Origin of the sequence: Paenibacillus oryzisoli, from assembly GCF_001653565.1 — a bacterium.
Taxonomy (GTDB): Bacteria; Bacillota; Bacilli; order Paenibacillales; family NBRC-103111; genus Paenibacillus_E; species Paenibacillus_E oryzisoli.
Genome location: NZ_LYPB01000054.1, coordinates 1 through 83532, shown reverse-complemented (window position 1 = coordinate 83532; position 83532 = coordinate 1). Strand labels below are relative to the sequence as shown.

Sequence of the window (83532 nt, the reverse complement as noted above, 5' to 3'; positions counted from 1 at the left end):
GTCGGCTATGTACTTCCGCCACCTCGCGGTGTACTGGAGACTTTCACTCCTTAGTCGTTGCGCTGCCAAGCGCACAAAAGCTTGAGCACCATTGTACTCAAGCTTCTCTCACTCCTTACACGGGGATCCGCACAAGAAATGTGCTGCCTACACCCTGTAGACTCTCGACATGAATCGTCCCTTGCGCCGCATCCACAAGGTTCTTCGCGATGGCAAGTCCAAGCCCATGACCGCCAACCTGCCGGGTGCGTGCCTTATCCTGCCGGTAAAACCGATCAAACACACGCGGAATCGCCTCCAGCGCAATCCCCATTCCGTTATCCCTCACCTCAAGCGTAAGATAGCGGGCTCCTTTTTCAACTTTATCCGCAAGAATGACATTCACATCTCCACCATCCAGCGTATATTTAATCGCATTATCGATGAGAATTACCAGCAATTGCACCAATTTATCTCGGTCCCACTCTACGGTCAGGTCGCCAGGGACGTGCAGCTTCAGTGCCATGCCTTTGGCCTGTGCTGCGGGCAGCAGCTTCGCTATGACGCTTTCGGCGGCGGCTTTCACCTGAAAGCTGGAACGATCCAGCACGAACTCGTCAGCATCCGTCCGTGCCAGCTGCAACAGCTCACTGGTCAGCCTCGTGATGGCGTTGACCTCATCTTTCATCCCTTTCAGCACGTTATTCGTGAAGGGATTACTTACGTCCGCATCGAGCTGCAGCGCCTCGATCGAGGTGAGCATGACGCTGAGCGGCGTACGCAGCTCATGCGAAGCATCGGCGACGAACTCGCGTTGCCGCTCATACGCCTTCGCAATAGGAATGATCGCTCGACGGGCCATGCGATGACTGAACCATAGCGCGAGTACAAAGAAGAGCAGCGCCATGCCAAGCATCAGGATGAGCAATAAGCGAAAAAGCTGATGCTGGAAGGTAACCTCCTTCCCCACATAGAGGGTACCGATCAACTGTCCGTTCTTCTTGAGCTCCCGATTGCTCACAAGAAACCGCGCATCTTCTCCGATTGGCGGTCGACCGTGGGCATCCACCGAAGGTTGATCGAACGTCTGCAATTTCATTTGCCGAGTCCGCTCTCCCTTGAACTGTTCCTTCGCGATTAACGCCATCATCTGTTCTCGCAATTCCGGCTGCGTCTCGTCCCCTAACTGCACATTCCCTATATCGGAAATGAGGTAATAGAACGATTGATCCGTACTAAGCGAGAAGGCATCCTCCACAGAACGCGGTGGTTGACGCTTAGGATTCGTGTCTTCATCCACCCATTTCTGCAAAACCTGCAATTCACTATTCGTTAACTCGTTGAGATGGGACCGTTGGTCGCTCCAGATGAACACGTATAGCAAGGCATAAACTATCACGACGAATAACCCTAGAAAGATCATCAGCACGCCGCTATATTGCAGCGTAAGTTTATGGCGCGTCTGGTCAAATAAATTCCCTTCCGTTAAGCGCTTCTTCAGCCAGCTCTTGTTACGCTTCAATTTTGTACCCTACGCCTCTCACGCTCTGAATAAGCTCCCGTGCATCGGAAGACTCTAGCTTCTTACGAATTAATTTGACGATTGCATCGATTGATTTCAAATTGACGTCGGCATCCAAGCCCCACACTTTATCCAAAATAACCTCACGCGTAAGCGTCCGCCCCTTATTCTGCAGCAGTAAGTCCAAAATCTGAAACTCACGCGGAGACAACTGGATCTCCTGACCACCCTGCCGAACCATCTGATTCGTTCGCTGCAATTCCAGCTCTCCCATTCGCACAATGTCATCCTGCAAAGGAACGAAGCTTCTACGCATCAGCGCCCGTAAGCGAGCCAACAGCTCATCCATTTCAAAAGGCTTCACCAAGTAATCATCCGCTCCCGCATCCAACCCTTCTACGCGATCTCGCAGACCGTCCTTGGCTGTCAGCATCAGAATAGCTCCTCGATATCCAGCCTGACGCAGCCTTGCACAAGTGTCACGACCATCCCCATCAGGCATCATCCAATCCAGAATAACCACATCATAGCTAGAGGCTGCGGCATAATCGAAGGCATCGTTCCCCGTTTGCACCCAATCGACGCTGCAGCCGGTCTTTTTTTTCAACATATACGTCGTTAGCTCGCCTAATTTCACGTCATCTTCCGCTAATAAAAGCTTCATCTATCCGCCACCTTCACTCGTTCACTCTATTTCTTTTTAGTATAATCTATCGCCTTGAGGCTTTCACCGTAATTTCACCAAGTCGGGATAAGATTGGTCACATGGAACACCAAATCTACGAAAACGAAGGGAAGATCCCCATGAAAATCAAAATGAAAATTATCCTAGCAAGCGCATTATCCGTTGTATTAGCAGGCAGTGGCATTATTGCTTTAAGCTCAGGCAGCAGCCAAGTATTAGCTGCGACCGACGCACCTTCCGCAACATCCGTACCGAAGGATAAGCCAGCCAAACCGAAGCCAAGGGCCGGCGGTCAAGGAGGGCAAGGCGGCCCAGCTCCTGATTCCAACCACGACGGTATCGATTGTCCTGAACAAGGGCAAGGAGAAGCTGTTCTGCCAAGCTCGTCTGCCAGCTCTGCCACTTCTAATGGCGAAGCAAGCAGCGAAGTTACGAATCCTTCCACCTACTCCGTTGTGATTAGAGGCGGTCTCAACACAGACCCTCAGGACAAAGGACGACCCGTTGTACTGATTGCCGCCGCTCTCGGTGTCCCTACCGAGGTGTTTCGAGAAGCTTTTAGCGGTGTGACGCCATCTGGTTTAGACAGTCAACCGAGTCATGAGCTCGCACAACGGAACAAAGCCGCTTTAATGAAAGTTCTTTCCCCTTACGGCATCACCAACGAACGTCTGGATGAGGTATCTAATTTCTACCGCTACAATGGGAATCGAACAGCAACTTGGCAAAAGACCCCCGCAACCGCAACAGCTATCGTCACCGATGGCGTGGTGACTGGTGTTACGATCACGAATCCGGGAGCTGGCTATTCCTCCACGCCAACAGTTACCATCACAGGTCCTACTGGCACCGTAACCGCTAAAGCGGTGGTGACAAATACACAAGACTTTAAGACGAATGGCAGCATCACCTCGATTACCCTCGATTAAATTAAGAAGGAGCTTGTCACAGATGGTCTGTGGCGAGCTCCTTTTCCCGTTAATATTTGGAACAACTGGAACCATTCGATTCTCATGCCTGCCTTGTTTCCAAACGGAGAATGGTAGTATCATAGGGAGATACTTAAATTAACCAGAGGTAAATTAAATCATGAAGATGAAAGATTGGGACATTAATCTTAAAATCCGCCTCGGCGGAGAAACCGCTTTTAACGTAATTTTTTGGGCATTCTTTCCGTTCTTATCCATCTACTTCGCCAATTCGTTCGGTAAAGGTTGGACAGGTCTTCTTCTGGTCTTATCGCAGGCGCTTTCTGTGTTCGGCAATTTGCTCGGTGGCTACAGCGCAGATCGGTTCGGGCGCAAAAGAATGATGGTGATCGCCGCTTTGGGACAAGCGGTCGGTTATGGCATCTTCGCGCTGGCCGCTTCTCCATGGCTGGCCCTGCCAGTTATGAGCTTCATCGGCTTCAGCTTCGCTAGCTTTTGCGGTTCGTTATATTGGCCAGCCAGCCAAGCTATGGTAGCGGATGTCGTGGATGAGGAGCATCGTTCGAGCGTGTTCGCTATCTTTTATACAACCGCTAACATGGCCGTCGTTGTAGGACCTCTTCTCGGCTCACTCCTCTACAAGGACAATCCGTATCTCGTTCTGGCCGCTGCAGCTGTGGTTTGTGTGTTGCTGGCGCTCATGATGTCACGACGCTTACACGAAACATTGCCGAAGCAACTCGCGGATCGCCATCGTGCACAGGCGGACACCCCTTGGTATCATGCCATCGCCGTGCAGCTGCGCGACTACAAAGTCATCGCCACCGACCGTGTCTTCCTGCTGTTCGTCATCGCTGGCGTGCTGCTATCCCAGACCTTCATGCAGTTGGATTTGCTTTTTCCCGTCTTCTTGGAAGAAACAATGCCGCTCACCACGATCTTCTCCTACAATGACTGGGATCTCCAGCTCACGGGTAAGCAACTGTTCGGCTTGATCGTCTCTGAGAACGGTCTATTCGTCGCCATTTTCACAGTCATCGTGACCAAATGGATGTTAATGTACCGCGATCGCTACGTATTCATCGGCGGCTCGCTTTTCTATGCGCTTGGCATGGTGTTGTTCTGCCAGATGTCTACCTTCTGGGGACTTACCATCGCGATAGCCGTCTTCACCCTTGCCGAGCTCATGTCCGCAGGACCCCAGCAGGCCTTCGTATCCAGATTGGCGCCGGATCATATTCGCGGCCAGTATTTTGCCGCTTCTAGCCTGCGCTATACGCTCGGGCGTACCATAGCACCGCTATCCATTCCGATCAGCTCGTGGATCGGCTTTACTTGGACATTCATCTTGTTGGCGGCATTAGCTGTGTTGTCAGCAGCCATCTACAACATGATGTTTAATCAGTATGACAAGCAGACTGCGCTGCAGTAGGCTGATTGGAAAAAGCACCCATGAGGGTGCTTTTTCTTCAACATCTGCATGGTTATAGGTAGCTGCGACGGCACTAGGAACTGCGTGTTAGGCCCTTCTTTATCAAATAACTGGAAAATATGTTGTTAATTTCGGTGTTTTCCTATATAAATTAACTTTAACTGGAAAACATACAGTTATTTCTGCTCCGTTCTCACTTTTCCGGCGGAATTGGTAAATTTAGATGGAGGAAATCCATCTATTCCTCTCAAATTGCAAAAAATCCGGAAATTAGATGGAGAAAATCCATCTAAACCAAGAGCTGCATGGAGAAGTGGCTCATCTCGGGCCAAATTTCTGGTGGGGGGCGTGCACCTACAGCTACTCGTCCGACTCACCTCAGCTGCTCCGACCATTCCACTCACCTGCAGTAACTTCCGTTGGTTCCCTCTGCATATCCCGCAATCATCTACGCTCGCAAGCTACGCCGTCTCCGTCCCCGTCCAGCTTCGCACTGTAGCCAGGCTCTCCTTGCTTGATATTATATGCGCCAGCTTCGTTGGCTTCCTTGCAGGAGTTGTATACCACCGATGGTTTAGATGTCGCCGTTGTCGGCGGCTTCGACGTCGTCGCGGGTTTCGGAGTTGTCGTTGGAGCTGCTGACTTCGGCGATGACGTTGCGCCACCCTTCACTACACTCTCATGATACCCATCCTCTTGCGCATAATTTTCTACGCTCCAGATGTTCACACCTTTCTGTTGGGCTGCCTTCTGAATCGCCCTGAACTGATCCACATATTTCACATTCGGCGGATAGATATAGGCAACTCTGGCATACCCATTCTCGAGCAGAAGCTCGTTGAACATGTGATCCCCGATATAGAGATAGCACAATAAACGACCATATTTATCCCGCTCCGACACATCCAATTCCAGTTGGACGTCTTTGCCTGTGAGCATCGTTTTGGCATAGTTGGACGCATCCAGCGCAAAAGGCTGCACCGGCTTCTCCGGGTCTACGCTCTCGGGCGTGTCCACTAGGAGGAGACGGATCGTCTCTTCTTTGACTTTGCCGCCATCAGCAAATGACACTTTCATCGTGTCGCCATCAACGACGCGGACTACCTTAGCAGCAATACGCTTGCCATTCTCCTTCGTCGATGGGGTTGATCCTGCTGCAGTAGCTGAGGCTGTAGCCTTGCTGCCTGCAGCAGCAACAGGACTATTCTCTCCCCCGGAAGCGCTGCAAGCCGTTGCCAGCAACATTAGTAGGCTGAGTCCAGCAGCCATGATCGTTCTTTTCGCGTTTATCATGTATGAAATCCTCCAATGATGACTGTTTCTATCTGTCTATGAAAGTATAGCAGAATTCAGACCAAGATGAGTTCCCAGGCATGAAAAAAGACGGCTCGCGCCGTCTTACCTTACACTCGATTTACCCAACAGTCCGAAATCATCGAACAAAACGCAGCGTCGGCTTTATTCATCCTAAATTGGTCCGATTTCGCCTAACTAAATCACCTCAAGCAGCCCGCACGCGAGAAAAACCGCCATTTAGTTCGGTAGAATCGGACTATTCCGCCTTTACTGAAGAGAATCCTCAGTTTAGTTCGGCAAAATCGGACTAACACGCATTCCACCAGAATCCACTGCGCCATTCTACCCTATCAATGCGTAATCACTTGGCCATCCCCCTTCACAATAACCAGCCGATTCTTGCGTATCATTTTGCCTGCCGCAGCTGCCTTGGCATTGGTTGGAGGCACAGGAGGCGAACTGCCGCATGAACAATCCTTACTGCATGGGGTAATGGTAAGGTCCCCGTCCGGCACATTTACATTAATAGAGCCCATCAACGAGTTAGCGCTGTCCAAAATATCTAAACCAACAAAAGAAAACATCACAATGTCATCTGTCGCACCTTGTCTTTCTACTAAAGTAAGTGCGTATGGCCCTTGGAAGGTTATCCCTAGGAAATTAAAATAACCTGTACCGCTTACTTCTAAAACAGTGTCTCCTGTTAGCGAGGTATAACATTTCGGAAGACTAACGGAGTTAGACGTGAACGCACCGTCCTCGACAGTAAAATAGATCAGGCTCCCCTCCATCTTACCATTCGGGCATATTTGAATCCGCAACGTCAGTTCTTGCTCCTCTACGTAACTGTTAACGGTACCGCTGCAGGAGCAGCACCTTTTCGTTTTTCTCGGCGTGTCGTTTACATTAACATTAATAATCGGTTTGACGATCACTTCAATTTCATTTTTTTGCTCTTTCTTCTTACTCTCCATAACCTTCATCCCTTCTAGTTAGCACCGGGTCCTGCATAGACAGAGACCAATCACTCTATTCTATGAAGATCAACGAAGTAAGATATGGGGACATAAATAGTATTCATTAACCTATTTACCTTTGTTACATGCTGGGTGATGCTCGTGAATTAGAAAAAGCACCCCCCTTGGGTGCTTTTCAAATCACAATATCACATCATACTTCACGTAGATCTGGTGTCGAATGCTAGCTCTTAAACGATCTAGCATACGCATTCTTTCGGACTCCAGTTCCAGAAACTCAAAGTTTTGAATATTGTTTAAAGCTTCCAGACGATGCTTCGCCATCCAAATCTCCTCTACCTGTCTGCGCGTTTTCACCTTTTGTCTGCTGGCCATCGTAATCATCTCTACATCTCCTCATCATGTCTACTTGTCATTGGTTGTTGCTGTTGTGACTAGTTTACGATCGAGATGTGTCAGACAGATGTCAGGATGTTATTTTTACTAACGTTAAGGTGAAAGTCGAACCTCGCTCGCTGCTCTCACGTAAGAATAACTGCCCTCGCTGCGCTTGGGCTAACATCAGGCTGTACGGCAGGCCTAAACCAAGGCCTCTCACTTTATGTTTTTTGACGCCGCCACGATAAAATCTTTCGAAAATAAACGGCCGCTCCTCCTCCGGAATTCCCTTCCCTTGATCGGTTACATCGATGCCAATATGACTATCGCTGAAATCGTATAAAGATAGCTGTAAAGCACCACGACTGGCACCAGCATGTAAGCTATTGTTCAACAGATTGATGAGAATCTGCTGGATTCTTCCCGAATCCCCTTCAATCGGAAGGACCTCTCTTACGCTCTGAACTTGAATGTCCAGCTTCTGATGCTCCTCCTGGGCAATTCGCCACTGGTGCACGACTTCCCGTGTAAAAGCGTTCAATTCGATCTGCTCGTTCGTGATACGAAGCGCGCCGGTTGCAAAACCATTGAAATCAAGCAGATCTTCGACCATGTGGTGCATCCGCTGCGCTTCTTTCAAGGAAAGCTGAATGAACTCCTCGCTTTCTGCACCATCGACTACTTTATCCTGAACAGCCTGCAGGAGACCGCTAATGGAGGCTACGGGTGTCTTCAACTCATGCGTAACCCCTGCCAGCAGCAGTGTGCGGAGTGATTCCAATTGCTTCAATCGACTCGACATCTCTTGGAAGGTTGCGATTAATTGAGAAACCTCCTGCTCTTTGCTGTTACTTTTGAACGTGACATCATAATTACCTTGCATGAGTTGTTGTGCCGCATCTGCGACTTCCTTGATAGGCTTGACGAGCCGTCGTGTCAGCATATAAATGACGAACCAACCTAGTACAGCTCCGCCTGTTAAAAGCGCGTACAGCATGCCGTAATCGACTTTCACATTCGTGACGGCGTCAGATGGGATGCTGACATAAATAGCGCCAATCGTCTTATTGGCATACAAGATCGGTGCCGAAAACATAAAAATATTACGGCCTAACTCCCCTTTTTCCTTCACATAGGTCGAGCTTTCCGGTAGTAGTCCATCGCGCATCTCTTTCGGAAGTTGAGGCATGCCATTAGGGCCATCAGGTCCCCCGTCCCCTTCGTCACGCAGTTGCCCTCTATTCATCATGTCCCCTTCCATGCCTCTTGGGGGGAGTTCATTCCGAGGACCACCACCTGGTGGACCTCCTTGTGAACCTCCTTGTAGTCCTCCAGGTGATGGATCTGCGCCTGGCGGAGGCGGGAATACAACGCGATGATCCGCTGATTTAATATGTGCTTTAACCGGGTTTTTGAACTCCAGATCCTTCTGGTTACTACGGAGTATTTCATAGATTTCGTCCGAAGGAACAAAATCTCCCTTACTCGTAACAACTTGCTCCGCCATACGTTCCATAATATGTTGAATAGACTGAATGCGGTTTTGTTGGGTCATGTACTCCATCCACTGCACAGCGATAAATCCAATTATCATGATGCCAATTAGCAGGGATAACAAATACGTTCGGGACCAGACCTGCAACAACGATAGTTGCTTCTTACTTCTCATTGACATAGAACTGATACCCCAATCGATGCATCGTTCTGATTTCGCCCTCGTTAGGCGGCCAGTTTTCGAGCGCTTTTCTCACCCTTTTGACAACCAAATCCACCGCTCTGTCGCTCCCGTCATAATCCATGCCCCAGACACTATCGAGCAGATGCTCGCGTGTAAAAACTTGATTCGGATTCTCCGCCAATAGCAGGAGGACAGATAAATCTCTCGGTGTAAGCAGCACCTTCGCTCCGTTCAAAAACACTTCATGGGACTGGAAATCTATTTTCAGCGAGCCGTAGTGCCGAACATGCTTTCTTTCCATCACATTGGAGAAACGGCGCAACACCGCGTTAACACGCGCAACAACTTCCGCTGCCACGAAAGGTTTCGTTATGTAATCATCCGCGCCCTGATTCAGCCCTGAGAGCTTCTGCTCTGTTTCGGACAGTGCCGTCAGCATGATTACGGGGCACGCGCTTTTTTGGCGAATATAAGTAAGAATCTCCCAGCCATCCATCCCTGGCAAATTGATATCAAGCAGTACAAGGTTGGGTTGTTCCCTATCGAATACGTGGACAGCCTCTGCTCCATCATGCACCGTCACGACTTCATAATGCTCCTTTTGCAGGTAGGCCGCTATCACTCGGGCGATCGCCATTTCATCTTCAACAACTAACACTTTTTTCAAGAGTTTCTCTCCTCATTGGCCAAAATCAAGCTTTCAGCTACTCCTTACTTCCACGCGAAGTAGGCGTATTCCTCGTTATATGTCGAAGGATGTCGCGACTGAGCCTGTCTCGTAGGCGTATTTTACATGAAGAAGATGTCAGGAAGATGTCAAAGCATGTAACTATGGAAACAACTCCAGTCGAAGTCCTTCGAGGATACGCGACCGCGGTTTAGAACACAAATTCGTCCTTCTGTGAATCGGAAACTTATAAGTAAACGGCTAAGCCGTCTTGGGGAAACGTATCATAGTGTCTAGGGGGAATTCAGACCGTGGGTGTCGATGGTAGATGGGGAGGGACAGGTTAAGAATACGTATTTCGCATTAGGTGGAAAATATACAGTTATTTAAGCTGAATTTCCTTTAAAACTCGATTTAGATGGAAAATATGTAGTTAAAATCACCTTTTACATTGAAATTAGCTTATCTGTATAAAATTAACAGTAATTTTTCCATTAATGAGCATTAGTTCGGAAAATCCCGCAATATAACTGTATAAAATCCATTTAGTTGCCACAGGCCCAAGGTATCCCCGAACATTGTCATTCCATAGCATAATGTAGTGGTAGATAGAAAAAAGCACCCCTCCGGGTGCTTTCTCCTTCTACCTACGGTGATCCGCTTCGAAACGAAAGCGCCAAATCCAGCACATGCTCCGTTTCATCATAGGAACCAATATCCATCTTTCGATTACCGTCGAAATCAGCAAGAATAGACCGTCTCTCCTTGCCTTGTGCCCAAGGGCCAAACTCGTTATCCAGTGGCTGGAAATGGTTATCCCCCTCGTTCTGGAATACGCGCCAGATGCCCGTCTCGGCGGTGTAGGCAATCAGATCGCTTCGCCCGTCACCATTCGTATCGCCGACAAGCAGTTGGTCGCTACTCCCAAAGGAAACACCGCCTGCCGTCTCGGGATCAGCGAACATTCCTTGCCCTTGATGATACATAATGGATACACGTCTGTCTTTACGGGAGACACACAGGATATCATCATCAGTATCCTTCATCTGTGCCGCGAAAATCTCGGCATCCTCGGGCACCTTCGCAGTTAACTCTGTATAGGTCAAAGGCTGATTCTGCAAGTTAACTTGCACGAGCCCCTTATCTCCTCTGGCAATCAAGCCCATGCCCTGACTAGAGCGGAGCGCGCGAACAGAGGAGAGTCCAAGCGGTAGAGCACCGATTGCGCGAACTGGGAGGAACTGTCGCTTGTCTGCTATGCCGACCCGCACATTCCCTGTTTCTGTATTATAGGCAAGCAAATCTTGCTTGCCATCGCCATTCACATCGACAAGCAGGAGTGACTCATTAGGTGTGAACGTTTCTCTTAACCATACTTGTGAAGCTTCCTGCTGCCGATTCCTCGGCATCTCATAATTCCCCGGAATAACCAGAATGCGATGCATCTGGCGCACAACAACATCATCATGCCCACGGCCTGTCACGTCGCCAAGCATCACATTTTGCAGCTTCGTTCTAGGTGGCAGCAACACACGATGCGCTGGGGTAAACGGGACGATATCATGCAGGGACATCCAGCGATAGTCCAGCTTTTTGAACCCAGCAATCAATGTATGCAAGTAGGATCCTGTATCTCCTTCTTTATATTGATAGACAGGCAGTCCATCCTTCACCTCTGGATTTCCGTCTGCTGCCATAACAGGTTCCAGGTGTGAGAATTCCAAGAAGGGATGGAAGTAGAAGGAGGCAAGTCCATCATCCTTCGCTGCCTTCTCCAACATCTGCTCAACCGATTTGGCATCGCTTATATAGCGATAGGGTGCCGGAATATAGACAGAGCCCAAACTATCTTGTCCGTAAGAATTAATCGTATCATAGGTGTTCATATCATCACGAGCATTCTTGGCGTAGAGATCAGGTTGATACATGAGGCCAACGAAAGAGCGGAACACAGCCTGTTGCTCCTGGGTATCTTTATAGTGGGGAGACTCCCAGAACGCAGGATGTAAATCGGCTCCAGCAAAGGCGGCCAAACTCTCTTTCATCCGTTCTGCCGCGTAGGAGAGTTCTTGCGTTTCGGGTGCATCTTTAATGTTAAATTCGGAGCCAATGCCTGAATTTTGCTCGCCATCTGAGCGAAACGTCTCGCCATACTGGTGACGATACCCATGCATGCCTAATACGCCGCCTTGATGCTCCGCTTGTTGGAGAAGCTTAATGAAGGCGCTTACTACTTCATCTGGATTCGGATCGTCGATCCCCTTTTCCTTCCATACACCGTCATCTTGCAAGCTCATCCTTCTTGGAATCACAGCAACATGAAAAGGCACATGCTCAGTCTCGATGTAAGTCATCACCGCCCGCAACTTCCCTAGTCCTTCAAGCGTGTTATAGTCACCACCAAGCCCGACATCCTCCAGTCGGATCATGACATGACGTTTCCCCGCATTCGGAGCATCGTTCATCTCTGTATTCTTAGGGATATACACGGCAAGCCCAATGGCTGCGAGAATCCCACCGACAATCCCTATTCCGATTTGCTGCCATAATTTACGTTTCACGCCAACCTGCTCCCCCAATATGTAAAACGTAGATTATATCTAAGATTTCGACATTTTTCTCCTAAATTATATATGAATCTATGATTTCTTACTATAAGAGTTTGAACAGAGGTCAAAATAAAATATAGCATGTTTTAAAATACAAGAAAACGCTTCCATTTTATTAAATTGAGACAAGTTTCACATGACATTCCTTACTAACAATCTGCCATGACGCTATTCCCACCATCGGACAACCGCGTTTATCCCCCATGGGGAACACCGCTCACCTGTTTCATTTCCATAGGGTTGGGTAAGAATAGTAGTACATACAATTTCTTTACGTTCAGCTAATACTGCAATGACATATACAACGTATGATAAAGATATCTTAGTGTGACGGAGGCCTCCTACTATGACAACCAAAATAGGTTTCGTATTGTTCTGCATATTGTCCCTATCGGTTCTAGGTGTTGCTGCCAAAGATAGTCCAACAGAGACGATCACAGATCTTCGCACAGACAAACACATGATTGGTCCATACTCACCAGCCCTTTATGACTCCACAGAACAATTCGAGTATGAATTCGAATGGCAGAACGGGAAGATTATCGCAAATCCACAGTAAGAGACTTTACCTACATAAACATTAACTTAATTAGTAAGCCTATATAAACCCCCGACTCTCCGTCGGGGGTTCTGCTAATTGAACTTGATTTTATCCAACTCATCGATAAAGGCAACTCTCTTGGGATACGCTAACCGTAACTGCCCGACTACCTTCTCCGCACGATCGCCACCAACGGCCTTGATCATGTGACGGACGAGTTGACACACCTTCCGATACTGATTTCGATTCGTCGAATCAGCCGACTCCCTCAAAATATATCTCACAAACAAATCATGGACTTCTTCCCCATACTCATCAACTAGATATGGATAATATTCCGTGATATAGATGTTATACTTTTGAACATAATGAAGCAGTCTCTCCGTCTCCTTCTCTTGCGTAAGCAAACGTCGATATAAGGATTCGGTTTGCCAACCTCGACTATGCTCAAGTTCGTTCAAAATTCGTTCTCTTTCAACCTGCCATTCATCCTTGTCAGACAACTCTTGTAAGATGACATAGAAGGCATATTCGCCTTGTGATACGAATTCCCTTGCAAGCACGATTTGTTTATCCAGCTGCTGCGTTGCTTTGTAAATGTCGAATCGAATCTTCTTCCATCTATCAACAAGACCGCCTGCATCCTTACGTTCGCCTTCCTCAACTAGCTTCAGCGCTTTATCCCATTGTTGTTGTTGCATAGCATCATCTATGGCCATTTTGCGGAAATCGGAGAAATTGAGGTTAGCATGCAAGAAAGTCGCTGCCTCTTCAGGACTATCCAACTTCTCAATCACCTGATACTGGAGTAAAACCACTTGCTCAGCAATATACGAGCTATTTGTAGCATTAACTAATCTAGCTAGTTGCTGCTCCCACTGTGCTCTCTCTTTATCGTTCGTGATGAGACACAGGGCACTTTCCATGAGTGACAATTGCCACTCGCTCCACCCCTCGAGGTTGCGATGTGTTGACTCCTTCAAAAGCAGCTGAAAAATGTCTGCTCTATCCCTGCTACTCATGTTTTCGAGATCACTGTTTACTCCATCAAAGAATTGTAGACACTGCTTAATCATATCGCCTACGATGCCATCCGAATCATCACTGGATTGAAGTAGATCTCCCATCTCATGCAGAACGCAAAAGTTGATTTGAACGGCGGGCAAATGCAGCCCTCTTTCCAATACGTCTTCGGCTTTAGCCATGACCATTTCTGCGCCAACAACTGCCTTTGACACGCTACGATAGTCTACAAAACCACGTCGGTCGGCGTTTTGTTTGATATGGGATCGGATCATTTTTTTATAGGATGCCAATGCTTCACTGCTGCTAGCGTCTTGAAATTTAAGCGTAAGTAATTGCTCGACTTCCTTAATTTCCTCTGAAAAGTGGACAAGCAACGTAACCAATTCCTCTTTATTAAGCTTAGACAACTGATCAGCCAAGCTTACTTTGCTATTCTCGCTATTTTTCACCTTCATCGTCAGTCACAGCCTTCTTATCAAAACTAAGTACCTTCGTTTCCGCGGCTTTTACTCACTACGTTTTTTACTCATTGTCCCGTACCTCTTCCCCCACTCCCCCATACTCTCGAGAATCGGTATGAAGCTTCGTCCTGCTTCCGTCAGTGAGTATTCCACCTTGGGCGGAACTTCCTGATAGACTTTCCGATGAACCATATCATCCTTCTCTAACTCTCTCAATTGCGACGTCAGTATGCCCTTAGATACGCCTGGCACCAATCGCTGCAGCTCACCGAATCTCCTCGTTTCCCTTAAATGCCACAGAATAAGGATTTTCCACTTCCCTGCAATGACATTTTGGGTATCCGTAACAGGGCAGACTTCGATTTGTTCCTCTGGAATTTCCCCCTGAAATGTTGTCCGAGACATACGGCAATCCCTTTCCTTCCTTAATGGTTCTATTTTTATGACTAGGTTATATAATAATGACTACTTACATTTTTCGAGATACTATCATAATATAGGACTATAGCGAAATATCCAAATACATTCTTTTATAAATAGGAGGACATCTTGATGTCAAAAATCATCGTCACCGCCGCAACAGGAGAATTAGGAAAATTGGTCGTTCAGCACTTACTCAACAAAGTTCCAGCAAGCGAGATCGCCGTTAGTGTTCGCAATGTCGAGAAGGCCGCTGAATTTGCAGATTTGGGCATCGAAGTTCGATATGGCGATTGGGATGTTCCCGCTTCATTGGAACAAGCTTACACGGATGCGTCCAAGCTTCTGCTGATTTCTTCCCCACAAGACGAATCGATCAGTCGCGTTCGCAAACATGTTAGTGCGATTGAAGCCGCTAAGAAAGCAGGCGTCCCCCATATTATCTACACGAGCTTCGCCTTTGCTGATGTAGATGCTTTCGCCCCGCTAGCCAACGTACATCTAGCAACCGAATTCGCGCTGAAGGCATCAGGCATTCCAACTACGATCCTGCGCAATACGTGGTATCAGGAGCTTTATGTTAATCCTAGCTTGCAAGCTTACATCGATCATGGCAGCATCATAAATTCCGCAGGTACCGGGAAAATTAATACAGTCACACGTGATGACTTGGCGTTAGCTACTGCCACTGTTCTTGCCGAAGATGGTCATCAAGGACAAGTTTACGAATTAGCGTCCTCCGAGTCATGGAGCTTCACGGATTTAGCAGACATTTTAACTCACGTATCCGGCAAAAAAGTAACTCACCAAACCGTCTCCGATGCTGACTCCCTCCAAGGTATGGTTCAGGCTGGACTGCCTGAAGGTCTCGCTCAATTCCTAGTTGCCATTGACAGGAAAATGGCTGCTGGTACAGAAGGACATACGTCCCCGGACCTGGAGAAGCTCATTGGGAAGAAACCGACTTCCATTCATGAAAGTATTGCGCTATTATTCAATAAATAATCTATTATATCCAACATTGAGGTGAGCCTTATGCAAGTTGAAATTTGGTCGGACTTCGCTTGTCCGTTCTGTTACATTGGCAAACGCCGCTTTGAGCAAGCTCTAGCGGGCTTTGCACACCGCGATCAGGTTGAAGTGATCTATCGCAGCTTCGAGCTAGACCGTCATGCACCCACAAGCGTCCCGCATGACGTCTATGACATGCTCTCTTCCCGTTACGGCATGAGCCGCCAGGAAGCGATCGCCATGAATGAGCAGATGCGTCAGCAAGCTGCGGCAGATGGGCTTGACTTTCAGTTCGATAGTCTCGTGCTGACAAACACATTCGATGCTCATCGGTTGCGACTATTCGCTGAGCAATATGGCCAGGGTGCCGCTATCTCCGAGCTGCTGTTCCGCGCCTATTTCACTGAATCGCGTAACCTCAGTGACCACAATATCCTTGCGGACATTGCTGCGGCCGTGGGAATCGATCGGAACGAAGCGTTATCCGTTCTCGCAAGTGACCAGTTCGCCCAGTCGGTGCGCAACGAAGAAGAGAACGGCAGCCGCATGGGAATCCGCGGCGTGCCGTATTATGTGATCAACGGCAAACACGCGATCTCCGGGGCGCAAGCAAGCGGCGTTTTCTTGAATGCCCTGCAGCAGCTCTGGGATGCTGCGCCAACGCGTGTGGCCACAGAAGCAGCCAGCGACGAAGCTTGCGTGGATGGTACCTGTGCTGTTCCAAACAAACCGTAAAGCGTGTTTGTACCGATTCACAAGAAGAAGCACCCTTGCGGGTGCTTCTTCTTTCATGCTCTCGCAGCAACAACTTCATCGCGCGTGTTCCTTCTATCTGACTTCAACGAATACATATCAAGATCCGCTACATACAACAAATCATCCAGTGTTCGTGCCTCGTCAGGATATACAGCCGTTCCGATGGATACGGATATGTTCAAATTGAAATCTCTTGATGCTTGCTTAAGTTCGTTCTGAATATGGCTAATTAATATTTCTTTCTTAGATGCATCCGTCGATGTCGATAGGATCAGAAATTCATCCCCTGCCCACCGTGCGGCTAAATCCTTTTTATGCAAATTAAGTAGTAAAACATTCGCGATGCGCTGCAGTACTTGATCACCCATCTTGTGCCCGCGGGAGTCGTTAATTAATTTAAAATCATCCACATCAATGAAATACAAAATCAACTGCCCTTGTCTGCGCTCCACCGAGGTAATAAGTTTAGGAAAAGCTTCGAGAATGAATCTTCTGTTATACAATGTTGTGAGGTTATCTTTCTCCGAAAGGAATTTCAAACGATCATACTGCGTGCCTAACACCCAGCTTGCCAATAAAAAGAAGATGCCAATGACTGGAAACTGAAGAGTTGGGAAATTATAATATATCGTACCATAAGATCTTAAAGCTACAATAGTGACTATAACGACCGACATTATCACGATTCGTCCCGAGTAATTCATCCCAAAATCACCATCATCCATTTATATCTATCTAGGTCTATAGTGACACACTTGTTCCATACTTTTCAAGGAATATTTGGTTTATGCAGTCGAATCCACCCGAAAACGAACAGAAGTAAAAATTCGAAACAAAACCCTTCACTAATATGGTAAAGTAGTGGTATTCGACAATATTTTTGATAATTCCCAATACTTCTAACAGTCAGATGAGGTTCGAAATGGATCTACTTTTAGATATGAAAACGATCTTGTTGACACTGGTCATCGGCCATCTATTTACAGCCGTGTTCATCATCGCCTACTGGCGTCAACAGAAGAACGAAAGTACAATCAGATACTTTTTCTATGCAAAATGCTTACAAGCCACTGCGTGGATGATCTTAATTCTCCGTGGCGGCCTATCGGATACACTTACCGTGTCTCTTGTGAACTCATCACTCTTTATCGGTTATGCCCTTGAAACGATTTCCGTGCTGAAAATCCAGAACATCCTGAGCAGGTTCACGCGTAATCTGTATATTGCTTTAACCATTTTCAATATTGTTGGCTTCCACTTCATCCTGTTTTTCGACAACGTAGAGAAACTTAGAATTTCCTTCGTTTCCGTCGGTATCGCTGTGAGCCTTCTCATTCCGGCGTACAAAATGATTCAAATACGAGCCGCATCCATGGTGACGCATGTTCTAGGCTATCTGTATCTGACGATCGTCGTATTTCTTCTGATTCGTCTCGTTAGCGCCGCATTCTTCGATACATTGATCAGTTTTTATCATCTCGACGGGAATCAGAGCTTGGTACTGCTAGGCCAATATTTCGTCATGATTGCAGGAAATACGGGGTTCATCCTCTTAATGAAAGAGCAAACCGACCGAGCCCTCCTTCGGATGGCCAATTATGACGATTTAACCGGCACACTGAACCGCAGGACGTTCATCGCACGCACCGATCAGTACATTGCCACTTACGCGAAAATGAAGAAGCCCATTACCTTGCTGCTATTTGATATTGATAATTTCAAGTCCATTAATGATACATTCGGTCATGATACTGGCGATCAAGTGCTCATCGACCTCACGACTCGAATGAAAACACAGCTCGGCGCTGATGATCTTTTCGCCAGATATGGCGGAGACGAATTCGCCATCATCATACCCGGCATGGATGAACAGGATTCCTCACTGTGTGCGGAGAAACTTAGACAGGCCGCAGAAGGCGCACATGTTCCTGAATTACGGCTCTCCTACACGATCAGTATAGGAGTTCTCACGTTCGCTCCGGATGAACGAACACATTTCGAGGAGCTGTACTCGACTTGTGACAAAGCCCTCTACCAAGCTAAGAGGAACGGTCGAAACGGCGTGTATCGAGGCTCTGTTGATAAACAAGTACAAGATACGTAGACGTTGGCTGTCACTATGATGTGACGGCCTTTTTTTTGCACGCCTTGTTTGCCTCGAGAGCCTGACCAGGGTTTGTGACAAACTATCAAACAATCCCTATTTTGAACTTGTCGACGACAATTTTCTTGATACTTTTCAGCCAATTCTTGTTAATTTAATGCTAAGTCGCAAATAACCTTGGCAGAGAGTAGGTAGGTAAGAGATGATTTCACTCAATGATAAGCCCATGTATCTTGCACATTTCGCAAAGTTAATCGGAATGGACGAACATCGGCTATTCCGCATATGTAAGGGGATCGAGGAAAACGGATATCAATTAAACCGAAACGAACACGGACATATCGATCTAACGGAGAAAGATATTACGGTCGTGTTGAGTTTCTGTTTATAGCGGTCGTGGAAGATGGTGGGGAAAATAAGCATACTCCATCCTTATGCACCACACATTTATAATAACTGGAAAATGTACAGCTATTTACGAGGATTATCTTCGAAAATTCGATTTAACTGTAAAACCTGTAGTTAAAACTGCCCCTTTGGGCCAAATTGATTAAATTGTATAAGATTAACTGTAGGTTTTCCATCTAATGAGTCTTTGACCAAAATTTCCAAACATATAACTGCATAAAATCCATCTATTTGCCTCGATGATGAAAAAATAGACCTCCTAGCCAGTTCATTGGCAATCGAGGTCTATTCCTTTGTAAACCCTAGCGATTACTTAGTATGCGTAAGCTCGATCATCTTACCTTGTGCTTCTTTAAGTATGCGCACCAGGGACTGTACCTTATCAAACTCATAATCGCCAGGCCCGTAGTTGTCCATGAACATTTTCTTCAACAAATCCCCGTAAAAGATTACTCTCTGCTCAATCCTATCATGCTCGATCTGAATGATTTCCTCAATAGAATGATTGCCAATGAATTCTTCTGTTTCATCCATCGGAGGAGCGTCCTGCCTGCCCCCTCTACGTTCCGCAGGATTCAATCGCTCAGGCTCGCTCGATGGTTCCAATTCAATTGATGTTCGTATGCTCGATAAGGCAATGTTTTCTTTGGCAAGCATAATTTGAAAATATTTATTTTTGAACAAATCTATCATGACGAGCTTGCATAACTCCCGATTTTGAAGAAGCATGCCGTCGAAGGGATGAATGGTCCAATAACCATTTCTCAGAAAAAGATTTAACTTGAACAGTTCGCTGCCATAGATATACTCGATGTTAATCGTAGAATCTGATATGATTTCAAAAGAAAATTCTAACATGGACGGAACCTCCCAGAACGATACCCTTGTCTTACGCCATTGCCCGGTTTATTTGCTGCCTACAACCCATCTCAAACCCCAGTTATAGGCCTTGTCCAGCTCTTGATGTCCCTTGAAATGCCTTACGATACGCTCAATACTTAACGTTTCATCCTTCACGTTCTGAATCAAAGCGATGGCACACATCGGGAGATCGTTGTCATGCTCATCGAGTTTAACAATGATGTCAGGTCCACCATTTTGCTTCATCGTGACAATGCCATCCGCCTCAGACCACTTCGATACACCCTCGTAAATAAAAGTGAAGATGAGGATCCGTTTGAAATTTACCAGCTTGGTTCCATTAATGCGAATGTTCTCCCCCGTTTTGACCGAACCTGTTCGATCATCCCCATCCAGTGCGATATAGGGCTCACGCGTAAGGGACCCGAATGTGTTGCCTAGCGCTTGAATCAACCCTTTTCTGCCATCCTTAAGTTCATAGAGACAGGCTAGGTCAAGATCAATCCCGTTTGGTGAATCGATCCAGAAAGCGACGTCCTCTTTGGGTTTCTGATTCCAGTTCAGGTTGATTAAGATTTCCCCTAGACCGCCCGATTTCTTCTCAAGGTTGATCTTATCCCCTTTTTTCGCCAATACAATTTTGGAAAGATTAATCTGTGGCTCTGGTTTCGGTTCTAGTTTCGGTTCTGCTGGTTTCGGCGGTGCGATCTGAATCTCTGGTGCTTTCAACGTTGGCGGCTGATCCTCTACCACTACCCCATAGCTCGCACATAGCTCTTTAAGGCCTCCAGCATATCCAGCACCAATGGCGCTAAACTTCCACTCCCCGTTGTATCTATATAATTCTCCTATTACAATAGCCGATTCTACGGAGAACTGATTGCCCAAGTCATAACGAAGTATTTCTTGCCCTGTTGTCCCATTCACGAAACGAAGATAGACACTGCTGACGCTGCTAAAATTCTGACGCCTCGCTTCACTTTCATAGATCGTAAGTGTAAAAGCAATCTTATCAACGGCAGGCAGCACTCGTTTCAGATCAATATTCAATTGTCTTTCATTGGCCTGCTTCTCGATGTATGACATAAAACTATTGCTAGGGTTTCCGTAAAAGATAAGATCTTCATCACCACGAACCTTACCGTTCTGCGCAAGTAAAAAGGCCGAAGTATCGAGCTCAATTTCTTTAGGAGCCTGCCAACCGATATATACAGCTATATTGGAAAGTTCTGGGTGCGTTTTCGTTACATCTACCTTTTGTCCTTTAATTACAGCACTGACGGTCATGTTGACTTCACCCTTCTTCATAAAATAATAAACCTAAGAGTGGTAACCATGAGGCAACCACCCTTAACCTGTTAAGCTCTAGCTCAAGCCATAATTCGTTACTAGGGCAGCTAATCCGCCCGAGAAACCACTACCTACCGCTTGGAATTTCCAGTCGCCCCCATGACGATAAAATTCACAGAACACAACCGCTGTTTCTATGGAAAAGTCTTCACCTAAATCATAACGAAGAATCTCATTGTTATTCGCTTCATTGACAACCCTTACGAATGCGTGGCTAACTTGTCCAAAATTCTGGGCACGTGCTTGTGCATCATGAATCGTAACCGTAATGCCAATCCGACTAATAGCTGCCGGAACTTTAGAGAAATCGATCAAGATTTGTTCATCATCACCATCACCTTCACCCGTACGATTGTCGCCCGTGTGAACAACAGCGCCGTCATACGCTTTAAGGTTATTATAGAAAACGAAATCAGCTGCTGATTTGGCTTTGCCATCTTCATGCAGAAGAAACGCGGAGGCATCGAGATCGAAATCTCCACCGCCATTATATCTGTTGGTATCCCAGCCAAGTCCTACAATGATTTTGGTTAGACCTGGGTTCGTTTTGGTTAGGTCAATGCGTTGACCTTTGGATAAATCAATCGACATGGTTATCTCACCTTTCAGATAAAATGATGTGTATTCATTTAATGGTTCCTAAAACCAGTATATAGGTTTGTGTGTGGAGATCGCAATCCTTGTTACTTGCTGTTTGATATCAAGGTAATGGGGTTAAGTAATCTTATACCACAGTCGGCCTTATGTGCCTGCTAACACTTAACATTCCAGGAGGGATTACCATGAGCAAACATATTATCGGCGTATTCAACACGGAGGAAGAAGCGATTCGCGTCATCAACCAATTGAAGGCAGAAGGATATCACTCGGAGGAACTCTCCGTAGTAGGCCGCGATCGCGATGATTTGGACCACATCGAAGAAGCGACCGAGACTAAAGCGGAAGAGGGTCTTGCAACAGGCGCAGCGACAGGCGGCGTATTGGGCGGCGTGACGGGGCTGCTTGTGAGCATCGGTGCATTAGCGATTCCTGGACTGGGTCCCATCCTTGTAGCAGGTCCAATCGTGGCGACCTTAACAGGTGCTGCTGCCGGCGCAAGTGTAGGCGGACTAGCCGGCGCCTTGATCGGACTCGGTATCCCCGAGAAGGACGCGATGGATTATGACAAATATGTTCACAATGGCAAAGTGCTCGTCCTCGTAGACAGCGATGCCGAACGAGCCCATCGGGCGTATCGGGTTTTCAGCGAACACAATTCGCTCAATGCGGATAGATACAGTACAGACTACGGGTATGTAAGCAGTACAGACGGCGCCAACAGCCGCCCAACCAATACCTTGTAAAGCTGGCGTTATGCCATGCTTACTGTATAGCATATTCTCCACTTGGACAGGCAATCCGCCCACATATCCTGAAGGATACGTGGGCGGATTTTTGATGAATACACATTTGGGGACTGGGTGGCATCTAAGACACTTTAATCGGTTAAATCAGACCAGATTTTTGTAATAATCTCTGTATCATCGTCGCAACCTCGGCTCGGGTGATATAATCCTTTGGTGCAAGATGAGCCCCGTTTCTTCCAAGAATAATGCCAACTTTCACATTATCGGCAACACTGCTTTGTGCCCATGAGGACACTTCATCCGTATCCTCGAACGAAAGAAGTTCACTGGCTGCCAGCTGATCGGATAGCTTATCTGTCAAACCGGTTATTCTCATAGATTTGGATAAAATAACCATTGCCTGTTCTCTCGTTATGTTGTCATTCGGTCGGAATGTACCGTCTTCCAACCCGCTTATAAGTTGATGGGAATACGCCGTATTGATGGCGCTACTGAACCAATCTCCCAACTTCACGTCCGAGAATGGTTCAGCAGTGCCATTTTCAAGCTTAAGACCTAATCCGCGAACGATGATGGCCGTAAATTCAGCGCGAGTGATCTCTCGATCAGGTGTGAACATATCGTTACCTGTTCCGTTTACAACCATTCGCGACCCCATGTCATTCACCGCATTCTTCCCCCAATGATTCACCATATCGCTGAATTCGAGCGGATGCCATACGACTGCATACGTACTGTTGGTCAAGCTGTTGATTTGGGCCTCATACTTCCCGTTGATATGTCTGACTTTGGTCGGTACATGACGCACGGACCCATCTTCTTCAACTACAACACCCGTCGTAATCTTGTTCGGATCAACCTCATCCGTAATGGCAATCGTTCTTTCCACATACGCATTGAAATTCGTTACTTCCACGACTTTATCGTCATAGACCGCTCTCACTGTGAAGTTCAATGGTTGGGCAACAAGCAATAGTTGACCATTGACCGCAGCGTTCTCCACTACCTTCAACGTGTCCCTTGTCGGAACGGCGATTTCAAATCGCACTTTAATGTCTTGCAAGGCTACTAGCTCACCGACCTGCTCGGATATAGCACCTATATTGATTTGTCGCGCTGGAAGCGTATAGGTCGCATAATCGGTTCTGAACATTAGAACGGCTTGCTTGTCTTCCATATTCTTCACCATTTGACCGTTCAGTTCGCCAACGACGATATCAAATTTTTGAGTAATCGGGATTGTGACTACAGCATTTTGCCCTTCCGCTGCAAGCCTCTTATTCAGCTTTTCCTCATCCACAACCACCGTCATTTCGGTTTGATTGTTTCGCGTCGTGAACGTAGCGGTGCCTGCATTCTCTACTTTCCCGTTAACAAGGATATCCAAACCTTCTTTCGCCGCTTCCGGTGCCTTTGGTTCAGTAGGCTGAGATGGCTGTGAAGGCTCGGATGGCACAACTGGGGCTCTCGGAATGACAGCGTTCGATTCTACGGAAGCTGCGCTTTTCCCCGCGCCGTTGATCGCTTTTACCGTAAATGTATAGCTCGTTTCATTCGTCAGTCCCGTTAAGGTTATCGGACTTGCGCCGAAGGCGATGACTATATTTCCCGGTGAAGCAGTCACTTCATAACCTGTAATCGGACTTCCACCGTTATCGGCGGGGGCCGTAAATGTAACGACAGCTTGTCCGTTACCTGCAACCGCCGTCACATCAAATGGAGCTCCTGGAATCGTTGATGGCGTCGCGCTTATTTGATTGGATGCTGCGCTTAAGCCGCCCAAGTTTTCCGATTTTACCACAAAGTAATAGGTGTTGCCGTTAATCAGATCTTGTACGTTATACGTAGCAGCTGTGACAGTCGCTACTTCAACGATATTCGTTAGATCTGCATCCGTTGCCATATAGATATGGTACTTCGTTGAATCCAGTACGGTATTCCAGCTCAGCGTAACTTGGTGATTCCCACCTTCAGCCGCGAGATTCTGTGGATTTGCAGGAGCATTCGGCAAGTTCACGGCTTGCGTAACGACAAACGTTACAGGCGTCATGTGATCCGCGGATACAGTGACCGTTGCTGTGTAGGTCCCTGCCACTAAATCATCCTTAACATGGATATCAAAACTTGTTGATTCGCCGCTAGTTAAAGTAGAATCCGGCTGTGTGATGACAAAGTCGTTTGCGCTTGCGCCGCTAAGCGAGATCGACAGATTCCCTAAATCCCCAGTACCGGAATTCACGATGGCAATAGGTCTCGTTTCTTGGGTTCCCGCTACGTATCCTTGAATAAGAGCTGTTAATGTTGGATCCGTAATGGCAGCGATCGTATAGGAGAATGCTGCCGTGACCGTGATCGTCGCGGTTCCTTTCTTGCTGCTATCCACCGTCGAGGTCGCCGTGATCGTATAGTCGCCTACAACTGCGTCTGCTGCTACAGTTACGTTCCCCGTGCTGTCCACCGCAACCTTCGCGTCACTGCTCGTCCACGCGACCGTTGTCGCGGCTCCGCCTACCGCTACTACCGAAGCCGCGAGCTGCTTGCTTCCCCCTTGCAACACACTTGCGGTGCTTGGGCTCACGGTTACGCTGGTGATAGCCGGCGCTGCCGTGACCGTGATCGTCGCGGTGCCTTTCTTGCTGCTATCCACCGTCGACGTAGCCGTGATCGTATAGTCACTAGGCGCGGCATCTGCTGCTACAGTTACGTTCCCCGTGCTGTCCACCGCAACCTTCGCGTTGCTGCTCGTCCACGCGACCGTTGTCGCCGCTCCGCCTGCCGCAACTACCGAAGCTGCGAGCTGCTTACTTCCTCCTTGCACCACACTTGCGGTGCTTGGAGTGACGGTGACGCTGGTGATAGCCGGCGCTGCCGTGACCGTGATCGTCGCGGTTCCTTTCTTGCTGCTATCTACCGTCGAGGTCGCCGTGATCGTATAGTCGCCAACAACTGCGTCTGCTGCTACAGTTACGTTCCCCGCGCTGTCCACGGCAACCTTCGCGTCGCTGCTCGTCCACGCGACCGTTGTCGCCGCTCCGCCTACCGCTACTACCGAAGCTGCGAGCTGCTTGCTTCCTCCTTGCACCACACTTGCGGTGCTTGGGCTCACGGTTACGCTGGTGATAGCCGGCGCCGCCGTGACCGTGATTGTCGCGGTTCCTTTCTTGCTGCTATCCACCGTCGAGGTCGCCGTGATCGTATAGTCGCCTACAACTGCGTCTGCTGCTACAGTTACGTTCCCCGTGCTGTCCACCGCAACCTTCGCGTCACTGCTCGTCCACGCGACCGTCGTCGCCGCTCCGCCTACCGCAACTACCGAAGCTGCGAGCTGCTTGCTTCCTCCTTGCACCACGCTTGCGGTGCTTGGAGTGACGGTTACGCTGGTGATGGCTGGAGGTATGGCCGTAACCGTAATCGTTGCTGTCCCTTTTTTACTAGTATTGAACGTCGATGTTGCTGTTATCTTGTAATTCCCCGGAGTCGCATCCGCCGCGACGCTTACTTCACCGGAGCTGGTCACCATCACCTTGTTCGTAAGGTCGCTGCTGCTCCAAGTAACCGTCGTTGCTGCTCCTCCCGCTGCATCTACGGAAGCTGTAAGCTGTTCGCTTCCTCCTTGCACCACGCTTGCCGTACTCGGACTAACGCTCACACTGTTGATGGTCGGCGGTGCCGTGACGGTTATCGTCGCTGTCCCTTTTTTGCTGGTGTTCACCGTCGAGGTGGCCGTGATCGTATAATCGCCTAGTGGGGCATCTGCCGCAACAGTTACTTTACCCGAGCTGTTCACCGTCACTTTGTTAGTGACGTCACTGCTGGTCCAAGTAACCGTCTGCGCCGCTCCTCCCACCGCATCGACTGCAGCTGTGAGATTCTTGCTTCCACCTTGCACGACACTTGCCGTACTCGGACTGACGGTTACGCTGTTGATCGCCGGTGCTGCCGTAACCGTGACCGTAGTTGTCCCTTTTTTGCTAGTGTCGACCGTCGAGGTGGCTGTAATCGTATAAACGCCCGGTGTAGCATCTGCCGCGACGGTTACATTACCCGTACTGCTCACCGCGACCTTATCGGCAACGTCACTACTTGTCCAAGTGACCGTCGCCGCTGTTCCTCCTACCGCGTCTACCACTGCAGCAAACTGCCTACTTCCGCCTTGTAAAATGGTAGCTCTAACCGGACTAACGAGCACACTATTGACGGTAGGAAGTATAACCTTAATTGTCGCTGTTCCTATTTTGCTGTTATCCACCGTGGAGGTTGCCGTGATCGTGTAATCGCCCAGCGCGGCATCCGCCGCCACGGTTACGTTACCCGAACTGTTCACCGTCACCTTGTTAGTAACGTCACTGCTTGTCCAAGTGACCGTCGATGCTGCTCCCCCCACCGCATCTACCGCAACTGTGAGAGTCTTGCTCCCTCCTTGCACGACGCTTGCCGTGCCTGGCGTAACGGTTACGCTATTTACTGCAGGAGGCGGTAAGTTAGCCACCCGAAGCTGCTCAATCGTACTGTTCTTTTCCTGCCAGGCTACGAATAAACCATTGTTCAGTGCGGCTATGGCAGGATAAAAAGCAGCTTTCGTATTATCCACAATAAAACCGCTTAAACCAAATTCAGCGCTCGACCAAGCTGTTCCGTTATACTTCTTCGCCCGAATTTTAAATACGGGGGCTGATCCCGCTCCTACCAATCCGGTATTTTCTGACCACACCGCATACAATTCATTATTGGCGCCTGCTAATTTCACATAATTTGCTCGGTATCCAGTGTTCACGTTAATGCCATATTTCCCACCGCCGTCAACACTAGACCATGTGTTACCACCGTCGTATTTCTTCACCCGAATCTGGTCATCCGTCGTCGAATCGATCGGTTCAAACCATGCTGCGTACATGACGCCGTCAACAGCGGTTAGCGTTGGGTAGTACGCATGTTTCCCTGTCGCCATATTCAACCCGATCGCGCTGCCGCCATCGATTGTCGTCCAGCTCGTGCCGTCGTACTTTTTGGCCCTGATCTGATAAATGCCTGCGTTCTGTTCCGACCATATCACAAATAATTCATTTTCCATTACGGCCAAAGCAGGAAAACTCGCAGCAGTAGCTGCATTAATATTTAATCCGTTTGTACTTCCATCAACGATTGTCCACTCTGTGCCGTCATATTTCTTGACATAAATTTTGCCCACTTCAGACCAAGACGCATACAAAGCATTATTGTATTCAACAAGACTAGGGAAGTTAGCATCCTTCGTCGAATCGATGTTAATTCCAATCGTGCTTCCCCCTTCAGCGCTTGTCCAACTTGTGCCATTATATTTCTTGACCCGAATTTGACCATAGGACGAAGTCACCGCTTCAGTCCATGCAAGATATAAAGAACCGTTAGATACGGCCAGAGTCGGCCTCGTTCCGTCTTTGGCCGAGCTGATATTTAATCCGTTCGGACCGTTACCGTCGACGCTCATCCAGCCCGTCCCGTTGTATTTCTTAACTCTGATTTGACTGGCGGTTACGCCTGGAACGACTTTTTCTTGCCAAGCGACATACACTTCGCCGTTCCATACGGTCATCGCAGGATATTCCGCACGGTTAGCCGCATTTACGTTAAGTCCGTTAGGACCTCCGCCGTCGATCATCGACCAACCGGATGCCGCGGAAGCTGTGCTACTAGTGAATACTAGTGATATAAATATCATTACGGCAAGTAAACTATGTGCCATTTTACGTATTCTTTCGTTGGTCATACTTCTTCTCAGCGGGATCAATCTACATCTTCCTTTCCGAATTCTGGCTTCTGGCGCTTACCCCTCACTCTCTACCCTCAGCATATCGGACGGCACCTTAAAGAAACCTTAAAAAGTGACAATTTTCCCCATGAAAAAACAGGCCCCACCTTATAAGGATGAGAACCTGTTGTGTCTATCATTATCTGCAGTTTAACTGGTAAAGCAGGGATGCACATCTATAGGCACCTGCAGGAAAAAGGCGGCTAAAGCATCATATTGGTTCTCCATATAGATCCCCCTCTAGTTGAGCATGTATGTGCTCATTTTAACCTAGAAGTGGGGGTTGCTCAATGTTGGAGCAACGAAATGCAGCCTTACTTGATTCAACTCGCATCTAGACGTGTAATGATTGGAATAACCCGCTCCATAGGCACTAGCGGTCTTAAGCCGCAAGTTAGGTCATTTCCAAAGGAGGCGTTACCCTTATGAGCAACAAGATCCAGTTAGAACAAGCTGCGCAAAAAGTCGTTGAACAGAACAGTGCCCCGCCGTTTCTACACGAGTTGGGTCCTGAGAAGGGCCGTGAAGCGGTCGATAAAGTGCAGTCCGAGCCGGTGCACAAGGAGCCTGTGGATATCGAGGATTTGACGATCCCAGGAGGTCCGAAAGACGATGTGTCGATTCGGATCCTTAAGCCGAAGAATGCGCCGGAGCAGTTGCCCGTCATTCTATACATTCATGGTGCCGGTTGGGTGTTCGGGAACTCACACACGCACGACCGGCTCATTCGAGAACTGGCCGTCGGCTCGCAGTCGGCCGTCGTGTTCCCGAATTACACGCGCTCGCCAGAGGCGAAGTACCCGTTCGCGCTGGAGGAGATCTACGCGGTGCTGGAGTGGATCTCTTCCAGCGGCCACGATTACGGACTCGATGCCAACAGCCTGACCATCGCCGGAGACAGCGTCGGCGGCAATATGGCCGCCGCGATCACACTGGTCGCGAAGGATCGCAGCGGCCCAGCTATTCACAAGCAACTGCTGTTTTACCCCGTCACGGATGCCTCATTTGAGACGGAGTCGTATCAGCAGTTTGCTGAAGGCTATTTCCTGCGCCGCGACGCGATGCAGTGGTTCTGGAAGCAGTACACGGCCGATCCGCGGCAGTGTGAAGAGGTCACGGCATCGCCGCTGCGCGCCACGATCGAGCAGCTGAGTGGGCTGCCACCTGCGCTCATCATCACCGGCGAGGCGGATGTGCTTCGCGATGAGGGCGAAGCCTACGCGAATAAGCTGCGTGAAGCCGGTGTACACGTGACGGCTGTGCGATTCCAGGGCATCATCCATGACTTCGTGATGCTGCATGCCTTGGCCGATACCGCGGCGTGCCGCGGTGCGCTTTTAATGGCAAACGCTTGGTTGCGAGAGTGAATATTGCTCTCTAGCAGGCTATCGTCGAAAGTTCTGCTCTTCTGTTTTACATCAACGAATTTAGGGTAATTAACCGTATGCCACAGTCGCCCTAGGCGGCTTGCTAACACTCAACTTTCCAGGAGGGATTACCATGAGTAAACATATTGTCGGCGTATTCAACACGGAAGAAGAAGCGATTCGCGTCATCAACCAATTGAAGGCAGAGGGATATCACTCTGGGGAACTCTCGGTAGTGGGCCGCAATCGCGATGATTTGGACCACATCGAAGAAGCGACTGAAACCAAAGCGGAAGAGGGTCTTGCAACAGGCGCAGCAACAGGCGGCGTACTTGGCGGGGTGACGGGGTTACTCGTGAGCATCGGTGCATTGGCGATTCCCGGGGTTGGCCCCATTATTGCAGCAGGTCCAATTGTAGCAATCTTAACAGGTGCTGCTGTCGGGGCAGGTGCAGGGGGACTGGTCGGCGGATTAATCGGACTCGGTATCCCCGAGAACGAAGCGATGAAATATCACGATTATGTGCAAAACGGCAAAGTGCTCGTCCTCGTAGACAGCGACAACGATACCGAACGATCCAATCTAGCATATCGGATTTTCCGCGCCCACAAGTCGCTTAATTCGGATACATACAGCCCGGACTACGGCTATGTAAGCAGATCAAGCGGCGTCAACGACAGCTATCGCAGTAACTTGTAGAACCAGCGGTGGGACATGCATGCTCACTTGTATTACCAACATCCGAACATCCTCAAGACATATAACTGAAAACTGCCCGCCTACCCTGAGGGATAGGTGGGCAGTTTTCAATTGGGGGGGATGAAACCCGGAAACCTCTGGCCGAGGGATAACCTATAACTTAAATAAGCCCCTAAGGCAAGGGGCTTATTCGTGTATCCAATCTATCATCCCATCGTGGCACTGCCTGAGCTATATGGGTCGGAGAGCTCGCTTGTCGAGGTACCTCTTTCCCATACATCCGCATATGTAGAATCTTTCTTGAATTCCTCTAATGCAAAGGAGCAGGAAGGAATGATTTTGCGCCCTTTGTCGCGAGCTTCCTGGACTACCATGTCCAGCAGCTGCTTGCCCAGTTGACGGCCACGGTAACGCGGGTCCACATAGGTATGATCAATCACCCAGGTTCCCGCTTCGACCAGCCTATAAGTAATCTCACCAACCGTACCTGACAGCGTACTGAGAATGTAGGCGTTTCCTTGTTTCTGGAGGACAATCTCCTCCTCAGTTTCGTGAAACGTGTTATTTTCTTCCATAGTGGAACACCTCCTAGGATATAATGCTTATTTGTGCTTATTACCCCTTGGGGGAGGTAGTGAAACAGGTCCGAAGGTTGCGTAATTAAAAGTACTAAATAAAAGGGCTGTCTCACCGCCGCATCACATTTGGAAAAGCGATAAAATAGAAGGAATTTAACTACAAGAAATCCAGTTAAGTAGGGACCTTCTCTCCATTAACATTTGACTCCACATTTCTCCTCAAAAGAAAAAACAGGCCTCATCGTATACCGACGAGAACCTGTTAGCCGAACCGCATCCTGTTTAAACGGAAGCAGTAGGAATGCGTATAGTTACTTTCGTACCACATCCCAGTTCACTTACTAGTTCCAGTGAGACGCCGTATTCGTATTTCAACCGCTTATTGATATTTCGCAAACCGACTCCCTGCGGCTCATTCGCATCGCCTTGTTCCAGCAATGTCCTAAGTCGCTCTGGCGAAATGCCGACCCCGTCATCAGCTACGACGAATTGCCATGCTCCTTCCGAGTTTGCTACCGTCAAACTGACTGTCCCACCTTTAAGACGATCGCCGATGCCGTGACGAATAGCATTTTCGACAAGCGGCTGCAGCAGAAGCGGCGGCATTTGCAAATCGTAGGCAGCCTTCGCGATATCGAAATCGAAACGAATGCGATCCTTAAATCGAGCTTGCTCAATTTCTATATACGTTTGAATGAGGCTGAATTCTTGAGCAAACCCGATGCGTTCATCCGCATTGCTAAATCGGAAGCTTCCTCGCAAGTAATCGGCGAGATCGGCAATCATCTTCCTCGCTCGCTCCAAATCCTTATAGCTTGCAGCGACAATGCTGTTCAGCACGTTATATAGGAAATGAGGTTTAATCTGCGATTGCAAAAAGGCCACTTCCATGTGAATGGCTCGACCGAGCGATTCCTTCATGGCGAGCAAGCTCCCGATCCTTGCCTTCAGCTCCTCCAAATCGAACGGCTTCGGCAAGTAATCGTTCGCTCCCGCTTGGAAAGCCGCCACTTTATCCTGCGGTTGAATGGCAGCTGTCACCATCAGGACCGGCAGTTCCAACAGCGAGTATTGTTTGCGAATCTCTTGGCATACTTCATAGCCAGACATGCCCGGCATCATCAAATCGAGAATAACGAGATCGATTCTGCCCAGTTGGTCCACTTGTTCCAGCGCTTCGTAGCCGTTTTTGACGGCGACCACGCGATAGTCAAGCGCTTGAAGAGCGTCCAGCAAGACTTTTAAATTCACATATTGGTCGTCGACGATCAGCACCGTATGCTTGCCGCTCTGATTCGTAACATAAGGTGTAGCAAAGGAATATTCCGTTTCCTTCGGCATGAGCTGCGTACCCGAATACGACGAGGGGGATGTCGCTTCATTTCGCTGCTCTGAGATTGGAAGCGTGAAGGTAAAAATCGAACCGACGCCAAGCGTAGATGATACCGTAAGCGTACCCTTCTGCAACTCTACCAATTGCTTCGCAATAGGTAGCCCTAACCCAAACCCTCGATGCTGATCTCCCTCGACCGATTTGAACGGTTCAAAAATAAATGGCATATCATCAGGATGGATGCCTTTGCCAGTGTCGTGTACCGCAATTTCGATCTTGCCTCCCTGCTCCTTCCCGGTAAGAACAATTCTGCCACGCTCCGTATGCTTGATGGCATTATCCAGTAAATTTCCAATTACTTGGCTAAGTCGAATTTCATCCGCATAAGCGGGAGGTAGATCCATAGGCAAAGCATTTATGAGTTGGATGTCTTTTTCCATGCATAAATAGCTATAAAACCGCACTTGCACCTCCACCACAGAACGTACATCTATCGGCGCAGGCACAAGTCTCAGTTCGCCCTGGTTCAGCTTGGACAAGTCTAGGATGTCATAGACGAGCTGGGAAAGCTTACGTGTAATGTCCGTAATCAACTGGAGCTTCTCCCGTTGCTCGGTATTGAGCGGATGCCCGGCATCGTCCAGCATGGACCGGGATATATTCATTACGCCGTGAAGCGGCGTTTTAAACTCATGCGAAGTTCGGGCTAGAAAATTATCTTTTAACTTGTCTGCTTGGATTAGTTGTCCGGAAAGCTCCTCGATTTTGTGAAAAGCATTAGAAAACCGCAGCGACATCAGCAGCGCAAGCATTAGCAGTACAAGAAAAGGTTCAACTGGCGCAAGAGAATAGATCGGAACGCCGAAATAGACGTTCAAATTCTGATTCATCACCAGCACATTCAAAGCCATGGCCGCCACAGCCAAATACCCGCTCCCCGCCACTCTGTGCAAGGCTGTGTAGACGAATACATACGTTGCATACAGCAGCGAGATTGTCACATATAAAGATGTGAATTGACGGAATAGTCCCGTGGTAAGCTGGGGAGCAAAGCCGCTATGCAGCACAACAAGTATTCCCCCCACAATCAACCCGCCTCGCGTGAGCCATTCAAAGCAGTAAGGCCGGAAAGCGGTGTAGACATACAGGAAGAAACCAGCACCCACGCCTACCGTCAACACCATCTGAACTCGGAAATACAGCCAGAAGGGGAGCGGTCCGACCGCATCAAACAATACTCTTTCGCCACTAATACTGGCAAATGCAGCAATGCATACGCAAACAATGCCAAGTACCACAAGCGAGAAATCATTTCTCCGTTGAGAAAACAATCCGATAAAATACAATCCCATAATTAGAAAGGCGGTAAGCGTGATCCAGTCATGAGCCGACGCGCGGTCGCGAACTCCAGCAATTTGCTCGGCTTTCCCCAAGAGAAGCGATTCGCTGATCCCGCTGTTTACACGAAACTCATAATTAGCCACTTGCACTAGGATGTCATTCCAACCTGGCTGCAAAGTAAAGTAGCTGACATATGGTTTATTCAGCGCACTGTACTGCTGCTTCTCTGCCGGATTGCCGCTTGATCCGACGATTGTACCATTCACGATGAGCCGATTGGCAATCAGGATGGACGCCGTTTTTAATCCGTACACCTGGGTTGCATCGCCAATTTGAATGCGTAACCGGTAGGTCGCCATCCCGATCGTAGACATTTGCTTCTGCCACGAGCCAGGGACCTGAACCATCTTAGGCGTTGCATCGCCTGCTGTGAGAGTGTCTGTTGGCTGACTGAACAGCTGATTTGGATATAGTTCCCATTGCCCGTCAAGCCGAACCGTTCCATCTTGATCAAATTGCCAAGCACTTAAATCCATGACCCCATTCACCGCTAGAGGCATGTGCTTCTTATGTATAGAAAAATAGGCCAACAACACCCCATAAGTTGCAATCAATAGAGACAGGGTAATCAACGCTGCCACAATTTTTTTGCTCATCGGGCTTGCCACCCTATCTTATCTTTCGTTTCTTGGACTAGTCGCAAAGTTTCTTCTTCCAACTCTGCTCCTAATTGAAATTTCACAGCATGCTCCAACTGCATAATGACCCGATGCGCCTCGTTGCGATTTCCCATTTTCAAATGGAGCTTGATTAACTCGCGTCCATCGACTTCGAAATCAGGGGCAACCGATAATAGATTCTGCATACAGTCTACCGCAAGCACGTCATTGCCCTGGCTTTGGAAAAATGCGAACCACGTACGAAGCACGCGTACATACGAGGCTTTGATATCCAACTGCTTGGCCGTTGCCCAACTGAAATCACAACCGCCCATATATTCACCCGTGTATACCTGTTTCATTTGGTCATAGGTCCTGGTATCCATCTCTTCGCTCGTCCATGTGTTGCTTAGCAGTTGCTCCAATTCCGTGACATCAACCATCACGCCATCCAATTGGGCTACAAACCCTTGATCCGCTTTGCCAATATGGATGGGAATCTGATGTTCCGCCAGGCTTTTCCTTAGATAGGATAAACACGTATATAAATACGTTTTGGCCTTATGGAGATCGTACCCCGGCCAAATTGCCTCAATAATGGATGCGGCATTTACAGGCTTCCCTGCATGGTGAATCAGAAAGGCACAAAGTTCCTTCTCCTTCTTTGTTTTCCATGTAAGCACCTTGTCGGGGCTACCAGGTAAACCGATCTGGAAGCCACCCAAACAACTGATGCTCGGAGCAACATTTGCAGGCTGGGATGCGTGCATGACGGACTCGGATATAGCGTGTGAAACACGCGCAACCGCGTTCTGCAATCTTTCTTTGGTAAAAGGCTTCAGCAAATAGTCATTCGATTGAATCTCAAACGCTTCGACCGCATATTCCGCATAGGCCGTTGTGAAGATGATCGGCATCAGAGGGAATCTACTTCTAATTACTCTAGCAACTTCCGTACCTTTCATACCCGGCATCTGGATATCAAGAAAAACGGCATCTACCGGGGAAGGACCTAACGCAGCAATCGCTTCAATCGGGTTGATATACCTTCCAGTTATCTGTATGTTCCCCATTTGTCCGAGCAGAATTTCCAACAAATCCAGCGCATCTTCCTCATCATCAATGAGCATTACACGAATCATCGACTCTTGTCTCCTTAAAGCATTATGGCAAGCTTCGCTTGTTGAGCGGATCATATAGTGCTGCTTGAGAACCCTTTTTACATACTAGAGCACCTTATTACTAGAATATTTTACTTTATAGGATAATTCCATAGAAATATCGTCTACGTCAAAATCGTCGCTTATATACAACACTTTCGTTCGTGGGGTCTTTTTAAAATTATTAACACCCATACAGTGTACATATATATAACGATTGCAACTGATAAATAAAACAGCACATTGAACACATAAAACTTAAAATATTGACGGATAAAATCATATCCCCACACGACTATGAAAACATAACCTACCCCGCGAATAGTATTAAATATCCAACTATCCCTTCTGACAAAGAACTCATTAATACTAATCTTGCTATTGATCATATTCCTATAACATAATCCATATAAAACCAAATGAAGAATAATGTGAACTACAGCAAACAGCATACTTCCCATCAATGCACCAACCAATGGTATTCCCATGTTGTCTCCATCAGAGGGTAATTGTAATGTCTTAACATAATCATCATCAACAATCAATTGCCAGACTGAGGCCGTAAAGGCAAAGCAAGAGAATAAGGAAACAACAATACTAATTGTTAGAAAATAGTATTTATGTAGTTTCAGAGATTGTTCTCCTTTCTACTGCTAGGTATTTCATAGTGAAGTGACCTTCTTATTCCTTTCAGTGCTGATTGATCTCCATTCATTAAAATAGTATCTATGGAAAAATCCTATCAATATATTTTACAGAAGTTTTAATTACTATGATTATAGTCACACCAACTGTCTAACCAAAAGTTGTATACTATTACTATACTTTTTTTGAAGGAGTGATCACACAGTGTTATATTCCAAAATTCTTGTTGCCTACGACGGTTCAGAAGCTTCTGACAAAGCGCTCGATTCCGCCATTAAACTTGCCCAACTCAATCATTATTCGAAGCTCGAAATTATTCATATTTTCAACATGCCAACCTACGATGTAGGTGGGCAGTATTTGGTTCCACCTATTGAAATAGAACAAGCCTATTCTGAAGACGTAGTGGCAAAAATCAAAAAGAAAATATCGAATTTCACCAACGTTAATATCGAAGTAAGAAAAGGTAGTATCGCCAAACAGATTCTCCAATACGCGCAAGAAATACATGCTGACCTGATCGTTGTCGGCAGCAGGGGACTAAACAGTTTGGGTGAATTTGTACTTGGCAGTGTTAGTCATAATGTCGTTCAACACGCCCCTATTCCTGTACTAATTATTAAATAATTTGATATAAGAGAACGCACGTGGTTCGCGCAGCAATAAAATAATAACTCACTAGTGTATGAAAACGAAGCTATCCGTTTGAAGGATAGCTTCTTTATATATTATAAAAGAAGGAATAAACAATATCATGTTATTTTTCCTTATTATTGGGTCAATCCTATAAATAATCGTACCCTAGCGGTACGTTTCAATGTCTTGCCCCCTCTGCTCAATAGCGTCAAACAACCATGGATTGTCCCACCAAGTCATAACCTGATAAAATATATGAAAAGCAACTCTTATTGGAGGTCTACCATGTCAAGTCTTGCTAAAGTCGGTAGAAACGACCCTTGCCCTTGCGGCAGTGGCGCGAAATACAAGAAGTGTTGTCTGCACAAAGATGAAGCCAACAATGTCATACGCTTAGGCACCCAGTCCCTTTTTGCAGAAGAAAACGAGGTGGAAGAATATGAAGAAGTCATACCTCAATCATATGAAGAGCGGGTCGAGTTTATTGAACTCCAAGTGTGGGCATCTGAGCAGTATCGCACAATTGCACTGCAACTGAACGATCATCTACGGGAACGCTATGAACCGCTCGAAATCATAACAATTATCACCCTGTGGATGACCTATTCAAGGGATTACTCACCCATTATCAATAAGCCTGATGTTATTTTCGCTACCATGGAGTATGTAATGGGTATCCTTACAGGAAACTCCAGCATTACACAGACTTCCGTGGCCAAGCAGTATAGCGTTTCATCCGCCAGTGTGTCCAATCGATTCAAGGATATGACGCCTAGCCTTGATCAACTCTTGAATCTTATGCTCCTAGACGAGGAGGACGAGGAAGACGATGATGACTTCGAGAATGTGCACCATTTCGCTCGAAATGAGTTGGAATCGCAGATGCGTCATTTCCGACCTGATTTTGCCAAGGCCAGCCCTGCTCAGAAATTGATTGACCAGGCGAATCAAACGACCTCAGCCAAAATGAAGAAAAAACTGGCCGAACAAGCGCTTGCTCTGGACCCGCTTCACCCGGATGCCTACAATCTGATTGCGGAGGAACTAGAGGATATCGATGAAGCCGCTAAATTGTACAAGCGGGGGATCGACGCAGGACGCAAGCAGCTGGGTACCACATTTTTTACTGAGAATAAAGGATACTTTTGGGGGTTGCTGGAGACGCGACCGTTTATGAGAGCCATGCACGGCTATGGGGAGATTTGTTTATTCTATTTGCACCAATACAAGGAAGGCGTTCATATTTTTGAGGAGATGCTCGACCTGTGTCCAAACGACAATATGGGCATCAGATATTTACTTGTAACGGGCTATATTCTGCTGAAACAGTACCCGAAAGCGCTCGCCTTAATCAATCATTATGACGAAAGTTGTGCGAACTTCAACTATAATCGATTACTCATTTCGTACCTACAGCATGGCGTCAATCCATCAATGAAGCCTCTCTTCAAGCAAGCTATTGCGCAAAATCCACATGTAGTCCCCTTCATCCTCGGGTCTAAAAAAATGCCCAAGCACCCGCCGGCAACGATCGGTTCCGGGGATGAAACCGAGGCGATTGACTATATCATGTATCATAATCCTCTATATACCGCATCACCTAAGCTAGTAAAATGGATGAGCAGGAGCTAAACCCTACTGCTTCATCCCCCTTGCAGCTGAATAACTTCCCCTGTAGCCGGTTCGAGTTGGACTTGGTCCGGTTGAGGTGGCTTTACATAGTGGGTAGACTATTGTCGTTCAACGTGATAATCACCTGATTTCGAAAAACGGAGTTGACGTTTCTCCCCTTTTCCCCAAGACATATAGGCAGTATAGGATTCCTTTAAATTCAGATCCCTTGTCGTATTCCTAATTCTTTCATGATAAAGCTAAATTGACCCAAATTCCCAAGAAGGACTTTTTCAAGGTATGGAACCCTTCCGAAGCGCCACTCTTCTACTAACTTTGGAGAGATCTTATCCATTTTCAAAAACAAATCCAATGGGCTCACGAAACCTTTTTCCCAGGCCAGTTGATGTACCGTATGACGAACTTTTTTCTGCAAGTCTTGTCTATTCAAAAGAAATCCCTCTTATATACGTATTTTTGAATGTATTCTATTCCAAAAATTATCTATTTCATAAACTTAGTCAGCCTATCCTGAATGATGATCCTATTTTAGCAGAACGATGTTAGTTCTGAAACTTATTAATCCATAAGGACGATCTCTCGATTGTTGGCTGCAACCGAAATGATTTTGACCACATCGAGATGATGCATTCGACGTGTGAAGGCAGAAGTCAGCAACTGTTAAGAGTAAAACTAGGTCTTCCTCAGTCCATATACAATGCTTACAGGTCCGCATTCTATTGGACACTAGCCTATTGATACAGATCCCTAACTCAACGCTCCGGTTCGCGCAGGCTCAACCCTAGAGGGGTTCTCCTCCCACCTTGCATCACCATAAAACTAAAGACACCCCGAAGGGTGTCTTTGTTTTATGGTGGTGAGCCTTTACTTGGTAAATCCAAATTTGCCGCAGCGTAACCTAAACTTTAGCCAGTACGGTCAGTTCCTTCGAATCAATCACCAGTCCAGATAAACGTATGAAATCAAACCCGAGTATACCGTCTATCTCCATACCGTAATATCACCCGGTTCAATCCTAACCCCGATTGTATCCACTGCATCTGCACTGAAAATAGTTCCTGCCGAGCCCGTATCGAGCAATACATTTTTCAAATGTAATTCTTCACCGCGATAAGAAATTGTTACTTCTATAAAGGGTAATCCATGCTTTACATCTATGTTCATCTGGGTCCCCGTACCCCCGCCCATTTCTCTCGAAGTTCCAGTTTTTCTCGGGATGTGTGAAAGAAGCCGTATTCCCGGTAAGGCTGCTCCCGATGCAATTCATAATACCGTTTCATGGCAACAGCGGAGTCATCAAAGCGATCAATGACAGCCACCTCATCAACAAGCCAGTATCCTTCCTCCGAGCGGGATTTTAATGCCTCACAAACAATCCATTCATTTGGAAACTGTTCACGAACTTCTTCCCATCTCATCCTTTCCACCTCCAAATTAATTTACCTTCATTATATCATAAAAGCCTAAACCGAAAACGTTGTTGTTAGGCTTGGTAATTATGATGAACCCCTGTCCAGCATTAACTATTATAGTTTTGTATGGACCAGGGTTCTAGCATCTGATCTATGTTAACATACAATTTCTTCCACAAATTCACCCTCCTCTACGCTCCGGTCCACGGGGACTGAACCCTAGAGGGGTTCGCCTCCCCAGTTTCACCCATACAAAGAAAAAGCTGTCACATCATTCGTAAGTTTGCCGATAATTAAACCATAACATTGCCGAATTATAGTCACTTTTCAGCAATTACATCGTGATTTTCATCGGTTTTTTACCCCTAAGGTTGCCGAAAGTTTTTTTGAACCATAAGCTTGCCATAAGTTTTAAAGAAATAGATGCTTTTTCTCCAGTTTCGGGAGGACGTTTCAGATTAAAATACCCATAATAATAAGGTTTCCGTTGGACTCATAACTTAAAATTCTATTTTAAAGCATAAGTTTGCCGGGTGATTTTTGAAGCATAAGCTTGCCGTTCGGCAAACTTATGGGTATTAAAACAAAAGCACCCTCATTGGGTGCTTTCATCTCTGTATGGAGGTGAGGGGAGTCGAACCCCTGTCCGAAAATATTGCCACACAGGCATCTACGGGTGTAGTCACAGTTTTGATGTCACCCGAGCATCGCCCCGTAACCGGCTATGCGTTGGGTCAGCCTGATTGTCTTCCTACGTCCGACCCCAGGCGGAGACCAAACGTCGTATCCCACTATAGTTGAGCCCCTATCCCAGTCACATGGGCGATGCTGAGTAGAAGCACGCTAACAGGTTATTAAGCTGCTAAAGCGTAGTTGTTTTGTGTTTTGCCATTTAATAGGCTTTAGCGTTTTATAGTGGACGCGGCCCCACTACCCGCAACCCGCGCTCAAACTATCCCCGTCGAATCCAAGAACACCCCCGGATTGCCTTCGTAACCGTCAGAGACGGTGAAGGTTAAAAGGACAAGCTGTAGAGCCAAGTTACTCGAAATCGAAATCAAATCTCTTCGTTACATGTACTAGTATACCACATGCCTCAGCAAAGTGAACACTAGGTTCATGGAAGCCAAGGTGTTACCTTCCAGTACGTCCAAGCTATCTGGCAATCTTCTGCTTCTCACGCAAAGCACGTTGAATATCGCGTTGCGCATCTTTCTTCGCAGCAGATTCACGCTTGTCGTATTGCTTCTTCCCTTTACCAATGCCAATCAGCAGCTTCGCATAACCATTCCGGATATATACCTTCAATGGAACAACGGTATACCCTTCTTGCTTAGCTTGGCCGAGGATTTTGGCGATTTGCACTTTCTTCAATAACAGCTTCCGCGTCCGTGTAGGATCTTCTGGATTGCTGCGATTTCCCTGTTCAAAAGGACTGATATGCATATTGTGTACAAATGCTTCGCCATTGCGAATGGTCGAGAAACTGTCGCCAATGTTGGCTTTACCTGCCCGTAAGGATTTGATCTCCGTGCCGGTCAGGACAAGACCGCATTCATACGTATCTTCAATGAAATAATCGTGTGATGCCTTTTTATTCTGGGCGAGCAGTTTGCCATCGGCCTTCTTAGTTGCCACGTGAGATCCTCCTCCCGCACGCTAAAATGCAGGTAAATCTTGCTACAATGTGCAACCTATTGTAGCAAGATCCCACCCGAAAAGCAAGAACCGGCGACTACCTCCGCCGCTTCTTGCTACCATCGCCGTCGTCGCTCCGGCGACGACCGCCCTTGGCGAGCGCGTTCACGCCGCTCGCCCAATCCATGGCGCTGCGCTCCGCAGCAGCGCCACCGCCACCGCCCACTTGGGCTTCGCCCCCAAGCGAAACCCCACGGCCACGCTCACCGCCCTGGCCAACCCCACTGTCCGTCCGCCCTGCGCCGACGGACTGCAACCGCTGGCGCAAGCTGCCGCCTTCGCCAATCTTTCCGCCCTTGTCGCGCTGGTCGCTCCAAGGCTTACTACCACCCTTGCCTCGGCGCGATTTCCCTTGACCTCCTGCTGCGTTGCCTTGGAAGGCTCCACCTTGACCTCGGCCTTCTCCTGTGCCAATGCCAGCAATATGATCCGCCTTGCCATCTCCACCAGTATTGGCCCCATTTTGTCCTCTACCTCTGGATCTTTTACTACCAGAGCGCCCCGCTCCTGCAGGTTGCTCTGTCCCTGTCGTTCCTTCCACTCCACCAGCAGCTTCAGCTTTCCGGCGAGCAGCCATCTCAATCCGCCTGGCAGCAGCATGATCGGCACGACTGCCTTTTTTCCCTTTATCTCCAGTGCCTTGCGTCCCGTCCCCTTGACCAACAACAGGTTGGGTTTTGGCAAAGCCACCCTTGCCTTTGTACCCGCCTTTGCCTTTCTCAGGTCTGCCGTTCGTTCCGCCTTTCCCCTTATCGGCTCTGCCGCTTTTATCTTTTCCACCACGGAAACCTTTGAATCCACCTGAACCCTTGAACTTGCCTCCACCACCGCTGCCGCGGTTAAATCCACCCTCTTTGCGAGGTTTCATATCCAACAATTCGAAATCAATCGTATGATCTTCCATACTCACGCGAGCAACACGCACTTTGATGCTGTCCCCAAGTCGATAAATTTTGGAGGTACGCTCACCGATCAGCGCATGCTGCTTCTCATGATGGTTGTAATAATCGTCAGTCAAATCGCTCAGACGAATTAACCCCTCAACCGTGTTGTCCAATTCAATGAACATACCGAAGCCCGTTACGCTCGAGATAATACCCTCGAACTCTTCACCGACTTTATCCAACATGTATTGCGCTTTCTTCAAAGCTTCTGTATCACGTTCTGCATCGACAGCAACGCGCTCACGCTCGGAAGACTGCTGGGCAATATCATTCATACGCGAAGCTAAATAATCATGACGTTGATCCGGAAGCGTACCACCGTTCTCCAACACTTCACGAATAACACGATGAATAACCAAATCCGGGTAACGACGAATAGGCGATGTGAAATGAGAATAAAACTCTGCGGCTAAGCCAAAATGCCCCAAACTCTGCGCATCATACTTCGCTTGCTTCATCGAGCGCAGCATGACTTTACTAATCACGCCTTCTTCAGGCGTTCCCTTGATATCTTCTAATAATGCCTGCAAGGAACGCGCATGAATCGCCCCGCCTTTACCGCCGCGCATCGCATAGCCGAAGGTTGTTACGAACTCCATGAAGTTCATCAACTTCTCGGAATCCGGATCCTCATGCACCCGGTACAGGAACGGCACTTTCAACCATGTGAAATGCTCAGCAACCGTCTCATTGGCGGCTAGCATGAACTCTTCGATCATCATCTCAGCGACGGATCGCTCTCTTTTGACAATATCCGTTGGTTTGCCATCCGCATCGACAAGAATTTTGGACTCTTCAAAGTCAAAATCAATCGCGCCGCGCTTCATCCGTCTGGAACGCAGTCTACCTGCCAGCTCCTCCATGCGTTTGAAGTCATCCATTAAATACGCATATTTCTCCACGATTTCCGGCTCTGCCTCACCTGTCAGCAGCTTGCGTACATTCGTATAGGTCATGCGTTCTTTTGTTTTGATCACACTGGTGAAAATCTCATGATTAACGACTTTCAAATCTTGGTCAAATTCCATTTCACAAGACATGGTCAGTCGGTCTACTTGCGGGTTCAATGAACATATCCCGTTCGATAAACGGTGCGGCAGCATCGGAATTACACGATCGGTCAAATACACCGAACATCCTCGATTATAGGCCTCAATATCAAGCGCCGTACCTTCCCGCACATAATAGCTCACATCGGCAATATGCACGCCAAGTCGAACGTTTCCATTCTCCAACAGCTCTACATTCACGGCATCGTCCAAATCCTTGGCATCTTCACCGTCGATGGTTACAATGGTTTTCGCACGAAGATCACGACGTCCCTGACCGATGATTTCTTCTTCCGTAATCGAATCGGGTGCTGCATCTGCTTCTGCCAGTACTTCAGGTTGGAAAGCTTCCGGTAATTGATGTTGGCGAATGATCGCCAAAATATCGACACCTGGATCATCTTTATGACCCAGAATCTCAATTACTTCGCCTTCCGCCGCTGACCGTCCCTCCGGATAGTTTACGATTTTCACAACAACCTTCTGTCCAGAGACTGCTCCCATAAAAGCATGCTGCGGGATAAATATATCTCTTGTTACCCGTTTATCATCCGCAATGACGAAGGCATACGTATCTTGGCTTTGAAATACCCCAACGATTTGCGAGTTCGCACGTGTAATTACACGTACAACTTCACCCTCCAGACGACCGCCGCCTTGACTGCGCGATGTAACTTTCACGAATACGATATCACCGTTCATCGCGGTATTCAGGTCATGTGCATTAATGTAAACATCCGGGTGCTCACGGTCCTCAGGAATGAGGAATGCAAAACCCTTCGCATGGGCCTGCAACTTGCCTTTAACCAAATTCATCCGTTCCGGAACGCCATAACGATCATTGGGGCCCCTAACGATATGTCCGCTTTCTTCTAATTGATTGAGCAATTTAATGAAATCCTTAAACTCATTCGCACTTCCTATTCCAAAATGCTTCTCAAGCTCTTTATAGGACATAGGCTTATAGGCCTCTTCTTGCATCAAACTAATAATTTCATTCTCTTTAATCATGCACTCTTCACCTTCTTGTTGTTGTTGAGCCTAGCTCTCATTCGCCGTATCCGTTTCCCTTACTCCATAGTATGCCATTTCCAAGGAAAGGATAAACACCATTCTTATCCATCTTTCGCCTTGCTCACGTACTGAATCGGCGTTTTGGTATGCGCACATGACTCTTCTTTCCTGATGGAGCTTAGTTTCTCCAGCACATGCCCATACCAATCCGTCCATCCCTTATCTACGCTTAAAAATGAAAAAACAGCAGGAGTATAGTTCTCCTGCTGTTATCGTTTTATGTGTGTTAGCTTTTCACTACGTATGCTACGACAATAGAAAGAATAAAAAATGCAGCAGCAAGACCCATTGTTGCGCGGGACAAAAATAGTTCCAAACCACGAGCTTTTTGTTTACCAAATAAGTGTTCTGCGCCGCCGGAAATGGCACCGGACAAGCCTGCGCTTTTCCCTTTTTGTAAAAGAACAATCGCGATTAATCCAACCGAAGCTATGATTAACAAAATTTTCATAAAGATTAACATATTAGCACCCCAATTGCCGATTCTTTGCCTTATACAACTAGCATGAGTATTTTAACATAGTTCGTCCATAATTACAACCAACATGCCTAATCGATTCAGCTGTTCTTATTCGCGATAAGATCCCATTGCAGCTGGTCTATTCGTTCGTCGAGCTTTCTTAGTTCGCCCCAAGAAGGCGCTGACCGCTTGCTTTGCACACCACAGTGCAAATAGCGTAAACAAAGTCGCCCATACAATGGCGGGTATCCCCGTGTAGTTGGCCAAATTACTTGCATCACCAGCACTCCGACTGTTTTGCATCGCGTATACGATCAACGAACCAGGGCCGAACACCGACTCCTCCAAGCATAAGAATGCCAGCAGCAGGTAGTAGAAATCGCGCAGCCACTTCGGGGCCAGTGCCAACGCCAGCACCGTCATAAGTATAAAGCCAAGCAGGAACGTAACACCGAAGCTGTTCCTTACGAACAGTACCAGTGACAGCGCCGACACTGCCGTCATCACCTGCAGCCCCAGCCGCTGCTTGCCTTTGGCATATGCCGAGAACAAAAACCAAGCGAATAACGAGGCGGTCATATACCCCGCCAGCGAGACCGGGATGACAGCCCATGACTTGGTCATGGACGAGTAAGTGACACCGCTGTGGTCCCTGTACAGCTCGATATACATAACCTTCCCGGATAGCGCTAGTGTTGCGACTGCATGGCCGAACTCGTGCACCATCGTATCTAAGTTCCGAAAAAATGAGGAAGGAATCCAGTGCGTGAGCACCGCGGAACCTATTAGGAACAGGATCGTTTTTACCCAGTTGCTCAAAAGCATAACCTCCCCGCTATCTGACGACTTTACCCTCATTATACGCCAAAACGGGCAGGTGTAAGCCACCTGCCCGCCATATAATTACATACGAATCTTATTACTTGAAGTTTCTCAAGTTGTAGAATGCTTTTTTACCAGCGTATTGAGCGACAGTGAACAACTCGTCTTCAATGCGAAGAAGTTGGTTGTATTTCGCTACACGGTCCGTACGGGACGGAGCACCTGTTTTGATTTGACCAGCGTTTGTAGCAACAGCGATGTCAGCGATTGTGCTGTCTTCGCTCTCACCGGAACGGTGGGAAATAACTGCTGTGTAACCAGCGCGTTTTGCCATTTCGATTGCATCGAAAGTCTCAGTAAGCGTACCGATTTGGTTAACTTTAACCAAGATGGAGTTACCGATGTTTTCTTCGATTCCGCGGGATAGGCGCTCAGTGTTCGTAACGAACAAATCGTCACCAACGAGTTGAATTTTGTTACCCAATTTCTCAGTAAGCAATTTCCAACCTTCCCAATCGTCTTCGGAGCAACCATCTTCAACCGTGATGATTGGGTATTTATCAACCCAAGCAGCCAAGAAGTCAACCCACTCAGCGGATGTGAAGGATTTGCCTTCGCCTTCAAGGTGGTATTTACCATCTTTGAAGAACTCAGTGGAAGCAACGTCCATACCCAAGAATACGTCAACACCTGGTTTGTAACCAGCGTTCTCGATAGCTGTAAGGATTGTCGTGATGGCTTCTTCATTGGATTTGAAGTTAGGAGCGAATCCGCCTTCGTCGCCAACTGCTGTGTTAAGGCCTTTTTCTTTCAATACGGATTTCAAGCTATGGAAAATCTCAGCGCCGATGCGAAGAGCTTCTTTGAAAGTAGGAGCGCCTACTGGAAGAACCATGAACTCTTGAACGTCAACGTTGTTGTCCGCATGTGCCCCACCGTTGATGATGTTCATCATTGGAACTGGAAGCGTTTTGGCATTGAATCCACCAAGGTAAACGTACAATGGCACGTCCAAAGCGTCAGCAGCTGCGCGAGCAACAGCCATGGAAACAGCTAGAATTGCGTTAGCTCCCAATTTCGCTTTGTTAGGTGTACCGTCAAGCTCGATCATTTTGTTGTCGATGCCAACTTGATCAAGAGCGTCTAGACCAATGATTTCTGGAGCGATGATTTCATTTACGTTCTCAACAGCTTTCAGAACGCCTTTACCAAGGTAACGACCTTTGTCACCATCACGAAGCTCAACAGCCTCGTATGCGCCTGTGGAAGCGCCTGAAGGGACGATAGCACGGCCGAATGCGCCGGACTCTAGGTATACTTCGACTTCAACTGTTGGGTTACCGCGGGAATCCAATACTTCGCGTGCGTAAACATCAGAAATAATTGTCATTGTGATAAAACACTCCTTCAATAATATAAATTATTTGTTTAGAATTGTGACCCCAGTCATTTGCTGTGGTTGATTCAATCCTAAGAAATCTAGCATCGTTGGTGCTATATCTGCCAGAATACCGCCATCTCTTAGTGTAACAGATTTGTCCGTCACAATAAAAGGCACCGGATTCGTTGTATGCGCTGTGTTGCGTGAGCCGTCTGCATTCGTAACTACATCCGCGTTGCCGTGGTCCGCTGTGATGCAGACTACGCCACCCTTAGCAAGGATCGCTTCCACAACTTTACCAAGACAATCGTCTGTCGCTTCGATTGCTTTCACCGTTGGCTCAAGCAAGCCAGAGTGACCTACCATATCTGGGTTCGCGAAGTTCAAGATGATAACGTCATGCTTCTCAGCTTCAACTTCCTTCACAACCGCTTCCGCTAATTCGTAAGCGCTCATTTCCGGCTTCAAGTCATATGTAGCAACCTTCGGTGAAGGAATGAGAAGACGCGTTTCACCTGGTAATTCTGCATCACGACCGCCGCTGAAGAAGAACGTTACGTGCGGGTACTTCTCGGTTTCTGCTGCACGAAGCTGCTTCAAACCGTTCTGAGCCAGCACCTCGCCAAGCGTGTTATCCAGATCCTTCGGTTTGTACGCGACGAAACCATCTACGGACTCGCTGAACAGCGTCAGACACACGTAGTAGAGGTTCTTCGCTACTTTAGGACCACGATCGAAGCCGCGGAAGTCTTCATTCGTGAAGACTTGAGACAACTGGATCGCACGGTCTGGACGGAAGTTGAAGAAGATGACAGCATCGCCTGATTCTACAAGTCCTACCGGCTTACCGTTATCACCAACGATAACTGTTGGCATAACGAACTCGTCATAGACGGATTTCTCGTAGGATTCCACGATAGCTTGCATCGGATCCGTGTAAGCAGGGCCTTCGCCATACACCATGGCGCGATAGGATTTCTCCGTACGCTCCCAGCGTTTGTCGCGGTCCATTGCATAATAGCGGCCTTGTACGGTCGCAATTTTGCCTACGCCAACTTCCTCGATTTTGTTCAAAAGCTCTCCCATATACCCCTTCGCAGAATCAGGAGCCACGTCGCGGCCATCTAAGAATGCGTGGATGTAAACTTCGCCGAACTGTTCTTTCTTACACAAATCCAACAAAGCGAACAAATGCTTAATGTGGCTATGCACGCCACCGTCAGAAAGCAAACCGTACAGGTGCAGCTTCTTCGCGTGTTCTTTGGCATGACGAACTGCGCCTAGAATGGTTTGGTTGTCGAAGAATTCACCATCACGAATCGATTTCGAAATCCGCGTCAGATCCTGATACACGGTACGGCCTGCGCCGATGTTCAGGTGTCCTACCTCAGAATTCCCCATCTGACCTTCTGGCAAACCTACAGCCTCACCGCAAGCAGTGAGGGTAGTATGAGGGAACGTGGACCAGTAACGGTCGTAGTTCGGCTTTTTGGCATGAGCAACCGCATTCCCCTGCTCTTCCGAGCGAAGTCCGAAGCCATCGAGAATGATGAGTGCTACCGGTTTCGGTCTGGACATGTTACTTCGCCCCCTGGACGAGTTGGATGTAAGAAGCGGACTCTAAGCTCGCTCCACCTACAAGCGCGCCGTCGATGTCAGGCTGTGCCATGTACTCAGCAATGTTGTTCGGCTTCACGCTGCCGCCGTATTGGATACGAACAACGTCAGCTACTGCTGCGCCGTAAAGACCGCTCACCAATGTACGGATGTAACCGATCACGTCTTGTGCGTCTTCAGCTGTAGAAGATTTACCTGTACCGATTGCCCAGATTGGCTCGTAAGCAATAACCACTTGTGCTGCTTGCTCTGCGCTCAGACCAGCGAAAGCTGCTTCTGTTTGTACTTTACAAACATCTTTCGTTTGACCTGCTTCACGCTCTTCCAACTTCTCGCCTACGCATAGAATTGGTTTCAAGCCATGTTTGAAAGCCGCAACGACTTTCTTGTTCACGATTTCGTCGGACTCAGCGAAGTAAGCTCTACGCTCGGAGTGACCGATGATGACATATTCAACACCAAGATCTTTCAGCATAACACCGCTGATTTCACCAGTGAATGCGCCGTTATCTTCAAAGTGAAGGTTCTGTGCGCCAACATGAACGTCCGTACCTTTCGTAGCTTCAACAAGTGCAGGAAGGTTTGTGAAAGGGGAACAAATTACGCTCTCCACGCCTTCTACTGTACTGCCTTTTACTTCGTTCACGAAGCTGATTGCTTCGGAAACAGTTTTGAACATTTTCCAGTTACCCGCGATAATCGGTGTTCTGCTCATGGTTAGACTCCTTAAAGTTATTCGCCAGAATAACTGGCATCGTAAGCTTCCGCTTTTTCTATAAAAAATCTTACTTGTCGTTAAGTGCTACTACGCCTGGCAATGCTTTACCTTCCATGAACTCCAAGGAAGCGCCGCCGCCTGTGGACATGTGGTTCATTTGCTCAGCCAAGTGGAATTTCTCAGTTGCTGCAGCGGAATCGCCGCCACCAATAACTGTATAACCTTCAGAAGTTGCACAAGCTTGTGCGACTGCACGTGTACCGTGGGAGAAAGGCTCGATTTCGAATACGCCCATCGGTCCGTTCCAAACAACTAGCTTGGATTTCGCGATAACGTCCGCATAAAGTTCACGCGTTTTCGGTCCGATATCGATGCCTTCCCAATCCGCAGGAATGCTGTCAATATCAACGATTTGCGTGTTTGCATCTGCGCTGAATTTATCTGTAACAACGATATCAACTGGAAGTAGGAAGTTAACGCCTTTTTCTTTGGCTTTCGCAATAAAGCTAAGCGCTAGATCAAGCTTCGAATTGTCCAGAAGTGATTTACCGATTTCATAGCCTTGTGCTTTCAAGAATGTATAGGACAGACCGCCGCCAATAAGGACGTTATCCGCAATGTTCAGAAGGTTCTCAATTACTGCGATTTTATCTTTAACTTTGGATCCGCCAACGATCGCTGTGAACGGACGCTCAGGGTTGTTCAGTGCTTTACCAAGAACATCAAGCTCTTTCTCCATCAGAAGACCAGAAACAGCCGGGATGTAAGCTGCGATGCCAGAAGTCGAAGCATGTGCACGGTGAGCAGCACCGAAAGCATCATTTACGAACAAGTCAGCTAGGTCAGCGAAAGCTTTTGCCAATTCTGGATCATTCTTCTCTTCACCTTCGTTGAAACGAACGTTTTCAAGCAGGAGAACGTCGCCATTTTCAAGCGCATCGACTTGTGCTTTCACGATTTCACCAACGGATTGGTCTGCTTTGATCACATTTTGACCAAGAAGCTCTGCCAATTTAGCAGCAACTGGTGTTAAACGAAGCTCTTCAACCACTTGTCCGTTTGGACGACCAAAGTGGGCAGCAAGAATAACTTTAGCGCCTTGCTCTACTAAGAATTTAATCGTAGGAAGCGTTTCTCTGATACGTGTATCGTCCGTGATTTGACCGTTTTCTACAGGCACGTTGAAATCAACGCGTACAAATACTCTTTTACCAGCTACTTCAACATCGCGAACACTTTTCTTATTCATCGTAAAGCCTCCTGAACATGTATGGTTTTCTTCCGGTTCTATCCTTTTATGGGGTAAATCGCACATAAAGAGGAGAATCTCTTCTCCCCTTCATGTGGTTTTCCAGTTGATGAATTATGAAATTACAGACCTTTTTTCGCGATGAAAGCTACCAAGTCAACAACGCGGTTGGAGTAACCCCACTCGTTATCGTACCAGGAAACCACTTTCAACATGTTGTCGCCAACTACCATAGTGGACAAAGCGTCGATTGTGGAAGAAGCTGGGTCACCATTGAAGTCGCTGGATACAAGTGCATCTTCTGTGTAGTTCAGAATGCCTTTAAGAGGGCCTTCGGAAGCTTGTTTCAAAGCTGCGTTTACTTCGTCAACTGTTACGTTAACTTTAAGCTCAACAACCAAATCAGTTACGGATACGTTAGGTGTAGGAACACGCATAGCCATACCGTTCAATTTGCCTTTAAGCTCAGGAAGAACTAGACCGATTGCTTTAGCTGCGCCAGTGCTGGAAGGAATGATGTTCTCAGCTGCTGCACGAGCACGACGAAGATCTTTATGTGGAACGTCAAGTACGGATTGATCATTTGTGTAAGAGTGAACAGTTGTCATCATACCTTTTACGATTCCGAAGCTATCGTTGATAACTTTCGCGAAAGGAGCTAGACAGTTAGTTGTACAAGAAGCGTTGGAGATGATTGTGTGTGCAGCTGGATCGTATTTGTCTTCGTTAACACCAAGTACGATTGTGATATCTTCGTCAGAAGCAGGAGCGGAAATGATAACTTTCTTAGCTCCACCTTTCAAGTGAAGTTCTGCTTTTTCTTTCGCCGTGAAAATACCAGTGGATTCGATTACGATTTCAGCGCCTACAGATGCCCATGGCAGATCCCCAGGGTTACGCTCAGCAAAAACCTTGATGGAACGACCATTAACGATCAATTCACCTTCGCCAGCTTCAACTGTAGCGTCTAGTTTACCGTGAGTAGTGTCATATTTAAGCAAGTGAGCCAATGTTTTAACGTCTGTCAAATCGTTTACCGCTACGATTTGTACATCTGGGTTGTTCAATGCTGCGCGGAATACGTTACGACCAATACGTCCGAAACCGTTAATACCTACTTTTGTTGTCATAGTCAATTCCTCCTAGGTTTACTTGCATGATATATATTTCAAAACGCAAGCCGATTAGGGCACACGTTATGATGTCTAACATCCTTCTTGCACATGCTTCATGATTTCTAAGGCAGCTGCTTCATCTGTAACCAATACATCTTCTTGCCCATGTCGTAGTACAGAAGCGATCGCTTCCCCTTTGCTCTTCCCGCCAGCAACACCAATCACAACTTCTACACGCTGCAGATCTTCTAGTCGAAGTCCGACGGTCGGCATCTTATGAACCACATTTCCTTGGCGATCAAAATAATAACCGAGCGCCTCAGCAAGTGCACCATCCGCTTTCAGACTGCCCGTAGTATCACTATCTACTTTACGTCTGCGTGCCATGACCATAGCATCTCCGATACCATGGACAACAATGCGACAACTGCGCACCGCGTTCACAACTTCCTGTATCTGTGGATCTTGAATCAGCGATTGATAAGCTTCTTCACCAAGATGATCAGGAACATGCAACAACCTGTATTTCCCGCCCGTTTTCTTGGCCATAATGGAAGCAATCGTGTTCGCTTGCATATCCACACTTTCACCAAGTCCTCCTCGTGCAGGGACGAACAAACTCCCTTTCATCGAAGAAGATAATGCCAAGTTATTGGCGATCTGTGCCATCGTCGACCCACCCGTTACCGCGATAATATCATCTTTGGCAATATACTTACGCAAAGCGGCCGCACCAGCGCGTCCAAGCTCTTTCTTCGTAAATACGGAAGTGTCTGAATCCCCAGGGACGATGATCACATTGGAGATGTGAAAAGCTTTGGCGATACTGTCTTCCAAATCCGTCAAGCCAAAAGCCATCTTAATGATCGGTTGCATATCTTCCAGCAGTTGACGACCAGAATCACTGATCTGCATACCGCTTGCGTCCGATTCCAGAAGCCCTAGCTCCTTCAAGAAATCAACTTCGCCGCGCAGCACCCGCTCCGTCATATCGAGTGAGGACGCTAGCGTCCTTCGTCCGACCACGCCGGAAACCAAGATGTGTTGCAGAATCGAGTAGCGTTTCTTCATGATGTCCATAAGATCAGGCATGAGTTGTTTCTGAATGTCTAGAATCTCTCTCATAGGACGACTTCCAACGCTCCCGATCCAAGTTGGACGTTTATTGTCCCAGGCATACATTTTATGTCCCACCCGGGCGAAAAAAAAGTTCCTTGCGCTATTTCATATGTTACTTCTCGTTTACAGTTCTTATTATAACCATTTCCGTCGCAACATTCAACATTTGTTCAAACATTTTTCTTCAAATAGGTCTGTAAGGGCTTACCTCCTTGCTTTTTATGGAAAGCTGACTTATAATAACCCTTGCTTCACTTTTTCTACACTATGCGCCCGTGGTCCAATGGATATGACGTAGGCCTCCGAAGCCTGAGATAAAGGTTCGATTCCTTTCGGGCGCGTCCAACAATCAGCCAATGAGTTAAGATTTCTTCGTCAAATCAGCTCTGAGGCTGATTTTTTTACGTTTAGTTTGACCTTTCTTGACCTTCGGAGGTTTTTTCGTTATCATACTTGTAGATACTGTAAATAGTATGTACCCAATAGTGGTAACCCAACCCCAAGGAGGTCATTCTCATGAGTTTTATTCCTATGGTCGTCGAACAGGACGCGCGCGGTGAAAGAGGATATGACATCTACTCTCGCTTGCTGAAAGACCGCATTATATTCTTAGGCACGGGTGTCAACGATGTTGTGGCGAATTCCATCATTGCTCAGTTGCTCTTCTTGGCCGCTCAAGATCCTGATAAAGATATCTCGCTTTACATCAACAGCCCAGGCGGCTCCATCACAGCTGGTATGGCGATCTTCGACACTATGCAGTTCATCAAACCAGATGTATCCACGATCTGCGTTGGTATGGCTGCCTCAATGGGCGCGTTCTTGCTCACAGCTGGTGCCAAAGGCAAGCGTTACGCGCTTCCGAACAGCGAAGTTATGATTCACCAACCACTTGGCGGCGCAGAAGGTCAGGCCTCTGATATCGAGATTCGCGCGAAGCGTATTTTGAAAATGAGAGATAACCTGAACACGATCCTAGCCGAGCGCACTGGACAATCATTCGAGCGTATCGAGAAAGATACAGATCGCGATAACTTCATGAGCGCTAAAGAAGCAGCCGAATATGGACTCATCGATAAAGTCATCGAGCGCGTCTAATTTATAAATAAATAAGCCAGCCTTCAGCGGCTGCTCCAAGAGCAGACCGTGAGGCTGGCTTTTTATTGTCCTTGCACAAAAGCCTCAGCAGAACTAGTGATTCATTCACTAGTCTCCTGAGGCTCTTCTCTTTTTATGATCTTATTTTAAATCTTCTAATGGATAGAAGATCAAATCAATCGGGAATGCCGAGCCCGCTGGAGGCGTAAACTCGATATCTAAGGCATCCTCCGTACCAGTCGTACGCGCCAGCACTTCTAGGCCATCGAAAGCCGTAATGACACCGGAATACGGTACAGGAATGATTTCTCCGTTGATTTTAAACGGACCCTTGAACACGCCGCCTCTGGCCATAATCATAACGGCCATTTTGCGCGGCTTATCCGCATGGATCTTATAGACCACCCCATAATTTCCGCCATTCTCCACGACTTGCTTACGCATCACGTCGTAGCCTTTGACGAATGGATCCGTCTTATTATCTCCAATCGTTAGCCTAGAGGCTTTCGTAAAGCTCGTGGCATCAATTTTCCATTCAATTTCGGATACGGGGAACGTACCGCGAACATGGCCGTTAAAGCTAAGGAGTGGCAACTCCTTCACGATCGTTGGTGTCAGCATTTTTTCCGTTGCGATGAAGGACATTTGAAGCTCCCCGTCCGTTTCGACATCATAGAACAAATTCACACCTTGACCTGGATAAAAATCTGGCAACTTCGCGTACACATAACTCGCTTTAGGCGGAACCGTCATGGTATCCGTGTACACGTTATTAAGAAGGAAATCAACGGAAGCTTCGCTGCCGATCAAATTCGCATAAACGGAAGGGTAAACCTCGCCTTTATTCGTTGTTTTAATCGTAATCGGTTTGTCCGTGTTGTTCGTTGCAAAGATGGCAAACGTCATCTTCTGTTGCGTACCATTGATATGATCTGCGTACAAACGCCCTTTACCATTAATGTTATCTTGATACAAAATACCGCTTGTTGTGAATTCTTCTGGACTGTCACTAACAAGCAGCGTACGTCCTTGAACTTCTTTCACATCTTTGGGCAGCAGCGGCAACTCGTTAAAATGGGACCAGATCGTTGTCCAATTGGTTTTAATAAATCCACCAACCGGCTTCATATAAATCGGATACTCGACTTCTGACAAGTACGGTTCATTGACAACTGTCACAAAACTTTTGAACAACTTGCTCACATGCCCATGACCATCCTTAACCGTTAAGGTTACGGGATATTGACCAGCTTTGAAGAACGCCTCTTGCTTACCGGTCCAATCGAAGGATACGATGCCTTCTGCATCTGGATCATAACTCAAATCCAAGTACTTAACAGGCTCACCAAGCCTGTAGGTAGGCTTCGCAGTAGCGAACTTAGCAACTGGACGAGAATTGCTGTCTTGATCGATGTAGATGCCCTCAGGCGCTTTAAAATGAACGATCTCGACACGTCTTAGCTCACTATTATAGGTATACTTGGCACCCATGTAATCAGCCAACCAAGTCAGTTTTACAAGCAACTTGCCATTCACGATAGCAGCTACCGACTTAAAGGGGATATCCACCTCATTCGTTGTCACCGTCTTATGATCAGGATCTAGCACGATGTTAGTACCCGGAGGCGACATTTGAATCGTACGGGATAGGTCATTCCACTCTACTTGAAAACCTAATGTATCACCCAAGAATTTGGCTGGAACGAACGTGCTTCCGTCAATAATGGTAGATGGTGACTCCAAATGAATCTGTTCTTGATTCACGAATGCTTCTGACTTATCGATATAAAGTAAAATAAAGGACGAGCTTGTTGATACCGCATGCGCGGCTGGTGCTGTAATTGTGCTAACTAGAAATATGAGTACAGCTAGTAAAGCAATCATTTCTTTCCTTACTACATTCATTTCACTTTCGCTCCTTCTTCAAGCTTGTGATAGGCGAGCTACTAGAAACACTAATAGCCTTATCCATCATGACCACGTTTATTAGACGTAGCCAAGCGAAAAAGGTTGCTTATCCCAATATTTGTTAACAATTTCGACACTTTTAGCAAAAGAGTAAATGTCCACCTGCAAACTGCAAAAAAGCCCCCTCGAAAGGTAGGCTTTTATAGGATTATTGGTTTTCCAATTCTTCCTTACTGACTAATGTGACTAAAGCGTTTACAGCCTGCTCTGCATCCGAACCTTCTGCACTTATGAAGACTTCGGTCCCTGTGCTGATCGCAAGACTCATAATTCCCATGATGCTCTTTGCATTCACTTTCTTCTCATCTTTCTCAACAAAGATCTCGGATGAAAACTTATTCGCCTCTTGAACAAACAATGCCGCAGGTCTGGCATGAAGTCCTGTTCTCAACTTCACAACGACTGGACGTCTGGACATGGAACTAATTCCCCCTAGTGTGGAGCTTATATGGATTACTATTAATAACAGCGTATACCTTATGTTTTAATATTATAGCATTTTTCCTTCAAGTACACTAGAAAAAATGCGAAAAACTTATACAAGCGTTGTACAGCTCAAGTTTTCCTACGAATTTCGGTGTTTTTCGGCTAATTCGTCTATTTTCCGCAGACGATGATTCACACCTGACTTGCTAACACTGCCCGAAAGCATGTCGCCAACTTCCTTCAAATTCAAGTCGGGGTGCGCGAGTCTGATCTCCGCAACCTCTCTTAACTTATCAGGTAAGCTATCTAGACCGATCTCCCGCTGCAACAATCGAATATTTTCGATTTGCCTGACGGCTGCCCCGATCGTTTTGTTCAAGTTCGCCGTTTCACAGTTCACGATGCGATTAACGGAATTCCTCATATCCTTCATAATCCGAACATCCTCGAAGCGCAATAGCGCCTGATGAGCTCCAATGATATTGAGAAACTCAATAATTTTCTCGCCTTCCTTGATATACAGCACGAACCCTTTCTTACGTTCAATGAAACGGGCGTTCAAGTCAAACTTGTTCGCAAGCTGGGTCAAAGCTTTACAGTGTTCTTCATAAATCGAAGCGATTTCCAAATGATACGAAGATCCTTCGGGATTATTGACAGAACCGCCAGCCATGAAAGCTCCTCGAAGATAAGCACGCTTGCAGCAATTGCCGCGAATAATGTCCTTGTTAATACCTGTCGTAAAAATAAACCCCTCAGAGACAATCTTCAAATCACTGAGTAGCTCTTGTACTTGACCGGGGACCCTAACAATATACACATTATTCTTCTTTAGACGCATTTTCTTACGCACGAGCAACTCCGTGTGTGTATTATACGTCTTCTTGATCAGCGAGTAAATTCGCCGGGCAATCGCTGCATTCTCCGTGGAGACATCCAGCACGACACGCTGATTCGTTAACTGAACCGCACCATTCATCCGAATGAGTGCGGACAGCTCCGCTTTTTCACAGCATGACTCCGAATCATTAATTAACGTTAACTCTTTTTTGGTTGTTGCCGCAAAGGACAAGGGACTCACTTCTTCCTTAACAGCCAGCTTTCGACGAGCTGATAGATATGGTCACTCAATTTCTCTGCATCATGACGAAGATAGGTACGGAATAAGACCAGTCGATCTGCAATTACGCGATATCCTCTTTTCGTCACTTCATCCAGGTCTAAATGAACCGCTTTGGAACCTTTTTCCGCATATTTGGCTTGCACCTGCGGTGGAATCTCACCATTATTCACGATCACATAATCAAACAAATGCTGACCTAAGTGATCATAAATTGCATCCAGATGATCGCTGACTGAGTAATCATCGGTTTCGCCCGGCTGTGTCATGACATTACAAATGAACAATTTCACTGCATTCGATGCCACGATTTCTTCAACAATCCCTGGAACGAGCAAATTCGGCAGCAAACTTGTATATAAACTGCCAGGACCGCACAAGATGGCATCTGCTTCGCGTATCGCCTGAATAGCTTCTGTCAGTGGTGTTACCCCTGCCGGTTCAATGAATACTTTCTTGATCCGCCCATCGGCCTTCGGAATTTTGGACTCACCAACAACTAAAGTCCCGTCCTCCATAATGGCTTTTAATACGATCGCTTGATTCGAAGCCGGGAGCACCCTCCCGCGAACAGCAAATACACGATTCATTTCTTGCACGGCAGTAACAAAGTCACCTGTAATATCTGTCAATGCCGCTAGTATTAGATTTCCCAGACTGTGTCCGGCTAAACCTGTACCGTTCTGAAATCGATACTGAAGCATCAATGACAACAACGGTTCAACGTCTGCTAAAGATGTTAGCACATTTCGAATGTCACCCGGTGGCGGCATCTGCAATTCACTTCGTAGAATGCCAGAGCTTCCTCCATCGTCTGCAACGGTTACGATAGCAGTAATATCAACCGGTTTTTCCTTCAGTCCTCTTAGCATTACAGAGAGCCCTGTTCCACCGCCAATAACGACTATTCTGGGCTTACGTTGTAATTGACCAAGCTCCATACTTCTTTCACCCTCTTACTGACATAGCCGTCTATAAACGGTCCCGCTCGGAATCTCGATGACTTAGACGCACGGTCTCCGTCTCACTGTTCCCCATGACTTTACCTAGATATTCCGTAATGGCAACCGAACGATGTTTACCCCCTGTGCAACCAATACCAACAACAACTTGGCTCTTGCCTTCTTTCTTGTACTGAGGCATCAAGAAATTGAGCATATCCAGCAGCTTTGTCAGGAATTCTTGCGTCTCTGACCACTTCATCACATAGTCATACACATCGGGGTCCTGACCCGTTTGCGGACGAAGCTGCTCCACATAGTGAGGATTAGGCAAGAAGCGCACATCGAAGATAAGATCGGCGTCAATTGGGACACCATACTTAAACCCGAAAGAGATTACATTTATAGATATGCGGTTAGCTTCTAGATTGGTGAACCGAGAAATAATTCTTTCCTTCAATTGCACGGGTTTCAGGCTGCTAGTGTCAATCACCTGTGTTGCCAGACCCTTGAGTTCTTCTAGCAACTTACGTTCAAGACCAATACCCTCAAGCGGCGCACCGTCTGGAGCCAACGGATGGCGGCGACGGCTCTCTTTGTACCGCTGAACAAGCGTCCCATCCGTTGCATCTAAGAATAAAATTTCATAGCTAAGGGTGTAATTTTCTTGGATATAACGTAAAGACTCTTGGAGCGCAGTGAAAAACTCACGTCCGCGCAAATCAATAACCAAGGCGACTTTACCGATTTTACCCATCGATTGCACGATTAATTCAGCAAACTTCGGAATCAGGACGGGAGGTAAGTTATCCACGCAGAAGAATCCTAGATCCTCCATACTTTGAACAGCAATTGTCTTACCTGCACCCGACATCCCTGTAATAATGACCAGTTTCGCTAAAGGGTGGTTCTCTTCCATGCCTGACACCTTCCTTTGGGGAGCTCTCGCAGATCAGATCAGCTTATCTCATCCAGTTCTACGAACCCGGTCTAACCTTCTATCGTAAATTCAATCCTGCCGCACCTACAACACCCGCATCATTACCAAGTGTAGCAGCAACAATCTCAACACCCTCAGCTGCCGCTTCTGGTGTAAATTTGATGAATGTGTCACGAATCGGTTGGAATAGAATTTCCCCTGCCTTCGAAACACCACCGCCAATAATAAAACGCTTCGGATTAATGACAACAGCCAGGGCTGCCATGGAACGTCCGATGTAATACGCGGCACGATTCACAATGCGCAAAGCTACTTCATCTCCGCTTTTGGCATCATCGAACACATGCTTAGCTTCAATCTTCTCGTGAAGAGCCAGTGATGTACGCTCTCCGCGTTCCACTGCTTCCTTCGCCATACGCACGATACCCGTTGCCGAAGAAACGGTTTCAAGACAGCCCATTTGACCACAACCACACTGAATCGCTTCAATGTCAGGGACGATAGACATATGACCAAGTTCGCCAGCCATACCAGCAGACCCTTGATAAATTTTACCGTTAATAATGATACCGCCGCCAACACCTGTTCCAAGCGTATAACATACAACGTTCGGAATACCCGCTCCCGCTCCGGACCAAGCTTCACCAAGCGCAGCTACATTCGCATCATTATCAATTTTGACTTGTTTACCGAGAAGTGCTTCGAGCGTCTTCTTGGCCGGTACATTATGCCATTGCAAGTTCGGTGAGAATTTCACGAAGCCTTCTGGAATATCCATAAATCCAGCTAACCCCGCGCCAATTCCAGCAACTTGCTCCCACGAATAGTCGGACTCTTCTACAACTTGACGTACATATTGCGCAATACGCTCAAGAACCGACTCAGCACCAAGTTCAGGTGAAGTAGGCCCTTCTAACGTCTTCAGAAGCTTTCCTTGCTCATCACAAATACCCACTTTAATATTCGTGCCACCTAGATCTACACCGATATAAATTTGACTGGACATTACAAGGTCACCTCATGAATAATCATAAAATTTTCAATAAAAAATGTCTGGGGTCCCCGCAAAGTAATTGGAATATGCGTCGAAGGCAACTCTCCACTTTGTGAGGCTTACTTATACACCTGTTCCCACTATAAGACAACACTGCCGGGAGGTCAAGATTCAACCACACCCTGTCAAAAGAGAAAACGTGGAGAGATGAGCCCTCCACGTTAACTTATTGCCATAACGACTTACAGGGAAATACTCCAGTCATGCACGCTGTTGCCTTCAAGGAACTTCTCAGCTTCCAACGCCGCCGCACAACCGCTTCCAGCAGCTGTAATAGCCTGGCGATACTTCGTATCTTGCACATCACCACAAGCGAATACGCCTGGGATATTCGTTTCTGTTGTTCCTGGCTTCACGACGATGTAGCCATGCTCATCCGTGTCGATTTGTCCACCGAGGAATTTCGTATTCGGTGTATGACCGATCGCTACGAAAATACCGTCTGTTTCAAGGATTTCATCTTCACCTGTTTGGTTGTTTTTCACTTTAAGGCCAGTAACACCTTTATCTCCCGCCACAACTTCTAATGGCGTGTTATTCAGTGACCACTTCACCTTCTCGTTTCCGCGAGCACGGTCTTGCATAATTTTGGATGCACGAAGTTCATCACGACGATGAACCAAACGCACTTCCGACGCGAAACGAGTCAAGAAGTTTGCTTCTTCCATCGCGGAGTCACCGCCGCCAACGACGATAATCTTTTTGCCGCGGAAGAAGAATCCATCACATGTTGCACATGTACTTACACCGCGTCCGATGTTTTCTCTCTCATTGGAGATGCCAAGCAATCTAGCAGATGCACCTGTTGAGATAATCAGCGTTTCTGTTTCGATTTCGCCTAGGCCTTCTACTTGCAGTTTAAATGGACGGTTCGTTAATTCAACGGAATTAACCCAACCTGTTTTGAATTCAGCACCAAAGCGTTCAGCCTGCTTGCGCATGTTCTCCATTAATTCCGGTCCCATAATCCCTTCAGGAAATCCTGGGAAGTTTTCTACTTCGGTAGTTGTTGTCAACTGTCCGCCTGGTTCTGGTCCTTCAATGACAAGTGGGCTTAGATTCGCACGCGCCAAGTAAATAGCTGCTGTTAGACCGGATGGCCCTGTTCCTACTACGACTGATTTATACATATGATTTCCCTCCTAGGTGCTTTCCTTGGGAAAGCTCTCTTTAATTAGCGTGACAATCAGTGATTGCTCATCTGCCGTTTACGGCACGAACAATCCGTTTATATATATGTATGAAAGCCGAGGCTTTCATGATGCATCAAGCTCGGCTATCAAAGACTCGTAAATTTATTGAAAATCGCATCCATTTTCTCACGTAAGCCACACGTATCGTCGATGTGCTTCACATGCCGACTGACCGTGGATACCGTCACGCCATAACGCGAAGCTACTTCCTGATAGGAAATCGTACGTCGATGCATTTTGGCAATCAAATATTCCAACGCCGCTGCCCAGCCTGCTGACTTGTGAATCTTAGGCACGTTCGGGTACACCTTCGTCAGAAATTCAACCCACAGAATTTCTAAGTCATACTGTTGAACCATATCGTAACGTTTGTGCATATGCGATAGCGCTGTTTCCATCACTCGCTGCCATGATGCATCCCATACGGGAAGTTGAGGCGAATACGGAGAAGCTTCTACCATGATGTTTTTATTTTCGAGATAAGCAGGAAGTGACTCCCGGATGCCCATACTGCGCAGAACGAAAATGGCCACCTTCTTCAAGTAATCATCCTCTTTGTGATCCAGAATGAAATCCTGAAGCGCGTCTCTCACTTCGTTGTCGGCAATCAAGCCAAAGGCTTGAATAACTTGAAGTTTCGTTTCTACATCGCCATGTCGCAAAGCCCAGAAGAAGGATGACCGCACAAGCGGGTCTTTCTTCAGTTGATCAGGAATGCCCTGCGTAGATCTCTCAAGCGCACGGAACTGTTCCTCGAACGGCAGATGATAGTGATAACTCCAAGTCAGTGGGAGCACCGACTTCTCTCTCATTCGCAATTGCTCTAAGTAGAACTTGGAAATTTCAGCACCTGGATCTAACTTCTGAACCTGCTTCCACAAGCGGTAGGCTTCAGCGAAACGTCCAATATGGCAGGCTGCTACAGCTGCATAATGGTACAGACAAGGATCAGTGCCCCCATCTCCCGCCTTCAATAGACGCTTGAATAGATGGTAAGCTTTCTCATGCTGAGCAAGAATGCCCATCGTCGTTGCCAGCTTGAACACATGTTCTTGCTGGAACGGAAACGTCTTGCCTAACAATGCAGTCAGCTCTGCCAGTTCCTTTTTGTTGCCAAAATGTTGATGGAATATCGCCATATTGCAGAGTGCATGTAGATTACCAGGATCAATAACCAGCACCTCGCGGATCGTTTCCATCGCCTTCTCGAATTGGCCCATATAATAATAAGCCAATGCCAAATTATTACGAGCGGCTGTAAAGTCAGGCTGCTTCTTCACCAGATTCTCCAACTGCCTTACGGCCTCTGCGAACTTCCCTTCCTCAAGCAACGCACGGGCCTTATCATGCTCGAACAGCCCTTCTCGACTCTTGATGCTAGTGAGAGGGGCGGGACGATCAAGCTCGTAGCTAAGCATTTCCATCATTTCTTCGGATTCGTCCATGAATTGCCCTGTCGGGTCATTCTCCAAATACCGAACCAATGCCTGTTCCGCTTGCTCGAAGTTTTCCATGTTGGCATAGTTGTTCGCCATATAAAAGTGACATTCTGTCATCTCGGGATCGATGGTTTCAAGGATATGCTGCAAAATTTGGTTCGACTCGTCATAATTGCCCACTTCGGAGAGAACTCCTGCGAGATTGCAGTGATTCACAGGATTATCCTGCTCATACTCTGCAGCCCGCCGGAAATATTTCAATGCCTTATCATAATGAAACCGATCCAAAGATTGAACCGCTCTCTCGAAAAAGAACGCGGCATCCATGTTAATTGAGATAACTTTTGGTTTTGGCGCTTCGGATATGCGCTTTTTCTTTTCCATAGCAAGACACCTCCGGCAATTTGATTACACTCAAATTATACCATAGATCTCTTAGAAGCCAAAAACAATATCCGAAGGTAAGATATGGGCCTATACGCCGCCGTATTTGAATAGGGAGGACAGGGAACCGCCGTCAGTAATAATGCGAACCGCATCCGACAGTAAAGGTGCTACGGAAAGCACATTAAACTTATCTGAATGCCCCTCTGGAATTGCGATGGAATCTGTAATGATAACTTCTTTAATGCTAGGGTGATCCAGACGTTGCAGCGCTGGGCCAGAGAACACAGGGTGTGTGGCACAGATGTAGACATCAAGCGCGCCGCGTTCTTTGAGACTTTCCACCACGTTAACGATGGTTGTACCTGTATCAATTAGATCCTCGATAATGATCGGTGTGCGTCCTGCAACATCCCCAATAACGTGTGTAATCACGGATTCGTTGTGCTCAGGGCGCTTCTTGATCATCATCGCGAATGGCGCATCGAGAATGTTAGCCATTTTCTCAGCTGTTGTTGCACGTCCTGCATCTGGAGATACGATAACTGGATTCGGCAAATTCTTTCTTTTGATGTTATCACTGATCAGATCAAGCGCTGTTAAGTGATCCACCGGGATATTGAAGAAGCCTTGAATCGCTGGCGCATGAAGGTCAATCGTAACAACACGAGTTGCCCCAGCTGAAGCGAACAAGTCAGCGACTAATTTAGCTGAGATCGGCTCACGTGGAGCTGCTTTGCGTTCTTGACGGGAGTAACCATAGTAAGGGATGACAAGGTTGATCGTTTTTGCAGATGCTCTTTTCGCCGCATCCATCATGACCAGAAGCTCCATCATATGCTCATTAATCGGATGGGAGAAGGTTTGTACCAGAAATACGTCACAGTTACGAATCGTTTCTTCGTAAAGGCAATAAATTTCTCCGCTTTTGAAACGCGATAATTTAATTTGTCCTAGCGGCTGGCCGAGCTCTTTACAAATACTTTCCGCAAGCTTCGGATTCGAAGATCCGGAAAAAATTTTAACATTGTCGCTATGCATGGTTAATGGTTACCTCCGAAGGTTCATTAAATAGATTATATGGTCCTACTTATTATACATGATACGTATCGAAATTAAAAAGTCACAAGTTGTCGTTTTCGAGCAGAAAATGTGGCTATTTCGTTAAATCCAATCGTTTTCAATAGCTCTCTAGCCTCATCCAAATACTGCGACAACCGTTCCGGGAGGTGCGCATCCGATCCTAGTGTCACTGGAATCCCCACCTTATGGCAGTATTCAAGCATACGACGACTTGGGAACATCTCTTTGCAAGGATGACGCAGGCCAGAAGCATTTAATTCAATCGCTAGCCCACACTCTTTGACGGTATCTAACGCAGCTTTCTCCAATTCCCACGTATCACGTTCTGGCACGTAACCAAACCGTTTGATCATATCGATATGACCGATATAGTCATACAGCCCCGTTCGGGCTGCTTGCTTCACTGCCTCGTAGTATTGGGTATAAACTTCAAAAATATCCTTACCTTCCCAACCAGCAAGCTGCCTAAAATCAGAAATATCCCACTCACGCAGAAAATGAACCGATCCGATGACATAATCCCAAGGGTAAGCGTTAATAATGGCTGCAATCTCCGACTCATAGCCTTCAATATAGTCGCCTTCCAGACCGACGCGAATATCAATCTGATCCTTATACTTCTCTTTGAGCTGAAGGCATTCTTCTACATATCGAGGAAGCTCCTCCATCGGCATCGCCATTTCCGGCCAATACGTCTGCGGGTCTACATGCAAAAGCGGCATATGATCAGAAAGCCCCAACTGGGTGAGCCCGATCTCAATGCCGCGTTTGACGTATTCCTCCAGTTCCCCAGAGGCATGACCGCAGCGCACATGATGTGTATGATAATCAATCAACATCGTGAATTCACTCCAGGTCGTTTGTATTATTTCTTTACGTGCCGATTAGCTAACTCTTTCATAATATCATCCAATGGCAATTTATTATTACGCAGGAGCACCATTAGGTGGAAAATAAGATCGCTCGCCTCATAACGAAGCTCGTCATTGTCTTTATTTTTAGCTGCAATAATAACTTCGGCCGTTTCTTCGCCGACTTTTTTGAGGATTTTATCGACCCCTTTTTCGAAAAGGTACGTCGTATACGCGCCCTCAGGACGCTCCGCATCACGGGAAGCAATGACAGCTTCTAGTTCAGCTAAAATAGCAAAACGGTCACCGCCGGTAGCAGCAGGCACAGCTTCTTCTGACGAACCTTCCACTGCGATATTTGCTGTGAAGCAGGTGTAAGAGCCGTTATGGCAAGCAGGTCCCACTTGTTCAACAAGAACAAGCAACGTGTCCGCATCGCAGTCGTAGCGAAGTGCTTTTACCTTTTGCGTATGACCAGAAGTTGCCCCTTTATTCCAAAGCTCGTTGCGTGAACGGCTCCAGAACCATGTGTCCCCTGTTTGAATCGTGCGCTGCAAGGACTCACTGTTCATGTACGCCAGCATAAGAACCTCTTTGCTCACTGCATCCTGCACAATCGCAGGCACAAGTCCTTGCGCGTCATACTTAATTTGATCCACTGAAAATGTCATCGAATTTCAACCCCTTTACCTTTCAGGTCAGCCTTGACCCCATCTATCGTTAATTCTTTATAGTGAAAAATCGTTGCCGCTAGCCCCGCATCAGCCTTGCCTTCGGTGAATACATCGTAGAAATGCTCGGCTTTGCCCGCGCCGCCTGAAGCAATGACTGGAATCGTCAGCAGTTCGGATACCGCCCGTGTCAGCTTCAAATCAAAGCCATCCTTCGTTCCATCCGCATCCATGCTTGTCAGCAAGATTTCTCCTGCACCTAACTCTTCTACGCGCTTCGCCCACTCCAGCGTCTTAATGCCCGTCGGTTTGCGTCCACCATGGGTGTACACTTCCCACTCGCCCCACTCGGGATTGAACTTGGCGTCAATCGCAACAACAATACACTGTGAACCAAACTTCCGTGCACCATCGGAAACAAGCTGAGGATTCAGCACAGCCGCCGTGTTAATGCCAATTTTGTCCGCGCCTGCGCGAAGAAGACGTTTCATATCCTCGACACTCGAAATCCCGCCGCCAACCGTGAACGGAATCGTAATCTCGCCAGCCGTTTGACGGACAACCTCGACCATCGTCGCGCGCCCTTCAACGGAAGCCGAAATATCGAGGAACACGAGCTCATCCGCGCCTTCCTTATCATAAATCGCCGCAAGCTCTACGGGATCACCGGCATCACGTAAATTTACGAAATTTACGCCCTTCACTACTCGGCCATCCTTGACGTCGAGACAAGGGATAATTCTTTTGGCCAACATGCTCAGCACCTCCTTGAGACAACCCTAATTACTTAACTTCAAAAAATTATCCAATAGCTGCATACCAATATCTCCGCTTTTCTCTGGGTGGAACTGCATGCCATAGACGTTATCACGTCCAACGATCGCTGTTACGGGTTGATAGTAGTCTGTCACTGCCAACAGATCGTTCTCCCGCTCCGGTTTCACATGGTAGGAGTGTACGAAATACACGTGCCCTTCTTCGATCCCTTTGAAAATAGGACTATCACCCTGCTTGTAACTCAGGCGATTCCATCCCATATGCGGCACTTTGTACTCTCCGCGGAAACGCACAACAGACCCAGGCAGAAGCCCTAACCCCTCATGTTGCCCATGCTCTTCACTGCTCGTGAACAACAGCTGCATGCCTAAACAAATTCCAATAATGGGTTTGCCTGATGCTGCATACTGCTTCACAACCTCGTCAAGACCTGTTTCGCGCAGATGTTCCATCGCATCGCCAAATGCGCCAACACCAGGAAGGATCGCTCTCTCTGCTGCTAGAATTTGTGCCGGATCACCAGTCACAACCGCTTCATAGCCGAGTCGCTCAACCGCTTTGCTCACGCTATGTAAATTGCCCATTCCATAATCAATAATCGCGATCATGCCTACAGCACTCCCTTCGTCGAAGGAACCCCCTGCACACGAGGATCAATCGAAGTTGCTTCATCCAGCGCACGCCCCAATGCTTTGAAAACACCCTCAATCATATGGTGCGTGTTTTCACCGTAATGCACGATAACATGTAAAGTGATACGAGCTTCTAGCGCAAATTTCCAAAGGAACTCTTTCACCAGCTGTGTTTCAAAGCTTCCCACATTCGCTGTAGGGTACTCCGCACGGTATTCAAAATGAGGACGGTTGGAAATATCAATCACAACTTGTGCCAACGCTTCATCCATCGGAACGAATATGCTCGCATAACGTTTGATGCCCCGTTTGTCACCAAGCGCTTCGCGCAGTGTTTGACCTAGACAAATCCCGATATCCTCTACCGTATGGTGGTCGTCGATTTCGATATCGCCCTTGGCATCTACGTTCAAATTGAAATGACCATGCTTGGTGAACAAATCTAGCATATGATTCAAGAAGGGAACATCTGTTTGTAGTTCTGAAATTCCTGTACCATCTACTTCAAAAGCAAGCTTAATGTCCGTTTCATTCGTCTTACGAGCTACGCTCGCTGAACGCGTTCTTACTTGATCTTGTTCCGCCATTTATGTCAACTTCCCTTCTTTTCTAAGTCTGATCTCTACCGCACGCGCATGACCCTCCAGCCCTTCATTCCGAGCCAAAGTCATAATCATGTCGCCGTTCGCGAGTAATGCTTCTTTGCTATAGTGAATGACACTTGATTTTTTGAGGAAATCGTCCACATTCAGTGGCGATGAGAACCGTGCCGTACCATTCGTCGGCAGCACGTGGTTCGGGCCGGCGAAATAGTCGCCGACTGGTTCTGTGCTGTACGCGCCTAGGAAAATGGCACCTGCATTTTCAATGCGCGGCAGCCATGTGAAAGGCTCCTGAACCAGCAGCTCACAGTGCTCCGGTGCCAAGCGATTAACGACGTCGATGCCTTCTTCGAGTGAATCGACAAGCAGAATCGCGCCTTTCGTCGCCGTGGAGACGGCAGCGATGGCTTTCTTCGGCAGCACATCCAGCTGCCGCCATAGCTCTAGCCGAACTTCTTCGGCTAGTTCGGGTGAAGGTGTCACCAGAATCGACGGTGACATCTCATCATGCTCGGCCTGCGCTAGCAGATCGGCCGCGATGTATGCTGGATCGGCGTGCTCGTCGGCGAGCACGACAATGTCGGTCGGTCCGGCGATCATGTCGATATCGACGACACCGAACACGAAGCGCTTCGCCAGCGCGACGTAGATGTTGCCTGGGCCGACGATTTTATCGACCGGCGCGATCGATTCTGTCCCGTAGGCCAGAGCGGCCACAGCCTGCGCCCCGCCTACGCGGTAGATCTCTTTCACACCCGCTTCAGCCGCGGCCACGAGGATGTGCGGGTTGATGCCTTCTTCGCCCGCGGTGGACGGCGGCGTCACCATCGCGATCTCAGGCACCCCCGCGACGATCGCGGGGATGGCGTTCATGAGCACGGAAGACGGATACGCCGCCTTCCCTCCGGGCACGTACAATCCGACCCGCTTCAGCGGTCGGATGATCTGGCCCAGCAGACTGCCGTTCGGCTGCAGGTCCATCCAAGAATTGCGTTTCTGCTTCTCATGAAACGCACGAATGTTAGCGGCGGCTTGACGCAGCGCCGCCAGGAATGCGGCGTCGACTTGCGCGTACGCCGCCTGGATTTCTTCGTCGCTGACGCGAAGCTCAGCAACTTGGACGCCGTCGAACTGCTGCGCGAGGCGGCGCAGCGCGGTATCCCCGTCCTGTCGCACCTCATCGATGATGCGGCGGACGGACTCATTTTGCTCCGGTGAGCCGTATTCGACCTCGCGGTTTAATTGAAATTCGGAGGCGGGCATAATCCGCATCTTCATCATCCTCTCATTGGTGTTTCACTTACATATATCTATCGTTGCGCTGTTGGCAGAACCGCCTGCAGCATATCACACAACCGTTGGATGGAGTCGTTCTTCATCCGATAACTCACACGATTCGCAATTAAGCGGCTCGTAATTTGAAAGATTTCCTCTTGCTCCACAAGACCATTCTCTTTCAAAGTTTGGCCAGTCTCTACCATATCTACGATACGGTCAGCGAGTCCAATTAACGGCGCTAGCTCGATCGAACCATTCAACTTAATGACTTCTACTTGCTGTCCTTGCTCCCGGAAATACTGAGAAGCCACATTCGGATATTTCGTCGCAACACGCGGGTTGATTACCTGCTTCCAATCCGGCAATCCAATCACTGACATACGGCACCGTGCGATCCCTAGGTCAAGCAATTCGTAAACATTCCGATTTTCTTCCATCAGAACATCCTTGCCCACAACTCCGATATCAGCAACGCCGTACTCTACATAAGTAGGTACATCCACTGGTTTGGCTAAAATAAATTCCATTTTCGCCCCTGGCACAGGGATAATTAAACGGCGGCCTTCTTCCAAATCCTCAGGAATAGGCAATCCTGCTTGCGTAAACATTTTCGCGGCTTGTTTATAAATACGGCCTTTCGGCATCGCTACTTTAAGAATGTCTTCCACCGTTTCAACCTCCTCCAAACTTCCCTCATCTTCGCTGAGAGGTTATTCCGCTATCAACTTCATTACGTGGTATCCCGCTCTGTTCAAATCAATGTCTTGTTCCTTCGTAACAAGCTGTGTGATTACGATACTCACAGTATTCGTTTCATCGTTCCGCATATCCTTCGCTAGTTGCAGCGCTGCCTCACGATGCTCAGCATCGTAGGCAATCAGTATACGATTCGGTTGTTTCACTTGCTCTTTGCCTGTTACTTCAAGGATTCGATTCGTTTTCAACGCAAATCCTGTCGCTGGCGCCGGGCGCCCGAACTGGCTCAATAAATTATCGTAGCGGCCTCCACTGCAAACAGGGAAACCTAGCTCAGCTGCATACCCTTCAAACGTCATACCTGTATAGTAGGAGAAATCCCCAATCATCGTTAAATCAATGACAACATGCTCACTTACACCGTAGGCTTTCAACACATCCCACACTTCGCAAAGATGTCGGATCGCATCCTGTGCGATAGGATGCTGGGAGACCATTCGTGCTTGCTCGCAGATTTCATCTCCTCCACGAAGCCTTAGTACCCCGATTAGCTCACGCTCAACGTCAGGCTCTAGCGATAATTTCTTAATCGCTTCTCGGTAACCAACATAATCACGGCTAAGCAGATGCTCTTTCAAGGAAAGTTGCGCATCCATGCGCCCTTCCAATGTTTCTTGGAATAATCCATTCAGAAAGCCCACATGACCTAGTGCAATCTTGAATTTCTCAACGCCTGCAGCTTGTAAAGAAGCAATCGCTAGCGCCACAACTTCCGCATCCGCTTCAGATGTAGCATCGCCGATCAATTCAACGCCAGTTTGATAGAACTCCGAATCTCTGCCTGCTTCTTCTTCAATTGAACGAAAAACATTCGAATGATACGAAAGACGCAGCGGGAACTCTTGCTCTTTGAGAAGCGAAGAGGCTACACGCGCGATAGGCGCCGTTAATTCCGAGCGCAGAACAAGCGTTTTCCCCTTGCGATCTAGCAGCTTGAACAGCTTTTTATCCTCTGTCGAGCTTGCAACGCCGACTGTATCGTAATATTCAAGTGTAGGTGTAATTATCTGGTTGTAACCCCAGCGTTCCATACAGGCCAACACACGGAATTCTATGTTTCTTAGTTTCGCAACTGCATCTGGCAAATAATCTTTCGCGCCTACCGGCTTTTCAAATACTTTTGGCTTCGACACCGTCTCACCTCTATAAGTAGGAGTATAATTAGTTATTATTAATTTACTGTTCATCATTCGCTTTAGTGCGTTAACGTTCTACCATGCTACCAAAATAAAGAATGTACGGCTATTTTATCACGTATCTTTAGGACCGTCAATCGTCTCCGCCTTGACCAGCGCTTTAAGAATGGCATATGCACCCATATGCCGTCAACTGTGCCGCTACATCCACTAATTTGAAAACTATTAGAGAAAAGTCTTGGCGCGCGTAGCGGTCGTAGCGGAGCCACATTATGTTGGCGGTCACACCTGACTCACAGCATTTTAGTAATGGTATTTGCAGCGCTATCGCGTATCCGCTTAATAAAAACAATATAAATTCCAAGTTAACTGGAAAACCTCCATTTAATTTGGAGGGAATTTACTCTCTCCAACGATTAGATGGATTTTGTACATCTATTTTCACCAAAAGTAGCCCGTTGAGCTCATTCAGGTGAAATTAACAGCAGAAAATCCATCTATCTGCTTCAATTACCGAAATCCCGTCTATTTAGCTGTATAAAATCCAGTTATGCGCCATTCTCTAGGTAGCTAGTAGTCTTCACCTATCATATACGGATTCCTGGTGCACATTGAGGAGCTCATCTAAGTCGGCGGTCAAAATTCCCCCAATAGCAAAAGGCATGCTGTCACGGCAGCATGCCCTCGTTAAGACAAATATGATTAATCTTCTTCCACCGGTCCATTTGGCGTTTTACCGCTGCCATTAGGAGTTTGGGATTGACCAGCATTTGGAGCCTTATTTCCATTTAGGCCGTTGCCATTACCATTTCCATTTGGGGTTTGTCCGTTTTGTCCATTACCAGTGCCATTAGGCGCCTGCCCATTTTGTCCGTTACCGTTGCCATTGCCGCTTCCGTTGCCATACGGAGCAGGTGTTCCTCCACCGTTCGGCACTGGTTTCGGTCCGCCGTTAGGCCCCGGCGCTGGTGTTGCGCTAGGTCCTTGGCCTTGGCTTCCCCCGTTACCGCCACCTTGGCCCTTGCCTTCACCAATACCGTTACCACCATCTTGGCCTTTGCCTCCGCCGATACCATTACCGCCGCCTTGGCCTTTGCCTCCGCCAGTACCATTACTGCCACCTTGGCCCTTACCTCCGCCAGTGCCGTTACCACCGCCTTGACCTTCTCCTCCGCCAGTGCCTCCACTGCCGCCTTGGCCTTCGCCTCCGCCAGTGCCTCCACTGCCACCTTGACCCTTGCCTCCGCCGAAGCCTCCACTACCGCCTTGTCCTTGGCCTCGACCTTTACCGCCACCTCGCCCTTGTCCAACACCCTTAAGCTTCATATAACTATAAGTAATGGACTCGAGTGTGCGGCTATCAACGGCGCCGGTTATCGGCAGCCCGTGTTTTTTCTGAAAGTACCTTACGCCTTGCACAGTTGCATTATCGTAGTAACCGTTAATATCACCAGAATAACTCCCCAGTGATTTCAGCATCCCTTGGATAACGAACACATCGGGTCCGCTTGCTTCCTTGCCTACAGCCGAGCTTGTGGTTGGCAAGGATAATATCAGCATTACGGCTAATACTACTACGCCTACATGCTTTCCTATCGACCATCCAAAGTTACCTTTTTTCACTTTTGCGTCTTTACTACGATTCCATTGCTGCACTTCATCGACACCTTCCCTTAACCAATAATTTTACTGCGTCTTTACTATTCCTATAAGTTAATTTTGTTAGTCGTAATCTTGCGATTGTATAGTGATAAACTGTTGGTATTGCTTTCCTCTCACAACAAAAAATGGACCCCACATCACAACGATGTTGAGTCCATTCTTATAAAATTCATACTAGGAATTGCCTGACCGAATTACCTGCATGGGATTACCTGCCACGAAGCTGTTCGGGGCTACATCCTTATGAACGACAGATCCCGCGCCAATAATCGCATTGTCACCAATCGTCACCCCTGGCAGGATTGTTGTATTCGCCCCTACCATCACATGGGAGCCAATTCGGACATCGCCTAAACGATATTCCTTCGTTAAATACTCATGCGCGAGGATCGTCGTGTTATAGCCAATGATTGTATTACTCCCAATGTAGATCCGCTCTGGGAAGAACACATCCACCATCACCATCAAGGCAAATGCCGAGTGCTCACCAACCGTCATGCCAAGAACACGTCGGTAGATCCAGTTTTTCAACCTCAATGATGGTGAATAACGGGTGATTTGAATGAAAACAAAGTTTCGCATGGCCTTCCACTTACTTACCGTCTGATAAATTTGCCATAGCGCATTCGGGCCATCTACGGGATACTTCTCTGTCTGCCTCAATCAACCTTCACTTCCGACGATATCCCTACTAACGGCAACAAATCAAACATATCATCAACAATATGATCCGGGTTATACTGCTCTAAATACGAGCGCCCCTTCCAAGACCAAGAAACGCCAACGGAAGTAACTCCTGCATTCTGAGCAGCCTCAATATCATAGTGGCTATCGCCAACCATCATCGCTTCTTCAGGCGAACTGCCTAGTTCTTTCAACGCTGCAAAGATACCCTCAGGGCTGGGCTTTGGTTCCTTGACATCATCTACTGTTACAATTGCACTTACGTAGGAGTCTAATCCACAAAGTTTCAATCCCATCAGCGTAGTAATCCTGATTTTACTCGTCACGATTCCGATTTTGACACCATTTTCGTGAAGCTTTGCCATTACCGTACGCACGTTCGGAAATTCCCTCACAAGCTCATCATGTTTGGCAAGATTAAAGGTACGATACTTAGTAATCAACGCTTCAACTTCTTTTTTGCCTGTAAAAAACTCCATTTGCTCCACTAACGGACGACCCATATTGGGAACAATAAGTTCCCGGCTAATAGGTTCCGGAGTTTCGCCTTCCAAGCTATGTAAGAACGATTGTACAATCAACTCATTCGTGTCTACAATCGTGCCATCCAAATCAAATAGTACGGTTTGAATCATAGTTAACTCCTTTATCTGTCTCTTCTTCTTTGACTACTTTGTTATTATCAAGCGCTAATGTAGATACAATCGGATCTGAGTAATGTTCATTGGCATAACCTTTTTTCCTTCTAATGATGATCATGGTCACAGCCGCAATGACAATCAGTAGGGCAAGCAATTGTGAGAATCGAACATTCCCTCCATATGTCAAATCACCTGGTTCAAATACGATCTTCATAGGTGACCATAGCGCATTCATCAAAGAGGCTAACCATGTTGGTCCTGTAATGTCCAAGCTGTCCGTACGAATTCCTTCAATGAAGAAACGACCGATGGAATACCAGATGAAGTAACTTAGGAAGACCTCTCCTGCCCGCAAGAACGGCCTACGACGAAGCCAGAATAACACCAGCAAGCCTACAAAACTCCATATCGACTCATAAAGGAACGCTGGATGGTAGAATGTCCCTTCGATATTCATTTGGTTCACTATGAAATTCGGTAAATGCAGGCTATCTCTCAGAAACGACTCTTCCACTGGACCACCATGAGCTTCCTGATTCATGAAATTACCCCAACGACCGATCGCCTGTCCAATAATTAATCCTGGCGCAAGGATATCAGCAATTCGAAAGAAGTTGTATCCCTTAGCCCGAATATAGAAGGAGGCACCGATAATAGCACCGATGAGAGCACCATATATCGCAATTCCACCATGCCATATCATGAATATTTCCCATAAATTATCTTTATAATCTGCCCATTGGAATGCTACATAATAAATTCTTGCCCCGATAATGGCAGAAGGCACTCCAATTAACAATAAATCCATGAAGAAGTCAGGCACGATTTTGAATCGTTTCCCTTCCCTGATTGCCAACATTAAACCGATTAATGCGGCTGTTCCTAGAATAATCCCATACCATCTTACATGAATCGGCCCAAGGGAGAACGCAACACTTTCTAACATAGTTTCACTCCTTTATTTGATGAGCTTAAGCCCACTCTCAATCAAAATCCTCAAAATCTTCATTCAATGATTCCGTTAATTTATTGGTAAACTGCAGCGCTGCGTTATATCCCATTCGTTTCAAGCGATAGTTCATCGCCGCAACCTCTACGATAACAGCTAAATTTCGCCCTGGTCGTACAGGTATCGTGACGAGAGGCAGATCAGTATCGATAATCCGTGTTAACTCCTCATCTAGCCCTAGTCGATCATATTGCTTCTCTTGCTGCCAATTCTCCAATTTCACTACAACCGAGATCTTCTTTACATTACGAATGGCTCCTGCGCCGAAAAGCGTCATGACATTGATGATACCGACGCCGCGGATTTCAAGTAAATGACGAATCAACTCTGGTGCGTTCCCTGTTAACACTTTATCGCCATTTTGTCTAATTTCTACTGCATCATCCGCAATCAGTCGGTGTCCTCGTTTCACAAGTTCAAGCGCAGTTTCACTCTTACCAATCCCACTGCTGCCGGTAATCAACATGCCAACCCCATAAACATCAACTAGTACACCATGGATGGTTGTGCTTGGAGCAAGCTTATTCTCAAGAAAGCCAGTTAATCGACTTGCAAAAATCGTCGTAGAAAGCTGCGTTCGTAGTACTGCCAGATCACGCTTAGTCGCCTCCTCGAGCAATTCAACTGGAACATCCAGGCCTCTTGTTACAATAATGCATGGCGTTTCCTCAGAGGCACATAGCTGTTCAACCCGATTCCTCCGAACACCCGTCGTTAGCATCTCTATAAACGTAATCTCTGTTTTACCAAGCATCTGAATTCGTTCTTTGGGGTGGTAATTGAAATACCCCGCCATTTCAAGACCTGGGCGATACAAGTCACCAGTCGTAATCGGACGCTTCAGTCCACCCTCTCCTGCTAATACTTCCATATGTAGCTGTTCCATCATGTCGGAAACCTTTACCTTTTTGGCCATTGTCCTAACTCCTCCGAATTTGCTTATGTACCATATGTTTTGTTTGTTGCAAGCAGGCTTCCAATAGTTTCATCGTAATGGAATACCTAATTGAAAGCAACTACTGTGTTCATGAACCGCAAAATAAACAAAAAAACCAGCCGATAACGGCTGGCCTTTCAGTACAATCCTTATAGGTTAGGGTTAACCAAGATGGAAAGTGTAGTTTCTTTATCGAAGAAATGAACTTTGTTCATGTCTAGTGCCAATTTAACGTTAGTACCTTCTTTGATTCCGGAACGACCATCAACACGAGCGATTACTGTGTTAGCGCCGATACCGTTCAAGTACAAGTACATTTCATGTCCTAAGTTCTCAGTCAATTCAACGTTAACGTTGAATACTGTCTTAGGGGAAGCTTCCAAGAATACTGGCTCTTCGTGAATATCTTCTGGACGAACTCCCAGAATCACTTCTTTGCCAACGAATCCTTTGTCTTTAAGAACTTGTGCTTTACCTGCTGGAACTTCTACATTAACGGAACCAGCTTTGAAGAATACGCCGCCGCCTTCAGATGCCAATGTTCCTGTCATGAAGTTCATGGATGGGGATCCAATGAAACCAGCAACGAACATGTTCACTGGGAAGTTGTAGATTTCTTCTGGTGTAGCAGCTTGTTGAATAATACCTTTATCCATAACAACGATACGATCGCCCATTGTCATAGCTTCGATTTGGTCATGCGTTACGTAGATCGTTGTAACACCAAGACGTTTTGTCAATTTTGTGATTTCCGCACGCATTTGCACACGAAGTTTCGCATCCAAGTTGGAAAGCGGCTCATCCATTAAGAATACTTGTGGCTCACGAACAATCGCACGACCCAAGGCAACACGTTGACGTTGACCACCGGAAAGAGCTTTTGGCTTACGATCAAGCAAGTGAACGATATCTAGAATTTTCGCTGCTTCGCGAACGCGAGCATCGATATCAGCTTTTTTGAATTTACGAAGTTTCAATCCGAATGCCATGTTTTGATAAACAGTCATATGCGGATAAAGAGCGTAGGATTGGAATACCATCGCGATATCGCGGTCTTTAGGAGCTACGTCATTTACAAGGCGGTCTCCGATGTAAAGTTCACCTTCAGTGATTTCCTCTAAACCTGCGATCATACGAAGAGTTGTGGATTTTCCGCAACCGGATGCACCAACAAGAACTACGAACTCTTTGTCAGCAACTTCAAGATGGAAATCTTTAACTGTTGATTCTTCTGCACCAGAATATCTTTTAACGATATGATTTAAACGTACGCCTGCCATGATTTCATTCCCCCTACAATTTATCGTTCAACTAATTTATTTGTCAACATTTCTATATACACATCTTACCCTACGAATAGCGGACTGACTATGCACAATCCCTACAAAAAAATCACTTTCTTTTCGTTACTTTGTACAATAGCAAGGCCAGACGTACCAAAACCGCATGATTAAACGTTCTAACATCCAGTCCTGTCTCATTCTTGAACTTGTCCAATCGATAAAGCAGCGTATTGCGATGAATATAAAGCTTCTTCGCGGTTTCACTAACATTACAATCTAGTGTAAAGAAGTGCTCAAGCGTCGTTACCGTCTCGCTATCCAGCACATGATCCGTGCCGCGGAGCACTTGTTCAAGGAAATCGGTTTTCTCCTCTTCTTCTATAAGGTGCAACAGCTTCTCCAGACGAAGCTCCCAACGCAGATGTATAAAGCTGCCTACATGGAATGAGCGGCCCAACATAATAGTCTCACGTAGTTTAAGCACAGTAGCAAATATGGACTTCGCCGGTTTCACAGGGAAATCGATGGCTAGATGGCATTCGCCTACCCATTCATTGGCCAACATCTCATACAAACCTGAGCCTAATGCATCAAGGGTTTGTTCTACGCTCTCTTCTTCATCCCCATCACGTTCTTCGCTGCCGCTAGTGATAAGAACCTCCGGGGCAAGGATGAGCCATTCCTTTTCTAACAAAGGAATCAGAATAATTTCTGCTTCAAAGAAAGATTCCAACAGCTTTTTAAGCTCTGTATAGGATACACGTTGGTTCTGAGGATAGTCCCCATACAACAAAAGAGGGATCTTGGTTGAATACAGCGATGACTGTGAAGCAAGCGCATCAGGAAGCTCTGCATGGCCTGTGCCGCGTTCCAATTGCTGCAAGAGCCAGTCTCTTAATTGATTCGACTTTCTTTCATCCTCCGACAGATAGGAGCCGAATTGCTTCTTCTCTACGGTTTGTTTCGATTCGATCGTAAGTTCGACAAGTTTGCGTTCTGAGATAGACAACTTACTCCCATCCATCTTCAATACACGGACCTCTTTGTGATCCTGTGAAATGAAGAATAGAACTTCCTGTCCCCGCATCACACTTCGACAAAATGCTTCTTCTCGCTCTCCCTGATCCTCCACAAGCTGGTGCCATTCGGAATCCGGTATCAGGCTTATCTGTATTGGCGACTGTAAAACCGCTTCCAATCGCTCTTTGACATGTTCCCAAATCATCTGCCCTCACTCCTTATTGCCTATAGCATCTTCTATAATTATCTCTCTATTGTACCATATGTCTGCCTGTTCCTGTGAATCGAAAGGAACCTCCCTGCCATAACTGGCAAGAAGGTCCACATGAAAGAAGTTCTATTTGATGACGCGGCGAGCCGTTACGTAGTGATCCGCCCACCATTCTTTATTCATTGAGGTAAATTTAACCCCACCTTCACCGTAAGTGTGAATCATCATGCCGTTACCGACATAAATACCAACATGTCCAATGTTCTTGCCGGAATCAGGTGTTGTAAAAAAGACCAAGTCTCCTGTTTGTAAATTACTTTTACTAACGAAAGTGCCTTCCTTCGCTTGATCGCGAGAAACGCGTGGCAATGTAATCCCATAATCCGCAAACACAGTTTTTGTAAAAGAAGAACAATCCATCGTTTTCGTTTGACCATATTTAGCACCGAATAGATACGGAGTTCCCAGATATTTCTGAGCCGTTAAGATCAACTCAGCTTTCAACCGATCCTTAGCCGAAAGAATACTTCTTCCACCAATAAAGCTGCCCTTAAGCTCATTTACATTGCGAGTGACGACTTCGTCTTTGCTCTGGGAAGCCATGACCATTTTACCTTGGCCTACATAGATCCCAGCAAACGTTGGTTTTGAACCACTACCAAAGAACAAGACGTCACCTGGCTCTGCTTTATCTATCTTTGTGAATTTTGTTGCTTTCATGCTGAATTGACCCGCTAATGTTCTAGGTACTGTGTAATTTAACGTTTCATAGACATAATAGATTAGTCCTGATGAATCAAATCCTGCAGTTGGGGTTTCGTTACTTTTGGAGTAATCTACGCCAACCAACTTTTTGGCCAAAGAAACGGCATCCATATCATCATTCGCGGCATATGCGGAAACGGCAGTTGTTGCTGATAATGCGATCGTAATCGCAGCAGTTATTCCTAACGTGCGGTGTGCAAGACTCTTTAACATTGTATTTCCTCCTGTGCGTGCTCTTTGGTGAGTTGGGTAATTTGGAAAACTTCTCAGTTACTAGTACAAGATTACCATGGTAATGAAAAGACTTTCATTCCTAAAATATTTCCTAACAACCATGACATTGGCATTGGTGCCAATTCTTTCATCTCTTTAAAATCTTCAAAGAGGCTGTCCTCATATTTCTCATAGATTTGGAAATAATTGTAGTAGCACTTTTTGGTTTATATTCTCATTAACTATGGAGGTGATAAGCATGAAAGACCACAATCATTACCCAACCTATGATGTTATGGAAGAAAGTAATAAATGGGATATACACACGAGATCCATTGTGAAAGCTCGACTTATTCGTGAACACTCCTATGGATACTTAACAATTGTTGAGGCAGAAACACTTCGTGCTTGGTGTTCGCTTCTTATGGACGATCATCGCGGAGAGATCATTCAATACATCATTAACCATATGGATCATGTCTTATCTGAAAATAAAGGTGAAAGCCACCGCAAGGCAGGCACACCTCCGCTTCGAATGCTTATACGCCAGGGACTGAAAGCGATCGATGAAACGGGCTGGTTTGTAAACAGTCAACCTTTCTTTCAATTAGATGAAATGGACCAACGCAGCATCATGCTGCATATCAGCAACGAAAGCTATCCCCCAACGAAAAATTGGGAAGGCATTCCTCAGAAAGTCTTATTTCACAAACTTCATCAACTCAGTACTGAAGCCTACTATGCCCATCCTTTAATTTGGTCGGAAATCGGGTTTGGAGGACCTGCTTATCCGCATGGATATTCCTTGCATAGGCCCGACCAACTGGAGTCTTGGGAGGCAGCGAAGCGAACATGAAATGGCGATATGATAATGACATCGTAGATATTCTCATTGTAGGAGCTGGGGCTGCTGGAGGCGTTCTGGCCAAAGAACTCAGCGAAGCAGGGCTTGGGGTCGTTGTGGTTGATGCGGGACCTTGGCGCGATCCTGAGAAGGATTTTGCAAGTGATGAACTGAGTATGAAACGTCTTGCTTGGGAGGATACACGCATTGTAGATGCCGCTGAGCCATTCGTTACTGGCAAGCATCATTCGGGAAAGGGAGTTGGCGGCGGTACTCAGAACTTTACCGGAGTTTTTCTTAGGTTTCATGAATCTGATTTCAAAACGAAAGCCATTGATGGCGTTGGTGAAGATTGGCCTATTCATTACAAAGACTTGGAGTCGTATTACTCACGTATCGAAAAAGAAATCTCCGTGTCTGGCCCTAAGCATTTCCCTTGGGGAAATTTCCAGGGTCCTTATCCGCTCCCAGAATTAGATTCGCTTAGCCCGAATGCTGTCTTATTTCACAAAGGCTGCAAATCCCTTGGTATCCAATCCGCTCCTACACCACTAGCCATCCTCTCTAATCCATTAGAGGGCCGGTCTGCCTGCACCAATCGGGGGTTCTGCCTGCAGGGCTGTATGCCTAACGCGAAATTTAGTACATTGATTGTACATATCCCTAAAGCGGTTCAAGCTGGAGCAGAAATACTAGCAGACTGCAGAGTCACACAAATCGAAGTCAATGAATATGGACATGCTTGCGGGGTCCTCTTTGTCCATGAAGGCACGACTTATCGGCAACGAGCCAAAACCGTTATCCTCTGCGCCCATGCAGTAGAAACACCACGTTTGCTGCTGCACTCCGCCACACCACAGTTCCCTGATGGATTAGCCAATTCCAGCGGTTGGGTAGGCAGAGCGATTATGACGCATAGCTCCAACGACGTTTATGCCAAATTCGAAGAGGCAGTCCGATTATACAAAGGAACGCCGGTATTGGCTTCAACCCAGGATTTCTATGAGACAGATCCATGCAGAGGCTTTGTCCGTGGATATACCCTACACGCTCACGGCTCACGGCCTATCGAGATGGCGGAAGGTATTCGCAAAGCCACCGAGGCGCCTCTATGGGGCTCGTCCTTTAGACAAGCTATGCAAGAGTACAACTTCTATGGTCGTCTCAAAATGGTCGGAGAGGTTCTGCCTAACTGGAACAATCACATAGCATTATCTGAAGAAAAAGATGCGTATGGCATACCGTTGGCCTCCTTGTCCTTCCAATACTGCGATAACGATCTCAAGCTACTTGACCATGCTGTTGACAATATGAAGATGATCCTCCGCGCCGCGGGTGGAGAGATCTCTTATGTCGTTCCTGATACCCAACATCTAATGGGTGGTTGCCGCATGGGTAATAACCCTGCGACATCGGTCGTGAACTCGTATGGTCAAAGTCATGACATCCCAAACCTTTTCATTTGCGATGCCAGTCTTTTCGTCACTTCTAGTGGCGTCAATCCTACGCTTACGATTATGGCCTTAGCTGCGCGAACAGCTGATTACATCATTGACCTCGCAAGCTCCTAATTGGTATCCTTAGCATAAAGCATACAAAAGAAGGAGACCGTGATTCCCTATGGCCATCGCTGAATTCACAATCATCCCTATCGGAACAGCCACAACCAGCCTAAGCGGCTATGTAGCTGACCTTCATAAGGAGTTAGAGCGACACGTCGATATTCGCTTTCAAATGACCCCCATGGGCACCATCCTGGAAGGCCCCCTAGACCGTCTATTCGAGGTCGTCCGTGCCGTCCACGAGGTTCCCTTCTTACATGGAGCTGCGCGTGTATCCACGTCCATTAAGATCGATGATCGCCGTGACAAACCCGCCTCCATGGAACAGAAAATGCAGTCCGTCGCAGACAAGCTCTGAACAACAAAATCTGAGCAAAAAAAAGCATCCCATCAGCAGGATGCTTTTTTCCTATATATAATAGAAACAAAAAAAGACCTTATGGTCTTAGTACATTCGCTTATAAAAGTGAGTCATGTAGGATTCGAACCTACGACACCCTGATTAAAAGTCAGGTGCTCTACCAACTGAGCTAATGACTCGTAGGGAAAATGGAGGCTGATGGATTCGAACCACCGAACTCGAAGAGAGCAGATTTACAGTCTGCCGTGTTTAGCCACTTCACTAAGCCTCCAGATACGAGATACCCGTACTGCCAAAGCAATACAACCATCTCAATGGCTTTGGACGGAATCGAACCGCCGACACGAGGATTTTCAGTCCTCTGCTCTACCGACTGAGCTACAAAGCCAAATGATTATTTATAGCATGTCCAACATTAATTGTAAAAGAAATGGCGGAGCTGACGGGATTCGAACCCGCGGTCTCCTGCGTGACAGGCAGGCATGTTAGGCCACTACACCACAGCTCCATGCTACAAAAAGGTTCAAGCAAAAATGGTGCCGTCGAGAGGACTTGAACCCCCAACCTACTGATTACAAGTCAGTTGCTCTACCAGTTGAGCTACAACGGCGTATTGATGGTGGAGGCTGACGGGATCGAACCGCCGACCCTCTGCTTGTAAGGCAGATGCTCTCCCAGCTGAGCTAAGCCTCCATCTGGTGTTAAGGTTTTTATGGTAGCGGCAGAGGGGCTCGAACCCCCGACCTTACGGGTATGAACCGTACGCTCTAGCCAGCTGAGCTACGCCGCCACATAAAAGTGTATATATATTTGGAACTGGCGGAGAGAGAGGGATTCGAACCCTCGCACCACTTACGCAGTCTAACCCCTTAGCAGAGGGTCCCCTTATAGCCACTTGGGTATCTCTCCAAGATATATATACGATTCAGGAATAGTATTCCCTGAAAACTAGATACGAAACTTCAACGTAAGTCTTACTTAGGAATTTTGGTTAAGCCCTCGACCGATTAGTATTCGTCAGCTGCATACGTTGCCGCACTTCCACCTCGAACCTATCA

71 protein-coding genes, 9 tRNA genes and 1 other RNA gene are annotated in these 83532 nt (G+C 47.2%); 16 read left to right on the top strand and 65 right to left on the bottom strand.

Going from position 1 to position 83532, the window contains the following annotated elements; all coding sequences use genetic code 11:
• Positions 1 to 115: 115 nt before the first annotated feature.
• The gene (locus A8708_RS11025) at positions 116 to 1501 is read right to left on the bottom strand and encodes a sensor histidine kinase (protein WP_082927422.1); all 1386 of its coding nucleotides are present in this window, start codon (positions 1499 to 1501) and stop codon (positions 116 to 118) included.
• The gene (locus tag A8708_RS11020; protein WP_068663542.1) at positions 1491 to 2165 is read right to left on the bottom strand and encodes a response regulator transcription factor; all 675 of its coding nucleotides are present in this window, start codon (positions 2163 to 2165) and stop codon (positions 1491 to 1493) included. The genes A8708_RS11025 and A8708_RS11020 overlap by 11 nt, the downstream gene beginning before the upstream one ends.
• 140 nt (positions 2166 to 2305) lie before the next feature.
• Between A8708_RS11020 and A8708_RS11015 the strand changes: the two genes are divergently transcribed.
• The gene (locus tag A8708_RS11015) at positions 2306 to 3115 is read left to right on the top strand and encodes a hypothetical protein (protein ID WP_157264675.1); all 810 of its coding nucleotides are present in this window, start codon (positions 2306 to 2308) and stop codon (positions 3113 to 3115) included.
• A 160-nt stretch (positions 3116 to 3275) separates the two neighbouring features.
• Entirely contained in the window at positions 3276 to 4547 is a 1272-nt protein-coding gene (locus A8708_RS11010) for an MDR family MFS transporter (protein ID WP_068663540.1), read from the top strand.
• A 444-nt stretch (positions 4548 to 4991) separates the two neighbouring features.
• Here the strand turns inward: A8708_RS11010 and A8708_RS11005 are convergent, their stop codons facing one another.
• From A8708_RS11005 to A8708_RS10980, 6 genes are all read right to left on the bottom strand, one after another.
• Positions 4992 to 5840 carry a thermonuclease family protein gene (locus A8708_RS11005; RefSeq protein ID WP_068663539.1) on the bottom strand — a complete coding sequence of 283 codons (849 nt, stop codon included), beginning with the start codon at positions 5838 to 5840 and terminating at the stop codon, positions 4992 to 4994.
• A 353-nt stretch (positions 5841 to 6193) separates the two neighbouring features.
• A complete protein-coding gene (locus tag A8708_RS11000; RefSeq protein ID WP_068663538.1) occupies positions 6194 to 6817 on the bottom strand; it encodes a hypothetical protein in 624 nt (207 codons plus the stop codon).
• Between the two features lie 183 nt (positions 6818 to 7000).
• A complete protein-coding gene (locus tag A8708_RS10995) occupies positions 7001 to 7204 on the bottom strand; it encodes a hypothetical protein (RefSeq protein WP_068663537.1) in 204 nt (67 codons plus the stop codon).
• 82 nt (positions 7205 to 7286) lie between these two features.
• The gene (locus A8708_RS10990) at positions 7287 to 8873 is read right to left on the bottom strand and encodes a HAMP domain-containing sensor histidine kinase (protein WP_068663536.1); all 1587 of its coding nucleotides are present in this window, start codon (positions 8871 to 8873) and stop codon (positions 7287 to 7289) included.
• Positions 8857 to 9543 carry a response regulator transcription factor gene (locus A8708_RS10985; protein ID WP_068663535.1) on the bottom strand — a complete coding sequence of 229 codons (687 nt, stop codon included), beginning with the start codon at positions 9541 to 9543 and terminating at the stop codon, positions 8857 to 8859. Before A8708_RS10985 ends, A8708_RS10990 begins: the two co-directional genes overlap by 17 nt.
• A gap of 647 nt (positions 9544 to 10190) precedes the next feature.
• The gene (locus A8708_RS10980) at positions 10191 to 12104 is read right to left on the bottom strand and encodes a DUF2334 domain-containing protein (protein ID WP_068663534.1); all 1914 of its coding nucleotides are present in this window, start codon (positions 12102 to 12104) and stop codon (positions 10191 to 10193) included.
• Between the two features lie 394 nt (positions 12105 to 12498).
• Between A8708_RS10980 and A8708_RS10975 the strand changes: the two genes are divergently transcribed.
• Complete coding sequence (locus A8708_RS10975; protein WP_068663533.1) at positions 12499 to 12711, top strand: hypothetical protein; 213 nt, start codon at positions 12499 to 12501, stop codon at positions 12709 to 12711.
• Between the two features lie 74 nt (positions 12712 to 12785).
• Here A8708_RS10975 and A8708_RS10970 read toward each other — a convergent pair whose 3' ends face one another.
• Complete coding sequence (locus tag A8708_RS10970) at positions 12786 to 14174, bottom strand: hypothetical protein (RefSeq protein ID WP_068663532.1); 1389 nt, start codon at positions 14172 to 14174, stop codon at positions 12786 to 12788.
• Between the two features lie 51 nt (positions 14175 to 14225).
• Positions 14226 to 14585, bottom strand: coding sequence for a winged helix-turn-helix transcriptional regulator (locus tag A8708_RS10965; protein ID WP_068663531.1), 360 nt, complete (start codon positions 14583 to 14585; stop codon positions 14226 to 14228).
• A gap of 147 nt (positions 14586 to 14732) precedes the next feature.
• On the opposite strand from A8708_RS10965, the gene A8708_RS10960 reads away from it, so the two are divergent.
• Positions 14733 to 15605: an SDR family oxidoreductase gene (locus tag A8708_RS10960; RefSeq protein WP_068663530.1), complete on the top strand. Its 873-nt coding sequence runs from the start codon at positions 14733 to 14735 to the stop codon at positions 15603 to 15605.
• A gap of 30 nt (positions 15606 to 15635) precedes the next feature.
• Positions 15636 to 16346 carry a DsbA family oxidoreductase gene (locus A8708_RS10955; RefSeq protein WP_068663529.1) on the top strand — a complete coding sequence of 237 codons (711 nt, stop codon included), beginning with the start codon at positions 15636 to 15638 and terminating at the stop codon, positions 16344 to 16346.
• Positions 16347 to 16399: 53 nt separating this feature from the next.
• Here A8708_RS10955 and A8708_RS10950 read toward each other — a convergent pair whose 3' ends face one another.
• Positions 16400 to 17092: a GGDEF domain-containing protein gene (locus tag A8708_RS10950; RefSeq protein ID WP_068663528.1), complete on the bottom strand. Its 693-nt coding sequence runs from the start codon at positions 17090 to 17092 to the stop codon at positions 16400 to 16402.
• A 197-nt stretch (positions 17093 to 17289) separates the two neighbouring features.
• On the opposite strand from A8708_RS10950, the gene A8708_RS10945 reads away from it, so the two are divergent.
• A complete protein-coding gene (locus A8708_RS10945) occupies positions 17290 to 18471 on the top strand; it encodes a GGDEF domain-containing protein (RefSeq protein WP_068663527.1) in 1182 nt (393 codons plus the stop codon).
• Positions 18472 to 19188: 717 nt separating this feature from the next.
• Here A8708_RS10945 and A8708_RS10935 read toward each other — a convergent pair.
• The 3 genes from A8708_RS10935 to A8708_RS10925 are packed head-to-tail and all read right to left on the bottom strand — an operon-like array spanning position 19189 to position 21681.
• Complete coding sequence (locus tag A8708_RS10935) at positions 19189 to 19737, bottom strand: hypothetical protein (RefSeq protein ID WP_068663525.1); 549 nt, start codon at positions 19735 to 19737, stop codon at positions 19189 to 19191.
• Between the two features lie 48 nt (positions 19738 to 19785).
• Entirely contained in the window at positions 19786 to 21048 is a 1263-nt protein-coding gene (locus A8708_RS10930) for a TerD family protein (protein ID WP_239696634.1), read from the bottom strand.
• Between the two features lie 57 nt (positions 21049 to 21105).
• The gene (locus A8708_RS10925; RefSeq protein ID WP_068663523.1) at positions 21106 to 21681 is read right to left on the bottom strand and encodes a TerD family protein; all 576 of its coding nucleotides are present in this window, start codon (positions 21679 to 21681) and stop codon (positions 21106 to 21108) included.
• Positions 21682 to 21872: 191 nt separating this feature from the next.
• Here A8708_RS10925 and A8708_RS10920 point away from each other — a divergent pair, with 191 nt between their 5' ends.
• Positions 21873 to 22433 (top strand): general stress protein, encoded by a 561-nt coding sequence (locus tag A8708_RS10920; RefSeq protein WP_068663522.1) that lies wholly within the window; start codon positions 21873 to 21875, stop codon positions 22431 to 22433.
• Positions 22434 to 22575: 142 nt separating this feature from the next.
• Here A8708_RS10920 and A8708_RS35325 read toward each other — a convergent pair whose 3' ends face one another.
• Complete coding sequence (locus tag A8708_RS35325) at positions 22576 to 28182, bottom strand: Ig-like domain-containing protein (protein ID WP_157264669.1); 5607 nt, start codon at positions 28180 to 28182, stop codon at positions 22576 to 22578.
• 467 nt (positions 28183 to 28649) lie between these two features.
• Here A8708_RS35325 and A8708_RS10910 point away from each other — a divergent pair, with 467 nt between their 5' ends.
• Together A8708_RS10910 and A8708_RS10905 are read left to right on the top strand one after the other, a co-directional pair.
• A complete protein-coding gene (locus A8708_RS10910; protein WP_068663520.1) occupies positions 28650 to 29591 on the top strand; it encodes an alpha/beta hydrolase in 942 nt (313 codons plus the stop codon).
• Positions 29592 to 29724: 133 nt separating this feature from the next.
• On the top strand, positions 29725 to 30291 hold the full coding sequence (locus A8708_RS10905; RefSeq protein WP_068663519.1) for a general stress protein: 567 nt from the start codon (positions 29725 to 29727) through the stop codon (positions 30289 to 30291).
• 206 nt (positions 30292 to 30497) lie between these two features.
• Here the strand turns inward: A8708_RS10905 and A8708_RS10900 are convergent, their stop codons facing one another.
• The 3 genes from A8708_RS10900 to A8708_RS10890 form a co-directional block, all read right to left on the bottom strand.
• Complete coding sequence (locus A8708_RS10900) at positions 30498 to 30866, bottom strand: GNAT family N-acetyltransferase (protein ID WP_068663518.1); 369 nt, start codon at positions 30864 to 30866, stop codon at positions 30498 to 30500.
• 285 nt (positions 30867 to 31151) lie between these two features.
• A complete protein-coding gene (locus tag A8708_RS10895) occupies positions 31152 to 34199 on the bottom strand; it encodes a sensor histidine kinase (RefSeq protein ID WP_068663517.1) in 3048 nt (1015 codons plus the stop codon).
• Positions 34196 to 35344, bottom strand: a complete 1149-nt coding sequence (locus tag A8708_RS10890; RefSeq protein ID WP_068663516.1) for a response regulator — start codon at positions 35342 to 35344, stop codon at positions 34196 to 34198. The genes A8708_RS10895 and A8708_RS10890 overlap by 4 nt, the downstream gene beginning before the upstream one ends.
• An 867-nt stretch (positions 35345 to 36211) precedes the next feature.
• Between A8708_RS10890 and A8708_RS10880 the strand changes: the two genes are divergently transcribed.
• Positions 36212 to 36634: a universal stress protein gene (locus A8708_RS10880; RefSeq protein ID WP_068663514.1), complete on the top strand. Its 423-nt coding sequence runs from the start codon at positions 36212 to 36214 to the stop codon at positions 36632 to 36634.
• A 294-nt stretch (positions 36635 to 36928) separates the two neighbouring features.
• Positions 36929 to 38275, top strand: a complete 1347-nt coding sequence (locus A8708_RS36405; protein WP_068663513.1) for a YecA family protein — start codon at positions 36929 to 36931, stop codon at positions 38273 to 38275.
• Between the two features lie 199 nt (positions 38276 to 38474).
• Here A8708_RS36405 and A8708_RS10870 read toward each other — a convergent pair whose 3' ends face one another.
• The 14 genes from A8708_RS10870 to A8708_RS10805 all read right to left on the bottom strand — a co-directional run bounded on the left by A8708_RS10870 (position 38475) and on the right by A8708_RS10805 (position 52939).
• Positions 38475 to 38705: a hypothetical protein gene (locus tag A8708_RS10870; RefSeq protein ID WP_082927420.1), complete on the bottom strand. Its 231-nt coding sequence runs from the start codon at positions 38703 to 38705 to the stop codon at positions 38475 to 38477.
• A gap of 551 nt (positions 38706 to 39256) precedes the next feature.
• A complete protein-coding gene (locus A8708_RS10865) occupies positions 39257 to 39439 on the bottom strand; it encodes a hypothetical protein (protein ID WP_239696633.1) in 183 nt (60 codons plus the stop codon).
• Positions 39436 to 39693 (bottom strand): hypothetical protein, encoded by a 258-nt coding sequence (locus tag A8708_RS10860; RefSeq protein ID WP_068663512.1) that lies wholly within the window; start codon positions 39691 to 39693, stop codon positions 39436 to 39438. The genes A8708_RS10865 and A8708_RS10860 overlap by 4 nt, the downstream gene beginning before the upstream one ends.
• Positions 39694 to 40303: 610 nt before the next feature.
• Positions 40304 to 40668, bottom strand: a transfer-messenger RNA (tmRNA) gene (gene ssrA, locus A8708_RS10855).
• A 174-nt stretch (positions 40669 to 40842) separates the two neighbouring features.
• On the bottom strand, positions 40843 to 41325 hold the full coding sequence (smpB, locus tag A8708_RS10850; RefSeq protein ID WP_028555549.1) for an SsrA-binding protein SmpB: 483 nt from the start codon (positions 41323 to 41325) through the stop codon (positions 40843 to 40845).
• Positions 41326 to 41422: 97 nt separating this feature from the next.
• Positions 41423 to 44389: a ribonuclease R gene (gene rnr / locus A8708_RS10845; protein ID WP_082927419.1), complete on the bottom strand. Its 2967-nt coding sequence runs from the start codon at positions 44387 to 44389 to the stop codon at positions 41423 to 41425.
• A 289-nt stretch (positions 44390 to 44678) separates the two neighbouring features.
• The gene (gene secG, locus A8708_RS10840; protein ID WP_056611230.1) at positions 44679 to 44915 is read right to left on the bottom strand and encodes a preprotein translocase subunit SecG; all 237 of its coding nucleotides are present in this window, start codon (positions 44913 to 44915) and stop codon (positions 44679 to 44681) included.
• 105 nt (positions 44916 to 45020) lie between these two features.
• On the bottom strand, positions 45021 to 45731 hold the full coding sequence (locus A8708_RS10835; protein ID WP_068663511.1) for a M50 family metallopeptidase: 711 nt from the start codon (positions 45729 to 45731) through the stop codon (positions 45021 to 45023).
• A gap of 100 nt (positions 45732 to 45831) precedes the next feature.
• The gene (gene eno, locus A8708_RS10830) at positions 45832 to 47124 is read right to left on the bottom strand and encodes a phosphopyruvate hydratase (protein WP_056611239.1); all 1293 of its coding nucleotides are present in this window, start codon (positions 47122 to 47124) and stop codon (positions 45832 to 45834) included.
• A gap of 30 nt (positions 47125 to 47154) precedes the next feature.
• Positions 47155 to 48693, bottom strand: coding sequence for a 2,3-bisphosphoglycerate-independent phosphoglycerate mutase (gene gpmI, locus A8708_RS10825; RefSeq protein ID WP_068663510.1), 1539 nt, complete (start codon positions 48691 to 48693; stop codon positions 47155 to 47157).
• 1 nt (position 48694) lies between these two features.
• The gene (gene tpiA, locus A8708_RS10820) at positions 48695 to 49447 is read right to left on the bottom strand and encodes a triose-phosphate isomerase (RefSeq protein WP_056611245.1); all 753 of its coding nucleotides are present in this window, start codon (positions 49445 to 49447) and stop codon (positions 48695 to 48697) included.
• A gap of 70 nt (positions 49448 to 49517) precedes the next feature.
• Positions 49518 to 50699: a phosphoglycerate kinase gene (locus tag A8708_RS10815; protein WP_068663509.1), complete on the bottom strand. Its 1182-nt coding sequence runs from the start codon at positions 50697 to 50699 to the stop codon at positions 49518 to 49520.
• A gap of 122 nt (positions 50700 to 50821) precedes the next feature.
• Complete coding sequence (gap, locus tag A8708_RS10810) at positions 50822 to 51829, bottom strand: type I glyceraldehyde-3-phosphate dehydrogenase (RefSeq protein WP_056611251.1); 1008 nt, start codon at positions 51827 to 51829, stop codon at positions 50822 to 50824.
• Positions 51830 to 51904: 75 nt separating this feature from the next.
• On the bottom strand, positions 51905 to 52939 hold the full coding sequence (locus tag A8708_RS10805; RefSeq protein WP_068663544.1) for a sugar-binding transcriptional regulator: 1035 nt from the start codon (positions 52937 to 52939) through the stop codon (positions 51905 to 51907).
• 263 nt (positions 52940 to 53202) lie between these two features.
• Here A8708_RS10805 and A8708_RS10800 point away from each other — a divergent pair.
• Both A8708_RS10800 and clpP read left to right on the top strand, forming a co-directional pair.
• A tRNA-Arg gene (locus tag A8708_RS10800) sits at positions 53203 to 53274 on the top strand.
• Positions 53275 to 53449: 175 nt separating this feature from the next.
• Positions 53450 to 54031 (top strand): ATP-dependent Clp endopeptidase proteolytic subunit ClpP, encoded by a 582-nt coding sequence (gene clpP / locus A8708_RS10795; protein WP_065851305.1) that lies wholly within the window; start codon positions 53450 to 53452, stop codon positions 54029 to 54031.
• Between the two features lie 141 nt (positions 54032 to 54172).
• Here the strand turns inward: clpP and A8708_RS10790 are convergent, their stop codons facing one another.
• From A8708_RS10790 to A8708_RS36395, 25 genes are all read right to left on the bottom strand, one after another.
• On the bottom strand, positions 54173 to 55936 hold the full coding sequence (locus tag A8708_RS10790; RefSeq protein ID WP_068663508.1) for a stalk domain-containing protein: 1764 nt from the start codon (positions 55934 to 55936) through the stop codon (positions 54173 to 54175).
• A gap of 211 nt (positions 55937 to 56147) precedes the next feature.
• Complete coding sequence (locus tag A8708_RS10785) at positions 56148 to 56417, bottom strand: HPr family phosphocarrier protein (RefSeq protein ID WP_028555561.1); 270 nt, start codon at positions 56415 to 56417, stop codon at positions 56148 to 56150.
• A 147-nt stretch (positions 56418 to 56564) separates the two neighbouring features.
• Positions 56565 to 57497: a DNA-binding protein WhiA gene (gene whiA, locus A8708_RS10780; RefSeq protein ID WP_068663507.1), complete on the bottom strand. Its 933-nt coding sequence runs from the start codon at positions 57495 to 57497 to the stop codon at positions 56565 to 56567.
• A 5-nt stretch (positions 57498 to 57502) separates the two neighbouring features.
• Positions 57503 to 58486: a gluconeogenesis factor YvcK family protein gene (locus A8708_RS10775; RefSeq protein WP_068663506.1), complete on the bottom strand. Its 984-nt coding sequence runs from the start codon at positions 58484 to 58486 to the stop codon at positions 57503 to 57505.
• Positions 58487 to 58517: 31 nt separating this feature from the next.
• Positions 58518 to 59405, bottom strand: coding sequence for an RNase adapter RapZ (gene rapZ / locus A8708_RS10770; RefSeq protein ID WP_057310218.1), 888 nt, complete (start codon positions 59403 to 59405; stop codon positions 58518 to 58520).
• A 79-nt stretch (positions 59406 to 59484) separates the two neighbouring features.
• Positions 59485 to 60432 (bottom strand): ROK family glucokinase, encoded by a 948-nt coding sequence (locus tag A8708_RS10765; RefSeq protein ID WP_068663505.1) that lies wholly within the window; start codon positions 60430 to 60432, stop codon positions 59485 to 59487.
• A gap of 230 nt (positions 60433 to 60662) precedes the next feature.
• Positions 60663 to 61610 carry a thioredoxin-disulfide reductase gene (gene trxB, locus A8708_RS10760; RefSeq protein ID WP_068663504.1) on the bottom strand — a complete coding sequence of 316 codons (948 nt, stop codon included), beginning with the start codon at positions 61608 to 61610 and terminating at the stop codon, positions 60663 to 60665.
• 149 nt (positions 61611 to 61759) lie between these two features.
• Positions 61760 to 63496 carry a tetratricopeptide repeat protein gene (locus A8708_RS10755; protein ID WP_068663503.1) on the bottom strand — a complete coding sequence of 579 codons (1737 nt, stop codon included), beginning with the start codon at positions 63494 to 63496 and terminating at the stop codon, positions 61760 to 61762.
• 90 nt (positions 63497 to 63586) lie between these two features.
• Positions 63587 to 64537 carry a ribose-phosphate diphosphokinase gene (locus tag A8708_RS10750; RefSeq protein ID WP_068663502.1) on the bottom strand — a complete coding sequence of 317 codons (951 nt, stop codon included), beginning with the start codon at positions 64535 to 64537 and terminating at the stop codon, positions 63587 to 63589.
• A 74-nt stretch (positions 64538 to 64611) separates the two neighbouring features.
• On the bottom strand, positions 64612 to 65418 hold the full coding sequence (gene hisJ, locus A8708_RS10745; RefSeq protein WP_068663501.1) for a histidinol-phosphatase HisJ: 807 nt from the start codon (positions 65416 to 65418) through the stop codon (positions 64612 to 64614).
• A 26-nt stretch (positions 65419 to 65444) separates the two neighbouring features.
• On the bottom strand, positions 65445 to 66101 hold the full coding sequence (hisIE, locus tag A8708_RS10740) for a bifunctional phosphoribosyl-AMP cyclohydrolase/phosphoribosyl-ATP diphosphatase HisIE (RefSeq protein ID WP_068663500.1): 657 nt from the start codon (positions 66099 to 66101) through the stop codon (positions 65445 to 65447).
• Positions 66098 to 66856, bottom strand: a complete 759-nt coding sequence (gene hisF / locus A8708_RS10735; protein ID WP_068663499.1) for an imidazole glycerol phosphate synthase subunit HisF — start codon at positions 66854 to 66856, stop codon at positions 66098 to 66100. Before hisF ends, hisIE begins: the two co-directional genes overlap by 4 nt.
• 24 nt (positions 66857 to 66880) lie before the next feature.
• Complete coding sequence (hisH, locus tag A8708_RS10730) at positions 66881 to 67486, bottom strand: imidazole glycerol phosphate synthase subunit HisH (protein ID WP_068663498.1); 606 nt, start codon at positions 67484 to 67486, stop codon at positions 66881 to 66883.
• Positions 67487 to 67488: 2 nt separating this feature from the next.
• Positions 67489 to 68097, bottom strand: coding sequence for an imidazoleglycerol-phosphate dehydratase HisB (gene hisB, locus A8708_RS10725; RefSeq protein ID WP_068663497.1), 609 nt, complete (start codon positions 68095 to 68097; stop codon positions 67489 to 67491).
• Positions 68098 to 69384 (bottom strand): histidinol dehydrogenase, encoded by a 1287-nt coding sequence (hisD, locus tag A8708_RS10720; RefSeq protein WP_068663496.1) that lies wholly within the window; start codon positions 69382 to 69384, stop codon positions 68098 to 68100.
• Positions 69385 to 69422: 38 nt separating this feature from the next.
• Entirely contained in the window at positions 69423 to 70058 is a 636-nt protein-coding gene (gene hisG, locus A8708_RS10715) for an ATP phosphoribosyltransferase (protein ID WP_068663495.1), read from the bottom strand.
• 42 nt (positions 70059 to 70100) lie between these two features.
• A complete protein-coding gene (locus tag A8708_RS10710; RefSeq protein ID WP_068663494.1) occupies positions 70101 to 71279 on the bottom strand; it encodes an ATP phosphoribosyltransferase regulatory subunit in 1179 nt (392 codons plus the stop codon).
• A 705-nt stretch (positions 71280 to 71984) separates the two neighbouring features.
• Positions 71985 to 72938: a peptidoglycan-binding domain-containing protein gene (locus A8708_RS36765; protein ID WP_275667876.1), complete on the bottom strand. Its 954-nt coding sequence runs from the start codon at positions 72936 to 72938 to the stop codon at positions 71985 to 71987.
• 180 nt (positions 72939 to 73118) lie between these two features.
• Positions 73119 to 73607, bottom strand: a complete 489-nt coding sequence (locus tag A8708_RS10700; protein ID WP_068663493.1) for an acyltransferase — start codon at positions 73605 to 73607, stop codon at positions 73119 to 73121.
• Complete coding sequence (ppaX, locus tag A8708_RS10695; protein WP_068663492.1) at positions 73604 to 74263, bottom strand: pyrophosphatase PpaX; 660 nt, start codon at positions 74261 to 74263, stop codon at positions 73604 to 73606. The genes A8708_RS10700 and ppaX overlap by 4 nt, the downstream gene beginning before the upstream one ends.
• The gene (gene lgt / locus A8708_RS10690; protein WP_082927418.1) at positions 74241 to 75215 is read right to left on the bottom strand and encodes a prolipoprotein diacylglyceryl transferase; all 975 of its coding nucleotides are present in this window, start codon (positions 75213 to 75215) and stop codon (positions 74241 to 74243) included. Before lgt ends, ppaX begins: the two co-directional genes overlap by 23 nt.
• Before the next feature lie 37 nt (positions 75216 to 75252).
• Positions 75253 to 76194 (bottom strand): HPr(Ser) kinase/phosphatase, encoded by a 942-nt coding sequence (gene hprK / locus A8708_RS10685; RefSeq protein ID WP_068663491.1) that lies wholly within the window; start codon positions 76192 to 76194, stop codon positions 75253 to 75255.
• Positions 76195 to 76364: 170 nt separating this feature from the next.
• Complete coding sequence (locus tag A8708_RS10680) at positions 76365 to 77495, bottom strand: ABC transporter ATP-binding protein (RefSeq protein ID WP_068663490.1); 1131 nt, start codon at positions 77493 to 77495, stop codon at positions 76365 to 76367.
• Between the two features lie 112 nt (positions 77496 to 77607).
• Positions 77608 to 78723, bottom strand: coding sequence for a PucR family transcriptional regulator (locus tag A8708_RS10675; protein ID WP_068663489.1), 1116 nt, complete (start codon positions 78721 to 78723; stop codon positions 77608 to 77610).
• A gap of 132 nt (positions 78724 to 78855) precedes the next feature.
• A complete protein-coding gene (locus A8708_RS36395; protein ID WP_068663488.1) occupies positions 78856 to 79707 on the bottom strand; it encodes a C40 family peptidase in 852 nt (283 codons plus the stop codon).
• Positions 79708 to 79966: 259 nt separating this feature from the next.
• On the opposite strand from A8708_RS36395, the gene A8708_RS10665 reads away from it, so the two are divergent.
• The 3 genes from A8708_RS10665 to A8708_RS10655 are packed head-to-tail and all read left to right on the top strand — an operon-like array spanning position 79967 to position 82471.
• Positions 79967 to 80563 carry a gluconate 2-dehydrogenase subunit 3 family protein gene (locus A8708_RS10665; protein ID WP_068663487.1) on the top strand — a complete coding sequence of 199 codons (597 nt, stop codon included), beginning with the start codon at positions 79967 to 79969 and terminating at the stop codon, positions 80561 to 80563.
• Positions 80560 to 82122 (top strand): GMC family oxidoreductase, encoded by a 1563-nt coding sequence (locus A8708_RS10660; RefSeq protein ID WP_068663486.1) that lies wholly within the window; start codon positions 80560 to 80562, stop codon positions 82120 to 82122. The genes A8708_RS10665 and A8708_RS10660 overlap by 4 nt, the downstream gene beginning before the upstream one ends.
• A 49-nt stretch (positions 82123 to 82171) precedes the next feature.
• Complete coding sequence (locus A8708_RS10655; protein ID WP_068663485.1) at positions 82172 to 82471, top strand: MTH1187 family thiamine-binding protein; 300 nt, start codon at positions 82172 to 82174, stop codon at positions 82469 to 82471.
• 109 nt (positions 82472 to 82580) lie between these two features.
• Here the strand turns inward: A8708_RS10655 and A8708_RS10650 are convergent.
• The 8 genes from A8708_RS10650 to A8708_RS10615 form a co-directional block, all read right to left on the bottom strand.
• A tRNA-Lys gene (locus tag A8708_RS10650) sits at positions 82581 to 82653 on the bottom strand.
• A gap of 10 nt (positions 82654 to 82663) precedes the next feature.
• Positions 82664 to 82745, bottom strand: a tRNA-Tyr gene (locus A8708_RS10645).
• A 44-nt stretch (positions 82746 to 82789) separates the two neighbouring features.
• Positions 82790 to 82862: transfer RNA gene (locus tag A8708_RS10640), tRNA-Phe, on the bottom strand.
• 43 nt (positions 82863 to 82905) lie between these two features.
• Positions 82906 to 82982, bottom strand: a tRNA-Asp gene (locus tag A8708_RS10635).
• Positions 82983 to 83008: 26 nt separating this feature from the next.
• A tRNA-Thr gene (locus A8708_RS10630) sits at positions 83009 to 83084 on the bottom strand.
• Positions 83085 to 83091: 7 nt separating this feature from the next.
• Positions 83092 to 83167 (bottom strand) — tRNA-Val (locus tag A8708_RS10625).
• Between the two features lie 20 nt (positions 83168 to 83187).
• Positions 83188 to 83264 (bottom strand) — tRNA-Met (locus tag A8708_RS10620).
• Positions 83265 to 83291: 27 nt separating this feature from the next.
• Positions 83292 to 83383, bottom strand: a tRNA-Ser gene (locus tag A8708_RS10615).
• Between the last annotated feature and the right edge of the window lie 149 nt (positions 83384 to 83532).

Bases quoted from the DNA above. Each gene is read 5' to 3' on its own strand.
- A8708_RS11020 (WP_068663542.1), bottom strand. From the start codon at position 2,165: ATGAAGCTTTTATTAGCGGAAGATGACGTGAAATTAGGCGAGCTAACG.
- A8708_RS11015 (WP_157264675.1), top strand. From the start codon at position 2,306: ATGAAAATCAAAATGAAAATTATCCTAGCAAGCGCATTATCCGTTGTA.
- A8708_RS11010 (WP_068663540.1), top strand. From the start codon at position 3,276: ATGAAGATGAAAGATTGGGACATTAATCTTAAAATCCGCCTCGGCGGA.
- A8708_RS11005 (WP_068663539.1), bottom strand. From the start codon at position 5,840: ATGATAAACGCGAAAAGAACGATCATGGCTGCTGGACTCAGCCTACTA.
- A8708_RS11000 (WP_068663538.1), bottom strand. From the start codon at position 6,817: ATGGAGAGTAAGAAGAAAGAGCAAAAAAATGAAATTGAAGTGATCGTC.
- A8708_RS10995 (WP_068663537.1), bottom strand. From the start codon at position 7,204: ATGATTACGATGGCCAGCAGACAAAAGGTGAAAACGCGCAGACAGGTA.
- A8708_RS10990 (WP_068663536.1), bottom strand. From the start codon at position 8,873: ATGTCAATGAGAAGTAAGAAGCAACTATCGTTGTTGCAGGTCTGGTCC.
- A8708_RS10975 (WP_068663533.1), top strand. From the start codon at position 12,499: ATGACAACCAAAATAGGTTTCGTATTGTTCTGCATATTGTCCCTATCG.
- A8708_RS10970 (WP_068663532.1), bottom strand. From the start codon at position 14,174: ATGAAGGTGAAAAATAGCGAGAATAGCAAAGTAAGCTTGGCTGATCAG.
- A8708_RS10965 (WP_068663531.1), bottom strand. From the start codon at position 14,585: ATGTCTCGGACAACATTTCAGGGGGAAATTCCAGAGGAACAAATCGAA.
- A8708_RS10960 (WP_068663530.1), top strand. From the start codon at position 14,733: ATGTCAAAAATCATCGTCACCGCCGCAACAGGAGAATTAGGAAAATTG.
- A8708_RS10955 (WP_068663529.1), top strand. From the start codon at position 15,636: ATGCAAGTTGAAATTTGGTCGGACTTCGCTTGTCCGTTCTGTTACATT.
- A8708_RS10950 (WP_068663528.1), bottom strand. From the start codon at position 17,092: ATGGATGATGGTGATTTTGGGATGAATTACTCGGGACGAATCGTGATA.
- A8708_RS10945 (WP_068663527.1), top strand. From the start codon at position 17,290: ATGGATCTACTTTTAGATATGAAAACGATCTTGTTGACACTGGTCATC.
- A8708_RS10935 (WP_068663525.1), bottom strand. From the start codon at position 19,737: ATGTTAGAATTTTCTTTTGAAATCATATCAGATTCTACGATTAACATC.
- A8708_RS10930 (WP_239696634.1), bottom strand. From the start codon at position 21,048: ATGAAGAAGGGTGAAGTCAACATGACCGTCAGTGCTGTAATTAAAGGA.
- A8708_RS10925 (WP_068663523.1), bottom strand. From the start codon at position 21,681: ATGTCGATTGATTTATCCAAAGGTCAACGCATTGACCTAACCAAAACG.
- A8708_RS10920 (WP_068663522.1), top strand. From the start codon at position 21,873: ATGAGCAAACATATTATCGGCGTATTCAACACGGAGGAAGAAGCGATT.
- A8708_RS35325 (WP_157264669.1), bottom strand. From the start codon at position 28,182: ATGACCAACGAAAGAATACGTAAAATGGCACATAGTTTACTTGCCGTA.
- A8708_RS10910 (WP_068663520.1), top strand. From the start codon at position 28,650: ATGAGCAACAAGATCCAGTTAGAACAAGCTGCGCAAAAAGTCGTTGAA.
- A8708_RS10905 (WP_068663519.1), top strand. From the start codon at position 29,725: ATGAGTAAACATATTGTCGGCGTATTCAACACGGAAGAAGAAGCGATT.
- A8708_RS10900 (WP_068663518.1), bottom strand. From the start codon at position 30,866: ATGGAAGAAAATAACACGTTTCACGAAACTGAGGAGGAGATTGTCCTC.
- A8708_RS10895 (WP_068663517.1), bottom strand. From the start codon at position 34,199: ATGAGCAAAAAAATTGTGGCAGCGTTGATTACCCTGTCTCTATTGATT.
- A8708_RS10890 (WP_068663516.1), bottom strand. From the start codon at position 35,344: ATGATTCGTGTAATGCTCATTGATGATGAGGAAGATGCGCTGGATTTG.
- A8708_RS36405 (WP_068663513.1), top strand. From the start codon at position 36,929: ATGTCAAGTCTTGCTAAAGTCGGTAGAAACGACCCTTGCCCTTGCGGC.
- A8708_RS10865 (WP_239696633.1), bottom strand. From the start codon at position 39,439: ATGAACATAGATGTAAAGCATGGATTACCCTTTATAGAAGTAACAATT.
- A8708_RS10860 (WP_068663512.1), bottom strand. From the start codon at position 39,693: ATGAGATGGGAAGAAGTTCGTGAACAGTTTCCAAATGAATGGATTGTT.
- rnr (WP_082927419.1), bottom strand. From the start codon at position 44,389: ATGATTAAAGAGAATGAAATTATTAGTTTGATGCAAGAAGAGGCCTAT.
- secG (WP_056611230.1), bottom strand. From the start codon at position 44,915: ATGTTAATCTTTATGAAAATTTTGTTAATCATAGCTTCGGTTGGATTA.
- eno (WP_056611239.1), bottom strand. From the start codon at position 47,124: ATGACAATTATTTCTGATGTTTACGCACGCGAAGTATTGGATTCCCGC.
- gpmI (WP_068663510.1), bottom strand. From the start codon at position 48,693: ATGTCCAGACCGAAACCGGTAGCACTCATCATTCTCGATGGCTTCGGA.
- tpiA (WP_056611245.1), bottom strand. From the start codon at position 49,447: ATGAGCAGAACACCGATTATCGCGGGTAACTGGAAAATGTTCAAAACT.
- A8708_RS10815 (WP_068663509.1), bottom strand. From the start codon at position 50,699: ATGAATAAGAAAAGTGTTCGCGATGTTGAAGTAGCTGGTAAAAGAGTA.
- gap (WP_056611251.1), bottom strand. From the start codon at position 51,829: ATGACAACAAAAGTAGGTATTAACGGTTTCGGACGTATTGGTCGTAAC.
- A8708_RS10805 (WP_068663544.1), bottom strand. From the start codon at position 52,939: ATGAGAGAGATTCTAGACATTCAGAAACAACTCATGCCTGATCTTATG.
- clpP (WP_065851305.1), top strand. From the start codon at position 53,450: ATGAGTTTTATTCCTATGGTCGTCGAACAGGACGCGCGCGGTGAAAGA.
- A8708_RS10790 (WP_068663508.1), bottom strand. From the start codon at position 55,936: ATGAATGTAGTAAGGAAAGAAATGATTGCTTTACTAGCTGTACTCATA.
- A8708_RS10785 (WP_028555561.1), bottom strand. From the start codon at position 56,417: ATGTCCAGACGTCCAGTCGTTGTGAAGTTGAGAACAGGACTTCATGCC.
- A8708_RS10775 (WP_068663506.1), bottom strand. From the start codon at position 58,486: ATGGAGCTTGGTCAATTACAACGTAAGCCCAGAATAGTCGTTATTGGC.
- rapZ (WP_057310218.1), bottom strand. From the start codon at position 59,405: ATGGAAGAGAACCACCCTTTAGCGAAACTGGTCATTATTACAGGGATG.
- A8708_RS10765 (WP_068663505.1), bottom strand. From the start codon at position 60,432: ATGTCCAGTCAAATTTATATCGGTGTAGATCTAGGTGGCACGAATATT.
- trxB (WP_068663504.1), bottom strand. From the start codon at position 61,610: ATGTATAAATCAGTCGTAGTAGGAACAGGGCCATCCGGTCTAACAGCA.
- A8708_RS10755 (WP_068663503.1), bottom strand. From the start codon at position 63,496: ATGGAAAAGAAAAAGCGCATATCCGAAGCGCCAAAACCAAAAGTTATC.
- A8708_RS10750 (WP_068663502.1), bottom strand. From the start codon at position 64,537: ATGCATAGCGACAATGTTAAAATTTTTTCCGGATCTTCGAATCCGAAG.
- hisJ (WP_068663501.1), bottom strand. From the start codon at position 65,418: ATGTTGATTGATTATCATACACATCATGTGCGCTGCGGTCATGCCTCT.
- hisIE (WP_068663500.1), bottom strand. From the start codon at position 66,101: ATGACATTTTCAGTGGATCAAATTAAGTATGACGCGCAAGGACTTGTG.
- hisF (WP_068663499.1), bottom strand. From the start codon at position 66,856: ATGTTGGCCAAAAGAATTATCCCTTGTCTCGACGTCAAGGATGGCCGA.
- hisH (WP_068663498.1), bottom strand. From the start codon at position 67,486: ATGATCGCGATTATTGATTATGGAATGGGCAATTTACATAGCGTGAGC.
- hisB (WP_068663497.1), bottom strand. From the start codon at position 68,097: ATGGCGGAACAAGATCAAGTAAGAACGCGTTCAGCGAGCGTAGCTCGT.
- hisD (WP_068663496.1), bottom strand. From the start codon at position 69,384: ATGCGGATTATGCCCGCCTCCGAATTTCAATTAAACCGCGAGGTCGAA.
- ppaX (WP_068663492.1), bottom strand. From the start codon at position 74,263: ATGATTCAAACCGTACTATTTGATTTGGATGGCACGATTGTAGACACG.
- lgt (WP_082927418.1), bottom strand. From the start codon at position 75,215: ATGTTAGAAAGTGTTGCGTTCTCCCTTGGGCCGATTCATGTAAGATGG.
- hprK (WP_068663491.1), bottom strand. From the start codon at position 76,194: ATGGCCAAAAAGGTAAAGGTTTCCGACATGATGGAACAGCTACATATG.
- A8708_RS10680 (WP_068663490.1), bottom strand. From the start codon at position 77,495: ATGGCAGGCGTACGTTTAAATCATATCGTTAAAAGATATTCTGGTGCA.
- A8708_RS10675 (WP_068663489.1), bottom strand. From the start codon at position 78,723: ATGATTTGGGAACATGTCAAAGAGCGATTGGAAGCGGTTTTACAGTCG.
- A8708_RS36395 (WP_068663488.1), bottom strand. From the start codon at position 79,707: ATGTTAAAGAGTCTTGCACACCGCACGTTAGGAATAACTGCTGCGATT.
- A8708_RS10665 (WP_068663487.1), top strand. From the start codon at position 79,967: ATGAAAGACCACAATCATTACCCAACCTATGATGTTATGGAAGAAAGT.
- A8708_RS10660 (WP_068663486.1), top strand. From the start codon at position 80,560: ATGAAATGGCGATATGATAATGACATCGTAGATATTCTCATTGTAGGA.
- A8708_RS10655 (WP_068663485.1), top strand. From the start codon at position 82,172: ATGGCCATCGCTGAATTCACAATCATCCCTATCGGAACAGCCACAACC.